Source organism: Isoptericola sp. NPDC056618 (genome assembly GCF_042792715.1).
In the GTDB taxonomy this organism is placed as follows: domain Bacteria; phylum Actinomycetota; class Actinomycetes; order Actinomycetales; family Cellulomonadaceae; genus Isoptericola; species Isoptericola nanjingensis.
Genome location: NZ_JBHTVZ010000019.1, coordinates 1 through 95,966 on the forward strand (window position 1 = coordinate 1; position 95,966 = coordinate 95,966).

Here is a 95,966-nt window from a genome sequence, read left to right on the forward strand (position 1 = left end):
AGCTGCTGCGGCCCGCCCCTTCGTCGTGCGGTCAGACGCCCGAGGTGTTCGGCACCCAGGCCGCGTACTCGGGGAGCGTGCCGTCCATGACGGGCAGGAAGAAGTCCTCGTCCACGCCGGCGCCGGAGAGCGTCGCGTCGAGGTCGCCGCCCGGGTGGGTGGCGACGGCTCCGAGCTGGGCGTCCACGGCCTGGTCGGCCTCCTGGTCGGCGCTCAGGTAGACGGTCTGCCCGGCGGGCACGGTGAGCGAGATCGGCTCGGCGCCCTCGGCGGCGAGCACGAAGTCGACGTCCTCGGCGGAGGTGTTCGCGAGCGCGCCGAGCACGGCGCCGGGCTCGCCCTCGCCCTCGGAGACGACCATGAGGTTGATGCCGCGCACCTGGTCGGTGAGGTTGACCCGGATGCCGTCGGACGGGGCGTACGGCTTGGTGGTGATCGTGGGGGAGCAGGCGGCCAGCAGCAGGGCGCCCGCCATGACGCTGGCGGCGGCGACGAGGCGTGCGGGGCGGGCGGAGCGGGACACGAGCTCTCCTTCGAAGGCGTCGGCTCGCGGGCGCGGGTGGCCGCGCGGGCGCGGGGCATCAGGGTTCCCCCACGTCAGGCGGGGGAGGGCGGGCCTGCAGGGGACCCGTCGACATCCTAGCGACGCCCGGCGCGGGCTTTGCCCATGATTGCGCTTCCAGGCTTCTGACCTGCGTAAACGGGTTCGTCACAGGGGTGCCGGGTGGGCGCGGGCCAGGGGAGTGTCGGCCTCCCCGTGATAAACTTGTCGACTGGGAAAGGGGACATCTGCAGATGACGTTCACAGTAGGCGAGACGGTTGTCTACCCGCATCACGGCGCCGCGCTGATCGAGGAGATCAAGACGCGCAAGATCCGTGGCGAGGAGAAGATGTACCTCAAGCTCAAGGTTGCCCAGGGCGACCTGACGATCGAGGTCCCGGCGGAGAACGTCGACCTCGTGGGGGTGCGCGACGTGGTCGACCAGCAGGGGCTGGACCGCGTCTTCGAGGTGCTGCGCGCGCCCTACACGGAAGAGCCGACGAACTGGTCGCGCCGGTACAAGGCGAACCTCGAGAAGCTCGCGTCCGGCGACGTGATCAAGGTCGGCGAGGTCGTGCGCGACCTGTCGCGCCGCGACGCGGACCGTGGCCTCTCGGCCGGCGAGAAGCGCATGCTCGCCAAGGCTCGCCAGATCCTCGAGTCCGAGGTCGCGCTCGCGGAGGGCGTCGACGAGGAGAAGGCCGGCGCCATCATCGACGAGGTCCTCGCCTCCTGAGGCCTCCCGTCACCAGCGCTGCACGACGGCGACCCACGGCTCCGGCCGCGGGTCGCCGTCGTCGTTCCGGTACCGTGACGCCGTGACGACGCTCGCGATCCTCACCGCCGCGGGGTCCGGCACCCGCCTCGGCCGGGACCTGCCGAAGGCCCTGGTCGACCTGGCGGGCTTCCCCCTCGTGGTGCACGCCGCCCGCCGCCTCGCCGCCTCGGGCGTCGTCGACTCCCTCGTCGTCACCTGCCCCGCGGGCCTCGACTCCGCGGTGCGCGACGTCGTCGCGCAGGACCCGCACGTGGACGTGCCGGTCCGCGTGGTCGAGGGCGGCGGCACCCGGCAGGCGTCCGTCGCCGCAGGCCTCGCGCTCGCCGGCCCGGACGACGACGTGGTCCTCGTGCACGACGCCGCACGCCCGCTCGCCCCGCCGCGCCTGGTGCGCCGCGTCGTCGACGCGGTGCGTGCCGGCCACGGCGCGGTCGTCCCGGGGCTGCCCGTCACCGACACGGTGAAGCGCGTCGCACCGGCGTCGGCCGGGGGCGGGCCGGACGTCGAACGCGTCGTCGAGACCCCGGACCGCGCCGTGCTGCGCGCCGTCCAGACGCCGCAGGGCTTCGACCGCGCGCTGCTGCAGCGGGCGCACGCGCAGGGCGCGGGCCGCGCGACGGCGGAGGGGTCGGCGGCGACGGACGACGCGGGGCTGGTCGAGGCGCTCGGCGAGCCCGCCTACGTCGTCACCGGCGAGGAGGCGGCCATGAAGATCACCACCGAGCGCGACCTGCAGGTGGCCGCGCTGCTGCTGGAGGAGAAGTCGTGACCGCGTTGCCCGCAGGTCTGCCACGCACCGGGCTCGGCGTCGACGTGCACGCGTACGCCCCCGAGGGCTCCGACCGCGAGCTGTGGCTCGGCGGCCTGCGCTGGCCGGGGGAGCGGCCGCTCGCCGGGCACTCGGACGCCGACGTCGCGGCGCACGCCGCCGCGGACGCCCTGTTCTCCGCCGCCGGCATCGGCGACCTCGGCTCGCACTTCGGCACCAGCGAGCCCGAGTGGGCAGGTGCCGCGGGGGCGGTCCTGCTCGCCGAGGCGGCCCGCCGCGTGCGGGCGGCGGGCTTCGAGATCGGGAACGTCGCCGTGCAGGTGGTCGGCAACCGGCCGAAGGTCGGCCCGCGCCGCGCCGAGGCCGAGGCGGCGCTCACGGCCGCGGCCGGCGCGCCCGTCTCCCTGAGCGCCACCACGACCGACGGCCTGGGGCTCACCGGCCGCGGCGAGGGCGTCGCGGCGATCGCCACGGCGCTCGTGGTCGCCGTCGGCTGAACCGGTCGGCGCGGGACCACCGCACCGGACTGCTCACTGCTGCAGCCGCGGGTCCTGCGAGGGGTCGGCGTACGGCTCCGGGCAGCCCTGGTCGACCGCGTCGGGGCGCAGCTCGACGTGCCACGGCTCGTTCGCGTACACCCGGCACAGCCCGTACGCGGCGCCGTGGTCCGCCACCCACTGGCTGCCGCCCGTCTGCTGCAGGTCGACCGCGTCCCCGGTGACGTGCGACGACGTGTCGGCCGACGCCACCCAGCGGGCCGCCTCGGCCGCGGACCCGTACTGGGCGACCGCCTCGCGCAGCAGCCGGTCCTGGTACGCCGCCGAGCGCCAGGCGCTGTTGACGAAGAAGGTGACGCCGTCCTGCTCGGCGTCCGTCGCGGCCGCCTGCAGCGCCGCGAGCAGCGCGGGGTCGAGGTTCGCGAGGGCCGGGAGCGCGTCGTCGAACACGGTGGTGCCGTCGGGGACGTGGCCGGCGGCCTCGCCGTCGCGCGCGCCGCGGTCGGGTCGGTCCGCGGGGGCCTTCGCCGGGGCGACCGACGTCCTCGCGGGCGGGGGCGACGACGACTGGCATGCCGCGAGCCCGGTCAGCGCGGCGGCGGCCATGGCGAGCGTGAGCGCGGTGCGGGCCCGGCGGGCGGTCGGGCGCTCGGGTGCGGGGCCGTATCGGTGGTGGAGCATGCCCCCAGTCGAGCCGGGGCGGCGTTGCCCGGGCGTATGCGGTCCTCGATACGCGGACGATAGGCGCCGCTCCGTAGCATCGAGGGCATGCGTGTGCTGATCGTCGAGGACGAGCCGTACCTGGCCCAGGCCGTCCGCGACGGGCTGCGCCTGGAGGCCATCGCGGCGGACGTCGCCGGCGACGGCGACACCGCCCTCGAGCTGCTGAGCGTGAACTCCTACGACGTCGCCGTGCTCGACCGCGACATCCCCGGCCCGTCGGGCGACGAGATCGCCGCGGGCATCGTCGCCTCCGGGAGCGGCCTGCCGATCCTCATGCTCACGGCCGCGGACCGTCTCGACGACAAGGCCACCGGGTTCGAGCTCGGGGCCGACGACTACCTCACCAAGCCGTTCGCGATGCGGGAGCTCGTGCTGCGGCTGCGCGCCCTCGACCGGCGGCGCGCGCACAGCCGGCCGCCGGTGCGCGAGCTCGCGGGCCTCCGCGTGGACCCGTTCCGCCGCGAGGTCTACCGGGACGGGCGCTACGTCGCGCTCACCCGCAAGCAGTTCGCCGTGCTGGAGGTGCTGGTCGCGGCCGACGGCGGCGTCGTCAGCGCGGAGGAGCTGCTGGAGCGGGCGTGGGACGAGAACGCCGACCCCTTCACCAACGCCGTGCGCATCACGGTGTCGGCGCTGCGCAAGCGGCTCGGCGAGCCGTGGGTGATCGCCACCGTGCCCGGGGTGGGCTATCGCATCGCGGTCCCGCCCGAGGACGAGACCGGGCGCGAGGACGGGCGCGCGGCCCGGAGCGGCGAGGCCCGGCATGGCTAGGAGCCCCGGCCCGAGCGTCCGGCTGAAGCTCACGCTCAGCTACGCCGGGTTCCTCGTGGTGGCCGGCGCGCTGCTCCTCGCCGTCGTGTGGGCCTTCCTGCTGCGGTACGTCCCGGACACGATCATCGTCGACGTCGCGCCGTCCCGTCCCGGGCCCGGGCAGTTCGTCCCGAACCGCTCCGACCTGGAGCGCGCCTTCGCCCCGCGGGTGGCCTGGGCGATGGTCTTCCTCCTGGTGCTCGGCCTGATCGGCGGGTGGTTCCTCGCCGGACGGATGCTCGCCCCGCTGGACCGCATCACCGACGCCACCCGCCGGGCCGCCGAGGGGTCGCTGTCCCACCGGATCCGGCTCCCCGGCCGGCAGGACGAGTTCCGCGAGCTCGCCGACGCGTTCGACGCGATGCTGGCGCGGCTCGAGGCGCAGGTCGCCGAGCAGCAGCGGTTCGCCGCCAACGCCTCCCACGAGCTGCGCACCCCGCTGGCCGTGACGCGGACCCTGCTCGAGGTGGGTGCGCAGGACCCGGACCGGGACACGGACGAGCTCCTGCGGCGGCTCGAGGCCGTCAACGCGCGCGCGATCGACCTCACCGAGGCGCTGCTGCTGCTCAGCCGCGCCGACCGCGGGACGTTCGCGCGCGAGCGCGTCGACCTGTCCCTCCTCGCGGAGGAGGCGGCCGAGACGCTGCAACCCCTCGCGGACGGCCGGGGCGTCGACGTGCGGGTCGCGGGCGACGTCGCACCCGCGGTGGGGTCGCACGCGCTCCTGCTGCAGCTCGCCACGAACCTCGTGCACAACGCGATCGTGCACAACCTCGCGGAGCACGGCACGGTGCGGGTGGCGACGGCCGTCCGCGGCGACGACGTCGTGCTCACCGTCGAGAACACGGGCGCGCCGCTCGACCCGCGCCTCGTGCCGACGCTCGTCGAGCCGTTCCAGCGCGGCGGCGGGCGCACGCACGGGGAGCACGGGGGCGTCGGGCTCGGCCTCGCGATCGTGCGGAGCATCGCGGAGGCGCACCACGGCACCCTCGCGCTCGCCGCGCTGGGCGACGGCGGGCTGCGCGTCACGGTGCGACTGCCGGGGGAGCGGGCCGCCCCGGCCGCGTGGTGGCCCTCCGCGTAGCCCGTGCTCAGGCCGTGGCGTCAGTCCGCCGCGCCGAGGACGGCGTCGGTGTAGCCGTTGCGGAAGACGCCGCCGGGGTCGACGGCGGCGCGCACGCGGGCGACGTCGGCCAGCGGGTAGTGGTCGGCGAGGTGCTCCGCCGTGCGGGTGTGCATCTTGCCCCAGTGCGGCCGCCCGCCCGCGGCGGCGAAGATCTGCTCGGCCGCGCTGAAGTACCGCTGGTGGGGCATCGGCGCGTACTGGTGCACCGCGACGTACGCCGTCTCACGACCGTGCGCCGTCGAGAGCCAGACGTCGTCGGCGGCGGCGAAGCGCACCTCCACCGGGAAGGGGACGGGCTCGCCGGACGCGCGCAGCCAGGCGTCGAGCTCGTCGAGCACCTCCCGCAGCGCGGCGCGCGGCAGGGCGTACTCCATCTCGACGAACCGGACCCGGCGCCGGGTGACGAAGACGTCGGCCGACGGCGCCACGTACGTCTTCGCGCCCAGCGCCCGCGCGCTCACCGCGTTGAGGCGGGGGACGAGGCCGGGGGCGGCGAACGCGAGGCGGTTCACCACCTCGAAGGCGCCGTTGGACAGCACCTCCTCGTCCAGGAGGGCGCGGGCCCGGGAGCCGGCGGCGCGCACGGCGCCGAGGCCCCCGGCGCGGGCCGCCGCCCAGGCCTCGATCTCCTCGGCCGTCGCGCGGTTGTTCCGCTTCGTCAGGGCCCGGCGGGTGCCGGGGAACCAGTAGAACTCCGCGTGGTCGTTGCCGTCGACGTACTCGTCGAGCTGCTCGAGCACGCGGTCCAGCGGCCACGGCTCCTCCTGCGCGCGCAGCCAGAACGCGGGCACCACCTCGAGCGTGACCGCCGACAGCACGCCCGCGACGCCGAGGCCCAGCCGGGCCACCTCGAACAGCTCGCGCTCGGGAGACCCCGGGGCCGCGGCGTCCGACGCCGCCCGGACCGCGCCGTCGGCGCCGACCACGCGGACGCCGCGCACCTGCGTCGCGAGGCCGCCCAGCCGGGCGCCGGTGCCGTGCGTGCCGGTCGAGATCGCGCCCGCGACCGACTGGCGGTCGATGTCGCCGAGGTTGCGCATCGCCAGCCCGAGCGCCGCGAGCAGGCGGTTGAGGTGGTGCAGGCGGGTTCCCGCCCGGACGGTGACGAGCGACGTGCCGTCCGGCTGGGGCGCCACCGCCTCGATCCCGCTGAGGTGGTCGAGGCCGAGGTGCACGCCGTCGGTCACGGCCGCGGCGGTGAAGGAGTGGCCGGCGCCCATCGCGCGCACCCGCGTCCCGTCGGCGGCTGCCCGGGCGACGACGGCGCCCAGCTCGCCCTCGTCGCGCGGCGCCAGGCGGCGCGCAGGCTGCCACGAGTGCGTGCCGCCCCAGGTGCGCAGCGGGGCGTCGGGGGTGGCGGGGGCCGGTGTGCGGGCGACGGTGCTCGGAGTCACGCGGCACACTCTGCCACGGGCGGCGGCCCGCGCGGATCCCCCTCCGGGTGGATCGTCGGCGACCCGTCGGACCGCCCCGTCGGCCCCGTCAGATCACCCGTCGGATCACCCCGCCGGGCCGTCCGACGACGCCCGGCGGCCGGTGTAGCGTGCGGTCATGACCCAGACGGAGCGGCTGGCCCGCGCCACCGCGCACCTGTCGGCTCCCGTGGCCGTGGTCGACCTCGACGCCTTCGACGCCAACGCCGCGGACCTGCGCCGCCGCGCCCGGGGCGTCCCCGTGCGGGTGGCGAGCAAGTCCGTCCGGGTGCGCACGCTCGTCGGCCGGGCGCTCGACGCCGGGTTCCAGGGCGTCATGGCGTTCTCCCTGGCCGAGGCGCTGTGGCTCGTGCAGGAGGGCGTGCGCGACGTGCTCGTCGGCTACCCCACCGTGGACCGGGACGCGCTCGCGCGGCTCGCCGCCGACGCCCGCGCGCGGCGCGAGATCACCCTCATGGCGGACGACGCCGCCCAGCTCGCGCTCCTGGGCGCAGCCCTCTCGTCCGCCGCGGTGCCGGCCGGGACGGGCGGCCTGGCCGACGTCGCCGTCTGCCTGGACGTCGACGCGTCGCTGCGCCTCGACGCCGGCCCGCTGCACGTGCACCTGGGCACGCGGCGCTCGCCGCTGCGCACCCCGGACGACGTCGCCGCGCTCGCCCGCCGCGTCGAGGGGCTGCCCGGCGCCCGGCTGCGCGGGCTGATGTTCTACGAGGCGCAGGTGGCCGGGCTGCCCGACACCAACCCGGCCGTCCGGCTGGTCAAGAAGCTGTCGGTGGCCGAGCTGTACGGCCGCCGGACGGCCGTCGTCGAGGCCGTCGGCGCCGCCGTCGGGCACGGCGTGGAGCTGGTGAACTCCGGCGGCACCGGCTCGCTCGAGACGTCGTCGGCCGGGCCGGCTGTCACCGAGGTGACCGCAGGCTCCGGGCTGTTCGTCCCCGGCCTGTTCGACGGGTACCGCTCCTTCGACCCCCGGCCCTCCGCGTTCTTCGGGCTCGACGTCGCGCGGGTGCCCGCCCCGGGCTGGGCGACGGCGTTCGGCGGCGGGTACGTCGCCTCCGGGCCGGCGGGGCGCTCGCGGCTGCCGCGGGTCGCGACGCCCGGCTGGTCGCTCACCGGCACGGAGGGCGCGGGGGAGGTCATGACGCCGCTGCGCCGGCGGGGCGGAGCGCCGCCCCTCGCCGTCGGGGACCGCGTGTGGCTGCGGCACGCCAAGGCGGGCGAGCTCATGGAGCGGTTCGACGTCGTCCACCTGGTGCGGGGCGACGAGATCGTCGAGTCCGTCCCCACGTACCGCGGCGAGGGTCGCACCTTCGGCTGAGGGACCGGCCGGTACGCTGGACCGGTGAGCCTGCACCTGTACGACACCGCGACGCGCGACGTGCGCGCCTTCGTCCCCCTGAACCCGGGCGAGGTCGGTATCTACCTGTGTGGCGCCACCGTGCAGGCCCCGCCCCACATCGGCCACCTCCGCCCCGTCATCGCGTTCGACGTGCTGCGGCGCTGGCTGGAGCGCTCGGGCCTGCGGGTCACGCTGATCCGCAACGTCACCGACATCGAGGACAAGATCCTCGCCAAGGCGGCCGCGGCCGGCGTCGAGTGGTGGGCGCACGCCGCCACGCACGAGCGGATGTTCACGCGGGCCTACGACGCGCTCGGCGTCATCCCGCCCACCTACGAGCCGCGCGCCACCGGCCACGTTCCCGACATGGCGGAGCTCATGCAGCGGCTCGTCGACCGCGGGCACGCCTACGCGACCGGCCCCGGCGACGTCTGGTTCGACGTGCGCTCCTGGCCCGCGTACGGAGAGCTCACCCGGCAGCGGCTGGAGGACCTCAACCCCGAGCCCACGGGCGACGACGTCGCGGCGTCCGCCAAGCGGGACCCGCACGACTTCGCACTGTGGAAGGCGCCCAAGCCGGGCGAGCCGGAGACGGCGTCCTGGGAGACGGCGTTCGGGCGTGGCCGCCCGGGCTGGCACCTCGAGTGCTCGGCCATGGCGCGCCGCTACCTGGGCGACGCGTTCGACATCCACGGCGGCGGCCTCGACCTGCGGTTCCCGCACCACGAGAACGAGCAGGCGCAGTCGCGCGCGGCCGGGTACGGCTTCGCGCAGCGCTGGATGCACTGCGCGTGGGTCACCCAGCAGGGCGTCAAGATGAGCAAGTCGCTGGGCAACGGGCTGCTGGTGAGCGAGCTGCTCGCCCAGGCCCCGGCGCCCGTGATCCGCTACGCCCTCGCGGCGGTGCAGTACCGCTCGATGCTCGAGTGGTCGCCCGACACCCTGGACGAGGCCCGCACCACCTGGGAGCGGCTGTCCGGCTTCGTGGACCGCGCCACCGAGCGCGTCGGCGGGGTGCCCGCCGACGAGGTCGCGAAGGCCGAGCTGCCGGCCGGGTTCATCGAGGCGATGGACGACGACCTCAACGTGCCCGCCGCGCTCGCCGTCGTGCACGAGCACCTGCGCGCCGGCAACAGCGCGCTGGCGTCGCGCGACGACGCCGCGGCGCGCGAGGAGCTCGTCGCCCTGCGCGGCATGCTCGACGTCCTGGGCCTCGACCCGCACGACCCGCAGTGGGCCTCGGGCGCCGACGACTCCGCCGCGCGCGCGGCCCTGGAGTCGCTGGTCGCCGCCGAGCTCGACGCGCGGGTCGCCGCGCGCGCCGCGAAGGACTGGGCCACGAGCGACGCGATCCGCGACCGCCTCGCGGCCGCCGGCGTCGTCGTCCAGGACTCCGCGGACGGCGCCCGCTGGACGCTGACCGACTGACCCGCTCGACCACCTGAGAAGAGACACCATGGCAGGCAACACCCGACGTCCCGGCGCCGTCCGCAAGGCCGGCAGCAAGAAGGGCGCGCAGGTCGGCACCGGCGGGCACAGCCGCAAGGCGCTCGAGGGCAAGGGCCCGACGCCGAAGGCCGAGGACCGGACCTACCACCCGGCGCACAAGCGCAAGGTGGCGGCGGAGAAGAAGCAGGCCGCGCAGTCGCAGAAGGGCGCGAGCAAGGGGGTCGTGCGCGGCACGCGCCGCCCGACCGGCGGCGCCGAGGTGGTCGCGGGCCGCAACGCCGTGCTCGAGGCGCTGCGCACCGACGTGCCGGTCACCGCCGTGCACCTCGCCGCGCGCATCGACCACGACGACCGCACGCGGGAGATCCTCGAGCTGGCGTCGACCCGCTCGGTGCAGCTGCTCGAGGTGAGCCGCACCGAGCTGGACCACCTCACCGAGGGATCGGTGCACCAGGGCGTCGCCGCGCAGGTGCCGCCGTACGACTACGCGGACGTCGAGGACCTGCTGGACGCCGCCGCCGAGGCCGGCCAGCCGCCCCTGATCGTCGCGCTCGACGGCGTCACCGACCCCCGCAACCTGGGCGCCGTGCTCCGGTCCGCGGGGGCCTTCGGCGCGCACGGCGTCGTCGTGCCGTCGCGCCGCTCGGCCGGCGTCACCGCGTCGGCGTGGAAGGTGTCGGCCGGGGCCGCGGCGCGGGTGCCCGTGGCCAAGGTGACGAACCTGGCGCGGACGCTCGCCGACCTGAAGAAGTCCGGGGCGTTCGTCGTCGGGCTGGACGCGGGCGGGGACACCACCGTGCGCGACCTCGCGTTCGCCACCGACCCGCTCGTGCTCGTCGTGGGGTCCGAGGGGCATGGCCTCTCCCGCCTGGTGCGCGAGACCTGCGACGCCGTCGCGTCCATCCCCATCTCGTCCGACGTCGAGTCGCTGAACGCCGGCGTCGCCGCGGGCATCACGCTCTACGAGGTGGCCCAGGCCCGCCGCTGACCGCGCCCCCGCCGCCGTCCGGGGGGGCGGGGCCGCGTCAGGTCGACAGGTGGAAGTGGTCGTCCTCCGGGGCGGAGTCCGGGCCGGCGCCCATGTCGACGATGTCGACGTCGCCCTCGCGGTCGGGCTCGCCCGGCGGCAGGCCGAGGAGGGCCTTCTCGTCCGGGCGGTGGCGCAGCACGTGCTCCACGTAGGACGCCGTGGCCTCGGGCATCGGGACGTCGCGCCCCGCCTGCTCGGAGATGAACCAGCGGTGGTCGAGGATCTCGTGGAACAGCTGCGCCGGCTCGAGCTTGCGGCGCAGCTCCCGCGGGACGGCGCGGATCGTCGGCTGGAAGACGTTCTGCGACCAGTCGTGCGCCACCATCTGCGGGTCGTCCTCCTGACGGTCCGTGGCCGCCACGTAGGAGTCGAGGTCGTTGAGGAGCCGCCGGGCCTGGTTGTCCTGGACGTCCAGGCCGGTGAGGCGGAACAGGCGGCGTGAGTGGTGCCCGGCGTCGACCACCTGGGGCTGGATCCGCACCGTGGTGCCGTCGATGTCCGTGGTGATCGACAGCTCGCCGACGTCGAAGCCCAGGTCGTTGAGCCGGTCGATGCGCGCCGCGACCCGCCAGCGCTCGTCGGACCCGAACGACTCGACGCCCGTGAGCGCCTCCCACAGCTCCGTGTACCGGGAGACGAGGGCGTCGCCGATCGCGATGGCGTCGACCTCCTCGTCGAGCAGCTCGCCCGCCTCGAGGTCGAACAGCTCGCCGATGATGTTGGTGCGGGCGAGGTCGACGTCGTAGGAGCGCTGACCGGGGGTGAGCTCGCGGTGCAGGTCGCCGGTCTCGGCGTCGACGAGGTAGGCGGCGAACTGGTGCGCGTCGCGCCGGAACAGGGTGTTCGACAGCGACACGTCGCCCCAGTAGAAGCCGACCAGGTGGACCCGCACCAGCAGGACCGCGAGCGCGTCGATGAGGCGCGCCGCGGTGTCGGGGCGCAGCGCCTGGCTGAAGACGGCCCGGTAGGGGAGCGAGAACGCGAGGTGCTCCGTGACGAGCGCGGCCTCCAGCGGCTCGCCGTCGTCGTCCAGGCGGCCCGTCACGACGCCCACGGGGCGCACGGCCGGGATGTCGAGCTTGCGCAGCTGGCGCAGCAGGTCGTACTCGCGGAACGCGACCGCCTCGCTGATCTCCTTGATCGCGAGCACGCGCCCGCCGAGGCGGACGAACCGCACGACGTGCCGCGAGATGCCGCGGGGGAGGGCGGCGAGCACGTCCGCGGGCCACTCGGCCAGGGGGGCGCGCCACGGCAGGTCGAGCAGCGCGGAGTCCGGCGTCGCCGAGGTGATCTGCAGCTGTTCCACGTCGCTCCATACGTTGTGGGTGGGCCCGTGGCCCCCGTGCGAGCCGTGAGCGGGCCACGAGCCCACCCACAACGCTCCGGCTCGTCAGGGTACGCGACGAGGGGCGGGCCCGGCAGCAGCCGGACCCGCCCCTCGGGCGGTGCGCTGACTCAGTTGAGGCGGTTGCCCGTCGCGGCCGAGAAGAGGTGCGACTGGCCCGGCTTGATCGTCACGTGGATCGTGTCGCCCTTCATGGGGACGTTGCGCGGGTCGATGCGCACGATCACCTGGTTGTCGCCGGCGCCCGAGCGGACCTCGGCCTCCTCGGCGGCGGGGCCGACGAGCGTACCGTAGACGAAGGCGTCCGAGCCGAGCTCCTCGACGAGGTTGACGGCCACGGGCATCGCGTTGTCGGTGCCGTCCGAGACCACCTCGAGCGCCTCGGGGCGGAAGCCGATGGTGATCTTGCCGCCGTCGGCGTCGGTGAGCTGCTCCACGGTCGACCGCTCCAGCGGCACCCGTGCGGCGCCCACGTGCGCGATGCCGTTGTCGACCTTGAAGGTGGCGATGTTCATCGCCGGCGAGCCGATGAAGCCCGCGACGAAGACGTTGGCCGGGGTGTCGTACATCTCGCGCGGCGTGCCGACCTGCTGGAGGAGGCCGCCCTTGAGCACCGCGATGCGGTCGCCCATGGTGAGCGCCTCGGTCTGGTCGTGCGTCACGTAGACGGTCGTGACGCCGAGGCGGCGCTGCAGCGACGCGATCTGCGTACGGGTCTGGACGCGGAGCTTGGCGTCGAGGTTCGACAGCGGCTCGTCCATGAGGAACACCTGCGGCTGGCGCACGATCGCGCGGCCCATGGCGACACGCTGGCGCTGACCACCGGAGAGCGCCTTGGGCTTGCGGTCGAGGTACTCGGTGAGGTCGAGGATCTTGGCGGCCTCCTCGACACGCTGGCGGATCTCGGCCTTGGGGGTGCCGGCGATCTTCAGCGCGAAGCCCATGTTGTCCGCCACCGACATGTGCGGGTACAGCGCGTAGTTCTGGAACACCATCGCGATGTCGCGGTCCTTCGGCTGGACGTCCGTGACGTCGCGGTCGCCGATGAGGATGCTGCCGCCGTTCACGTCCTCCAGGCCGGCGAGCATGCGCAGCGAGGTGGACTTGCCGCAGCCCGAGGGGCCGACCAGGACGAGGAACTCGCCGTCCTCGACGTGCAGGTTGAGCTGGTCGACGGCGGGGCGCTCAGTGCCCGGGTAGATGCGCGTCGCGTGGTCGAAGGTGACCGTAGCCATGGTTGCAATCCCTCCACCGGCAGGTACGTGCCGGACGATCCGTTGTGGGTGGGTGCCGTTGCTTTCACGCTGGCGTGTCGGCGGTGACACATTCTGTTGTCGTGCGCCCCGTGCCTCGGCCGGACGGCCTCGGATCGGTGCGCCGGGATGATCGTACATGCCCCGGGCGTGAGTTCTGACACAGCCCAGGTCAGCGCCTCGCGGGCGCTCGGAAAGGGCTGTCCGTCACCCCTCGAGCGCGTCCGCGAGGCGCTCGAGGAGGGCGGCGAGGGCGTCCGCGTCGGCGACGCGCTCGGTCGCGAGCGTCGGCCCGGCGCCCACCTTGACCCCGAGGTCGTCCGGCCCGAGCACCTCGAACGCCGCCTCGTCGGTGGTGTCGTCGCCGGCGTACAGCACGAGCCCGCGGAGCCGGTCGTCGCCCTCCTCCAGCTCCTCGCGCAGCCGCTCGACGGCGACTCCCTTGGAGGTGGGGACGACGGCGATCTCGACCACGTCCTTGCCGTGCATCGCGTGCAGGCCGAGCCGGGCGGCCACCGCGTCGGCGTCGGCCGCGGCCGCGCGGGCGTCGTCCGGCCCGCTGAGCCGGGTGTGCAGGACGGCGGCGCTCGGTTTGTCCTGCACCCACGCGCCGCGCCGCCCGTCCACGGCGTCCTGCAACCCCTCGCGCAGCCGCTCCAGGGTGTCGGCCTGCGCCTCGGTGAGGCGCAGCGGCACGGCGTCGACGCCGTGGGCGGCGACGCGTCCGGTCTCCGCGCCGTGGCTCCCGACCAGGTACGTGCCCGCCGGTGCCGCCGACCGGTCGGCGAGGTCCGTGAGGTTGCGGCCCGAGACGAGGGCGAGGCGCAGCTCGTCGCCCCCGGGCGGCGCCTGCCGCGCCGCGAGCGCGGCGAGCCGGTCCACGGCCGCGCGCGCGGCGGGCGTCATCGTCGAGGCCGAGGGGTCGTCGACGAGGGGCGCGAGCGTCCCGTCGAAGTCGAGCGCGACGAGCCGCGCGACCCGCGGCGTCGCCCGGTCGGGCCGGCCGGCGAACGCGAGCACCGCGGCCACGGCCGCCTCGTCCCCGCCCGGCACGGGCCCGCTCACCCGCCGCCCGGTCTCCTGCTGCCCGGTCTCCTGCTGCCCGGACACCCGGGGCCCGTTCACCCGCGGCTCGACCGGGCCGGCATGGCCGTGAGCACGCCGAGGAACGTCTCGGACCACTTCGCGACGTCGTCGGCCATCACCTTGCGGCGCAGCCGGCGCATCCGCCGCCGCTGCTCGCGCGCGGGCATGTGCGCCGCCGCGACGATGGTGTCCTTCATCCCGTCGATGTCGTGCGGGTTGACCAGCAGCGGGCCGGGGGCCAGCTCGTCGGCGGCGCCCGTGAACTCGCTCAGCACCAGCACCCCCTGCTCGTCCGAGCGCGCCGCGATGTACTCCTTCGCCACGAGGTTCATGCCGTCGCGCAACGACGTGACGAGCATGACGTCGGCTGCGAGGTACAGGGCGGCCATCTCGTCGGGCGGGTAGGAGTGGTGGAGGTAGTGGATCGCGGAGTGCCCGAGCTCGCCGAACTCGCCGTTGATGCGGCCCACGAGCCCCTCGACGTGCTCGCGCAGGTCCTGGTAGGCCCCGACGTTCTCGCGGCTCGGGCTCGCGACCTGTACCAGCGTGCAGTGCTCGACGTCGAGCCGGCCGTCCTGCAGCAGCTCGCCGTACGCCTTGATGCGGTGCCGGATGCCCTTGGTGTAGTCCAGGCGGTCGACGCCCAGCATCATCACCTTCGGGTCGCCCAGGTCGGCGCGGATCTCCTTCGCGCGAGCCTGCACCTCGGGCTCGCGGGCGAGCGCGTCGAAGTGGTGGGAGTCGATCGAGATGGGGAACGCGGCGGCGCGCACGTGCCGGGCGGGGCGTCCGTCCTCCTCCGCGACCGTGATGATCGGCCCGCGCGTGGTGTGCTTCGTGAGCCGCCGCACCGAGCGCACGAAGTTCGAGGCGTCGCCGCCGCGCTGGAAGCCGATGAGGTCCGCGCCCAGCAGGCCCTCGACGATCTGCGTGCGCCACGGCAGCTGCTGGAACAGCTCCACCGCGGGGAACGGGATGTGGTCGAAGAACCCGATGCGCAGGTCGGGGCGCAGCTCGCGGAGCATCTTCGGCACCAGCTGGAGCTGGTAGTCGTGCACCCAGACGACCGCGTTCTCCGCCGCCTGCGCGGCCGCGGCCTCGGCGAACCGGCGGTTGACGCGGCGGTAGGCGTCCCACCACTGCCGGTGGTAGGTCGGGGGCGAGATGACGTCGTGGTACAGCGGCCAGAGGGTGTCGTTGGAGAACCCCTCGTAGTACCGCTCGATCTCCGCCCTGCTGAGCGTGACGGGCACCAGCAGCATGTCGTCGGCCTCGAACGGCTCGTGCTCGAGGTCGGGGGCACCGGACCAGCCGACCCACGCGCCGTCCGCCTCCCGCATGACCGGCTCGAGGGCCGTGACCAGCCCACCGGGCGAGCGGTGCCAGTCCACCTCGCCGTCGGCGTCGACCGTGAAGTCGACCGGGAGCCGGTTGGCGACGACGACGAGGTCGTACCCGTCGCCCTTCCGACGATGGCTGCTTGACGAACCGTTGCCTGTCAAGGGACCTCTCTCCACGCGTTCTGCCAGGAATCCATCAAAGACTCCGGAGGGCTTCGAAAAGGACGACGTCCTCCCCGGACAGGGTACCGACGCGGCCGCGGGCTCGCCCCGGCGCGGCGCGACGTCACCCGAACCGCCCCGGCGGCAGCGGGGCGCACGGGCGCTCCCCGACCTGCCCGCGACCTGCGCACGACCCGGCGGTGACCTGTCGCGGACCCGCGCGGCACGGCGCGCCCCGGGAGGTCCGGCCCGATACGGTGTGCCCCATGGGTGAGGTCGACGCGATGCAGGTCCCGGGGCGCAACCCCGTGCCCGGCCCGCCGTCGGCCACGCGCGACGGCGGCGAAGACGGCAGCGGGCAGCACGGGAGCAACCAGGACGGCGCGGCGCGCGGCGGCACGTCCTCGGACCACCCGCCGCGCGTCTCCCGGACCCGGGACGGCGGCCTCGCCGAGGGTGCGGAGGTCGGCGGGTACACGGTCGTACGTCCGCTCGGGAGCGGCGCGATGGGCGCCGTCTACGAGGCGGTCGACGGCGGCGGCGGCCGCGTGGCGCTCAAGGTGCTGCACGCGCACGTCGACGCCGACCCCGCCGGGCGCGAGCGGCTCCGGCGCGAGGCCGCGGCGCTGCAGCGGCTCCGGCACCCCGCCGTCGCGCAGGTGCTCGACGCCGAGCTGGAGGGCGCGTACGCGTTCGTCGTGACGGAGCTGGTGGACGGCGTCACCCTCGAGGAGGAGGTGGACGAGCGCGGCCCGCTCGACGCCGCCGACGTCTTCTCCCTCGCCGACCAGCTCGCCGCCGCCCTGGAGGCCGTGCACGACGCGGGCGTGGTGCACCGCGACCTCAAGCCCTCGAACGTGATGATCACCGCGCAGGGCCCGGTGCTCATCGACTTCGGCATCGCGCAGGGGCCCGGCGACACCCGGACCACGTCCGCGGGGTTCGTCATGGGCACCCCCGGCTACATCGCGCCCGAGCTGCTCGACGGCGGCGCGCCCGTCGCGGAGACCGACTGGTGGAGCTGGGCCGCCCTGCTGTCGTTCGCCGCCACCGGCCGCTCGCCGTTCGGCGTCCGTCCCACCGAGCTGGTGCTTCGCCGCTCCCGGGAGGGGAGGCCGGACCTGCACGGCGTGCCGCCCCGCACGGCGCGGGCGCTCGCGGGGGCGCTCCAGGCCGACCCGGCGCTCCGCTGGGGGCCCACCGAGGTGGCGCGGGCCCTGCGCCGGGACCTCGACGACGCCCTGGGCGGCGCGCCCGACCCCTGGGCCTCGCCGGACGCCACGCAGCGCATCGCGCAGTCCACCGAGTCGCAGGCGGCCGCGACCCAGCGGGTGGGGCTGCCGACGCAGGTCGTCGCGGCCGCCGCGGCCCCGGCGTCGTACCCCCCGACCGGTGCAGTCCCCCTCGCCCCTGGCAGCGCGCCGGGCGCGCCGCCGCCCCCGCCGCCCGTCGCGCCGGACCGCCCGACCACGTCCGCCCCCGCCACGCCGGCCGACGCCGACGACCCGACGCAGACGATGACCGCCCTGGAGCGCGACCGGCTGCAGGCGCAGGACGGCGCCACGCGTGCCATCCCGGTCGGCGACGTCCGCTACAAGGGCTACGACCAGCTGGTCGAGGAGCTGCCGCCCGAGCCCCCCGGCCCGTACGAGCGTCCGGTGCACCGACGGCGCACCGGGACGGCCGTCGCCGTCGCGCTTCCGCTCGTCGCCCTCGCGGCCACCCGCCCGCTCATCGGGTTCGGCGCGCTCATCGCGCTCGTCCTCGTGTGCCGCGCCGTCGCGACGTCGGGCGACCGGCTGCACACGCGGCGCGAGCACAGGGGCGTCCGCCGCTCCGACGGGTTCGTCGGCACGCTGCTGTTCCCCTGGCACGCGCTCCTCGGCGTGCTCGGGTCGATCCCCGCGGTGCTGGTCGGCGCGTGCGCCGGGCTGCTGACGCTGCTGGCCGGCTGGTGGCTGTTCGGCGCGGGCCACCTCATCGTGCTGCCCCGCGACGACCTGGAGGCGCGCTCCCAGGGCGGGATGAACGAGGGCATCGTGTTCAACGGCGTCCTGGCGGGGGTGATGGTCGTCGCGCTCCTGGCCACGTGGTTCGGGCCGGCGGGCGGCACCGCGCGCGAGGGCGGCCGCATCATCCTCGGGAAGATCGCCCCGGGCCGCGTCGGCGCCGCCGTCCTCGTGGCCGTCTGCCTGGTGCTCACGGTGATCCTCGTCGCACCCGTGCTCTCCGACCCGACGATCGAGTGGTGGCCCATCAGCGGGCCCCCCGATCTCCTCTGACTCCTCGCGCTCGTCGTCGGTCGGCCCGGCAGGACATTCCCGGCGAACGTCCAGGTGCCGCGGGTAGGCTTCGCCCCGTCCGGCGCTGCCGCGCCGCCCCGCCCTCCCGAGATCCTCGAGGACACGATGTCGACGAAGAACCCGAACATGACGAAGGCGCAGCGCCGTGACGCGGCGCGCGCCGAGGCGCTCGCCCTGCGCGAGAAGGAGCAGCAGCGCGACCGGCGCAACCGGATCATCACCCTGTCCGTGCTCGGCGTCGCGCTCGTCGCGCTCGGTGTCGTGGTCTGGATGATCCTGCAGCAGGGCGCGAAGAACAACGTCGAGGACGTCCCCCTGGCGGAGGTCACGATGCCCTCGACGGCGCAGGACGACGGCGGCATCCCGGTCGGCGCGGACGACGCGGCCGGCACGACCAACGACGACGCGCCCGTCATCGACGTCTACCTCGACTACATGTGCCCCGTGTGCGGCCAGTTCGAGCAGACCAACGCCGGCGACATCGACGAGATGGTCGCGGGCGGCGACGCGACCGTCGTCTACCACCCCGTGTCGATCCTCGACCGGCTGTCCGCCGGCACCGACTACTCGACGCGCGCCGCCTCGGCCGCGGCCTACGTCGCCGACAAGGCCCCCGAGGCGTTCCCGGCGTTCCACGCGGCGCTGTTCACCAACCAGCCCGCAGAGAACACCGAGGGGCTGTCGGACGAGCAGCTCGCGTCGTACGCCGAGGAGGCGGGGGCGTCGGCCGACGTCGCGACCGCCATCGAGGACGGCACCGCCCGCCAGACGTTCGGCCAGTACGTCCACTCGGCGACGCAGGAGGCGACCTCCGACGAGGCGCTGCAGAACCCGCAGTCGGGCTCGTTCGGCACGCCGACCGTCCTCGTCGACGGCGAGGTCTTCGGCGACTGGGGCACCCAGGGCGCCCTGGGCCAGGCCGTCACCGCGGCCGCCGGCAGCTGACCGCCGCGCGGCACGGCCTCCCCGTCCCGGTAGGCTGTGCCGCGCTCCCGCCGCCTTAGCTCAGCTGGTAGAGCTCCCGTCTTGTAAACGGAAGGTCGTCGGTTCGAATCCGACAGGCGGCTCCACACCCTCTCGACGCGCGCCGACGCCCCGAGGTCATCCGGTCCGCGCGGCGCGTCGGTCGCGGCGGCGCCGCGCCAGCTCGCGGGACGACTCGACGACGACGATCGGCCCGAGCGCGAGGCAGATCAGCGCCGCGGCGGAGAACAGCGACTCCCACCATCCCCAGCCCGGCACGCCCACCTGGCGTACGCGGCCGGGGTCCCGCGGGTCGTAGACGACGTCGATGGTGCTGCCAGGCCTGGCGTCGTCGTTCCAGTGCTGGAGCTCGCTCGGGCGTCCGTCGTCCACGTCCGCGACGAGGATGCTCAGCTCGTCCGGGCCGCGGCGATGGTGATCGCGCCCGAGGACGAAGGCCGTGCCCTCGACGCCGTGCGTGGCGAGGGCGACCTGGGTGGTCACGGCGTCGACGACGAACCAGCAGCCGAACCCGACGAACATGACGAGGCCGACGACCGCGCCCCAGATGTCGCGCGTCCGCGACCCGCCGACCTGGGCCCGCAGGCGTCCACGTGCCGCGGACCACCGCCCCGCGGTCGTGCCCCCGGCCCTGCTCCGTGCGGTCATCGGGCCTCCTCGCCGTCCTGCGGATGACGGCGGGACGCTACCGCACGGCCGGAGCCCCGACCCCTACTCGTCCGCCGCGGGCGGCCAGGCCGTGGGCGCGCCCCACTTGGGCGCGCGGCCGTCGCCGCTGGACGTGTGCTTGATCCGGCGCTGCACCCAGGGCACGACGTGCGTGCGCGCCCACTGCGCGTTGGCGCGGGCCCGCTCGACGAACGCCTGCGGCGGCAGGGGGTCGAGCGCGACGGCGTAGTCGGGGTCGACCGGCGCCTGGCCGAGGCCGACGAGCGCGGCGTCGGCGACGCGGCGGTGCCCCTCGGGGGTGAGGTGGATGCGGTCGTCGGCCCACATGCGCAGGTCGAACAGGGGGTCGAGGCCCCACAGGTCCAGCACGTGCGCCCCGTGCTTGCGCGCGATGGTCCAGATGTTCGCGTTGTACTGGCCCACGCGGCCGCGGGTCCAGCTCAGCCCGGCGCCCGCCTTGAAGCCCGTGCCGAGGAGGACGTCGGCGCCCGTCGCGCGGATCGCCGCCACGCCCTGCTCCAGGCGGGCCGAGAGCACGTCGATGTCGGCCTGCGGGCGCAGGATGTCGTTGCCGCCGCCGACGAACGACACCAGGTCGGGCTGCATCGCCAGCGCGACGTCGACCTGCTCGTCCAGGATGTGGCGCAGCAGCCGGCCGCGGATGGCGAGGTTCGCGTACGCCAGGGCGGGCTCGCCGGCGGTGGTGCGGCGGGTGGACAGCGCGCCGGCGAGGCGGTCCGCCCAGCCGCGCTGCTTCGCCGCCGACTCCGTTCCTCCCGGGGCGGGGGAGCCGTCGTCGTAGGGGTACGGGTCCCACAGGCCCTCGCTGAACGAGTCGCCGATCGCGACGTAGCGCGTCCACGGGGGGACGGAGGTGGGGGCGGCGCCAGGGGTCGTGCCGTCAGGGGTCGGGGTGGAGTCCTGCGTGGTCACGTCCGCCATTGTGCTCCTCGGGCGGCGGTGGGCGCTCGGGGCGACGACGCCGGACCGGCCCTCGCGGTCGGACCGGCGTCAGGCGAGGCGCCAGTCCACCGGCGTCCCGCCCTGCGCCTCGAGCAGCGCGTTGACGCGGGAGAACGGTCGGGAGCCGAAGAAGCCGCGGTACGCGGACAGCGGGCTGGGGTGCGCGCTCTCGACCGTCGGGACGTGGCCGAGCCACGGCTTGAGCGACGCGGCGTCGCGCCCCCACAGGATCGCGACGAGCGGGCCGCCGCGGGCCACGAGCGCCTTGATCGCGGCCTCCGTGACCTGCTCCCACCCCTTGCCGCGGTGCGACGCCGGGGTACCGGGCCGCACGGTCAGCACGCGGTTGAGCAGCATGACGCCCTGGTCGGCCCAGGGGCGCAGGTCGCCGTTCGACGGCGTCGGCACACCGACGTCCTCGGCGAGCTCGGTGTAGATGTTCACCAGCGACCTGGGCACCGGTCGCACCTGCGGCTGCACGGAGAACGACAGGCCCATGGGGTGCCCGGGCGTGGGGTACGGGTCCTGCCCGACGACGAGCACGCGCACGTCGGCGAGCGGTCGGGAGAACGCCGCGAAGATGTCCGGCCCCTCGGGCAGGTACGTGCGCCCCGCGGCGACCTCGGCGCGCAGGAAGTCGCCCATCGCGTGGATCTGCGGCTCGACGTCGGCCAGTGCGGCGGCCCAGTCGGGCGCCATGACCTGGTCGAGCGGCGGCCGCTCCTGCGTCGTCGTGCCGGGGCCGGTCGTCGTCGGGGTGTCCACGCCGCGACGCTAGCGCACCCGCCCGGCGAGCTGTCAGGGCCACGGGCACGGGAAGATGCGTGTGGCCCTGACAGGTCGCGGGATCGCGGCGCGCGGGGCGACGTCGTCGGGACCGGCGCGCGGACGCGCCATACTGGGACGCCATGAGCGAGATCCTGGTCCAGGAGGTCCAGCCGGACCCGGAGGCGTCGGGCACGACGGCGACCGAGTCGTCCGCGGCATCGACCGCGACGTCGTCGGACGGCGACCTCTCCGACCGCGACCGCGAGATCCTCGCCTTCGAGCGGCAGTGGTGGAAGTACGCCGGGGCGAAGGAGCAGGCGGTGCGCGAGCTGTTCGGGCTGTCGGCGACGCGCTACTACCAGGTGCTGAACGCCCTCATCGACTCGCCGGCAGCGCTCGCCCACGACCCCATGCTCGTCAAGCGGCTGCGCCGGATGCGGTCCACGCGCCAGCGGGCCCGCTCCGCGCGGCGCCTCTCCGACGGCCAGAGCTGACGACGCGCCCGTGACCCGGGCGGACCGGCAGGCCAGGGGCTCGCTGAGAGCGGTCTGGACGGGCGGACGCCCGGAACGGCTACCCTGTCCGCCGTGAGCAAGAGCCATTACCCCTACCCGCCCGACGAGTTCGACGTCCGCGGGCCCGAGGGCACGCCGGTCGGTGTGCATCGTGAGCCGCGCAGCGGGTGGAGCTCGGTGTGGCCGTTCCTGCTGATCGTCGTCGTGTGCGGCGGGCTCGCGGTCGGCATCGTCTCCTTCCTGTCGGACGACGGCGACCCCGCGACGCCTCCCGCCGCCGAGCAGACCGCGGGAGCCGGCGCCGAGCCCGAGGCCTCCGCCTCCGCCGACGCCGAGGGCGAGGAGCCGCCGGCCGACGGCGAGGAGGGTGGCGACACCTCGGAGGAGCCGACGGACGGCGAGTCGGAGGCGGCCACCGAACTGCCCGGCGACCCGGCGGCGGCGAACCTCGAGGCGTCGGTCGTCGTCTACAACGACGGTGCGGGCCAGGGCCAGGCAGCGGCCGGTCAGGGCGTCCTCTCGAGCGACGGCGGGTTCGTCGACGTCGCGGCCACGGACGCGCCGGACACGCTGAAGGGCGTCTACGAGGAGACGACCGTCCTGTACGGCGCGGACCGCGCGGACACGGCCAGCGCCGTCGCCGAGGCGCTCGGCGTCGACCCGGCGAACGTGCAGGAGTCCGACGACGTCACGGCCAGCGAGCAGGCCGTCTGGGTGGTCCTCAAGTCGCCCGTGGGCTGACCGTCGTCGCCCGTCCGGAATCTCGGATGCCGACATTCCGGACATCGGTGCTTCCCTTGCCGCGATCGCCGCTACTAGGCTCCCCCTCACCGTGGGGTGCCTGCCCTGCGGCCGAGTAGCACAAGGAGAGGTACATGGCCCAGGGCACCGTCAAGTGGTTCAACGCGGAGAAGGGGTTCGGGTTCATCACCCCGGCCGCGGGCGGGCAGGACCTGTTCGTCCACTACAGCGCCATCCAGACCGACGGGTACCGCACCCTGGACGAGGGCCAGGGCGTCGAGTTCGAGGTCGGCCAGGGACAGAAGGGTCCGCAGGCCGAGCAGGTCCGCCCGCTCTGACCACGCCGTCGACCCGCCGTCGACCGCGACAGGCCGGCACCGAGGACGCAGGGACGCGCCCGGGGTGCCGGCCTTCGTCGTCCCCGGGTGCGGCACGCCCTCGGCGAACGTCTTGCACTCGCCACCCGAGAGTGCCAATAATGGCTTAGCACTCTCGGCCTGTGAGTGACAGCCGCCTCCCGGGGCGGCGTTCTCCTGGGCCGCGGGTGAAGCATTCGGGTCGTTCGGTGAGACCCTCCGCGTGCGCGTGACCTGAACGCCGCGGGGTGGGTCGTCCGTCGCGGGCGCCGGCCGGCCATCTCAGCCACCAGCGGAGGATCAGTCCCCATGGCCAAGATCATCGCGTTCGACGAGGAAGCTCGTCGGAGCATGGAGCGCGGGCTCAACCAGCTCGCCGACACCGTGAAGGTCACGCTCGGCCCCAAGGGCCGCAACGTCGTCCTGGACAAGAAGTGGGGCGCCCCCACGATCACCAACGACGGTGTCTCCATCGCCAAGGAGATCGAGCTCGACGACCCGTACGAGAAGATCGGCGCGGAGCTCGTCAAGGAGGTCGCCAAGAAGACGGACGACGTCGCGGGTGACGGCACCACCACCGCCACCGTGCTCGCCCAGGCGCTCGTGCGCGAGGGCCTGCGCGTCGTCGCCGCCGGCGCCAACCCGATCGCCGTCAAGCGCGGCATCGAGAAGGCCGTCGAGGCCGTCACCGAGCAGCTGCTCAACGCCGCGGTCGAGATCGAGACCAAGGACCAGATCGCCGCCACGGCCGCCATCTCGGCCGGCGACCCCTCCATCGGCGAGCTCATCGCCGAGGCCCTCGACAAGGTGGGCAAGGAGGGCGTGATCACGGTCGAGGAGTCGAACACGTTCGGCCTCGAGCTCGAGCTCACCGAGGGCATGCGCTTCGACAAGGGCTTCCTCGCCCGCTACTTCGAGACGGACCCGGAGCGCCAGGAGGCCGTCCTCGAGGACCCGTACGTCCTGATCGTCGAGTCGAAGATCTCGAACGTCAAGGACATGCTGCCGGTGCTCGACCAGGTCATGAAGGCCGGTCGCTCGCTGCTCATCATCGCCGAGGACGTCGAGGGCGAGGCCCTGGCCACCCTCGTGCTGAACAAGATCCGCGGCACCTTCAAGTCCGTCGCCGTCAAGGCCCCGGGCTTCGGCGACCGCCGCAAGGCCATGCTGCAGGACATCGCGATCCTCACCGGCGGCCAGGTCATCACCGAGACGGTGGGCCTCAAGCTGGAGAACGCGACCCTGGACCTGCTGGGCCAGGCGCGCAAGGTCGTCGTGACCAAGGACGAGACCACGATCGTCGAGGGTGCGGGCGACGCCGAGCTCATCTCGGGCCGCGTCAACCAGATCCGCTCCGAGATCGAGAAGTCGGACTCGGACTACGACCGCGAGAAGCTCCAGGAGCGTCTCGCCAAGCTGGCCGGCGGCGTGGCCGTCATCAAGGCCGGCGCGGCCACCGAGGTGGAGCTCAAGGAGCGCAAGCACCGCATCGAGGACGCCGTCCGCAACGCCAAGGCCGCGGTCGAGGAGGGCATCGTCGCCGGTGGTGGCGTCGCGCTGATCCAGGCCGGTGCCGCCGCGTTCCCGAAGCTGGAGCTCGAGGGCGACGAGGCGACCGGTGCGCAGATCGTCGCTGCGTCGATCTCGGCCCCGCTCAAGCAGATCGCGGTGAACGCCGGCCTCGAGGGCGGCGTCGTGGCGGAGAAGGTCAAGAACCTCCCCGCCGGCGAGGGCCTCAACGCCGCGACCGGCGTGTACGAGGACCTGCTGGCCGCGGGCGTCAACGACCCGGTCAAGGTCACGCGCTCCGCGCTGCAGAACGCCGCGTCGATCGCCGCGCTGTTCCTCACCACCGAGGCCGTCGTGGCCGACAAGCCGGAGCCGGCCTCGGCCGCGCCCGCCGGCGACGGTGGCATGGGCGGCATGGACTTCTGATCCGGAGTCCGGCCAGAGCCTGACGGTTCGACGACGGGCCCTCACCCTGCGGGGTGGGGGCCCGTCGTGCGTCCGGCGGTTGACACGGCGTCGTGGGTGCCCGGAGGATCCGGGTCGTGCACCGTGAACCTGGGGGCCGCGCATGATCGTCGCCCTGCACTCGGTCCTGCGGCCGGGCGCCGTCGACGACTACCGCGTCGAGCACGCCGCCGTCCCCGCCGACCTCGACGCCGCGTTCGCCCGGGTGGGCATCCACGGGTGGACGATCTGGCGCTCCGGCGAGCGGCTCTTCCACGTCGTCGACTGCGACGACTTCGACGCCGCGATCGCCGCGCTCGACGACGACCCGGCCAACGTGGCCTGGCAGGCGTCGATCGGGCGCTGGGTCGAGGTGTTCCGCGACGCCGACGGCCAGGACGGGTTCGCGCCCCTGGAGCAGGTGTGGTCGCTCGCGGCCCAGCGCGCGGGGACCGCGCCGTGACGCCCGGACGCGGCTGAGGGCGCCCCGCACGACGCGGGACGCCCTCTCCGTCTCAGCGGGCCGCGAAGAGCCGCGTGGCCTGGGCCTCGGCGTCCGCGTAGGTGCGCGACGCCGACGACAGGGCCGCCGTCACGGCGTCGAGCGCCGCCTCGACCTGGGTCTGCGTGGCCTGCCACTGACCCATGACGCCCGCGAACTGGGTCGCCGCGCCGCCGTGCCAGCTGGACTGCAGGTCCTGCAGGTGCCGCATCATCGCCCCCACCTCGGAGCGGATCGCCGCCACGGAACCGTTCACCGCCGCGCTCGCCTGCGCGACCCGCTCGCTGTCGACCTCGTACCGCACGTGTCCTCCTTCGTCGCCGTGCCCCCTGGGGGGTTGCCGACGACGACGTTACGGAGCGTGCGGCGCGCGCGGACGCCGTCGTCCACAGGCTGTGGAGGACCGGGCCGGGGCAGGGTCAGGAGGCCGGCTTCTCCTCGAGCAGGCGCCGCTCCTTGAGCAGCCGGTGCAGCTCGCCGTCGAGGTTCTGCCGGGCCGCCTCCTCCCACGCCGCACCCATCGGGCTGAAGTACAGCGACGGGCGCTGCAGCAGCTTCGTGAGCACGCGGACGCGGGCGTCGAGGTAGTCGGGCAGCGGGATGTGCGAGTACTCCGCCCGCACGTTCGCCATGTACGCCTTGTAGCGCTGCGGCTCGGCCGCCAGCATCGCGAGGTCGGCGTCGTTGAGCACCGCCGAGTCGACGTCGTCAGGCAGCGGCTTGTGGCGGTCGATCGAGTCGACGAGCCGCGCGGTGCGCTCCACCGCGGCGTCCGGCAGGCCGAGCTGGGTGAGCTGCGTGCGCGCGAGGTTCGCGCTCACCGTGGTCTGCTCGCCGCCCTGGTTCGCCTGGGCGACCTTGCGCGTCGCGTCGAACACCGCGCCGTGGTACCACGCCGCGAGGCGCACCAGGTCGGGCTCGTGCGTCTCCTGGGACAGCTCGTCCACGCGGTGCAGGACGTCGGCCAGGTGGCGCAGGTTGTGGAAGTGCCGCTCCGGGGCGGACCACCGGTCGATGAGGTCCTCCCCGACAGAGCGGATCTCCGCGTCGTCGGCGGTCGCTCCCGCACCGTGACAGGTGCGGACGAACGCGGAGAGGAACCACTGGGGCGCGTCGGCGCTCATGACGCCCATCGCAATCAGACCTTCGGTCGTCGGACTCGGACTGTCCTCCTCCTCGTCAGACTACGACCGACGGGCGACATCGCACCGCGATCAGGGTGCCGGCCACGCCTGCTGGTCAGCCTTCCGGTCAGGCGGAGGAGGACGACGCGCCATCGTAGCCGTCCGCCGACGGGAGAAGAACTCGCACCGTCATCCCGCCGCCGGGCGTCTCGCTCACCGACACGTGGCCCTGGTGCGCGCCGACGATCGCCGCGACGATCGCCATCCCCAGGCCGGAGCCGCCGGACTCCCGGTTCCGCGACGAGTCGGCGCGGTAGAAGCGCTCGAACACGCGGCTCGACTGCTCCGGCGTGATGCCCGGGCCGTGGTCGCGCACCTCGACGACGGCGCCGCCGTCCGGCGACCGGCCCACCGCCAGCTCGGCCGGGGAGCCGGCCGGTGTGTGCCTCGCCACGTTCCCCACGAGGTTGGTCAGCACCTGGCGCAGCCGGTCGCCGTCGCCGGTGACGACGACGCCGGACGGCGCGGGCGCGCCCGGGGCGAGCCCGGTCACCGCGACCTCGCGCGTCGGGTCGAGGGCGTGCAGGTCCTGGGCCGCGTCGCGGGCCATCGCTCCGAGGTCCACGGGCTCGTGGCGCATCGGCCGGCCCTCGTCGAGCCGGGCGAGCACCAGGAGGTCGTTGACCAGCGTGCTCATGCGGCGTGCCGAGTCCTCGATGCGCCCCATGGTGTCGTCCACCTTGGCGGGCGTGTCGAGCGCGCCGAGCCGGTACAGCTCGCCGTAGCCCTTGACCGTGGCCAGCGGCGTGCGGAGCTCGTGGCTCGCGTCGGAGACGAACCGGCGCATGCGGCGTTCCGACTCCTCCTGGGCGGAGAACGCGCGCTCGATCTGCGCCAGCATCGTGTTCAGCGACGCAGAGAGCGAGCCCACCTCGGTCGACGTCGGGCGCTCGGGGACGCGCTGCGACAGGTCGCCCGCGGCGATCTCCGCCGCCGTCGCCTCGATCCGGCGCAGCGGCCGCAGCGACCGGTGCACCAGCAGGAAGGAGATCGCCCCGCCGAGGATGACGATGCCGAGCGCCGAGAACAGCAGCGAGCGCGTGAGGTAGGCGACCGTGTGCTGCACGTTCGCCAGGGGGTAGGCGACGTACGCGATCACCTGGTTCGTCGAGTCGGCGAGGGACGCGACCCGCCACTGCGTCGGCGTCGTGCCCCCCGACCCCTCGACGGTGAACGGCTCGCCGTGCCGGTCGTGGACCTCGCTGTACGTCTCGACCGGGATGTCCGGGGTGCCGTACTTCTCGATGTTGGGGGTCCAGCCGATCGGGTCGCTGCTGACCTCGCCGGTCGCGTCCCGGAAGATCACGACGTAGTCGGTGGGCGGGCCGGAGGTGGGGGACTCCGACTGCCGCAGGGTGAGGTTCGCGACCCCCTGGGCGGACTGCCGCAGCTGCTGGTCCACCTGGTCGACCAGGTACGTCGAGACGACGGTGCGCGTCACGACCGCCGCGAGGACGAGGCCGGCGGCCAGCACGAGCACCGTGATCACGACGAGGCGGGTGAGCAGCGGCAGCCGCTCCAGCCACGTCCAGCGTCCGGTCCGGCCGGACGGCGTCGCGGCCGGCGGGTCGGTCGCGGACCGCGGGTCGGCGGGCAGGGCGCGGCCGTCCGCCGTCGTGCCGGTCACCGGCGGGGTGGGCGCGTCCGTCGTCCCCGGTGCGCCCGGCGTGGGCGCGCTCATCGCGGCGCCTGGGGCGCCCGCAGCAGGTAGCCGACGCCGCGCTTGGTGTGGATCAGCGGCGGCAGCGTGAGGTCGTCGCCGTCGGGGCCGGTGACGGTGAGGTTGTCGATCTTGCGGCGCAGGTAGGAGATGTAGGACTCGACGATGTTCGCGTCGCCGCCCCAGTCGTACTGCCACACGTGGTCGAGGATCTGCGCCTTGGAGAGCACGCGGCCGGCGTTGAGCATGAGGTAGCGCAGCAGCTTGAACTCGGTGGGGGACAGGTCGATCTCGACGCCGGCGCGGCGGACCTCGTGCGAGTCCTCGTCGAGCTCCAGGTCGCCGACGCGCAGGACGGCGTCGTCCTCGGGCTCGCCCGCGTGCGTGCGACGGAGCACCGCGCGGATGCGCGCCACGACCTCCTCCAGGCTGAACGGCTTCGTCACGTAGTCGTCCCCGCCGACGGTGAGCCCCTGCACCTTGTCCTGCGTGTCGTCGCGGGCGGTGAGGAACAGCACGGGGGTGTGCCGGCCGGTGGAGCGCATGCGGCGGGTCACGGTGAAGCCGTCCATGTCGGGCAGCATCACGTCGAGCACGACGAGGTCGGGCTCGACGTCGCGGACGAGCTGCAGCGCCCCGTTCCCGTCACCGGCGGCGTGGACCTCGAACCCGGCGAAACGCAGGGACGTGGACAGCAGCTCGCGGATGTTGGGCTCGTCGTCCACGACGACGAGGCGTGCCTCGGGTGCGCTCATGTCCTCAGTGTGCGACCGGGGTCTGAGCGTTGCCTGGGAAGGGGCTCGGACGGTGCTGGTGCCGTCAGGTCCAGCGCCAGACCTTCGCCGGGCGCCCGCGCCCACCGTGCGCCAGGCCGGCCTCCACGAGGCCGGGGAGCCGCGCCAGGTCGCGGTTCAGGTTGCCACGGTGCACGCGGCCCGTGAGCTGCTCCGTGATCGCGACGGCGTCGGTGGCGGTGAGCTCGGGCCCCGTCAGCGCGCGCGTGAGGCCCAGGTCGCGCCAGAGCATTCCGGCGACGAGCTCGCGGCTCGTCGCCAGGATCTGGTCGTGGTCGAACGCGAGGTGCGGGGCGTCGTCGACCGGGAACCACGGCCCCCCGGGCGCGGGCGCGTCGAAGGGGGAGTAGGCCGCCCACATGGCGACGGACAGGGACGGTCCGCGAGGGTCGCGGGTCGGCTCGTCGAACGTCCGCAGCTGGCCGAGCGCCCCCGGCGCCGACGGCACGGCCACCTTGTCGAGGGCCCGGGCCGCGGCGTCCGCAAGGCGCTCCCCGCTGTGCACGACGACCCCCGGGAGGGCGATCTCGCCGCGGTACGGGTCCTGCGGGCGCTCGGGGGCGGCGAACAGGACGCGTCGGGCGGCCCGGTCGTAGGTCAGGGCGACCACGTCGACGGAGACGACGCTGAAGATGTCGGGCGGGGTCATGCGGATCATGCTGCCCTGCTCGCGGGCCCGTCCCCGACACGCGGCGAGCGGTCGGTGCGGCGCGGGCCGTCCGCCGTCAGGACGACGGGGGCCCCGACGGCCTCCTCGACGAGCCGGAGGACGGCGGCGGGGTCGTCGGGCAGCGGGGCGAGGTCGGGGAGGGCGCACGCCGCCGCCGCGGTGAGTCGCTCGGCGTGGGCGAGGTCCGGGTGCGCGGCGAACGCGAGCGGCTGCCGGTCCCCGCCCCACGAGCCGGCGACCCGGAGCGGGGTCCCCGCGGCCGCGGCGGCGGCGATCGCGTCGAGATGGCTGACGGCGACCCCGTCGACGCGCCCCGCGACCCGCGAGGCGTAGCGCAGGGCGGGCAGGTCGAGGTGCCCCGTGCGCCACCCGCCCTGGTAGCGGCCCTCCCGGTTGTCCGGCTCGGGCAGGACCAGGCCGGCGTCCTCGGTCGGCATGGGGCCCGCGCCGTGCCGCGTCGAGTAGGTCCGGGTCAGCCCGAGCACGAACGGGCGGTGTCCGGCGGCCTCGAGCTCGCGCACCAGGTGGCGGGGCGTCACCGTCGACCAGGTGGTGTGCGGGTGGAAGCCGTGGCACTCGTCGAGGAGCAGGCCCTGGCTGCCCTCGAAGATCACCGTGCCCGCGCCGAGCGCGTCCGCGAGCCGGCGGTCGACGCCGTCGGCGATCTCGACGTCGGCGGCGATCGCGCACAGCAGCGACGCCATCTCCGACACGGACGGGTGCGCCACGTCCCCGTCGTCGACCGACTCGAGCAGGGGAGCGGCGTACCGGGCGAGCGCGTCGAGCGCGGCGACCGTGCGACGCCTGTCGCGCAGGGTCGCGAGCGTCGGGGCGGGGCCGGGCGGGGCGGCGGCCGGGGCGATGAAGTTCCCGACGGCGTCGCCGGCCCGCGCGCGGGCGCGCACGGCGAGGTCGTAGGCCACGGTCTCGCCGATGCCGAGGCCCGTCGAGCCGTGCCGGCCAGAGCCGCGCGCGAGCTCCCGCGCCCGGTTCATGGCCGCATGGACCGGCGTCGTGACGAGGCACCGGGCGTCGGCGACGACCAGGCCGAGGGGGTCGTGGACGCCCTGACCCTCGAGCGCGTGCGCCTCGGCCGCGAGCAGCACCGGGTCGACGAGCATCGGCGCGCGCAGCACGGTGCGCAGGTCCAGGAAGGTGCCCGACCCGAACTGCCGGAACGTGTGGTGCCGGGCGCCGTGCCGGACGTTGTGGGCGGCCTGGCCGCCACCGGACCACCGCACCACGGCGACGGCGTCGGGCACGCCGGCCGCGAGGTGGTCGACCGTCGCGCCCTTCGACTCGTCGCCGTACCCGAGTCCCACGACGACGATGGCCTGCCGTGGTGCGGTGGTCAGCATCATGGGGTCCTTCCTAGAGGTCGGCGGGCAGGAGGCCGCCGGTGGCGGCGTCGCGGCCGGTCGTGGCGAGGCCGGCCAGGGCCTTGCCGACCGCGGCGGCGCCGGTCGACCCGATCGTGCCCAGGTCGGCCAGGCCCTCCTCGAGGGTGATGGCGTCCTCCATCATGCCGACCGTCAGCGCGATGAGGTCGCACACCGCGTCGGGGTCGTCGAGCTTGAGGAACCGTTCGCCGAGGAGGTCGCGCCAGTGCTCCTCGAGCCAGGGGGCGTCGTAGTAGGCGGTGAGGTTCGGGACCACGAAGTAGACGTGGAACTTCTCCTCCAGCCGGCGGTACACCTCGCGCACGTCGAGGTCGCGGAACGCCCGGTCGCCGACGAACTTCCTGATCGAGCTCGCGAAGAGCCGGTCCTTGTTGGCCTCGTCCCCGATGAGGAAGCAGTAGCCCTTGCGGCCGCGCCTCTCGAGCGAGTCCAGCCGGGCCCGCGTCGCGAGGAAGTGGGCGGCCAGGGCGTAGCCCTCCTTGCCGTCGCCGCCGCCCCCGCGCTCGAGGTAGATGTCCCGGAGCTGGGCGTCGATGCGGTTGTCCGACTCGAACTGCCCGACCTGGAGGGGCACGGCGTCGAACACGTCGTCCCCGATCGCGCCGACGAGGATCTGCGGGTCCTGTGCGTACCCGCCGCGCGTGAGGAGGCCGAGCAGGTCGGGCAGCCGCCGCTGGAGGGTCATGGGGACCTGCCCCATCGAGCCGGTGACGTCGAACAGGACCGCGATCGGGGTCGAGCGCGGGTGCTCGGCGCTGTCGCGGGCCTCGCGGGCCGTGGCGCCGAACGCCTCGAGGTCGGGGGCCGCCGTGCGCTGGTCGCGCGGCACTCCCCGCATCCTCGAGGTGTAGCCGAAGTCGTCCTGGCCGCGCGCCCGGCGCGCGGCCGCCGCGGCGGTGAAGGTGCTGGTGTCCCACTGTCCTGCGCCCATGACGGGCTCCTTTCGTCGGGGGGCCGGTGGCCCCGTGGTCTGTGCTAGGCCGCGTCCGGGAGGGCGAACGGGCGGTATCGCCGCGCGCCGTACAGGTGGCGCAGCAGGAGGTCGTACTCGGTCCGACGGCGACCCGCGTCGAGCGACGCCGAGGCCCGGGCCCAGGCGCGCTGGCGGGCCGCGTCGGGGTGGCCGTCGAGCAGCGCGTCGAAGAGGTCGGCGAGCCCGGCGTCGGCGGTCGTCGCGCCCCAGCCCGTCAGGACGACGCCGTGCCGAGTCGGGTGCACGAGGACGGTGTCGACGTCCAGGACCGCCGGCTCGCCCGCGAGGTCGAGGGCCAGGAGGACGCGGCGGGCCATCCACGCCCAGTCGCGGCCGTCGAGGCCGCCCGGGAAGGCCGAGCGGACCTCGCGCAGGGTGTGCAGCCCGTCGGGCAGCCGGGCCGCGACCCAGGCCCGGTCGGCCGTGGTGCCGCCGTCGACCGGCGTGGGGGCGAACGCGCCGGCGCCCGCCGTGGCGAGCGCCCTGGTCGCCGCCTGGAACCGGTCGGTGCCCCGGCTCTCGGTGCGGCTGAGCATGACGCGGAGCAGCGGGTCGTCGGTCGCGTACGTGCTGACCAGGTCGGCGCGGTGGAGGCGGTCGCGCAGCCGGTAGGTGTCGTGCCGGCCGACGACGTGCGGTGCCGCCGGGCCGGCCGTGCGCGCCGGGGCGCCGAGCCGCCACTGCTCGTAGAGGTCGTTGAGACGTGCCGTCGCCCGCTGCGCGACGTCGGGCGCGACGCCGTGGCCGACCGCCACGTCGGGGTGGACGAGGGCGACGAGGCGGCGGTAGGTCCGGCGGGCCCGGCGCGCGGCGGCGGCCTCCGTCGGTGCGCCGGCGAACAGGTCCGCCGCCGTCCGCGCTGCGGTGATGTCGGCGACGGCCTGGGCCGGGGTTCCTGCGTCCATGTTTTTACTCTAGACGAGTAATAAGACTCGCGGCAAGGGGTGGCGCCGTTCTCCGCGTCGCGGTGTCGGCGGGGGGACCCATGATGGGCGGGTGCGGATCACGGGGGAGCAGCGCCGGCGGCGCCTGGTCGGGCGACAGCTGGCGCTGGGCGTGGGCCGGCCCGGGTCACCGGCGCTGGCGACGCCGGAGGACGTCACGCGGAGGCTGGTCGCGCTGCACGCGACGGACGCGCCGAGCGTGCACCTCGCGGTCCTCGCCCGGGTGCCCGGGCTCGGTCTCGACGACGTGCGCGACGCCCTGTTCGAGCGGCGCAGCCTCGTCAAGGTGCTGGGCATGCGGCGCACGATGTTCGTCGTGCCGCGCGACCTGGTGCCGGTGGTGCACGCGGCGGCGTCGACCCCGGTCGCGTCGCGGCTGCGGGCGCGGCTGCTCAAGGAGCTCGCGACCCTGCCCACGGACCCGGCCGTCGACGACCCCGAGGCGCTGGTCGCGGACGCCGAGGCGCAGGTGCACGCTGCCCTCGCCGCCGGCCCGCTCGACGGCGCCGAGCTCTCGAGGGCGGCGCCGCTCCTGCGCACCGCGTTCCTGCCCACCACGGACAAGGCGTGGGACGTGCGCCGCACCATGACGTCGCCGCTGCTGTCCCTGCTGTCGGCCGAGGGCTCCGTGGTGCGCGGCGAGCCGCGCGGGGCGTGGTCGTCGCCGCGGCACGTGTGGTCGCCGATGACCGACTGGTTCCCCGACGGGATCCCCGTGATGGACGAGGAGGTGGCCCGGGTGGAGCTCGCCCGGGCGTGGCTCGAGGCGTTCGGGCCCGCCACCGTGGCGGACCTCAGGTGGTGGACCGGCTGGAACCTCGGGCAGGCGCGCCGCGCCGTCGCCGCCCTCGACGTGCGCGAGGTCGAGGTGGAGATCGGTCCGCCGGGAGGGGACGCCGTCGCCGCCGACGGCGTCATGCTGCGCGACACCGACCTGGACGCGGACCTCGACCCCGCGCTGGACGACGTCGTCGGCGGTCACGCCGCGCTGCTGCCCACCCTCGACCCCACCACCATGGGCTGGACCGCCCGCGACTGGTACCTGGGCCCGCACCGCGAGCGGATCTTCGACAGCGCCGGCAACGCGGGCGCCACGGTGTGGTGGCAGGGGCGGATCGTCGGCCTGTGGATCGTGCGACCGGGTGGCGACGTCGTCTGGCGCCTGCTCGAGGACGTGGGTGCCGACGGCGAGGCCGCCGTCGCCGCCGAGGCGGAGCGGCTGCGCGCCGTCCTGGGCGGGAGCACGTTCACGCCCGGCTACACGACCCCGCTGTACCGGGAGCTGCTCGCCGCGGGCTGATCCCCGCTCACAGCGGTCAGAGGTAGCGCAGCGGGTCGAACTCGTCGAGCGGGATGATCCGCACGCGCGGCAGCGGGGCGGTGAACGCGTCGGCGTCGCCCTCGAGGTCGAACATCTGCAGCCCGCGCTCGGAGAGCTGCGCGAACTGCCCGTTGACGAACTCGCGGAACGCCAGCAGCCCCACGCGGCGCTCGTCGTCGAGCAGCGCCTCGATCTGCGGCAGGAAGTCGCCGTCGTGGCTCGCGAGCAGGACGTCGCCGTCCCGGTCCGCCAGCGCCTCCAGGGTGCGCTGGATACCGACGTCGACGACCTTCTCCGTGCCGGACGAGGCCAGCGGGATCGGCTTGTAGCCCATCGCGAGCAGCGCCTGCACGAACGCCATCGGCATCTGCCCGCTGCTGGCGTTGAGGAAGAACAGCGGGACGACGTCCTGGTCCCACAGCTTCTGCGCGAACGTCGAGATGCGGTCCCAGCGGGGGCGCTCCTCGGGGTTCGGCCTCCGGTTCAGCACGTTCATGCCCAGCGTGGCGTCGATGTTCTCGCCGTCCACCAGGAGGTAGGTGCGGCGGCCCGTGGCCTCCGCGGTGGCGGGCGCGCTCGCGGGGACCGGGGCGGTGAAGGCGGGAGACATGTCCCTCAGCGTATCGGCCCGCCCCCCACAACGATTCGTGACGTGGACCCCGCGCCCGGTCGGTGACCGAATGACCGTGCCCACGAGAGCCACGACTCGCGCACGCATCGAGCGTGCTGAAATGCTCCTCAGACCGCCGGGATGAGGACCATTTCAGCACGCTCGATGAATCGCCGCGTGCCGCTGCGCGGTGGTCGGCCGGTCGTCAGTACTGCTCGGTGGACGGGGAGATCTGCGGCGACGGCGCGTTGCCCGCCTTGAGGGCGGCGAGCCGGGCCTCGAGCTCGATGTCGGCGTCGGAGGCCTCCAGCTCCGCGAACTGGGAGTCGAGGGACGCCGCGGCGACCTCCGCCTGGCCCATCGCCATGGCCTCCTCGCGGCGCACGGTCTCCTCGTACCGGGCCAGCTCGCTGGTCGGGTCGAGCACGTTGATGGAGCTGATCGCGCCCTGCACCGTCTGCTGCGCCTGGGCGGCCTTCTGACGGGCGACGAGCTGGTCGCGCTTGGACTTCAGCTCGCCCAGCTTGTCCTTCATCGCGGCGAGGCCCGTCTTGAGCTTCTCGACCGTGACGCGCTGCTGCTCGATCATCGGCTGCGCCGTCTTGACCTCGGACTCGGCGTCGAGCTGCTTGCGCAGCGCCACCTTGGCGAGACTGTCGAACTTGTCGGCGTCGGCGGTGTTGCCGGCGGCGCGGTACTCGTCGGCCTTGCGCGACGCGGCGAGGGCCTTGGTGCCCCACTCGCTGGCGGCCTGGACGTCCTCGTTGTAGTCCTGCTCGGCGAGGCGCAGGTTGCCGATGGTCTGGGCGATGGCCTGCTCGGCCTCGGCGATGTTGTTCGTGTAGTCGCGGACGAGCTGGTCCAGCATCTTCTGCGGGTCCTCGGCGCGGTCGAGAAGCGCGTTGATGTTCGCCTTCGCGAGCTGGCTGATCCGCCCGAGGATGCTCTGCTTCTGCGTCATGGTCGTGCTTCCTTCCGTCGCCCTGCTGAGATGGTGTGCCGTCGTCGTGTGCCTGCCAGAACGTGCGTCGTCGCGGTCGGGTTCCGCCCGCCGGGGCTCAGAAGCGGCCGCCGCGCGACCTCCCGCCGCGCCCGCCGCCGCTGCTGCGCCGGCCGCCGCCGAACCCGCCGCCGCCCCGGCCGCCGCCGAACCCGCCGCCGTAGCCGCCCCGGCGCCGGGCGCCGCCGTAGCCTCCGCCGAACCCGCCGCTGATGCCGCCGCCGGAGCCGCGCAGCACGGAGTCGAGCAGGATGCCGCCCAGCACCATGCCGCCGACGTTCGGCCCGCCCTGCCCGCCCTGGTTCGCGCCCCACGACGAGGTGTCCTGCTCCGCGAGCTGCGTCGCCTGCTGGGCGTACCGTTCGGCCTGCTGGGCGCGCTCGAGGGCCGCCGTCGGGTCCTGCGACTGGAGCGCCTGGGCCTCGGCGACGAGCCGCGCCGCCTCGGCCAGGCGGGTCCGGGCCTCGGGCCCGACGGCACCGCGTCGCGTCGCGACGTAGTCCTGCGTGGCGCGCACCTGCGAGTCGACGCGGCCGAGGGTGTCGCGCAGGAGCGCGCGGGCGCGCGCGTCCGCCTCCGCCTTCTCGCGCGCGGGGGCGAGGGCGGCGTCCAGGGCGGCCTCGGCCGCCGTGAGCCGGTGCAGCGCGGCGAGCGGGTCGCCGCCCGAGCGCGCGTCGCGCGCCTGGGTCATCGCGGCCTCCGCCTCGGCGAGCGCCGCGGCCACGGCCGCCCGGTCGGCCTGGCCGTCGGCGGCGCCGCCGGCGGGCGCGAGGCGGGCGGCGTCGGCCACGTCCTGGCCGATCGACGCGAGGCCCTTGTCCAGGTCGGCGCCGGCGGTGGCGAGCTGCGCGCCCGCCTGGTCGACGGCGTCGAGCAGCGTCGCGGCCTGGCCGAGCGCGTTCTGCGCCGCCCGCAGGTGCGCGACGGCGGCGGAGCGGGTGCGGCCGGTAAGTGCGGCGCGGCCCGACGCGACGGCGTCGCGGGCGTGCGCCACGAGGGCGGTCGCCTGGTCCGGGTTGCCGCGGACCGACGCCAGCGCCGACGTCGGGTACGACGCCGCGAGCCCGTCGAGCGTCTCGCGCGCCACGGGCACGCGCGCCTCGATCTCGCCGGCGCGCTGCTCGGTCTCGTCCAGCAGCTCCGGGGCGCGCTGCTGGAGGGAGCGCAGCTCGTCGAAGGCGTCCGTCTGCGCGTCCAGCGACGCGCCCGCGTGCTCGGTCAGCTCGAGGATGCCCGCGAGCAGCTGGCGGCGGCGCGGCTCGCTGTCCGGCACGTCGTCGTCGAGCTCCTGGCGCAGATGGAAGGCCTGCGCGACGTCGGCCTTCGCGGTCTCCAGGGCCGCGGAGAAGTCCTGCGTGGCCTCGAGCCCGAACTCGGCCTGCGCGAAGCCGAGCTCCTGCTCGGACGTGCGGACCGCGTCGTCGATCTCGACGAGCGCGGTGCCCACCCGGCGCTCGAGCTCCTCCGTCGGCACTGCGGACACGTCGCCCGGCCCGGCCGGGGTGGCGGCGCCCTGGTTCCTGCGGCGCGACCGGACCCAGAGCCATCCTCCGAGCCCGCCGGCCACGACGACGCCGCCCACCGCGGCCGCCACGCCCCAGCCACCGCCGCCGGACGACGCCGTGCCGCCGGTGCGGATCGTGTCCGCGGCGGCGATCGCGGCGCCGGCCCAGTCGTCGTCGCGCAGGTGGTCCTCGGCGACCTGCTCCACCTGGTCGAGCTGCGCGTCCGAGAGGCCGTTGTTGGTGTCCACCGACAGCCCGTACGCGCGGCCCTCGGTGGCGACGGCGAGCAGCAGGTCGTTCACCCCGAGGCCCGCGTCCGTCGCGGTGCGGTTCGCCCAGTCGCGGCCGTCCGTGCCGTCGAACGACTCCACGTAGACGACGAACAGCTGGTACGGCGTCTCGTCCGCGAGCTGGTCGAGCGAGGTCTGCACCCGCGCCTCGTCGCCGTCGTCGAGCACGCCCGACTGGTCGGTGATCTCGCTGTCGAGCTGGGTCAGGGGAGGGACGGCGGAGGCGCTGAGCGCGAGGACGGCGGCGCCGGCGAGGGCCAGCAGCAGGGCCAGCACGCACGCACCGGCGGCCGCTGCGGCGCGGCGCGGCGCAGCGGGGACGACACGGGGATTCACGACCCGATCGTGTCGCGCGCGGGCATCCGACGCAATTGCGGCATCGACGCCGGCCCGCCGTCCGGGCCGGGCATCAGGGCTCGACGCCACCCTCGGCGCCGCCCTCGACGTCGCCCGGGGCGGCGGACCGCAACCGCTCCAGGAGCGGGCCGGCCGCCTCGTCGAGGAACTGGCCCTGGCGCTCGTCCCCGATCTGCACGAGCGCCAGGTCCGTGAACCCCGCCTCCCAGTAGGCGGAGGCGGCCTCGACGACCGCGTCCAGGTCCGGGCCGCACGGGATCGAGTCCGCGACGTCCTCGGGGCGGACGAACGCGGTGGCGCGGTCGAAGGCCTCGGTGGTGGGCAGGTTGGCGTTCACCGGCCAGCCGAGGCCGAACCAGCGGAACTGCTCGTGCGCGCGGGCGATCGCCGCGTCCGGGTCCGGGTCCCACGAGATCGGCATCTGGCCGATCTTCCGCGACGGTGGCAGCGCCGCATCCTCGCGGACGGCGTCCCACCGCTCGACAAGGCCCGCCTTCGGCTCGGTCGCCACGAGATGGTCGGCGAGCGGCGCGAGGTGCTCGACCGACTGCCGGCCCGAGACGGCCACGCCGATGTCGACCGGCACGTCCGGCAGGTCCCACAGTCGTGCCGAGTCCACCTGGAAGTGGTCGCCGCGGTAGCTGACGAGGTCGCCGCTGAAGAGCACGGAGATGATCTCGACGGCCTCCGCCAGCAGCTCGTGCCGCTCGTCGACGGCGGGCCAGCCGGCGCCGACGACGTGCTCGTTGAGGTTCTCGCCGGCGCCGAGGCCGAGGGTGAACCGGCCGTCGGAGAGCAGCCCGACCGTCGCCGCCTTCTGCGCCACGACGGCCGGGTGGTAGCGCAGGGTCGGGCAGGTCACGTACGTCATGAGCCCCACGCGCTCGGTCGCGTGCGCCACGGCCCCGAGCACGCTCCACGCGTACGGGGAGTGGCCCTGCGCGTCCAACCACGGGAAGTAGTGGTCGCTCATGACCTCGAAGTCGAAGCCGGCCCGCTCGCCGCGCACCGCGTACTCGACGAGGCTCTTCGGGCCGGCCTGCTCGGTCATCAGGGTGTAGCCGAAACGGGTCATGCGGCCACCGTGCGACGGCGGGCGGATGCCCGCACGCCGTCGTCGTCCGGACTACCGCGCGGCGTCGGGGGCCTCGAGGTCCTCCGCGTCGACGATGCGGTACGCGTACCCCTGCTCGGCGAGGAACCGCTGCCGGTGGGCGGCGAAGTCCTGGTCCACGGTGTCGCGGGCGACGACGGCGTAGAAGTGCGCCGTCCGGCCGTCGGCCTTGGGCCGCATGACGCGCCCCAGCCGCTGCGCCTCCTCCTGGCGCGACCCGAACGACCCGGACACCTGGATCGCGACCGACGCCTCCGGCAGGTCGATGGAGAAGTTCGCGACCTTCGACACCACGAGCCGGCTGATCTCGCCCTCCCGGAAGGCGGCGAACAGCTTCTGGCGCTCGCGGACCGTCGTCGCGCCCGTGATGAGCGGCGCGTCGAGGTGCGCGCTGAGCTCCTCGAGCTGGTCCAGGTACTGGCCGATGACGAGCACCTGGTCGTCCGGGTGCTGCGCCACGATCCGCTCCACGACGCGGTTCTTGCCCGGCGCGCACGCGGCGAGCCGGTACTTGTCCTCCGGCTCGGCCGTCGCGTACACCATCCGCTCGTGCTCGGGCAGCGTGAGGCGCACCTCGACGCAGTCGGCGGGCGCGATGTATCCCTGCGCCTCGATGTCCTTCCACGGGGCGTCGTAGCGCTTGGGGCCGATGAGGCTGAACACCTCGTCCTCGCGGCCGTCCTCGCGCACCAGCGTGGCGGTGAGGCCGAGGCGGCGGCGCGCCTGCAGGTCCGCCGTCATGCGGAAGATCGGCGCGGGCAGCAGGTGCACCTCGTCGTAGAGGATGAGGCCCCAGTCGCGGGCGTCGAGCAGCTCGAGGTGGCTGTACACGCCCTTCCGCTTGGTCGTGAGCACCTGGTAGGTCGCGATCGTGACGGGCTTGATCTCCTTGCGGGAGCCCGAGTACTCGCCGATCTCGTCCTCGGTGAGGGTGGTGCGGCGCACCAGCTCGTCGCGCCACTGCCGGGCGCTGACGGTGTTGGTCACGAGGATGAGGGTCGTGGTGCCGGACTTCGCCATCGCGCCCGCGCCGACGATCGTCTTGCCGGCGCCGCAGGGGAGCACGACGACGCCGGAGCCGCCGTGCCAGAAGCCGTCCACCGCCTGCGCCTGGTAGGGGCGCATCTCCCAGGCCTTCGGCTCCTCGTGCGGGGTGCGCGGGTGGGTGGGGGAGGCGAGCGCGATCTCGTGCTTCTCGCCGTCGACGTACCCGGCCAGGTCCTCCGCGGGCCAGCCCAGCTTGACCAGGACCTGCTTGAGGTGGCCGCGCTCGGAGGGGTGCACGACGACGGTCTCGTCGTCGATGCGGTCGCCCACCAGGCCGGCGGTGCGCTTCGACTTGAGCACCTCGGCCAGGACGGCGCGGTCGCCGGCCTCGAGGACCAGCCCGTGCGTGGGGTGCGTGGCGAGCGTGAGGCGGCCGTAGCGGCCCATGGTCTCGGCGACGTCGATGAGCAGCGCGTGCGGCACCGGGTAGCGCGAGTACTCGATGAGGGTGTTCACGACCTGCTCCGCGTCGTGCCCCGCGGCGCGCGCGTTCCACAGCCCCAGGCTGGTGAGCCGGTACGTGTGCACGTGCTCCGGCGCGCGCTCCAGCTCCGCGAAGGGCGCGATGGCGCGGCGCGCGTCGTCGGCGCGGGGGTGGTCCACCTCCAGCAGGATGGACTTGTCGCTCTGCACGATGAGCGGGCCGTCGGTCATGCGGCTCCTTCTTCGGGGGGTGGCGATCCAGGGTGTCAACGCCGCGGGCGGGCGCGGTTGTTCCGTGCGGGTGTCCGGCGAGGTCAGCCGTCCACCGGCTCCACACCGGCGATGCGGTGCACGGCGACGGTGAGCTCCGCCTCGCGCGCCGGGTCCAGCGCGCGCAGCCGGCCGCCGTCGAGCCGCAGCGGCTTGAGCGCGCGCCGCTCCAGCGTGCCCGACGCGCCCACCATCTCGATCCACACGACGCGGCCGTCGCGCAGCGCGTCGTGCAGGGTGGCCAGCGCGTCGCCGGGTTCGGTGGTGCGGGACCGGCCGGTCGTCGCGGCGCCCCGGCCGCCGTGCACGGGCTCCGGCGGGGTCGCGACCCCGCGGCCCGGCGGCGCCCCTGCCGCGCGGTGCGAGGCGGCCAGCCGGTCCACCGCCGTCGCGTCGCCGGCGTCCGCGGCGCGCAGCCGGGCCACGAGGTGCGCGCGGGCGTCGTCCGACGTCGTCTCCGGTTCGGCGGCCGGGCCGCGGCGCGGGTCGCGCGGGGTGCGGTCCGGGCGCGGCGGGCGGCGCAGGCGCGCGCTGAGCACGCGGCCGTCGGGGCCCTCGACGGCGGACAGCAGGCCGCGGGCGCGCAGCGCGTCGTGCAGCTCGGCGGCGGGGACCGCCGCGGCCAGCACCGTCGGGGCGAGGCGCACCAGGCCCAGGTGCGCGAGCCGCGGGTCCGCCGCGAGCCCGGCGAGGACCGTCGGGTCGGCCGCGCGCACGTACGACCCGGCCGACCCCACCCGCAGCGACTCGTGCCGCCGCGCCGTGTCCCGCACCAGGTACTCCAGCGGCTGCGGCACGGGCACCCGCGAGCGGTGCGCCAGCGCGTCGAGCAGCTCGTCCGCCGTCGCGCCGTGGTCCAGCGCGCGCGTCACCGACGACGGCGAGAAGCGCACCGTCGTCGCCGCCCCGCGAGACTCCACGTCGGCCGACCGCTCCAGCAGGAGGGCCAGTGCCTGCGACGGCCGGCCCGGCACGATGCCGGTGAGATCGCCCTGCAGCAGCACCTCGTCGACCTCCGGCGGCAGCGCCGCGCGCAGCGCCCCCTCGAGGCCGTCGTCGGACGCGTGGTCCGCCCCGGTGCGCTGTGCGTCCGACAGGAGGGCGAGGAGGGCGGAGCCGGGGCCGGACAGCGCCCCCGCGCCGGTCGCGCCGAGCAGCGCGGCCTCCGTCAGCAGGCCGGCGACCGCCTGCTCCGGCGGCACGGTGCGCGGCGCGTGCCAGCGCAGCACCGACATGACGGCGTCGACGTCGAGCGCGGTGCCGGGCTGCGCGGCCAGGACCTGGAGCACCTGACGGCGCAGCCGCGGCACCCAGCCGCGGTGCAGGTCGGGGGACAGCGGCGCGCGCAGGCTGCCCTTCTCGTCGCGAGAGCCCACCAGCCACGGCGTGCGCCGCGAGCCCGCCCACGCCGCGGCGAGGAGCGCCCAGCGCTCGGCGTCGTCCATCACCTCCCAGCGGTCGGCGACGGTCGTGGGCCGGTACGACGGCGGCGCCTCGCCGTCGTCGGCCACCACCCCCGCGGCGGCGGCCACCTCGACGACGAACGCCGTGTCCGCCTCGTCCGCGCCGAGCGCCTGGGCCGTGCGGCGCAGGTCGCGCACGCCGAGGCCGCCGCTGCGCAGCACCGCCGGGGCCGTGTCGTCCCACGCGGCGACCAGGAGGTCCACCCGGCGCACCAGCTCGAGCGCGGCGCTCGCGGCCTCGGCGTCGACGGCGGGCTCCGGCACGGCGCGCCCGTCCGGCCGGGGCGGCGCGAGCTCCGGGGAACGGTGCGTGCGCCCGCCGCGCAGCGCCAGCCCGACGTCGCGCGGCAGCGTCACGTGCCGGGCGTCCGTGCGCAGCAGCAGCCGCGCGTCGACCAGGGCGTCCACCGCGGCCCGCGCCGGCGTGCCCGGCGCCGGGACCAGGCCGATCGGCGGCCCCCACGTCAGCGCGTCCAGCACCTCGCGCCCGCCGCGGGGCAGGTCGGGGAGGGTGACGTCGCGCGCGTCCCCGCCCGTCGGCTGGCTGCGCTCGTCGGGGCGGGCCGGGCCGAGGCCGGCGGGGTGCGGGCCGAGGACGTCGTCGAGACCGGGCGCGGGGCGCAGGTCCGGGTGCCCGGGCTCGCCCGCGTCCCAGAGGAGCGCCGCGGTCAGCGCGTCGGCGAGCGAACGCTCGACGGCCGACCCTCCCTCGTCGGCACCGACCGCGTGCCGCACGTCGTCGGGGGAGACCGGGCCGTTGCCGGCGAGCGCGACCACCGCCTCCAGCGTCTGCAAGGTGCGCGCGTCCGCGTGCGCCAGCGCCCGCTCGAGGGCCGTGCGGCTGGACGCGCGGGCCGCCAGGGAGCGCAGCGTGGACGGCGACGGCGTGGCCAGGTCCGGCCGGGCGCGCAGCAGCGCGAGCAGCTCGGCGTCGTCGCGTGCGCGGATCGCCTCCGTGAAGGTGCGGGGCGCGTCCGTGCTGCCGGCGCCGTCCGCGACGTCGGCCTCCGCCGTGCCCCGGGGCGACGTGCTGGCCATCTGATCGATGCTACGCGCGGGTGGCGGTCGTCAGCCCTGGGCGGTGCGACGGCAGACCTCGTCCCACGGGGTGGGCTCGAGGCCCCAGCGGTCCCGTGCGGCGGAGTCGTCGAGGACGTACGGGCGCTCCCACTGGTAGACGAGCTGGCGCACCTCGCGCATGAAGGGGGAGACGGCGGCGACGGCGGCGAGCGCCGGCCCGCGCAGCGAGCGGGGGCGGACGGGCGGGTGCCCGGCGGCGGCGAGCACGTCGGTCAGGGCCTGCGCCTGGGTGCGCGGCGCGTTGCTCGGCACGTGCCAGGCGCGGCCGTGCGCGCCCGGGTCCTCGGCCGCCGCGACGAGGGTGCGCGCGACGTCGCCCACGTCGGTGAACGTGTGCGGCAGGTCCGTGCGGCCCATCATCGTGACGCGCTTCCCGGCCAGCGCGGCCGGGAGGACGCGCGAGACGTGCCCGTTGCCGCCGACGCCGGGGCCCATGTAGTCCGACGCCCGGACCTCGACGGCGCCGCGCACCCGGCCCTCCTCGAACGCGCGGCGGGCGTCGGCCCACATCCGGGTGCGCAGGACCCCCTTGTGGTCGGTGGCGGCGTCGGGCAGGTCCTCGGTCATCGGTCCGTCGACCGGGCCGTACGGGTAGAGGTTGCCGGTGATCGCGTAGACGGCGCCCGAGCGCTCGGCGGCGGAGAGGAACGCGGCCGCGAGCGGCGGCCAGGCGCGCTCCCACTGCGTGTAGTCGCCGGGGTTGGCGCAGTTGTACAGGACGTCGGCGCCGTCGGCCGCGCGGGTCAGGGCGTCGGCGTCGGACGCGTCGAGTGCGGCGTGCGCGACGCCGGCGAGCCCGCTGTCGCGGCCGCTGCGGGTGACGACGGTGACGTCGGAGCCGCGCTCCGCGAGCAGGGCGGCGACGTGCCGGCCCACGGGCCCGGCGCCGACGATCAGGTGGCGGTCGGTCATGACTGGTGCTCCAATCCGAGAGCGGTGCTCTCTGCTGGGTCGAGCATGACACTGCCGACGCCCCATGGCAAGAGCGGTGCTCTCGTTTGTGGTCGATGCTCTCGCGTGCCAGGCTGAGGCGCATGGCCGACGCACCCCGCACCGCCCGCGCCCTCGCCCGGGAGACGCTCACCCGCGAGATCCGCACGGCCGCCCGCGCCCGCCTCGCGACCGACGGTCCGGCCGCCCTGTCCCTGCGCGCCGTCGCGCGCGACGTCGGGATGGTCTCCTCCGCCGTCTACCGCTATTTCCCCAGCCGTGACGCGCTGCTCACCGCCCTCATCGTCGAGTGCTACGACGAGCTCGGCGCCGCCGTCGAGGACGCCGACGCGGCCGTGGCCGACCGCGACGACGCCGCCGCGCGCTGGCTCGCCGCCTGCCGCGCGCTGCGGGCGTGGGCCGTGGCGCACCCCGCGGAGCTCGGGCTGCTGTACGGCACGCCGGTGCCCGGGTACGCCGCGCCGCGCGACACCGTCGACCCCGCCACCCGCGTCGTCCGCGTGCTGGTGACGGTCGTGGCGCGCGCCCACGCGTCCGGCGCGACGCCGCGCCCCGCGCCGGACGGCGCCCCCGACGCGACCGCCGTCGTCGACCCGGCGCGGCAGTTCGTCGCCGCGCGCGGCATCGTCGAGAACGCGCCCACGGAGCTGGTCGCCCGCGCGCTCATGGCCTGGACCACGCTGTTCGGCACCGTGTCGTTCGAGATCTTCGGGCACCTCGTCGGCTCCGTCGCCGACCCGGAGGCGTGGTTCGACGCCGTCACCCTCCGCCTGGCCGCCGACCTCGGCATCACTCGTTGACGGTCGCGGACCAGGACCGACGCCGACCAGGCGGTGAGTGCCGGAATGGGCGGCGAAAACACCCGATCACGGTGTCAACCGCCTGTTCGGCGCGAACGGGGAACGGTCGACCCGGACCGATGCGGCACCCTGCCGCGCCGGCCGGTAGCCTGAGCGTCTGGCCGTGTGCCGGGCGCGCGCCCGTGCACCGGCCGGATCCGGCTCCGCGCACCGGCGCGGGGCCGTAGTCGACGACGAGCACGAAGAGGTTCAGGTGCCCACCGGCAAGGTCAAGTGGTACGACGCGGAGCGCGGGTTCGGCTTCATCGCCAGCGAGGACGGTGGGGAGATCTTCCTGCACGCCTCCGCGCTGCCCTCGGACGTCGAGAGCGTCAAGCCCGGCGCCCGCGTCGAGTTCGGTGTGGCCGACGGCCGCCGCGGCCCGTCCGCGCTGTCCGTGAAGCTCCTGGACCCGACGCCGTCCGTGGCCAAGGCCAAGCGCAAGGCGCCGTCCGAGATGGCCGGCATCGTCGAGGACCTCATCAAGGTGCTCGACCGCGTGGGCGACCAGCTGAAGCGAGGCAAGTACCCGGACGCCACGGCGGGCAAGCGCGTCGCCACGCTGCTGCGCGCCGTCGCCGACGACCTCGACTCCTGACGCTCCGGCCGGCGACCACGCCCGAGACGAGGGCCCGAGACGAGGACATGACGAGCACGAAGAGGACGACGACATGGTGACCGCTGCCGCTGACGCCCCCGCACGCACGACGCGGGTCAGCTCCCGCGCGCGCAAGGACGCCGTGCTGCTGGGCGCGGTCGACCTGGCGCGCGAGGCCGCGCAGGAGGGCGCGACGTCGCCGTCGGACGTCGGCGAGCACCTGGGCACGGTCGCCGAGGGCGAGCGCCTGATGTCGCACCGGTTCGCCGCGACGATGCCGGGCTACCGCGGCTGGCACTGGACGGTGACGCTGGCGCGCGTGCCGCGCGGCAAGGTCGCCACCGTGTGCGAGGTCGAGCTGCTGCCCGGCGACGACGCCCTGCTCGCCCCGGCGTGGCTCCCGTGGTCGGAGCGGCTGCGCCCGGGCGACGTCGGCCCGGGCGACACGCTGCCGTTCAAGGCCGACGACCCGCGCCTCGAGCCCGGCTGGAAGGCCACCGGCGACGAGGAGCTCGACTCCGTCGCGATCGACGAGCTCGCCCTGGCGCGCGAGCGCGTGCTGTCCCCGCAGGGCCGCGACGAGGCCGCCGAGCGCTGGTACCGCGGGTCGCGCGGCCCGACGGCGCCGGGCGCGGTCGCCTCGCCGGCGGAGTGCACGACGTGCGGCTTCCTCGTGCCGCTGCAGGGCCCGCTCGGCCAGCTCTTCGGCGTCTGCGCCAACGCGTGGTCGCCCGACGACGGCAAGGTCGTGTCGCTGGACCACGGCTGCGGCGCGCACTCGGAGACCGACGCCCCGCACCCCCCGAGCGACTGGCCGGCCGACGCGCCGCTCATCGACGAGCTCCGGGTGGAGGCCGTGACGGTCGGGCCGCGAGCTCCGCGGACGCCCGCCGACAGGGCCGAGGGCGCGGACGAGACCGCCGGCACGACCGCTGACGCCGCCCGCGACGGCACGACCGACGCCGCGGAGGCGGACCCCGCTCCCGAGCGCCCCGACGCCGAGTGACGGGCGACGTCTTCGGGACCGCCGCGCTGCGGCACGCGGTCACGGAGGCGTGGCTCGGGTCGGGCACGCGCTTCCGGGAGGACGCGAACGCGGAGGAGGACCACGCGCGCGGCTACTACCGCGACCGTGTGGTGACCGAGCTCGCGCAGAACGCCGCTGACGCGGCCGCGCGTGCGGGTTTCCCGGGGCGGCTGCTGCTGCGCCTCACCGAGCTCGCCGGCGACCCGCGGGGGGTCGCCGTCCTCGCCGCCGCCAACACGGGCGCACCGCTGACGGCGGACGGCGTCGCGTCGCTCGCGTCGCTGCGCGCGTCGGCGAAGTCGGCCCCGTCGGTCGAACCCGCCCAGGCCCCGGCAGGGACCCCCGCAGAGGTGGGCCGCTTCGGCGTCGGCTTCGCGGCGGTGCGCGCGGTCTCCGACGAGGTCACGGTGCGCTCCAGCTCCGGCGGGGTGCGGTTCTCCCTGGTGGCGACGCGCGAGCTGCTCGACGACGTCGCCCCGGAGGGCTCCGCGCTGCGCGACGCCGTCGCCGGGCGCGGCGACGACCTGCCGGTGCTGCGCCTGCCGTTCCCGGCGCCGGCCCTGGGCGACGGGGCCGACGGGGCCGACGACGAGCGGGGCGGGTTCGCGACCGTCGTCGAGCTGGTGCTGCGCGACGACGACGCGGTCGCCTCCGTGCGCGCCCAGCTCGACGCCGTCGACGACGCGCTGCTCCTGGCGTTGCCCGCCCTCGCCTCGGTCGCCGTCCACGGCGACGACGGGGGGACGACGTCGCGGGTGCTCGCCGACGTCGACGACCGGTGGGAGGTGCTGCGCCGGTCGGGAGAGGTCGCCGACGACGAGACGGCGGACCTGCCGCTCGAGCAGCGGCGCCCGCGCTGGTCCGTCGCGTGGGCGGTGCGACGGGACGACGCCGGCACGTCCGGCGACGGCGTCGAGGCGGACGGCGGCGTCGTGCTGCACGCGCCCACCCCGACGGACGTGCCGCTCACGTTCCCGGCGCTGCTCGTCGCGTCGTTCCCGGTGGACCCGGGACGCCGTCGCGTGCTCCCGGGGCCGCTGACCGACCGCCTCACCGCCGAGGCCGGGCGCGCGTACGCCGACCTGCTGGCCGGGCTGGCGCCCGAGCGGGGAGCGGACGTGCTCGACCTCGTGCCCGGCGGGATGCCGGCCGGTGACCTCGACGCCGCCGTCCGCGACGCCGCCCTCGATGCGCTGCGCTCGGCGCCCCTGCTCCCGGCGCCCCCCGACACGACGTCGCCCGCTGAGGACGCGGGGCCCGTCGCGGCCCGGGTCGCCCCCGCCGACGCGACGGTGCTCGTCGGTGCGGCGGGCGACGACCCGCGGCTCGTCGGCGTGCTGGCCAGCGTCGTGCCGGGTCTGGTGGCGCTCACGACGTCGCAGCAGGGCGTCGCGCGGCGGCTGGGCGCGACGCCCACGACCCTCGCCGACGTCGTCGCCGACCTGCCCGGCGGCCTGCCCGCCGCGCGCTGGTACGCGCTGTGCGACGCGCTCGAGCCGTACGCCGCCGACCCGGGGGTGCTGGAGGCGCTGGCCGGCGCGCGGGTGCCGCTCGCGGACGGGCGGACGGCGTCCGGGGTGCGCGGCACGGTCGTGCTGCCGGAGGACGACGACGACCCCGCGCTCGCCGCCGTCGCCCGGACGCTCGGCGTGCGCGTCGTGCACCCGGACGCGGCGCACCCGCTGCTGGTCCGGGCGGGCGCGTCGTCCACCAGCCCGCGCGCGCTCCTGGACGACCCGGGCGTGCGGGCGCTCGCGCTGGCGGCGTCGGAGGCGCTGCTCGACGGCGCGGACGAGGTGCCCGCGACCGGCGCGGTCGCGGCCCCCACCCTCGTCGGGCCGGTGGACGAGGGGCCGCGCGAGGTGGTGCAGAACGTGCTCGCGCTCGCGCGTCTGGCGCACGCGGGCGGCGGGCACGACTTCCCGTTCTGGCTCGGCGAGCTGCCGGTGCCGACGGAGGACGGCTGGCGCCCCGCGCGCGAGGCGGTGCTGCCCGGCTCGTGGGCGGCCGCGGCGATGCCGGGGCTCGCGCCCGTCACGCGCGCCGCTGTCGCGTACTACCCCGCGCCGCTGCTCGTCGCGCTGGGGGTGCGGGCCGACGTCGACACCTACCGGGTGGCCGACGTGCTCACGCCCGATCCCGCGGACCCCGAGCCCGAGCACGGCCCCGACGACCCGGCCGGCTGGCTGTCCGGCTGGGAGGACTACCTGCGGTTCCTCGCCGACCGCGTCGGCCCCGGGGTCGACGTCGGGGACGTGGAGGCGGTCGCGGACCTCGACGCCGTGGGCGACCCCGACGACGACCCCGACGACACGGACGAAGGCGACCCGTGGGGGCGGGTGCTCGCCGCGCTCGCCGCGGACCCGGACGCGCGCCGCGCGCTCGTCACCCCCGTGGCCGGGGCGCCGTCGTACACGGCGTGGTGGCTGCGCGACCGGCTCGGCGGGCCGTTCGCGGCGCACGACGGCGTGCCGCTGCTGCCGCCCGCGCCGCCTGCCGTCGCGGCGCTCGACCCCGAGGCCCGGCGCGCGCTGGGCGTGGTCGACGGGCTCGACCGGCTCGACCCGCTGGACTGGCCGGCCGCGCTGGACCGGCTGCCCGACGTCGGCACCTCCGTGCCGCTGCCGGTCGCGCTCGGCGTGTGGCGGGGCCTCGCGGGCCTCGCGGTGCGGCTCGCGCCCTCTGCCCGCGCGGCCGCCCTCGACCCGCTGCCCGACCGGCTGCCCACGCTGGACGCGAGCGACGTCGTCGTGCGCCGGGCCGACGACGTCGAGGTGGCCGGCACGGCGCGCTGGGCCGTGCTGGGCGCGGTGCTGCCCGTGCCCGAGGCGGAGGTCGCGGCGGTCGCCGACCTGCTCGACCTGCCGGTGGTGGGGGAGGACGGGCTGCCCGCCCCCGACGGGCCGGGCCGCGAGCGGGAGCTCGACGAGCGCGTCGCCGCCCTGGACCCGCGGCTGCCCGCGGTGTGGTTCGAGCACGGCCGGTTGTCCGTGGCAGGCAGCCCCGTGCCGTGGTGGGTGGACGCCGAGGGGCGCGCGCACGCCACCGACCGGGCCGGCCTCGCCGCGGCGCTCGCCGACGTCCTCGGCCGGCCCGACCGCTGCGCACTGCTGGCCACCGTGCTGGCCGCGCCCGAGCGCGCCGCCGAGCTGTGGGTCACGACCGCCTGGGGCTGATCCCCGCGTGGCCGACGAACGGCCGGACCTCCCTACGATGTCCGGGTGCTCGAACCGCGGAACCTCACGACCTCGACCGGAGGCGCGCTGCGCCGCCTCACCCTCTTCACCGGCTCGTCGGCGGGCCGCGACCCGCGCTATGCCGCGGCCGTCCGCGACCTCGCCGAGGCGCTGGCCGGGAGGGGTGTCGGCGTCGTCTACGGCGGAGGCCGCGTCGGGCTGATGGGCGAGATCGCCGACGCCGCGCTCGCGCGCGGCGGTGAGGTGCTGGGCGTCATGCCGCAGGCCCTGGTCGACGGCGAGATCGCGCACCCCGGCCTCACGCGGCTGGAGGTCGTGGCCGACATGCACGAGCGCAAGCTGCGGATGGGCGAGCTCGGCGACGGGTTCGTCGCCCTGCCGGGCGGCGCGGGCACCCTGGAGGAGCTGTTCGAGGTGTGGACGTGGCAGCAGCTCGGCATCCACGCCAAGCCGGTGGCGCTGTACGACGTCGGCGGGTTCTGGCGACCGCTGCTCGCGATGGTCGACCACATGGTCGCCGAGGGCTTCCTCGCGTCGACCTACCGTGACGCGCTGGTCGTCGCGGACACGCCTTCGGCGCTCCTCGACGCGCTGGACGCCTGGCAGGCGCCCGCCGCCAAGTGGGGACGCTGAGGCCCGGGACGGTCAGTCCTCGCCGCGGTACTCGCCGCGGTGCTTGCGCTCCCACAGGAGGCCGGCACCGCCGAGGAGGATGCCGGCCACGCAGGTGATCACCGCCTCCTCCGTCGCGTCGCCGAGGGCGTACACGACCACCGTCGCGACGAGAGCGACCGCCCACAGGCCGATGCCGCCGAGCAGCACGCGCCGCAGGTCCACGCGCAGCGGCGGCGGGCCGGGACGGCGCTCCTCGGGATGGGTGAGCAGGCGGACGAGCGAGGGCACCCGCCCATCCTATGTCTCGGCTGCCAGGACCGTGGCCCGCGGCGGCAGTCGTCCGGGGCACCACGGCCATGACGCGACGGTGCGGTTGAAGAGCGGGTGAAACCGCAGGTCAACGGGTGAAAACGGCGTCGGGTGAAAGGCGGGGTGAAAGGCCGCCGGAAGGCTCTCCGAAAGCCCCGCGACGCTCCTACCTTGGTGACGCCACCGCGCACAGGTGCGGTGCTCGACCCGGGAGAGGAGGCCACCGTGATCACCGTCTCGGACATCGGCCAGCCGCTCCGGTCGCGCACCGCCGCGCTGCGGGCCGCGCGCCTCAAGGAGGTGCGGGACTCGTTCCGTGCCGGGTCGTGGCAGACCTCCTACCGCCGCCGCCTGGTGCGCACGGACGTCGTCGTGGTGGTCGCCGCGGCCGTGGCCGCCGCCGTCGTGCGGGGCGTCGTCGTGCACGACCACGTCACGCCGTGGGTGCTCGGAGACCAGCTGCTGTCCGTCGTCGTGCTGGTGACCGCCTGGCTCGGCAGCCTGTGGGCCGCCCGTGCCTACGACGTGCGGGTGTTCGCGTCCGGGCCGGCCGAGTACCAGCGGGTGTTCGACGCGTCGTGGCGGCTCGTGGCCCCGCTCGCGCTGCTCGCGCTGCTGCTCGCCCGCCCAGGCATCTCCTTGTTCCTGCTCGTCGCGGTACCCACCGGCGTCGTCGCGCTCCTGCTCGGGCGGTGGCTGTGCCGCGAGTGGCTGCACCGGCGGCGGCGCGAGGGCGGGTGCGTCACCCTCGTCCTCGCGGTGGGGCTGCGGGACCAGGTCGAGCGGCTCGTGCACGAGCTCAACGACCGCCCGTCCGGCTATCGGATCGTCGGGGTGTGCGTGCCGACGTCCGACGACATCCGGCCGGGCGAGGAGATCCTCGGCGTCCCCGTCCTCGGGGACCTGCGCACCGCGGGCACGATGGCGGCCCAGGTGGGCGCCGACTGCGTCGCGGTCAGCGGGTCCGACGCGATCACCGCGGACGTCGTGCGGCGCCTCGGGTGGGAGCTCGAGCCCGTCGGCGTGGACCTCATGCTCACCGCCGAGCTGGCCGACGTCGCGGGGCCGCGCATCACCGTCACCCCCGAGCAGTCGGTGTCCCTGCTGCACGTCGACGCCCCGCGCTTCACCGGGCCGCGGTACGTGCTCAAGTCGGTCGTGGACTGGACGGGGGCCGCGCTCATCACGCTGCTCCTGCTGCCCCTGATGGCGGTGGTCGCCCTCGCCGTGCGGGTCACGAGCCGCGGGCCCGTGCTGTTCCGCCAGGACCGGGTGGGGCGCGACGGCCACACCTTCGAGATGTTGAAGTTCCGCAGCATGCGCCAGGGCGCGGACCGCGAGCACACCGTGCTGACCGGACCCAGCGACGGCGACGGCGTCCTCTTCAAGCTCCACGACGACCCGCGCATCACCCCGGTCGGGCGCGTGCTGCGCCGGCTGTCCCTCGACGAGCTGCCGCAGCTGTTCAACGTGCTCGCCGGCCAGATGTCGCTCGTCGGGCCGCGGCCGCCGCTGCCCGCCGAGGTGTCGAGGTACGAGGCGCGCGTGCGGCGGCGGCTGCGCGTCAAGCCCGGCCTCACCGGGCTGTGGCAGGTGGGAGGGCGGTCCGACCTGTCGTGGGAGGAGGGCGTGCGGCTCGACGTCTTCTACGCGGAGAACTGGACCGTCTTCGGCGACCTGCTCATCCTCGCCCGGACCGCGAAGGCCGTGGTCACGGGGCGGGGAGCGTACTGACCGGTCGTCGCCCTGCCGCGCGTCACCGGTGTGAATTCCGCGTCACCACACGGTTTCCGTGCAGGAGTCCTTCACAGGATCTGGCACGATTCTGCTCATGGCGAACCAGACCACCGCGCCGCCGCAGGGCGAGCTGAGCGCGATCGACCGCTTCTTCAAGATCACCGAACGAGGCTCCACCATCGGCGCGGAGATCCGCGGCGGTCTGGTGACCTTCTTCGCGATGAGCTACATCATCGTGCTCAACCCGCTGATCATCGGCACGGTGCCCGACGGCACCGGACAGGTGCTGGGCGGCGGCACCGAGGCCACGCCGGAGTCGCTCGGCATGGTCGCCGCGGCCACGGCGCTGATCGCCGGGGTCGCGACCCTCCTCATGGGCGTCTTCGCGAACTACCCGCTCGGCCTCGCCGCCGGCCTGGGGCTCAACGCCGTCGTCGCGTACTCGATCGCCAGCATCGACAAGGTCACCTGGGCCGACGCCATGGGTCTCGTGGTGATCGAGGGCATCATCATCCTGATCCTCGTGCTCACCGGGTTCCGCGAGGCGGTGTTCAACGCCGTGCCCGTGGAGCTCAAGACGGCGATCAGCGTCGGCATCGGCATGTTCATCGCGCTGGTCGGCCTCGTCAACGCCGGCTTCGTCGTGCCCGGCGAGGGCACCATCGTCGCGCTCGGCAACCTCGGCACGTGGCCGATGCTCGTGTTCGTCGTCGGCCTCGTGCTCACCATCGTCCTGTTCGTGCGCAAGGTGCGCGGCGCCATGCTGGTCGCGATCGTCACGGCGACGGCGCTCGCCGTCGTGCTGGAGAACACGCTCCACATCGGCGCCAAGAGCGCGGAGAACCCGGACGGCTTCAACCTCAACGCGCCCACGTTCTCGGGCGTGGTCACGACGCCGGACCTCGGCCTGATCGGTCAGTTCTCCCTGCTGGGCTCGTTCCAGAACATCGCGGCCGTGTCCGTGGTCCTCATCGTCTTCTCGCTGCTCATCGCGGACTTCTTCGACACGATGGGCACCATGGTCGCCGTCGGCGCCGAGGGCAAGCTCCTCGACAAGGACGGCAACCCGCCGCGCACGCGCGCCATCCTCGTGGCCGACTCCCTCGCCGCCGTCCTGGGCGGCGTCGGCAGCACGTCGTCCAACACCGCGTACGTGGAGTCGACGACGGGTGTCGGCGCCGGCGCGCGGACCGGCTTCGCCGCCGTCGTCACCGGCGCCCTGTTCCTGCTCGCGACGTTCCTGTCGCCCGTCGTCGCGCTGGTGCCCTACGAGGCCGCCGCGCCCGCCCTCGTCTTCGTGGGCTACCTGATGATGGCGCAGGTCGCCGGCATCTCGTGGCGCAACGTGGAGATCGCCATCCCCGCGTTCCTCACGATCATCATCATGCCGTTCACGTACTCCATCGCCGACGGCATCGGCGCAGGCTTCATCGCGTTCGTGATCATCAAGCTCGCGCTCGGCAAGGTGCGCCAGATCCACGCGCTCATGTGGGTCGCCGCGGCCATGTTCCTCGTGTACTTCACGCTCGAGCCCATCCAGGCGGCGCTGGGGCTCTGACCTCGCGCGACGGCGTCGCATCCACGGCCCCGGCCGGTCCTCGCGACCGACCGGGGCCGTCGTCGTGCGGGGGTGAAATGTTCCGCGGCCGCCGCCCGGTTGCGGCGGATTTCCGCGGTCGGGCGTGACCGATCCGTGGTCATCCGGTGCGGTGTACGGGGAGGCCCCCGCTACGATTGCCCCGGCCGTCGGACAGGGTCTCGACGGCGCCTGGGAAGCCTTCTCCGACGAAGGACCCCCGCCCCGACCGAGGACTGGACGCATGCCCGCACGAGCCGACCGCCGGTGGTCGTTGGCGACCGCGCGGAAGGCCGCGTGGCACCTGCGGCGCGGCGGACCGGCCCAGCTGAGGGCGTTCCTGCGGCGGCGCCGGGCGACAGGGGAGCAGCGGTCGGGCGCCGGCCGGATGACGAGCGACGGCCTCACCTTCGACGCGTGGCCCCCGCCGCGCCGCGACCCGGCCCGCACGCTGCGCGCCGGCGTCGTCCTGGACGACTTCTCGCGCCTGGCGTTCGGCTACGAGTGGGAGCAGGTGCTCCTCAAGCCGTCGTCGTGGCGCGAGCAGCTCGACGGGCTGGACCTGGTCTTCGTCGAGTCCGCGTGGCGCGGCAACGGCGGGGCGTGGCAGTACCACCTCACCGGCACGTCGGCCCCGCGGCCCGCGCTGGTGGAGATGCTCGACGCCGCCCGCGAGCGGGGCATCCCGACGGTCTTCTGGAACAAGGAGGACCCGGTCCACTTCGAGGACTTCGTGGACACGGCGGCCCTGTTCGACCGCGTGTACACGACCGACGTCGGGCGCCTCGACGCCTACCGCGAGCGGCTGGGCCACGACCGCGTGGGCGTGCTGGCGTTCGGCGCGCAGCCCGTGATCCACAACCCCGTGCGCTCCCACGGCGACGGTCCGGGGCGCGACGTCGCGTTCGCCGGCACGTGGTTCGCGCACAAGTACCCCGAGCGCCGGGAGCAGGCCGAGATGCTGCTGGGAGGCGCGCTGGACGCGTCGCCGCGCATGGAGACCGGGCTGGAGATCTTCTCGCGGTTCCGCGGGCAGGGGGCCCAGTACGAGTTCCCGGAGCCGTTCGCGTCGCGCGTCGTGGGCTCGCTCGACTACGCGCAGATGCTCACCGCGTACCGCGACTACAAGGCGTTCCTCAACGTGAACTCGGTGGTCGACTCGCCGAGCATGTGCGCGCGCCGGATCTTCGAGATCACCGCGTGCGGCACGCCGGTCGTCACGGCGCCCAGCGCCGCGACGGGGGAGTTCTTCCCTGCCGACGAGGTCTTCGCGGTGACGACGCGCGCCGAGGCCGCGGACACGGTGCGCGCGCTCGTGCGGTCGCCCGAGCTGCGCGACCGCGCCGTCCACCGGGGGCAGCGACGCATCTGGCGCGAGCACACCTACGGCTCGCGCGTGCAGCGCGTCCTGCACGACGTCGGCCTCGCGCCGTCGGCGGAGGTGGCGCGGCCGAGCGTCACCGCGCTCGTGTCCACGAACCGCCCGCACCGGCTCGACGACGTCCTGCGCACCATCGGCGCGCAGGCCGGTGTGCAGGTGCAGCTCGCGCTGCTGACGCACGGCTTCGAGGTGGACGAGGCCGACCTGCGCGTGCGGGCCAAGGAGGCCGGCGTCGAGGACGTCGTGCTGCTGCAGGCGGGGAGCGACGTCCCTCTGGGGTCGTGCCTCAACCGGCTCGTCGACGCCGCGGACGGTGACGTGGTCGCCAAGCTGGACGACGACGACCTGTACGGCGAGCAGTACCTCTCCGACCAGCTGTACGCGCTGGACTACAGCGGTGCCGCGGTGGTGGGCAAGCAGGCGCACTACATGTACCTCGAGGGCCACGACGCCACCGTGCTGCGCTTCGCGGAGCGGGAGCACCGGTTCACCGACTTCGTCATGGGCCCGACCATCGTCGCGGCGCGTGCCGTCGCCGCCGAGGCGCGCTTCGGGGAGACCGCGAGGGGCGAGGACACCGAGTTCCTCCGCCGGGTCGTGGACCGTGGGGCGCGGATCTACTCCGCGGACCGCTTCAACTTCGTCCAGATGCGCTCCGGCGAGGGCCGGCACACCTGGACCGTCACCGATGCCGAGCTGCTCGCCAGCGGCTCGGTCGCCTTCTACGGACGTGCCGACCGGCACGTCCTCGTCTGAACAAGGACAAGCGATGGAGATCAACACCGTCGGCGTGATCGGGCTGGGCTACATCGGCCTCCCGACCGCGGCGATCCTCGCGTCGAGGGGCGTCAAGGTGGTCGGCGTGGACGTGAAGCCGTCCACCGTCGAGGCGGTCAACCGCGGTGAGGTCCCGTTCGTCGAGCCGGACCTGGCGAGGGAGGTCGCCGACGCGGTGGAGCAGGGCACCCTGCGCGCCACGGACACCCCCGAGCCGGCGGACGCGTTCATCGTCGCCGTGCCGACCCCGTTCCAGGGCGACCACGAGCCCGACCTCTCGTGCATCGAGGAGGCGGCCAAGGCCCTCGCCCCGCAGCTGCGCGGCGGCGAGCTCCTCGTCCTCGAGTCGACCTCGCCCCCCGGGGCCACCCGCGCGATGGGCGAGTGGGTGCTCGAGGCTCGCCCCGACCTCTCCCTGGACGGCGCCGACGGCCGTCCCCAGATCCACGTGGCGCACTGCCCGGAGCGCGTGCTGCCGGGCCGCGTGATGATCGAGCTGGTCACCAACGACCGCATCGTCGGCGGACTCACGCCCGAGGCGGCGCGGCTGGCGAAGGACCTGTACGCCGTCTTCTGCCAGGGCGAGATCCTGCTCACCGACGCCGTGACCGCCGAGATGGCGAAGCTGGTCGAGAACTCGTACCGCGACGTCAACATCGCCTTCGCGAACGAGCTGTCCCTCATCGCCGACAAGGTCGGCGTGGACGTGTGGGAGCTCATCCGTCTGGCCAACCACCACCCGCGCGTGAACATCCTGCAGCCCGGCCCCGGTGTCGGGGGGCACTGCATCGCCGTGGACCCGTGGTTCCTCGTCGACGCCGCGCCCGAACAGGCGCGCCTCGTCCGCACCGCGCGGGAGGTCAACGACAGCAAGCCGCAGTGGGTCATCGACCAGGCTGTCGCCGCCGTCGAGGGGATCGATTCGCCAACCATCGCGGCTCTGGGCCTCGCGTTCAAGGCCGACATCGACGACCTGCGCGAGTCGCCGGCGCGACGCATCGTCGCCGGGCTCGCGGACCGGCTGCCACAGGCACAGATCCTGGCCGTCGAGCCGCACGTCCGAGAGCTTCCCGAAGACCTCGCAGGCCGAGGCAACGTCGTACTGAAGGACCTCGACCAGATCTGGGGCGCAGACGTGATGATCGTGCTCGTCGACCATTCCGACTTCCGGACGACCTTCGCCGAGGATGCGATTCGTCGGACCTCGGTGATCGACACCCGGGGGGTGCTCGCATGAACGCCGGTACGGATCCGGCGGGAGGCATCACGCGGCACCTCCGGGGGCTTGTCGCCGCGGTCGTCGCGGCCGGTGCGCTCACCTCGCTCGCCCTCGGCCTTGCCGGGGTCGGCAACAGCCTGCTCCAGGTGTCGACGGCCGTGGGGGTCGTCGCGATCCTGGCCCTGGGCGCCCGGGACGAGAGGCGTTCCGCGATGCGCGACGCGCGTGCTCGCGCTCTGATGCGGGACAACACGAGCGCGATCCGCCACCTGACGGAGACGACGCGCGCCGCGGACGCGAGGATCGCCGAGGCGATCGACGACATGCGTCGTGAGCAGGCCGATGCCCACGCGCGACAGGCCGACGCCGCCGCACAGGTGGCTGCGGACGTCGACCGTGTCGTGGGTCTGGTCGGCAGGCTGGACGCGGTCCACGAGCTCGAGCGTCTCCGGGAGGCGCAGGCACGGAACGGAGCGCGGGCCCGTCTGCTCGCGGAGAGCCTTCGTTCCCACGAGAGGACCAGGGGATGACACCAGTCACTGAGCTTGATGTCCTGCAGATCGGCGAGTTCCGGTTCGCCGGCGGGTCCGGGCGACGGCTGGCGGAGGAGGTCGAAGCCCTCAGCGACCTCGGACTGCAGGTCGGCCTGATGGCCCTCAACACCTCGCGCTTCAAGCGCGGGACGCCGTGGCACCGGCGGATCCTTGAGGTGCTGAAGCGCCCGAACGTCTTCGTCGTCGAGCCCACGGCGACCGTCGCCACGGACCTGACGGTGCTCAGGCACCCCGCGCTCCTGGCGGAGGCCCTGCCCGAGACCCGGCGCATCCGCACCGGCAGAGCGCTCGTGGTCGCGAACCAGAGCCGGGTGATCGACGGGATCGACTACGACGCCACGCAGGTGCACGAGGCGTTGACGGCGTGGCTCGGGATTCTCCCGACGTGGATGCCCATCGACGGCCATGTCCGCGACGAGCTGCTGCTGTCGGCCATCGACCGGCAAGCGATCTCGGACACGGACTGGATCCAGCTGCCGTGGCGGGAGGAACCGGAGTCCGTCCTCGCGTACGAGGCGGAGGGGTTGAGCATCTTCTGCCCCGAGGCGCTGGCCGACCAGGTGCGGACCTCGATGGACGCGTACGGTCCCCTCCAGGCCGACGGCGGCGACGTCCGCCTGTTTGTCGGGGACGGGTCCGCGGACCCGAGCTCGACCTGGCGCGTGGCGCTCGGGGCGGCTCACGCGGGATTCCGGGTGATCCTCCCGGCACGGGCCGTCGAGGAGATCGGTTGGTCCGGTCCCACGTACTCGCACCGCGGCATCGCCGACGCCGTGGCGAGCGTGGCTGCCGGCGTCGTCCGGTCGCCCGTCGTCGGGCGCGCCTTGCACGACGTCTACGCGCGGGATCTCGTCCACCACCTCTACGGATACGGATCCCGGCGGGACGCCGGCCGTCCTAGCCCCCGAGCCGCGACCCGCGGACAGCGGGCGAGACCCGTCGTCCTCTTCGTGACGAGCAACGGGGCCGGCATGGGACACCTCACCCGGGAGCTGGGTATCGCGAGGGCGCTCGCGCCGTACGCGGATCCCGTGTTCGTCTCCTTGTCGCAGGGCGTGCCGGTGGTGCGCAAGTTCGGGTTCCCCTACGAGTACGTGCCCTTCACGAGTGCGTTGCACGCACCCGCCGACCAGTGGAACAGGTACTTCCGCGAGCGTCTCAAGCGAGCGATCGAGACCTATGACGCCGCCTGCGTGGTGTTCGACGGGGTCTGGCCCTACGGAGGGCTGATCCAGGCGGTCAAGGCCACCGGCGTCCGCTCCGTCTGGGTCCGGCGGGGTATGTGGAAGCCCCACATCTCGCCCGACCAGCTGCGCACCGCGAGCCGGTTCGACCTCGTCATCGAGCCCGGCGACTTCGCGGCGTCCATGGACCGTGGAGCGACGACGACGGTGTCGGACGCGCTGAAGGTCGAACCCATCACCGTCATCTCCTCCGGGGAGATCCTCGGACGGGACGAGGCGCGGCAGGCGCTCCACCTTCCTCTGGGGAACAAGCTCGCACTGGTGACGCTCGGCGCGGGCAACATCAACAACATCGTGGACATGCAGGGACTGTTCGTACGGGCCGTCCAGGGACTCGGCCCCGAGTGGCGTGCGGTCGTGACCACGCCCCCGATCGCCGACAGCTCGGGGGTCGACGAGGCGATCGAGGTGTCGGCGTTCCCGCTGGCCCGGTATGCGATGGCTTTCGACTTCGCGGTCTCGGCAACCGGCTACAACTCGTACCACGAGTGGCTGATCGCGGGGCTGCCGGCGATCTGGGTGCCCAACCACGACACGATCACCGACGACCAGGACGCGCGCGCAGAGTTCGCCGAGCGGGAGGGGCTGGGCCTGAACGTGCCCGAACCGACCGCCGCCTCGGTGGGCGAGGCTGTCCGGACGATGGGTTCCACGGAGGTCAGACAGAAGATCGGTCAGCGTGCCGAGGACCTGCCGAGAACAAATGGAGCGACGCGCGCGGCCGCGGCGATCGCCGAGCTGCTGGGGGTGCATGCCGGATGACCACGCACGGCGCCACACGACCTGCCCTGGTCGCTGACCTGATCAGGGACATCAGGGCGGACCTACCGCTGCGGTCTCGTCCGAGGCTCGACGTGGGAAGCACCAAGGGTGTGCGGGCGCACGAGACGACGACGCTCCCGCTCTACCTCGTCCCTGTCTTCGACCTCGCGGACAGCGCACTCGATCGACTGTTCCGACAGCTCTACGGTGCGCAGGCGGCATCTGACGGCTTCCGTGTCGTGCTGTTCACCTCGGACGACCTGTTCAAGCGGGCGCGTGCGTACGGCTGGGCCGTCGAGCACGTCATGGACGAGAGCAGCTGGATCGGAAGGGGCCGAACGTCCGCCGAGTGGGAGACCCACGCCGTGGAGTCGTTCCGCTGGGCGGTCGGCGAGTACGGCGCTCAGGGGATCCTGCTCCCCGAGGCGAACGGCGACCTCACCGAAGAGCTCTTGTCCGCACGGTTGCCCGTCTCGGCGGAGCATCCAGACGGAGCCCCCGACCCCCGAGAGCCGTTCGCGTCGTGGCGGGAGTGGAGCAGCGGCGGGGGCACACTGCGCTGGGGGGAGTCGCACGTCCGGACCCACGACCAGACGGTGGAGGTCCAGGCAGTCCGGGGCGACGCCCACTCCCACGTGGTGTTCCTTGGCGCCTGCGACGACGACGGCGTCTCGTCGTTGCTGACCGCGGCTCGCCACAGCGACTGGTCCACCGTGGTCCTCTCCGCCACGGACGACGCGGCCGCGTCGGAGCTCGGAGCCAGGACGTGCCTGGGCCTGACACCTCCGGGGTATGTGCGCGTCGCTGTGGTGGGACCGGGCGTGGCTGACGTCGGTTACCTCGTGGCGCTGAACGACTTCGTCGTGCGGGCCGACGGAGACCGGTACGTCGTCGCTCCGTGCCTGGAGCGCGACGCGGACCACGAGGCCCGGTTGGGTGACTGGCAACCGATCGAGGCCGGGGCGTTCGTGGACGCGGTGGACGACTACGTCAGGTGGTGCCGCAGCAGCCAGAACAGCCGTCTGTCCTTCGCGGCGGTCTGACCTCATGGAGCAGCCGACGCCGCCGGGCACGTTCCTGCACGTGGCGGGAGCGCGTCCGAACTTCCCGAAGCTGGCGCCGGTGTACGACGCGCTTCGGCGCCGTGGTGCCCGTCAGTTCGTGGTGCACACGGGCCAACACTTCGACGACGCGCTTTCCGGAGTGTTCTTCCGGCAGCTGGGTATGCCCACTCCGGATCGGAACCTCGGTGTCTCTGGCGGATCGGACTCCGAGGTCATCGCACGGATCATGCTGGAGTTCGAGGCGGTCGCCAGGTCGATCGACCCCGTGTGCGTGATCGTGTACGGGGACGTGAACTCGACGATCGCGGCGGCAACGGTCGCGGTCAAGCTCGGAATCCCGGTCGCTCATGTCGAGGCAGGGCTGCGGAGCCGAGACCGGTCCATGCCAGAGGAGATCAACCGCATCGTGACCGACCACTTGGCCTCGGTCCATTTCGCGACCAGCGCGGATGCTGTGGAGAACCTCGCCGCCGAAGGCATCACGGGCGAGGGCGTCGAGCTCGTCGGCAACCCGATGATCGACACGTTGCTCCTCTCCATGGAAAGGTTCGACGCGGAGGCCTTGCGCCGTGACCTTCGACTGCCGCACGAGTACGCGACCGTCACGGTGCACCGGCCCGGGAACGTCGACACGGACGAGGACGCCCGCGAGATCGTCGAAGCGGTCCACGGAGTCGCCGACCTGGTCGACGTCGTCCTTCCTGTGCACCCGCGGGGGAGCGCCCGCCTGCGGAGTCAGGGCCTCGAGAAGCACGATCGGGTGCACGTCGTGCCACCACTTGGCTACCTCGAGTTCATGGGGCTGGTACGAGAGTCCCGCCTCGTCGTCACCGACTCCGGCGGCGTCCAGGAGGAGACGACCGTCCTCGGCGTCCCGTGCCTGACGCTCCGGGCGAACACCGAGCGCCCGGTGACCATCACTCACGGGAGCAATCAGCTCGTCGGCCGTGAGAGCGTGGTTCGTGCGGCGACCCAGGTGCTCGCCGAGGAGCGCGGCGTGAGCGTGCGCCCGCCCTTGTGGGACGGAGCAGCCGGGGAGAGGATCGCGGATTCCTTGAACCGGCGTTTTCAGCATCTCTCGATCAACTGTGCTCAGAACCGCTGAGCCGTCATCCAAAGCTACTGACATCAGGGGAGAACGTCGATGAAGGTCTCTGCCGTCCGGGACGAGTCGTGGGCCAGGTTCTCGTGCGAGATCGAGGACGGAGACACGCCTGTCGTGACTCCGGGATCGCTTGCCGCCCATGACGCGCGGGTGCGGCTGTCGTCCGAGGTCCAGGTCCACCCAGATCTCATGGCGCTCGCGGCGATCCTCGTGTTCGCGCCATGGTCGCGACGCTTCGAGTTCGAGTTCGGGGTCAGTGCGCAGTTCGCCGACACCGCTCGAGACGCGGCCGGGCTCGACGTCGGGCCCGTCGATCCCGCCCTGGCGCCGAGGTCCCGCCCCGCGGACTCCGTTCCCGGGCTGTGCTACAGCGGTGGAGCCGACTGCACGGCCGCGCTGACGGTCATGCCCGAGTCCACGGTGTCGTACTTTCTTGATCGGATCTCCCGTCCGGACGAAAAGTGGCGTGGGCTCTACCGCAAGGAAGCCGCGCACCACGCTTGCGCGCAGCTGACGAGGGCGGGGCGCACGGTGAACATGGTCGAGACGGACCTGGAGTTCGTTCGGTCTCCCGTCGGCTTTCCGCATGACTTCTCGAACGCGGTACCGGCGGTTCTGAGCGCGGACCGTGACGCCCTGGGGTCGATCGCTTGGGGGGCAATTCTCGAGTCCACCTACCGCGTGGGTTCCCTTCGCTTCCGGGACTATGTCAAGAGCCCGTGGTTCGTGGGAATCGGCCCCCTGTTCGAGGCGGTCGGCCTTCCGGTCTACAACCCTGTCGCCGGTGTCAGCGAAGTGGGTACCGCGATCATCGCAGGCAGGTCGGAGTACGGTTCGTACGCTCAGTCGTGCATGCGCGGGTTCGTGGGCGAGCCGTGCCGTCGGTGCTGGAAGTGCGCCCGCAAGATCCTTCTCGAGTCGGCCCTCTCAGGGGAATGGCCGGATCCGCAAGAGATCAACGCCATGGCGGTGGGCGCGGACACGCCAAAGCTCTTCCTCAAGGAGCCGCTCAAGCACGAGGGGGTCGTCGCATTCTTCGCGAGGCGCTACCCGACGGATGGTGACAGTGAATTCATGCGCTTGCTGAACGAGCGTGTGTCGGGCTACTCGGTGGAGTGGCTGAACCATTGGTACGTGCCGTCGATGGACAACGTCCCGACGGACCTGCGGGAGTTCTCGACCGCCCGCATCAACGAGTACCTCGAGCCGATGTCGGTCGACGAGATGGAGGACTTCCGGTCCTGGGACATGCGGCCCATGCTGGCTACTGATCGACGCAAGAATGCCACGGCAGCGTTCTCGGACTACCTGAACGGCCTTCTCCTGGAAGCCAAGGGGGCGTCCTTGTCGGCACGGTGACGTGGCGTTGCGGCCGCCCTGGCGTCGTGGCAGGGCGGCCGCGGGTCCCTATTTCGCCTGGTTGCGCTCGACGAGTGCGTCGATGTCACGCCACGCGGTGAGGTCTCGGCCCGTCAGCTCCTGGACGAACCGGATGTCGCGCTCGTACAGATGGGCGAGCGCGATGATCTCCTGCGTGGAGACCGGGCGTGCCCGGCGGATCGCGTCGATGCCGGGATGGTGGTTGTATCGCCGCGCCATCATCGGCGATTCCCAGAACTCGGGGTAGTCGCGGGCGCCGACCGCGTCGAGCGCGGAGCCCAGGTACTTTCGTGGCGACTCCTCCAGGTCGTCGAAGATCAGCGTGCGGAGGGCTTCTTCGCCGAGGGCGTCGCTCCACTGACGATAGTGGCGCTCGTAGAACCCGATGTCGACGATGCCGAGCGCGGGATTAGCCCTGAAGATGCCTTCCTCGACCTTTGCGCGACCGTTCGCGACATAGTGCCAGAAGGCGGAGACCGCGCGCGTCACCGGGTCCCGGAGCGAGAGCAGGATGCGCACGTCGCGTCCGAGTGCCTGCTTGATGACGTGAGGCGTGCTGGGCCTGGGGACGCCAAATCCGCTCTCCGTCGTCTGCCAGAAGTACGTGGGAGTCCGTTCCCCGCGCCACGGTGCCGTCCGGATGTCACGGAAGTGGGCGCTGTAGCCTTCGAGAGCTTCCTTGTCACTGAGAGCGTCCGTGCGACTGAAGAAGTTCGACGCCTTTCCCGGGGCCATTTCGATGTCCTGATGGCGTGCTAGCTGCTTGTAGAGCCACAGGGTGCCCGCGCGGTGCGCACCCGCGATGATGAGGTTGGGCATCGGGGAAGAGTCGTCGTCGCGTGCGGGAGCGGGGAGAGCGGCGCTCGTGCCGCGGCGAGCGGCGGGCGCGTGTTCCGCAGCGGGTGCCCCGAGGGCGATGTGTCGTTCGACGGTCTCGCTGATGTACCCGTAGACGTTGTCGGAGTAGTGGAACGGCGCCGGTCCCCACCGGTGGGCGCTGCCCGCGCGGACCTCATGCTCGCCGAGCGTGATGACATGAGCGTCGAGGGACGCCTGTGCGGCCTTGACGTAATGGGGGTACAGGGCGTTGGCGTCGGCCGCGGAGAGCCCGAAGCTGTCGGGCGCCGGTGTGCCGGTGTCATCGATCGAGGCCCAGGGGATGTCCAGGAGGACGACCGCGGCGTCCGGCATGTGCTGGCGGACGAGGTTCCCGACGGAGGCGATCCCCTGCGACCAGTACTGGAAGTGCAGGTCGCTGCCGAAGGGCAGGTGCTGGGAACCTGCGGGGAGGTTCTTCTCCGCGCCCGTGGAGACGAGCTCGACGGACCGCGTGATCACGGAGCCGTCAGGCAGGACGTACGCACCCAGCCGCTCGTCGACGAGGTCGACGAGGACGAGGTCGGTCTGGCCCGACAGCTGCGGCACGATGGCCTGGAGACTCGACTCGAAGTCCCCGGAGAGCATGCGCTGCTGGAACGCGGACTCGAGCTTCGGCGGGTCGATGAGGGTGACCGGACGGGTGTAGGCGCTGAGCGCCGACTGCCGTGCGACGTACTGCACCAGCTCGAACCTGTCGGCGTCGAAGTGCTCGAACGCGTCTCTCGAGACGCACGAGCCGTAGATGAAGACTCGGTTCTTGGTCATCGGGGGCTCCCTGCCTGCCAGTCATCCGGCCGAGGACCACCGCAGACCAGGTGGAGGACGGCCGAGACGGAGCGGACGGCGCTACGGCCGTCTCCGTAAGGATTGATTGCTTGGGCCATCGCGTCGTACGTGGCCTGGTGGGTGAGGAGCGTCGTCACCTCGTCGACGATGCGATCCTCGTCCGTACCGACGAGCTTCACCGTCCCCGCGTCGACGGCCTCCGGGCGTTCGGTGTCCTGCCTCATGACGAGGACGGGCTTGCCCAGACTGGGCGCTTCTTCCTGGACGCCTCCCGAGTCCGTCAGCACCACGCTCGCGAGCGAGAGCAGGCGGGTGAACTCGCCGTACGCGAGGGGCTCGGTCACGGTGACGTTGCCCAGGCCCTGGAGGTGCGGCAGCAGGGCCTCGCGGACGACGGGGTTGCGGTGCGCGGGCAGGACCACCTGGGCGCCCGGGAAGACCTTCGCCAGGCGCGCCAGCGCCCGCCCGACGCCGTCCATGGCACCCCAGTTCTCGCGACGGTGAGTGGTCACGAGGATGACCTGACGCCCGGAGCACGCGAGGCTCTCCAGACCGGGGTCGGTGAAGGGGGTCTTCTTCTCGGCCGTCATCAGGAGAGCGTCGATCACGGTGTTGCCGGTGACGCTGATGGCCTCGGGGTCGACCCCCTCGCGGAGGAGGTTGTCCCTGCTGCTCATGGTCGGCGCCAGGTGCAGGGAGGCGATCTGCGAGGTGATCTTGCGGTTCGCCTCCTCGGGGAACGGGGACAGGATGTTCCCCGACCGGAGTCCGGCTTCCACGTGCACCACGGGGATCCCGCGGTGGAACGCGGCGAGGGCCGCGGCGGTCGAGGTCGACGTGTCCCCCTGGACGACGACGGCGGCGGGCTGTTCGGCCACCAGGACGGGGTCGAGCCTCGCGAGCACCCGCGCGACGATCATCGACAGGGACGCACCGTGCTCGAAGATGTCGAGGTCGTGGTCGGGGCCGATGTCGAAGGTCCTGTTGACCTGGTCCAGCATCTCCCGGTGCTGGCCGGTGACCACGGTCACGGAGTCGAGCACGTCGCTGGCCTCGAGGGTCTTGATGACGGGGGCCACCTTGATGGCCTCCGGTCGGGTGCCGTACACCGTCATGATGCGTGGGCGCCTGCTTGCCACTATGTCCTGTCTCCTCGGTTGCGAGGCCGCGGCGTCGACCGCGGCCTCACGTGACGGGAAGTGTATCGACGGGACGACTGTGCTTCTTCCACCCGGACGGTGGTCTGCTCTCGCTCCGAGAAGGCGGTCTCGATGATCTGCTTGGCCTCGCCCGGTTTGTCCTTGGCGATGGCCCAGGCCCACTTGCGGTAGCGCAGCGCGACGTCCTCCGCGGGACCGTCGAGCACCAGCCTCCCGTGGTTGAGCCAGAGGGCTCGGGTGCACGTCTCCTCGATGGTCTGCGCCGCGTGCGACACCAGGAACACGGTCCCGGCGCTCTGGCGCAACCCCTGCATGCGGGCCTCGCTGCGCTCCTTGAACGCGGCGTCGCCGGTCGCGAGCGCCTCGTCGATGAGCAGGATGTGCGGGTTGGACGCCGTCGCGATGGCGAACCGCAGGCGGGCGCCCATGCCGGAGGAGTACGTCTTCATCGGCAGGTAGATCGACTTGCCCAGGCCGGCGAGCTCCTTGACCTCGGGGACGGCCGCCTCCGCCTGCGCCGGCGTCAGGCCCATGGCGAGGCAGCCCAGCCGGATGTTCTCCTCGCCCGACAGGTCCGGCACCAGTGCTGCGTTGACGCCGATGAGCACGGGCGTGCTCTCGGCCAGCACGCGCCCCTTGGCGGGGTTCTCCAGCCCGGCGATGATGCGCAGCAGCGTGCTCTTGCCGGAGCCGTTCTGGCCCACGAGGCCGATCTGCTCGCCCGACTTCGCCACGAACGAGATGCCCGACAGAGCGCGCACCAGCACCTTGGGGTCGTTGCCGAGCACGGTGCGGGCGGCGCGGACCACCGGGTTGACGCGCCGCTTGCGCTCGGCGGCGTCGGTCGACGGCACGCGGTACCGGACGCTCACGTCCTGCACGGCCACGGTCGCCTGCGCGAAGGGGTCCGCGACGGCGAGGTCAGACACGGCCATAGGACTCCTCCGCGCGCCAGAAGACGACGAAGCCGACGACGAGCGTCCCGATCGCCCAGCCGCCCAGTCCGAGCCAGGTCGGCAGGCTCGGCACGGCCCCGTAGAGGAGGGTGTCGCGAGCGGCGTCGAGGACCATGTACATCGGGTTGGCCTCCATGATCCCGACGATCCACGGGTAGTCCTTGAACCGGTCGATCGAGAAGAACACCGCCGACCCGTACAGCCAGAATCGCATGAGCACGCTGATGAGCTGGTTGAGGTCGGGCAGCGCGGCAGCAGCCCTCGCGAGCAGCAGGGCCAGCCCGGTGGTGAACAGGACCTGCAGCACCAGCACGGCGGGGAACAGCGCGGCGGCGGCGGTCCAGTTCTCCTGGTCGGGCAGCACCAGGATCAGCACGAACATGGCGCCGAGGGTGGGTGCCAGGTTGAGGATGCCGCGGAGCACCACGGAGATGGGCAGCGAGGCACGGGGGAAGCTGAACGCCCGGATGAGGTTGCGTCCGCTGGCGATCGACTTCGCGCCCCCGGTCACGCACTGGGTCGTGAACTGGAAGAGGAAGACGCCGATGACCAGATAGCCGAGAAAGTTGTCGATGCCACGGCTCGACTTCAGGACGAGCCCGAAGATCAGGTAGTACGCCAGTCCGTTGAGCATGGGGTTGATGACCAGCCACGCCTGCCCGAGCAGCGTCTCGCGCGTGCCGCTGGTGACCTTGGCCCGCGCTTCGGCCCACAGGAAGTGCCGCCGCTTCCACAGCTGCGCGAGGTAGGTGCGGATCGGGGGCCGTGCACCCACCTGCGAGAGCCGGCCGGTGGAGACGACCTCGAGGGTGGAGGCCTGCTTGCCGAACAGGTCGGCGTACAGGTCAGCCGGGCGCGCGTCAGCGCCCTGCCGAACATCACCCTCGTACGTCATCGCCCCGCATCCTAGAGTGAGCGCGGGCATCCCTGGACGCCCTGTCATCCCACGGATGCCTCGATGAAGGACAGCGAACGTGCAGATCTCGGTGATCGGTCTGGGCTATCTCGGCGCGGTGCACGCGGCGAGCCTGGCCCACCTCGGGCACGACGTCGTGGGGGTCGACGTCGACGCCGAACGGGTGGACGCGCTGGCCGCGGGCAAGGCCCCGTTCTTCGAGCCGGGGCTGGACGACCTGTTGTCGCAGGTCATGGGAACGGGCCGACTGACCGTCTCGACCGACATGGCTGCGGCCGCCGGGTCGCAGGTGCACTTCGTGTGCGTCGGGACGCCGCAGCGGAAGGACGGCCCTGCGGCGGACCTCGCCTTCGTCGACGCCGCAGTGGGTGAGCTGGTCGAACACCTGGGGGCAGGCGAGATCGTGGTGGGCAAGTCCACCGTCCCGGTGGGCACCGCGCAACGACTGGCGGGCGTCGTCGCGGCGGCGCAGCCCGGGGCGGTGCTCGCCTGGAACCCGGAGTTCCTGCGCGAGGGCTTCGCCGTCCAGGACACCCTGCGCCCCGACCGCCTCGTCTACGGCGTGCCCGACGGCGCGGCGGGGGAGCGCGCCGTGGCCCTGCTCGACGCCGTCTTCGCCGCACCGCTCGCCGAGGGCGTGCCCCGCATCGTCATGGACTACCCGACGGCCGAGCTGGTGAAGGTGGCCGCCAACTCGTTCCTCGCCACCAAGATCTCCTTCATCAACGCCATGGCGGAGCTGTGCGAGGTAGCGGGGGGCGACGTCGCGCGCCTCGCGGACGCGATCGGCCATGACGCGCGCATCGGACGCCGCTTCCTCAACGCCGGCCTGGGCTTCGGGGGAGGGTGTCTCCCCAAGGACATCCGCGCCTTCCGTGCCCGCGCCGGCGAGCTCGGGGCGGGCGACGCCGTCGCCTTCCTGGGCGAGGTGGACGCCATCAACGCGCGGCGCCGCACCCGCATGGTCGACCTGGCGTCCGAGGTGCTTGGCGGGATGGTCGACGGCGCGGAGGTCACGGTGCTCGGCGCCGCCTTCAAGCCCGACAGCGACGACGTCCGCGACTCGCCCGCCCTCGACGTCGCGGCCCGCCTGTCCGAGCTGGGCGCGGTCGTCACGGTCCACGACCCGCAGGCCATCGACAACGCCCGCGCCAAGCAGCCGCACCTCCACTACGAGCGCGACCTGGAGGCTGCGCTCGCCGGCGCGGACGCCGTCCTGCTGCTCACGGAGTGGAAGCAGTACCGCGACCTCGACCCCGAGAGGGTGGGGACGCTCGTCGCGCAGCGCACCGTCCTCGACGGCCGCAACGCGCTCAGCCGCGCGGCCTGGACCGACGCGGGCTGGCAATATCGTGCTCTCGGCCGGCGCTGAGCCGGTCGTCCCTCCACGGATGGGTTCAGGTGTCATGCGCGTTCTGGTCACCGGCGGCGCCGGGTTCATCGGGGCGAACTTCGTCCAGCAGACGGTGACGGAGCGCCCGGGCGCCGTGGTGACGGTGCTGGACGCGTTGACGTACGCCGGGGACCGGTCGTCGTTGGACCCGGTCGCGGACCGGGTGAGCTTCGTGCAGGGGTCGATCACCGACGCGGAGCTGGTGGACGGCCTGGTCGCGGACGCGGACGTCGTCGTGCACTTCGCCGCGGAGTCGCACAACGACAACTCGCTGACGGACCCGTCGCCGTTCGTGCAGACCAACCTGGTGGGCACGTTCACCCTGCTGGAGGCGGTGCGCCGCCACGGGGTGCGGTACCACCACATCTCGACGGACGAGGTGTACGGCGACCTGCCGCTGGAGGGCGACGAGAGGTTCACCCCGGCGACGCCGTACAACCCCTCGAGCCCGTACTCGTCGACGAAGGCCGGCTCCGACCTGCTGGTGCGCGCGTGGGTACGCTCGTTCGGCATCGAGGCGACGATCTCGAACTGCTCGAACAACTACGGCCCGTACCAGCACGTGGAGAAGTTCATCCCGCGGCAGGTCACCAACCTCATCGACGGGATCCGGCCCCGCTTGTACGGGGCGGGGCTGAACGTGCGCGACTGGATCCACGTCCACGACCACAACGCCGCCGTGTGGGCGATCGTCGACCGCGGCCGCGTCGGGGAGACGTACCTGATCGGCGCCGACGGCGAGACCAACAACCTCGAGGTGGTCCGCACCCTCAACGAGCTGTTCGGGCGCGACGCGGACGACTTCGACCACGTCGCCGACCGGCCCGGGCACGACCTGCGCTACGCGATCGACGCCACGAAGCTGCGCACCGAGCTCGGCTGGACCCCGCAGTTCACCGACTTCCGCTCCGGCCTGGCCGCGACGGTCGACTGGTACCGGGCGAACGAGGACTGGTGGCGCCCGGCCAAGGCGGCCGTGGAGGCGAAGTACGCCCGCAGCGGCCAGTAGGGGCGCGCGGCGTCAGCCGCGGAGCGACGCGAGGTAGTCCTCGACGGCGTCGTGGGTGGGTAGCAGTCCCTGGGCCCTCGCCTCGGCGAGGCCGGGGGCGGCGGTGTCCTTGTCGGACAGCTGAGCCACGAGGGGCGACCCGTCGCGCGCCGTCGTGGGCCACTCGATGCCGACGTCGGGGTCCAGGGGGTGGATGCCGTGCTCGTGGCCGGGGTCGTAGCCGGCGGAGCACAGGTAGAGCACGGTCGAGTCGTCCTCCAGGGACATGAACGCGTGCCCGAGACCCTCGCCCAGGTAGATGGCGCGGCGGTCGACGTCGTCGAGCAGGACGGAGTCCCACCGCCCGAAGGTGGGCGAGCCGACGCGGACGTCGACGACGACGTCGAGGACGGCGCCCTTCGCGCAGGTGACGTACTTCGCCTGGCCGGGCGGGACGTCGGCGAAGTGGATGCCGCGCAGCACGCCGGCGGCCGACACCGAGGCGTTGGCCTGCCGCAGGTCGAGCGGGTGGCCGACGGCGTCCGCGAACGGCCCTGCCTTGAACCACTCGAGGAAGACGCCGCGAGGGTCGCCGTGCTGCTGCGGCGTGATCTCGTAGGCACCGGGGACGGTCAGCTCACGGATCTGCACGGGGCGCTCCTTCGCGAGGTTTCGGCCAGGTGTCGACGACGGTGGGGCCCGTAGGATCCTACGGTGACCGAGACCACGACGGTGCCGCCCACCACCCCCGCGCCCCGACGCTGGCTGGTCGTCGGCGCCGCGGGCATGCTGGGCACCGACCTGCTGGCTCGCCTCCGGGACGGTGGCGAGGACGTCGTCGGGCTGGGCCGGTCGGACCTCGACGTCACGGACGCCGACGCCGTCGGCGCGGCGGTGCGCGGGTCCGACGTCGTGGTCAACGGCGCGGCGTGGACGGCGGTCGACGACGCCGAGGCCCACGAGGACGACGCGTTCCGCGTCAACGCGACCGGTGCGGCGCACCTGGCGCGGGCCTCGCACCGGGAGGGCGCTCGCCTCGTGCAGGTGTCCACCGACTACGTGTTCGACGGTGCCGCGACCGCGCCCTACGCCGAGGACGCGCCGCTCGCGCCGGTGTCGGCGTACGGGCGCACCAAGGCCGCGGGGGAGTGGGCCGTGCGCGCGGAGGCGCCGGACCACCTGATCGTGCGCACGGCCTGGCTGTACGGGGCGCACGGTGGCTGCTTCCCGAGGACGATGGCGCGACTCGGCGCCGAGAAGGACCGCCTCGCGGTCGTGGACGACCAGGTCGGCCAGCCCACCTGGACCCGCGACCTGGCCGACCTGATCGTCCGGCTCGTCGAGGGGGGCGCCCCGGCGGGGACGTACCACGGCACGGCGTCGGGCCGGACGTCGTGGTTCGGGTTCACCCGCCGCATCCTCGCGTCCGCGGGCCTGACGACCCCGCTGGAGCCCACGACGTCCGACGCGTTCGTCCGCCCCGCGCCGCGGCCGGCGTTCTCCGTGCTCGGCCACGGCGCCCTGGCGGCCGCGGGCGTCGCGCCCATCGGCGACTGGGCGGAGCGCTGGGACGCCGCCGCGGCCGAGGTGCTGGCCTGAGCCTGCCCGGTCGTCGGTAGGGCTACTGCTCCAGCAGCCCGAGCAGGTACGTGCCGTAGCCGGACTTGGTCAGCTTCTCGGCCCGCTCGCGGAGCTCGTCGTCCGACAGGAAGCCGCGCCGCCACGCGACCTCCTCGGGCGCACCCACCTTGAGCCCCTGGCGGCGCTCGATCGTGCGGACGAAGTCGGACGCCTCCAGCAGGGAGTCGAACGTGCCGGTGTCGAGCCAGGCGGTGCCGCGCGGCAGCACCTCCACGTGCAGGTCCCCGCGCTCGAGGTAGGCGCGGTTGACGTCGGTGATCTCGTACTCGCCGCGCGCCGACGGCTCCAGGCCCTTGGCGATCTCGACCACGTCGTTGTCGTAGAAGTAGAGGCCGGGCACGGCGTAGCTCGACTTCGGCTGGGCCGGCTTCTCCTCCAGCGACACGGCGCGCCCGTCGGCGTCGAACTCGACCACGCCGTACGCCGTCGGGTCCGCGACCCGGTAGGCGAACACGGCGCCGCCGTCGACGGACGTGTACTTCTGCAGCTGGTCGCCCAGCCCCTGCCCGTAGAAGATGTTGTCGCCGAGCACCAGCGCCGCGGCGTCCGACCCGATGAACTCCTCGCCCAGCACGAACGCCTGCGCCAGCCCGTTCGGCACCTGCTGCACCGTGTAGGAGATCGAGATGCCGAACTGCGACCCGTCGCCCAGCAGCCGACGGAACTGCTCGGCGTCGTGCGGTGTCGTGATCACCAGGACGTCGCGGATGCCCGCGAGCAGCAGCGTCGACAGCGGGTAGTAGATCATCGGCTTGTCGAAGACCGGTACCAGCTGCTTGCTCACCCCGAGGGTGATCGGGTGCAGCCGGGTGCCGCTGCCGCCCGCCAGGACGATTCCTCGCATCGTTGCCAGTCCCTCCGCCGGTTCGTTCTCAGAAGTGTGCCGTGAGGCGCGCGTACACGTCGGCGTACCGACCCACGAGCCGCTCCCACGTCCGCTCGGCGGCGACGTGCCGGCCGGCGTCGACGAGCGCGGCGCGATGGGCGTCGTCGTCGAGCACGCGCGCGACGGCGTCGGCCCAGGCCTCGACGTCGTCGGGGTCCACCAGCACGCCGGCGGGCGCGCCGCCGCTCGGCCGCGAGGGCTCGAGCGGCGAGAGCACCTCGGCGAGCGCGGGCAGGTCGCTGGCGACGACCGGCCGCCCGATGGCCATCGCCTCGACGGGCTTGAGCGGCGTGACGAGGCGCGTGACGCGGTCGGGGCGGCGCGGCACCAGCACGACGTCGAGGGCGGCGAGGTAGGTGCGCGCCACGTCCCGCGGCACCCGGCCGGGCAGGTGGGCGTGCTCGCCCAGCCCGAGCTCGGCGGCGAGCCGCAGCAGCCGCGGCCGGTCGACGCCGTCGCCCACGATCAGCGCGGACACGTCGACGCCGCGCGAGCGCAGCAGGGCGACCGTGCGCAGCACGGTGTCCAGGCCCTCGTAGCCGACGACGCTGCTCACGGTGCCGACGACGAACCGCGCGGTGCGCAGGCCCAGCGCGGCGCGCGCCTCGGCGGTCGACGGCGCGGGGCCCAGCAGCGCGCCGTCGACGGCGTTCGGCACCACCGTGATGCGCTCGCCGGGCACCCCGCGGCCCACGAGCTCGTCCCGCATCGTGCCGCTGAGCGTGACGACGTGGTCCGCGGAGAGTGCGAGATCCGTCTCGCGGGCGCGCAGCAGCGCGAACCGCTCCGACGCCGCGGCGCGCTCGCGGCCCTCCGGCGTCGGGTGCGACGCCGCCCACGTCTCCTCCGGCAGCCCTCGCACCTCGTAGACCCAGGGCACTCCGACCCGCGCGGCGGCGGCGCGGGCGGCGTCGCCCGTGGTCCACGGCGTGGTGGCGTGCACGACGGCGGGGCGCGCGGCGTCGAGGGCGCGGGCCAGGAGGTCGACGCCGTCCGCGGCGCGGCCCCGGTGGTCGGCGGGCAGGGACCGCGGCACCAGGCGCCGGTAGGTCACGCCGTCGACGACGTCCGCGCCGCGGGCGCCGAGCGCCCCGATCATCAGCGGGTAGCCCGCGCGGGTGGTGGCGGTGACCCCGTGCCCAGCGGCTCGCTGGGCCGTGAGGATGGCGTGGGTGCGCAGGGTGTACCCGCTCTGCGTGTGCGGCAGCGAGTTGGTGAGGTGGTGGTGGATCGCGACCGGGACGTCGGAACCGGGCGAGATTTCACCCGGTCCGGTGCGCGCCCGTTTTTCACCCGCTCGCCCCGGGAAACCGTCCGTATCGTGAGACGTTTCCGGGCGTCGCCCGTCCTCCAGCACGGCCACCTGACCCAGCAACGACGCCCGGACCCGGCGCCCGGCGCGCGTCGTGGGGGCGGCCGCGCGCAGCGCCGCGACGTCGCCGTCCTGCCACGCGGCACGCAGCCGACCGGCCTCCCCGGAGGTCCCGTCGCCCAGCGCCCGCTCCACCCACGGCACGACGACGGCGCTCACCCGGGCCGGGGTGCGCCGGGCCGCCTGGAGCACCAGCCACGCCGGGTCGGTGCGGAGCGCGCCGCCCACGAAGGACGCGGCGAAGCGCGCGTTGCGGGCCAGCTCGCGCACGCGCGTCATCGGGGCGTCTCGTCGCGGGGCCGGGTCGCCGGGCCGGTGAGCTCGTGCAGCAGGTCGAGGTACCGCGCGGCGAGCGTGTCGTCGTCCGCGTTCTGCGCCACCCACTCCGCGGCGCGCGGGTCGGCGACGGGCACGTCGCCGGAGGTCGCCCAGCCCGCCCACAGCTCGGTGAGCGCGTCGACGTCGCCGGGCGCCACCACGGACCCGGCGCCGGAGCGCCGCACCAGCGCGGCGGCCTCGCCGGCCACGCACGCGGTGGCGTACGCCCCCGACGCCATCACCTCGTACAGCTTCGACGGCACGGTCCACTCCAGGGGCTTCCAGTCGCGCAGCGACACCACCACGGTGTCCGCCCAGGCGTAGTAGCGGCGGATCTCGTCGTGCGGCACAGCCCCCACGAACGTCACGGGGGCGTCGAGCTCGGCCACCAGACCTTCGAGGAACGGCACACGGGCGCCCGCGCCGACGATGCGGACGTCGAGCCGCAGGCCGCGCCGGGCCACCTGTGCCGCGGCGCGCACCACCGACTGCAGGTCCTGGGCTCGCCCCACCGTCCCCGCGTACACGACGCGCAGCGGACGCGCCGGCGGCGGGTCGAGGTCGCGCAGGCCCTCGGCGTCGTCCGCGGTGAGCGGCTGGAACGACGTGCCGTTGCGCACGACGGCGACGCGTCGCACGCCCCGCTCGAGCAGCACCTGGGCGAACGTCTCGGTCGTCGTGACGACGGCGTCCGCGCGCGACTGGAGCCGCGTGACCGCGCGGTGCACCAGGGCGCGCGCGGCCGCGAGGGCGCGGGAGCCGGCGGAGCGCCGCGCGTCGAGCACGCCGCTGGGTTCGATGAGGTCGGGCCAGGCGTCGCGCATCTCGATCACGAGCCGGGCGCGCAGCAGGCGAGCCAGCAACCAGGCGGCGAACATCGACGGGATGCCGGGCACGGTGCCGACCACGACGTCGGGCCGCTCGTCCCGCTGCCGGAAGTGCCGTAGTCCCAGCACGACGGCGCTCGCGGCGGCCACGGCCTGGTCCACCGTGCGCGACAGCAGGTCGGCGGCGTGCGGGCGGAACCTGGTGCGGACCACGCGCTCGCCGTGCCGGCCCAGGGAGACCGACCCCGGCCGGTGGTCGGCGGCCGCGTCCTGCAGCCGCCCGCTCGGGTAGTGCGGCGGCGGGGTGAGGACCGCGACGCCGACGCCCGCGTCGATGAGGCGCGGCGTCAGCGTGTCCCACCGCCGCTGCGGGGCGCCGTGCTCGGGCGGGTAGTGGTGCGTGACCAGCAGCACGCGGGAACGCTCCGACGACGGCGTCGCCCCGGTGCCGTGCATGGTCGTGCCCTTCACCTCGCTCGTGGAGCCCGCAGCCGTCCGGCGGTGCCCGGGCGAATGGTACGGCGGGAAGCCGCACGGGCGGAACACCGGATCTCCCCGGCCGGGCCGTAGGATCCCGCCCTGTGACCCGAGCCAACACCCCGTACCGCCACGCCCGCACCGAGGCGCGCCGCAGCCGCCGCGCTCTGGCCGTCGTCGGGGTGCTCGTGCTGCTGCTGGCCGCCGGGGGCTTCGGCGCCGCCTGGTGGTTCCAGCGCGCTCTCGACAACAACATCGAGCGGATCGGCGACCCGTTCGCCGAGATCCCGGCGAGCAGCAGCCCCGAGGTCGAGGAGGAGACCGAGGCGGTCAACCTGCTCGTGCTGGGCTCGGACAGCCGGATCTCCGCCGGCGACCCGTCGCAGTGGAAGGCCGGCGCGCAGCGCACCGACGCGATCATGCTGGTGCACCTCCCGGCGAACCGGAAGAGCGCCCAGGTGGTCTCGATCCCGCGCGACTCGTGGGTGCCGATCCCGGGGCACGGCGAGGCCAAGATCAACGCGGCCTTCTCCTACGGCGGCCCGGCGCTGATGATCCAGACGGTCCAGGACCTCACCGGCGTGAAGATCGACCACTTCGTGGTGACCGACTTCGAGTCGTTCACGTCGATGACGGACGCGCTCGACGGCGTGCGCATCCGCGTGCCGGAGGACATCGGAGACGGCAAGCAGGTCTTCTTCTCGAAGGGCGTCCACATGATGTCCGGCGAGGAGGCGCTCACGTACACGCGCCAGCGCCACGGCCTGGCGAACGGCGACTTCGGCCGCGTGCAGCGGCAGCAGAACTGGATGCGCGCCATCCTCGCCAAGGTCAACAACAACCGGAACGACGTCGGCATGATGACCGAGTTCTTCACCACGGTGAGCAAGTCGGTCGCCGCGGACGACGGGTTCACCATCGACCGAATGCGCAACCTCTACATGAGTGCGCGCGGGCTGAGCACCAACGACGTCGACTTCATGACCGCTCCCTACTCGGGCACCGGGCGCAGCGACGACGGGCAGTCGATCGTCGTCCTCGACCGCGAGCGGTTCGACCCGCTGATGAAGGCGATCGCGAAGGACGAGGCGGGAAGCTACGTCAAGGAGCACGCCGACGACCTCGAGGTGCTCCCCGCCACCGTCAGGTAGCCGGTAGTCGTCCCGCCACCACGGGAGGGGGGCGGGCTCAGGCGGCGGTGTCGACGGCGACGCGGCCGTCGGCGAACGTCATGCCCTGCACGACGGTGCCCGGGTAGCGGGCGGCGAGCAGCCGCTGCACGTCGAGCGCGATGCGGGCGTCGGGGCGGATCTGCACGGAACCGGCGGGCAGGCCCTTCGCGGACAGGACCGACTCGATGCGGTTCTTGGCGAGTCCCAGCAGCTTGTGCGCGGGCAGACCGCCGGCGCTGGCGTCGACCGAGAGCACGGCGACCCCGCCGTCGAAGCCCTCGACCCGCAGCCGCGACCGGACGGCGGGCACCAGGCGGGTGGCGAGCTTGAGCGGCCCGGGCAGGTTCTTCACCGCCCGGGCGTCGGCGACGACCTCGAGCTCGTCGCCGGCGCCGCCGACGGACGTGACGAAACGGGGCAGGGTTCGGCCTCCCAGGAGGCCGAGCTCGTTCAGGGTCTCCGCGAGGGACATCTCGGTGCGCACGGCGCATACCGTACTGGACCGGGCGGGAGGCGTGGGACGCGTCACTCCCCGGGCGGGGAATAGAACGATTCGATAACCTGTTGCCACGGTCGACGACACCCCGAGGAGAAGGAGATCCGTGGCCCCCGCGAGCGACGAACAAGCCGGGGAGCTCGACCGATGAGCGCCACCTTCTCCTCCCTCAAGTACACGAACTACCGCATCTGGTTCGCAGCCGCCCTCGTCGCCAACGTCGGCACGTGGATGCAGCGCATCGCCCAGGACTGGATCGTCCTCACCGACCTCAGCGACGACTCCGGCATCGCCGTCGGCCTCACCACGGCCCTCCAGTTCGTGCCGTTCCTCCTGCTGTCCCCGTGGGCGGGCGTGCTCGCCGACCGGCTGCCGCGCCGTCGTCTCCTCATGGCCACGCAGGGCGGGATGGGCGTGCTGGCCCTCGCCCTGGGCGCCCTCGTGCTGTCCGGTCGGGCGGAGCTGTGGCACGTCTACGTCTTCGCGCTCCTGCTCGGCGTCGTGTCCGCGCTGGACAACCCCGCGCGCCAGACCTTCGTCGCCGACATGGTGCCGGCCTCCAAGCTGCCCAACGCCGTCGGCCTGAACAGCGCGTCGTTCAACGCCGCGCGCCTCATCGGGCCGGGCGTCGCCGGGCTGCTCATCGCCGCCGTCGGCGCCGGCTGGGTGTTCGTGATCAACGGCGTCACCTTCGGGGCGACGATCGCGGCCCTGGCCCTCATGCGGGTCCGGGAGCTGCGGCCGCAGGCCGCCGCACCGCGCGCCAAGGGACAGATCCGCGAGGGCGTCCGCTACGTGCGCCAGCGGTCCGACATCGTCGTGATCATGGTCGTGATGTTCGTCGTCTCGACGTTCGGCCTGAACTTCCAGCTCACCTCGGCGCTCATGGCGCGCGTCGAGTTCGGCCGCGGGGCGAGCGAGTACGGGATCCTCGGCTCGGTGCTGGCGATCGGCTCCCTCGCGGGGGCCCTGCTCGCCGCCCGCCGCGACCGCCCGCGGGTGCGCCTGGTGATCGGCTCGGCGTTCGCCTTCGCGGTCACGACGGCGGTGCTCGGGCTCATGCCCACCTACTCGTCGTTCGTGCTGGCGTGCATCCCCGTGGGGCTGGCCTCGCTCACGATGATGACGGCGGCCAACAGCGCGCTGCAGGTCTCGACCGACCCCGTGATGCGCGGCCGCGTGATGGCGCTCTACATCATGATCTTCCAGGGCGCGACGCCGATCGGGTCGCCGATCGTCGGCTGGATCGGCGAGGCGTGGGGCCCCCGCTGGTCGATCCTCGTGGGCTCGATCGCCACGTTCCTCGTCGCCGCCGGCGCGACCGTCTGGGCGGTGCGGCGCTGGCACCTGCGGGTGCGCTACCGGGTGCTGTCCCGGCCCCACCTCGAGGTCGTCTACCTCGACCGCGAGGTGCTCGAGGGCGTCACCACGCGCGACGGCGTGCGGCGCGAGCTGAGCCGCGCCGACGCCGAGCGGGTGCCGACGACGGCCTGACCCGCGCGGACGGCGCCCGGGCAGCGACCGGACGTCGCTCAGTGCCGGTGCGCGGCCGGCTCGCGCCGGGAGGAGCGACGCGCCGGCGGGGTGATCCCGTTCGCGCGCCGCTGCATCCGGGCCTCGAACTCCTGCTGGTCGCGCATCTCCTCCTCGTTCGGCCACATCAGGACGACGAAGATGAGCGCGACCGTGAGCGCCGCGATCCCGAGGATGAGGGGGCCGAGCAGGTCGATGGCGGTGGTGCCGGTCGTCGGCACCCCCGGCGTCCCGGTGATGGTCAGCGCGGCCATGCCGGTGTAGTGCATGCCGCTGACGGCGACGCCCATGATGAGGGCCGCACCGAGGGTCGCGGCGCGTCCGCGCACGTTCACGCTGAGCCAGAGGGCTGCCGTCGCCGCGACGATCGCGATGAGCACGGAGAGACCCACCACGGGCAGCGAGAACTCCATGTGGCCCGTCATGCGCATGGCGGCGATGCCCATGTAGTGCATCGCGGCCACGCCGAGCCCGGCGACGATGCCGCCGGAGACCAGCCACAGGGGCCGGTCGCCCGCGAAGCCGACGAGGAACAGCCCGAGCGCGACGACGACCACGGCCACGAGGGCGCTGAGGACGGTCTGCGGCACGTCGTAGTTGATGGGCATGTCGGTGACCGTGAAGCCGAGCATGGCGACGAAGTGCATGACCCAGACGCCCGTGCCGCCGATCGCGACGGAGGCCACCAGCAGCCACGCCGCGCGCGTCTTCGTGTCCGTCGCGGCGCGGGCGCGCGCCGTCGCGGACAGGCCGGTGGCCGCCCCGAGGCACGACGCGACGTACGCGAGCAGCGGGGTGATCATCCCGTAGGTGAAATGGTGCATCTCCGGCATGCGGGGCCTCCCGGCTACATCGCCCGTCTATGACGAGGCGGCACGTTATCAGCCCGTGACCTAGCGGGTGAAAAATGCTCGTTGACCTGGGACGATGCAGAGGGTTTCCGGGAGGCCCCTTCGGCGGGCGCGTCAGCCGAGGTGCGCCACCACGTGATCGACGCACGCCGTAAGGGCCCGGACGTCGTCGGGCTCGACGGCGGGGAAGACGCCCACGCGCAGCTGGTTGCGGCCGAGCTTGCGGTACGGGAACACGTCCACGACGCCGTTCTCCCGCAGGACGCGCACGACGGCGGTGGCGTCGATCGCGTCGTCCAGGTCGATCGTCGCCACGACCGTGGACCGCTCGGCCGGGTCGACGACGAACGGCGTCGCCCAGTCGCGGGCGCCGGCCCAGTCGTAGAGCGCCCCGGCGGACTCCGCCGTGCGCGCGCTCGACCACGCGAGGCCGCCCTGCTCCAGGAGCCACTCGGCCTGCTCGGCGAGCAGCACCAGCGTCGCGACCGCCGGCGTGTTCAGCGTCTGGTCGAGACGCGAGTTCGCGAGCGCGGTCGTCAGCGACAGGAACTCCGGCACCCACCGCCCGGTGGCCGTCCCGGCGGTCGCCTCCACGCGCTCGGCGCGCTCGACCGCGGCCGGCGAGCAGACGGCGAGCCACAGGCCGCCGTCGGCCGCGAAGACCTTCTGCGGGCCGAAGTAGTAGACGTCGGTGTCGGCGACGTCGACGGGCAGCGCGCCCGCGCCCGACGTCGCGTCCACGAGCAGCAGGGCCCCGTCGGCGCGCGCGCCGGGCACCTGGCGCACCGGCGCCATCGCCCCCGTGGAGGTCTCGTTGTGCGGCGTCGCGTATACGTCGACGCCGTCGACCGGCGTGAGGTGCGCCACGGTGCCGGGCGCGGCCGACACCACGTCCGGGTCGGCGAGGAAGGGCGCGCGCGTCGTCGCCGCGGCGAACTTCCCGCCGAACTCCCCGAACACGGCGTGCTGCGCGCGCCGCTCGACGAGGCACGCGGCGGCGACCTCCCAGAAGGCTGACGACCCGCCGTTCCCGAGCGCCACCTCGTACCCGTCGGGCAGGGCGAAGAGCTCGCCGAGGCCCGCGCGGACGCGCCGCACGAGGTCCTTCACCGCCGGCTGCCGGTGCGACGTCCCCAGCACCGGGGCCGCCGGGTCGCCCGCCGCGGCCAGCGCGGCCACCTGGGCGGGGCGCACCTTGGACGGGCCGGACCCGAACCTGCCGTCGGACGGGAGCAGCGACGCGGGGATGACCACGCTCGGGTGGATCGAACGGCTCGGGTGGCTCGACGCAGCGGGCATGGTGTCTCCGGTTCCGGGCGAGGGGGAGCGGTCGTGGGTGGGGCAGGGCAGGATGTCTCGCCGGGAGCGCGCACGACGGCGCCGCGCGACCCGCCCTGCGCCCACGCGTGCGAATAGACTAGGCCGCGCCGAAAGACGGGAGTGGACGTGACCGACCTGATCGACACCACCGAGATGTACCTCAAGACGATCTACGAGCTCGGTGAGGAGGGCATCCCGCCGCTCCGCGCCCGCATCGCGGAGCGACTGGGGCACTCCGGGCCGACGGTGTCGCAGACGGTGGCACGCATGGAGCGCGACGGTCTCGTCGTCGTGACGGGCGACCGGCACCTGGAGCTCACCGAGGCCGGGCAGGCCAAGGCGACCCGTGTGATGCGCAAGCACCGCCTCGCCGAGCGGCTCCTCACCGACGTCATCAAGCTCGACTGGGAGCACGTCCACACCGAGGCGTGCCGCTGGGAGCACGTGATGAGCGACCTCGTCGAGAAGCGGCTCGTCACCCTGCTCGACCACCCCCACGCCGACCCGTACGGCAACCCGATCCCGGGGCTGTCCGAGCTGGGGGAGCAGTACCAGGACGTGCCGTTCCTCGAGGGCGTGCAGTCCCTGCCGGGCGTGCTCGAGGCGCGCAGGGCGACGGGCCTGACGGACGGCGACGGCGTGGAGCTGGTCCTCCAGCGGATCGCCGAGCCGCTCCAGGTGGACATCGAGCTGCTGGCGCGTCTCGCCGAGTCCGGCCTCGTGCCGGGCGCGCAGATCGTCGCGCGCACCGCCGGCGAGGACGTCGCGGTGGAGGTCGAGGGGTCCGGCATCGTGCTCGACCTGCCCGAGGAGCTGGCGAAGCACCTGTTCGTCGCGAGCCGCTGACCTGCGGGCCGGCTCCTGCGCCGGGCCGGCACGCCACATCGTGACCGCAGCGTGACATCGCCCGGGGTTGTCCGGTACGGTCGGGGCGCTCGCCGGAGTTCATCCTGCGGGCGCTCGACCGGACCGCCGAACCCTGCCACCGGCCGAGCTCCACGGACATCCGCACGGCAGGAGCGGGGGACCCACTTCGGGCGTCGGAGACGACGTCCTCGGGGTGAAGCCGGACGGGCCCGGTCACGGGAACGGACGGCCGGGTGTTTCTCCCACCCGAACCCGACAGCTGACCTCGCAGGCGACAGGAGAGGTAGACACGTGAGCGCACGCACGAACCACGGCCGGCACCGCGCCGCCCGTCGTCCGATCGCCCTCGCCCCGTCCGGCGCCGCAGGCCGCCGTGTGGCCGTGGCCGCCGCCGCCGGTGGCCTCCTGGTCTCGACCTTCGCCAGCGCGGGTGCCGCGCAGGCCGCTCCGGTCGACACCGACGCCGCCAAGAAGCTCAGCACCGTCGACCTCGGCGCCCTGACCGACCAGGCCCGCGAGGCCCTCGAGGCCGCGCCGGTCGTCACCGTCGACGCCAAGGCCAAGGTCGACGTCGAGAAGGTCACCGCCAAGATCGCGGCCGCGGCCGAGATCACCCCGGCGCCCGAGCCCGAGCCGGAGCCCGTCGTCGAGCAGGTCGCCGACACGTCGTCCACCGACGACGCGTCCCGGTCCTCGGAGACGGCGTCGCGCTCCGACGAGCGCGAGGCCGTCGAGGCGCCGGCGTCCGCGAACGGCTCCGCGATCGTCTCCATCGCGATGCGCTACGTGGGCGTGCCGTACGTCTCCGGCGGCAGCAGCCCGTCCGGCTTCGACTGCTCGGGCCTCACGCAGTACGTCTACGCGCAGGTCGGCATCAGCCTGCCGCGCACCTCGTCCGCCCAGCGCTACGCCGGCACGGTCGTCTCCGCCTCCGAGGCGAAGCCGGGCGACCTGGTCTGGACCCCGGGGCACGTCGCGATCTACGCCGGCGACGGCATGCAGATCGACGCCCCGAAGCCGGGCGACGTCGTCAAGTACCGCGCCATCTGGCAGTCGAACCCCACCTTCATCCGCGTCGGCTGAGTCCGTCCGACCCGCTCCCGGAGCCCCGTCGCGCCCTGTGCGCGGCGGGGCTCCGTCGTGCGCGGGCAACCGGTTCGACCTGGGCGGATGTGACCTACGGCACGGCGTCCACAGGCGCTGTGACCGAAACGTGACATCGACTCGCGCGTCCGCTACGGTGTCAACCACTCGGCGGGTGATCCGCCGGGTCTCGACCGGAACGCCGAGCCCTGCAGCCGGTCGGGGACCTTGACCGCACGCAGGGGCGGGGGACCCAATTTCGGGCGCTGTTCCACGGCGTCCTTGGGGTGAAGTCGCACGGACCTGGTCCGTGAGGCCGGGTGTTTCTCCCACCCGAACCCGACAGCTGACCTCGTAGGCGACAGGAGAGGGAACACGTGAACGCACGTACCACGCGCGCCCGGCACCGTGCCGCGCGCCGTCCGCTCGGCGGGCTGGTCCAGAGCGTCGGCTCGTCGGTGACCGGTCGTCGGGCCGTCGTCGCCGCAGCCGCCGGCGGCCTGCTCGTCTCGACCTTCGCCAGCGCCAGTGCCGCGCAGGCGGCCCCGGTCGACACCGACTCGGCGAAGAAGCTCAGCACCGTCGACCTGGGCGCCCTGAGCGACCAGGCCCGCGAGGCGCTCGAGGCGGCTCCGGTCGTCACGGTCGAGGCCAAGGCCAAGGTCGACGTCGAGACCATCAGCAAGAAGGCGATCTCCAAGTCGGAGATCACCCCGGCCCCCGAGCCGGAGCCGGAGCCGGAGCCCGTCGTCGAGGAGGAGAGCACCGAGCGCTTCACCGACACCGCCTCCCGCTCCGCGGAGCGCACCGAGGCGCCGGCGGAGGCCGAGGCGACCTCGTCCAACTCGTCGCTCGGCCAGCAGGCCGTCTCGATCGCGATGCGCTACATCGGGACGCCCTACGTCGTCGGCGGGGCCAGCCCGTCCGGCTTCGACTGCTCCGGCCTCACGTCCTACGTCTACGGTCAGCTCGGCATCGACCTGCCCCGGACCTCCTCGGACCAGCGATACGCTGGCAAGCAGATCCCGTTCTCGGACCTGCAGCCGGGTGACCTCATCTGGAGCCCGGGCCACATCGGCATCTACGCGGGCGACGGGATGGTCGTCGAGGCCTCCCGCCCCATCAACTGGGAGACCGGCTACCACAAGATGTGGCAGTCCGAGTCGGAGGCCATCGCGCTGCGCGTCTTCTGACGCGGCGCGGCCTTCACGCCGCCCGCTGACGTCGTCGACCCCCGTGCTCCCGAGCACGGGGGTCGACGTGTCCCGGGGCTGCTTTGCTGTGCCTTGCGCCATCCTTTCGCTACGCTTGAACCAGGCGCCCTCGACGACGAGGGCGGGCTCCTCGCCAGCGGACAGGAGGCGCGAGATGACACGGCCTGAGGTCGTCCTGGTAGGTGTCGACGGGTCTGCAGCCAGCCTGCACGCCCTCGACTGGGCTGCCGCGTACGCGCGGCGTGTGGGGTGGGGGCTGCACGTCGTCTGTTCCTACTCGTTGCCGTCGTTCACGGCGGCGTCGCTCGACGGCGGCTACGCCGCCCTGGACGACACCGCGATCCAGGAGGGCGCCAAGGCGGTCCTCGCCGAGGCGGAGGAGCGCGTCGCCGCCAGCGGGGTCCCGGTGACCGGCACCGTCGCGACGGGGGACGCCGCCGGCGTGCTCGTCGAGATGTCGCGCGAGCACGCGCTCGCCGTCGTGGGTACCCGGGGCAAGGGCGGGTTCACCGAGCGGCTGCTCGGCACCGTCTCGTCGGCCCTGCCGGCGCACGCGCACTGCCCCACGGTGGTGGTGCCGTACCGCGGCGAAGGCGGCGGCAGCACCGACGCCGCGGAGCGCCGTGACGGGGACGCGGTGCACGAGGTGCGCCGCATCGTCGTGGGTGTCGACGGGTCGCCGTCGGCCGAGGTGGCGCTGAAGCACGCCGTCGCACAGGCGAGGGCGTGGGACGCGGAGCTCGTCGCCGTCGCCGGCGTGCCGCTCGGGGGCGGGGCGGGGATCCTGGCCTGGCTGCCGTCGCAGATCGACCACGAGACCGTCCTCGCCGACGTCAAGGCCGGCCTCGACGTGACCGTGGACCGAGCCCAGGCGGCGAACCCGGGCGTGACGATCAAGCGGCACGTGCTCGACGGCACGGGCGCCGAGCTGCTCACCGAGTTCTCCACCGGCGCCGACCTCGTCGTGGTCGGCTCCCGCGGCCGCGGGGGTTTCCGCGGTCTGCTGCTCGGGTCCACCAGCCAGGCGGTGCTGCACCACTCCGCCTGCCCGGTGCTGGTCGTGACGCGCAAGTGCGACGAGGAGCTCGACCAGGACGACGCCTCGACCACCGCCGCCTGACGTCGTGGGTGTGATCGTGGCCCGGTAGTGAGAAGAAGCCGGGCCACGATCACACCCACAACCGGCGGGTTGCGGACCTGATCGCCTGACGTACGCGGGCGACGAACTCCGTCGGGTCCTTCAGGACCTGGGCCGGGTCACGAGCGGCAGCGTGCGTCGCATCATCGCGTCACCGAGGACGACCACGTCGTCAGGCAGTCTCAGGGAGGTGGCCACGTGGACGAACGTCCGGGCGGGGCTCGTCACGGTCAGCCCGTCGATCTCGATGGTGTGGAGAAAGGACTGTCGGGATCGGTGCGACACCACACCGGGTCGATCGACACGATCCTCCTGGCGCCGCGAGACCACGTGCAGGTCGGTGTCGTGCGCCTCGGTCCACGGCAGCTCCACGCCCAGGAGGCGGAGCGCCGTGGTGTGACTGAAGGCGACGCCGCCGTTCAGCACCGCTGAGAGCGCACGACAGCGGCCACGGTCGATGCCGGTACGGACGTGAAACGGGCGGGGTGGTCCTGGGCGGGTTGACGCATGCTCGCAGGGTCCCGGACCAAGGGAGCCGCGATGCCCGGTTTCCACAGGCGTCCGTTGTGGGTGGGCCATGGCCCGGTCTGACGTCGAAACAGGGCCACGAGCCCACCCACGACGGGTGGGTCAGTGGCGGGTGCGGTACAGGTGCATGGTGATCGGGCCGAAGACGGCGGTGAGGACGACGGAGGCGACGAGCACCCAGACGATCTCGCCGCCGTCGGGGGTGCCGGCCATCAGCCCGCGCACGGCGGTGACGAGGTGCGTGACCGGGTTGATCTCGACGAACCGCTGCAGGGCGGCGGGCATCGTCGACGGGTCCACGAAGATGTTCGACGCGAACGTCAGCGGCATCAGCACCATCATCGACACGCCCATCACGGCGTTCGGGGTGCGCAGCAGCAGGCCGAGGATCGTGAAGATCCAGCTCAGCGAGAAGGCGAAGACGAGCAGCAGCAGCACGCCGAGCACGACGCCGACCACCCCGCCGTCGGGGCGGAACCCGAGGACGAGGCCCAGACCGATCGTCATGACCGACGCGATGGAGTAGCGCACGGTGTCGCCCAGCAGGGCGCCGACGATGGGCGCCGGCCGCCAGATCGGCAGCGAGCGGAACCGGTCGAAGACGCCCTTGGTGATGTCCGTGTTGAGCGTGTAGCCCGTGTACACGGTGACGATGACGATGGTCTGCACCAGGATGCCGGGCAGCAGGAACTGGATGTACGCGGACGTGGACCCGGCGAGCGCGCCGCCGAACAGGTACGTGAACATCAGCGTGAAGATCACGGGGGAGACCAGCACGTCGAACAGCTGCTCGGGCACGTGCTTGATCTTCAGCAGCGCGCGCCACCCGAAGGTCAGGGTCATCGAGAGCGCGGACGGTCGTGCGGGCGGCTCGGTGAGCGCGACGGCCTGGCGCAGCGTGGTGGTCGTGATCTCGGCGGGTTCGGCGGACGCGGTCATCGGGACACCTCCTGGGCGTCGGCGGGCTCCTCGTCGTCGGCCGGCAGCGGCTGGCCCGTCAGGGTGAGGAACACCTCGTCGAGGCTCGGCTGGCCGAGCGTGAACTCCGGCACGGCGATGCCTGCCTCCCCGAGCGCGGGCAGCAGCTGCGCCACCGAGGCGGCGCCGTCGTCGGGGACGCGGGCCGACAGCGCATAGGGATCGGTGGGCAGGGTGGGCTCGGTGCCCAGCACCTTCTCGACGACGCTCGCCGCGGCGGACCGCTGGCCGGCGTCGGCCAGCCGGATCGACACCGCCCCTTGGCCCACCGAGCGCTTGAGCTCGGTGGAGGTGCCCTCCGCGATGACGGTGCCGTGGTCGATGACGGCGATGCGGTCGGCGAGCTGGTCCGCCTCCTCGAGGTACTGGGTGGTGAGGAGCACGGTGGCGCCGTCGGCGACGAGCACCCGCACGATGTCCCACACCTGGTTGCGGCTGCGGGGGTCGAGCCCGGTGGTGGGTTCGTCGAGGAAGAGCACGCGCGGCGCCAGCACGAGCGACGCGGCGAGGTCGATGCGGCGCCGCATGCCGCCGGAGTACGTCTTGACCTGCCGGGGGCCGGCGTCCGACAGGCTGAAGGCGTCGAGCAGCCCCTCGACGCGGCGCCGCGCCGCCGTCCCGGTGAACCCGTACAGGCGGGCCAGCATGAGCAGGTTCTCGGTGCCGGTCAGGTCCTCGTCGACGGACGCGTACTGGCCGGTGAGCCCGACGGCGGAGCGGACGGCGTCGGCGTCGGCCACGACGTCGTGCCCCAGCACGCGGGCGGTGCCGGCGTCGGGGCGCAGCAGCGTGGCGAGCATGCGCACGACCGTGGTCTTGCCGGCGCCGTTCGGGCCGAGCAGCCCGAAGACGCTGCCGGTCGGGATCTGCAGGTCGACGCCGTCCACGGCCTTGGTGACCTGCTTGCGGGTGGTGAAGTGCTTGACGAGCCCGTGGGCGTCGACGGCGAGGTCGTCGCGGGGCGGGCCGGGGTCTGACGCGGACATGGGATCTCCCGGGGATGTCGGTGACGTGCGTCACGTCCCAGGCTAGGACGGGCCGCCGACGCCGAACTCATCGGCGACGGACGAGGAGCGACGCGACGGCCGTGGCAGGGTGTCGCCCATGACCACGGAGCCGATGTCCACGGAGCCCGCGACCCGCGACCTGTTCGACCGCGACCACCTCGCCGCGTGGGTCGGCACGCAGGCGGGCTTCGCGCGCGTGCCGGGCGTGCAGTACGCGGTCCGCGTCGGGGACGACGTCGTGCTCGAGGGCGCCTGGGGCGTCGCCGACGTCGCGACCGGCGAGCCGCTGCGCACGGACCACGTGTTCCGGGTGGCGTCGCACTCCAAGACGTTCACGGCGACGGCCGTGGGCCGGCTCGCGGACCGCGGTGCGCTCCGCCTCGACGACCCGTTCGACGCGCACCTGCCCGAGCTCGCGGGCACCGCCGTCGGGCGGGTCACCCTGCGCGAGGCGCTCGGACACACCGGCGGCGTGCGGCGCGACGGCACCGACGCCGACTTCTGGCAGCTCGGCGCGCCGTTCCCGGACCGGGGCGCCCTGGTGACGGCGGTGCGGAACGACGGGCCGGTCCTCGGCCGCGGTGAGGTCTTCAAGTACTCGAACCTCGCCTACGGGCTGCTCGGGCTGGTGGTCGAGGCGGTCACGGGGACAGCCTTCGCGCGGCACGTGCGCGACGACCTCCTCGCCCCGCTCGGGCTGGGGCGCACCACGCCCGAGCTCGACGACGCCGCGCCCGCCGTCGTCGGGTACTCCGCCCTGGGCGTCGCCGACGACGGGCGCCTGCCGGTCGCGCCGGTGCGCACGGGCGCGCTGGCCGCGGCGACAGGGTTCTGCTCGACGGCGGCCGACCTCACGCGGTGGTTCGCGGCGCACGCCGACGGCTCCGGCCTGCTGCGGCCGGAGACGCGTCGCCTGCTGCAGCGGGACGAGTCGGCGATCGACCGCCCGCACGCCCGGCCGCGGCGCTACGGGCTGGGCTTCGAGGCGCGCGAGATCGAGGGCCGTCGCGTCGTCGGGCACGGCGGCGCGTTCCCGGGCCAGCTCAGCCGCACCTGGGCCGACCCGGCCGGGGGCGTCGTCGTGTCCGTGCTGACGAACGCGGTCGACGGTCCGGCCGACGCGATCGCCACCGGCCTGTTCGCGCTGGTCGCGACCGCCCTCGACGCCGGCGCGCCCACGGCGGACGAGGACGCCGTCCTGCGCCGCGGCACGGGCCGGTTCGCCAACCTGTGGGGCCTGACGGACCTCGTCCGGCTGGGCCGGGACCTGTGGCTGATCGACCCGCGGCGCGAGGACCCGCTCGCCGGCGCCGAGCGCCTGGTCGTCGACGGCGACGCCCTGCGGCTGCCCGTCGAGCCGGGGTTCGGGGCGCCCGGGGAGCCGGTCGAGGTGCTGCCCGGCGACGACGGCCGGCCGGCGGGGATCGTCGTCGCCGGGGTCACCTCGTGGCGTGCCGAGGACTACGAGCGCGAGCGCCGCGCGCAGCTCGCCGCCCGGCGCGGGGCGTGAGCAGCGGTCACGGCTCGGGGAACGTCGGGGTGATCGGGTCGAGGCGCGGCGCCGGGGACGGGCGGGGCTCGTCGAACGTCTCGACCTCGACGGTCTCCGGCTCGAGCAGGCGGGTGACGGCGTCCTCGAGGTTGGTGCGGATGGCGGCGACGAGGCCGTCGGCGTCGCGGGCCTCGAAGCGCTCGACCAGCTCGACGTGCGACTCGGCGGCGTCCTTGCGGACGGCGTAGTCCTCGCTGAGCGTGAAGCTCGCGATGCGGACCTCCACGATGAGCGTGGTCATCCAGCGCAGCAACCACGGGTTGCCGCCGGCCGCGACGAGCGACCAGTGCACGTTGAGGTCGGCGTCGCCCACGCGGCGGGCGTCCTCGCTGCGCTCGGCGTCGACGAGGGCGTCGTGCGCGGCGCGGACGGCCGCGACCTGGGCCGGGGTCGCGCGCTCGACGGCGAGGGGCGCGGCCGAGGTCTCGACCGTCGTGCGCGCCTCGTACAGCGCGCGCACCCGGTCGGCGCCGATGCGGACCACGCTCAGCCCGCGGCCCGGCACCGAGCGCAGCAGGCCCTCCTGCACCAGGCGCTGCGCGGCCTCGCGGAAGGGCCCGCGGCTGACGCCGAGCTGGCTCGACATCTCGACCTCGCGGATCGGTGACCCCACCGCCAGGGCGCCCGAGTAGACGGCGTTGCGCAGCTCGACGGTGATGAGGTCGACCGTCGACGGGCGCGTCACCGGCGTCAGGAACGGCGCGCTGCCGACGGGGGCCGGCGACGACGATGGGGTCATCTGCTCTCCTTCCAGGGCGGTCGGGGACCGTCCGACCGGGACATATCATCCCGCGCCGCGACCTCCGGCCAGATCGTGACCCTCTTGTGACCATGGCATGACCGGCGTTTTCGGGCATGACGGACCCGTTCGCGACGGTCGTTCGTCCCGGCGACACTGCTCTGACCTGCGATGACGTCGGGACGGGCGTGCCGGAGCGACCCGCCCTCGCTGATTGTAGACAATCCGACATGTAGATACATAGATTGTCGTAGCGTCGGCATCGCGGCTACCGTGTCGCACCGTCCAGACCAACGGCTCGGCGCGGACTCCCGCCGGGCGACGAAGGGAGACACCGTGTCGTCCACCAGGACCACGAAGCGCCGCCGGGCGTTCCTCGCTGCCGGTTCCGTGCTCACCATGACCGCGCTGGCCGCCTGCTCGAGCGTCGACGAGGGCGGATCGGGGGACGGCGGGGGCTCGGCGCTCCAGACGATCCAGGACGCCGGTACCGTCAATGTCGCGTACAACGGCGAGAAGCCGTACAGCTACGACGACGGCGGCGAGCTCACCGGCGCGACGATCGCGCTGGACAAGAAGGTCTTCGGAGAGCTCGGTGTCGACGAGGTCGAGGGCACCCAGACCGAGTGGAACTCGCTCATCCCGGGTCTCAACGCCGGGCGCTACGACACCGTGAGCGCGGGCATGTCGATCCTGCCGGAGCGCTGCGAGCAGGCGGCGTTCGCGGAGCCGACCATCATGTACACCACCGCGTTCCTCGTGCCCGAGGGCAACCCGGACAAGCTCACCGACTGGCAGTCGGTGGAGGACTCCGGCCTCACCGTCGCCGTCACCAGCGGCGCGATCGAGGACGGCTACGCCCAGAAGACCGGGGTCAAGACGATCACGGTGGGCGACTCGACCGACGGCCTCAACGCCGTCGTCTCGGGCCGCGCCGACGCCTTCGCGCTGACGGGCATCTCGATCCGGGCGCTCGCCGACAGCACGGACGAGCCGGTCGAGGCGACCGACGCGTTCGTCGCGACCATCGACGACGTGCCGCAGATCGGCGCGGGTGCCGAGGTGTTCCGCAAGGGCGACACCGAGCTGCTCGAGGCGTACAACGAGAAGCTCAAGCCCATCCTGGAGGACAAGGAGCAGTGGCTCGAGATCATGGAGCCGTTCGGCTTCACCGAGGCGGAGTACCCCCCGCCCGGCCTGACCGCGGACATGCTGTGCGAGGGCGACCTCGCGAAGATCTCCGACGAGCTGGGGCTGGATTCCTGACCACATGTCGGATGATCTCCAGGCACTGATCGACAGTCTTCCTGATCTGGGCAGCGCGGTCGTCGTCACGCTCGAGATGACGATCGGCGGTGCCGCTCTCGCCATGCTCGTCGCGCTGGTGCTGGGGTTCGGCTCGCGTACCCGCTCCCTCTGGGTGCGCGGGCCGTCCCGCGTCGTGATCGAGTTCTTCCGGGGCACCTCGCTGGTGGTCCAGATCTTCTGGCTCTTCTACGTGCTCCCGGTCTTCGGGTTCAAGATGGAGGCGCTCGCCGTCGCGATCGTCGCGCTCGGGCTCAACTACGGCGCCTATGCCGCAGAGGTCGTGCGCGGCTCCATCGAGTCCGTCCCGACGGGCCAGTGGGAGGCCGCGACGGCGCTCAACCTCGGCACGTTCCACAAGGTGCGTCGCGTGATCTTCCCGCAGGCGTGGGCCCTGATGATCCCGCAGCTCGCCAACCTGCTGATCCAGCTGCTCAAGGGTTCGGCCCTGGCGTTCTACATCACCCTGCACGACGTGTACTGGTGGATCGACGAGCTGCAGCGCGACACGAGGGACACCTTCTTCAGCTACGGCGTCGGCCTCGTCATCTACTTCGTGATCGCGTACGTACTCACGTGGGGGATGAACTGGGCCGAGGAGCGGGCCAAGCGCCGGCTCGGCCGCGGCACCCGCCCGCGCCTGCGTGACGTCTTCGGCCTCAAGCCGGGCGTCCCGACGGAGATCGCCCGCGTGAAGGGGGGTGTGGCATGAACGACGACGCCATCTGGAACTGGGACACGGCATGGGATGTCCTGCCGGCACTCCTGCGCGGCCTGGTCATCACCATCGAGGCGACGGTCGTGGGCATGGTGATCGCCTCGATCCTGGGGCTGCTCATCGCCCTGGCCATGCGCGCGCCGACGCGGTGGGTGCGCGCGCCGCTGCGGTTCGTCGTCGACTTCATCCGCATGACGCCGCTGCTGGTGCAGCTCGTCTTCGTGTGGCTGCTGCTCGTGGACGTCCCGCCGCTCGTCATCGGCTTCGGTGTGCTCGGCGTGCACTACGCCACGTACATGTCGGAGGTGTACCGGGCCGGCATCGAGGCGGTGCCGCGCGGCCAGTGGGAGGCGGCCACCGCGCTGAACCTGCCCAAGGGGCGCACCTGGCGCGCCGTCATCCTCCCGCAGGCGATCCGGAACACGCTGCCCGGGCTGGGCAACTACGCGATCTCCATGTTCAAGGAGACGCCGTACCTCTTCGCCATCACGGTCGTGGAGATGTACCAGGCAGCCCAGCAGTACGGCGCCCTGAACTTCTCCTACATCGAGCCGCTGACCCTGGTCGGGGTGCTCTTCCTGCTGGTGAGCTACCCGACGTCGCTGCTCGTCCGCCGGATGGAGACGCGCCTTGCCTGACCCGACGACCACGACCTCCACTGGGAGCCAGAACATGAGCAACGCCTCGAACGGCGCCCCCGCCATCGAGTTCCGCGACGTCACCAAGCGCTTCGGCGACAACGTGGTGCTCGACGGACTGAACTTCTCGGTCGCGCAGGGCGACCGCGTGACCCTGATCGGACCGTCCGGCTCCGGCAAGACGACGATCCTGCGCCTGCTGATGACCCTCGAGGAGGCGAACGGCGGGCTCATCCTCATCGACGGCGACCCCTACACGCACGAGTACAAGGGCGACAAGTGGGTCGAGATCTCGGAGAAGCGGCGCCGCGTCGTGCGCAACCGGGTGGGGATGGTCTTCCAGCAGTTCAACCTGTTCCCCAACATGACCGTGCTGGAGAACATCATCGAGGCGCCGGTCCACGTGCTCGGCAAGAGCAAGGCCGAGGCCGTCCAGCGGGCGGAAGAGCTGCTCGAGCAGGTCGGCATGACCGACAAGCGGGACTTCAAGACGAACCAGCTCTCGGGTGGTCAGCAGCAGCGCGTCGCCATCGCGCGGGCCCTCGCCATGGACCCGGAGATCCTGCTGCTCGACGAGGTGACCTCGGCGCTCGACCCGGAGATCGTGGCCGACGTGCTCGGCGTGCTCCGCGAGATCGCCCGCACCACGGACATCACGATGCTGCTCGTGACCCACGAGATGCAGTTCGCCCGCGACGTCTCCAACCGCGTGCTGATGTTCGACCACGGCAAGATCGTCGAGGAGGCCGACCCCGAGACGATGTTCACGAACCCCAGGCACGAGCGCACCCAGGAGTTCCTCAAGGCCGTGCTCGGGAACTGACCCTCCCGGGCCCCGAACAGGCGGTTGCTCCCGTTCTCACGCGTCACGGCGCGTCAGAGCGGGAGCAACCGCCTGTTCGGCGTCTCGGGGCCCCGGTGTCAGGACGCCGGGGTGGGGGTCGGCGTCGCGGCGGGGGCCTGCTCGGCGTCGGGGACGGTGCCCCCGGTCCCCGTCCCCGTCCCGGCGCCGGTGTCCGTGCCGGTGTCGGTGCCGCCGTCGGACGAGTCGGACCCGTCACCGGCGCCCTCCGCCGGCTCGTCGGTGTCGGTGCCGCCCGTGGGCTCGTCGGTCGGGGCGTCGGTCTCGGTGCCGTCCGTCGGCTCGTCGGTCGGCTGGTCCGTGGACCCGTCGGTCGGCTCGTCGGTCGGCCGGTCCGTGGTCCCGTCGGTGGTGCCGGTGGTGGACTCGTCGGACCCCCGGTCGCCGGTGCCCGTGTCGGAGTCGTCCCCGGGCACGTTCGTCGGGTCCTCGGCGGGGCTGGTCGGGGTGGGCACGGTGGTCGAGTCGTCGGAGCCGTTCGAGGTGCGGCTGATGCTGGTGCCGGACCCCTCCTGACCGCGCACCGCGTCGGACAGCGGCTTGCCGATGACGAGCTCGACGACCAGCACCACGCCCATGACGACGACGAACAGGGCCGCCGCCGACAGGGCCAGCACCTTCTTCGTGCCGTGCTTCTCCACGAAGCGCAGCCAGGCGTTGCGCGGCTCCGGCTCCTCGCCGTCGGGCGCGTCGTCGCCGTCGGCCGTCCCGCCGTCGGGCCCCGCGCCGCCGTCGGCCGCGAGACCGGTGCCGACAGCGCCCACCGGCCCGAGGGGGCGGGTCTCCCCGAGCTCCTGCGTCGGGTCGAGCGGCGCGGTGGCGTCGAGCGGCTCCGTCCCGGGGACGGTGCCGTCGGCCAGGGTGTCCGCGGTGTCCGCGGCGTCCGACGTGCTGACCACGGTGCCGCGCGCCGTCGTGGCGGTGCCGCTGACGCGCATCGCGGCGGTGCGCGAGCGCCCGGCGCCGGGGCCGGTGCGCGCCACCACCTTGGTGACGACGGGCTTGAGCTGCTCGTGCGTCTTCTCGATCGAGCGCGTGTAGAGGAAGTTGCCGATGACCGTGATGACGCTCGCGAGGCCGGCGCCGATGATCGTCCCGGCCACGCCGAAGAAGGACATCAGCACCGTGGCGCTGACGGCGGCGAGAGCGCTTGCGACCACCTGGGTGAGCGAGAGCCGGGTCTTGGCGGGGGCGTCCTTCGCGTCGTCGTGCGGGCCGTCGACGGGGTCGCCCGGGGCGGAGGTGCGGGGGGAGGAGGTCACGGAGCGTCGGGTCCAGGTCGGGGTCGTCTGTCCGACGCCCGCCGCACCCGCCGGCACGAGGGCCGCGCGCCGCGGGCTCCGGCGTCTGCCGCGGGCGTCCCCAGCAGCCTAGGCCGGGCGTGTGCAGGTCGCAGCGGGCCGTCGTGACCCGCCCCGAGAGGAAGCGCGAAGATCCTGTGTCTCCGCACGTCGTGGGTGTGACGGTGGCCCCGTTCCGCGTCGGAACGG

At 73.8% G+C, this 95,966-nt stretch carries 86 protein-coding genes, 1 tRNA gene and 2 riboswitches; of the genes, 45 read left to right on the plus strand and 42 right to left on the minus strand.

Annotated elements, in window-relative coordinates:
* Nucleotides 1–31 precede the first annotated feature (31 nt).
* Nucleotides 32–523, minus strand: coding sequence for a hypothetical protein (locus ACFQ8T_RS18105; protein WP_430547875.1), 492 nt, complete (start codon nt 521–523; stop codon nt 32–34).
* A 272-nt stretch (nt 524–795) separates the two neighbouring features.
* Between ACFQ8T_RS18105 and ACFQ8T_RS18110 the strand changes: the two genes are divergently transcribed.
* The 3 genes from ACFQ8T_RS18110 to ispF all read left to right on the plus strand — a co-directional run bounded on the left by ACFQ8T_RS18110 (nt 796) and on the right by ispF (nt 2,586).
* On the plus strand, nt 796–1,278 hold the full coding sequence (locus tag ACFQ8T_RS18110) for a CarD family transcriptional regulator (RefSeq protein ID WP_079570762.1): 483 nt from the start codon (nt 796–798) through the stop codon (nt 1,276–1,278).
* Between the two features lie 82 nt (nt 1,279–1,360).
* Nucleotides 1,361–2,089: a 2-C-methyl-D-erythritol 4-phosphate cytidylyltransferase gene (ispD, locus tag ACFQ8T_RS18115; RefSeq protein WP_430547876.1), complete on the plus strand. Its 729-nt coding sequence runs from the start codon at nt 1,361–1,363 to the stop codon at nt 2,087–2,089.
* A 5-nt stretch (nt 2,090–2,094) separates the two neighbouring features.
* Nucleotides 2,095–2,586 (plus strand): 2-C-methyl-D-erythritol 2,4-cyclodiphosphate synthase, encoded by a 492-nt coding sequence (ispF, locus tag ACFQ8T_RS18120; RefSeq protein ID WP_430547954.1) that lies wholly within the window; start codon nt 2,095–2,097, stop codon nt 2,584–2,586.
* Between the two features lie 33 nt (nt 2,587–2,619).
* Here ispF and ACFQ8T_RS18125 read toward each other — a convergent pair whose 3' ends face one another.
* On the minus strand, nt 2,620–3,267 hold the full coding sequence (locus ACFQ8T_RS18125) for a D-alanyl-D-alanine carboxypeptidase family protein (protein ID WP_430547877.1): 648 nt from the start codon (nt 3,265–3,267) through the stop codon (nt 2,620–2,622).
* A gap of 87 nt (nt 3,268–3,354) precedes the next feature.
* Here ACFQ8T_RS18125 and ACFQ8T_RS18130 point away from each other — a divergent pair, with 87 nt between their 5' ends.
* Both ACFQ8T_RS18130 and ACFQ8T_RS18135 read left to right on the plus strand, forming a co-directional pair.
* Nucleotides 3,355–4,080: a response regulator transcription factor gene (locus tag ACFQ8T_RS18130; protein ID WP_430547878.1), complete on the plus strand. Its 726-nt coding sequence runs from the start codon at nt 3,355–3,357 to the stop codon at nt 4,078–4,080.
* Nucleotides 4,073–5,203: a sensor histidine kinase gene (locus tag ACFQ8T_RS18135; RefSeq protein WP_430547879.1), complete on the plus strand. Its 1,131-nt coding sequence runs from the start codon at nt 4,073–4,075 to the stop codon at nt 5,201–5,203. Before ACFQ8T_RS18130 ends, ACFQ8T_RS18135 begins: the two co-directional genes overlap by 8 nt.
* 20 nt (nt 5,204–5,223) lie before the next feature.
* Here the strand turns inward: ACFQ8T_RS18135 and ACFQ8T_RS18140 are convergent, their stop codons facing one another.
* Nucleotides 5,224–6,639, minus strand: a complete 1,416-nt coding sequence (locus ACFQ8T_RS18140) for a D-arabinono-1,4-lactone oxidase (RefSeq protein ID WP_430547880.1) — start codon at nt 6,637–6,639, stop codon at nt 5,224–5,226.
* Between the two features lie 157 nt (nt 6,640–6,796).
* Here ACFQ8T_RS18140 and ACFQ8T_RS18145 point away from each other — a divergent pair, with 157 nt between their 5' ends.
* Genes ACFQ8T_RS18145 through rlmB form a run of 3 tightly spaced genes read left to right on the plus strand, consistent with a single transcriptional unit; the run spans nt 6,797 to nt 10,454 of the window.
* Nucleotides 6,797–7,996: an alanine racemase gene (locus ACFQ8T_RS18145; RefSeq protein ID WP_430547881.1), complete on the plus strand. Its 1,200-nt coding sequence runs from the start codon at nt 6,797–6,799 to the stop codon at nt 7,994–7,996.
* 24 nt (nt 7,997–8,020) lie between these two features.
* Nucleotides 8,021–9,445: a cysteine--tRNA ligase gene (cysS, locus tag ACFQ8T_RS18150; protein ID WP_430547882.1), complete on the plus strand. Its 1,425-nt coding sequence runs from the start codon at nt 8,021–8,023 to the stop codon at nt 9,443–9,445.
* Nucleotides 9,446–9,473: 28 nt separating this feature from the next.
* On the plus strand, nt 9,474–10,454 hold the full coding sequence (gene rlmB, locus ACFQ8T_RS18155; RefSeq protein WP_430547883.1) for a 23S rRNA (guanosine(2251)-2'-O)-methyltransferase RlmB: 981 nt from the start codon (nt 9,474–9,476) through the stop codon (nt 10,452–10,454).
* Nucleotides 10,455–10,491: 37 nt separating this feature from the next.
* Here the strand turns inward: rlmB and ACFQ8T_RS18160 are convergent, their stop codons facing one another.
* From ACFQ8T_RS18160 to ACFQ8T_RS18175, 4 genes are all read right to left on the minus strand, one after another.
* Entirely contained in the window at nt 10,492–11,802 is a 1,311-nt protein-coding gene (locus ACFQ8T_RS18160) for a DUF4032 domain-containing protein (protein ID WP_430547884.1), read from the minus strand.
* Between the two features lie 149 nt (nt 11,803–11,951).
* Nucleotides 11,952–13,076 carry an ABC transporter ATP-binding protein gene (locus tag ACFQ8T_RS18165; protein ID WP_430547885.1) on the minus strand — a complete coding sequence of 375 codons (1,125 nt, stop codon included), beginning with the start codon at nt 13,074–13,076 and terminating at the stop codon, nt 11,952–11,954.
* A gap of 225 nt (nt 13,077–13,301) precedes the next feature.
* Nucleotides 13,302–14,204, minus strand: coding sequence for a trehalose-phosphatase (gene otsB, locus ACFQ8T_RS18170; RefSeq protein ID WP_430547886.1), 903 nt, complete (start codon nt 14,202–14,204; stop codon nt 13,302–13,304).
* Between the two features lie 11 nt (nt 14,205–14,215).
* Nucleotides 14,216–15,682: a trehalose-6-phosphate synthase gene (locus ACFQ8T_RS18175; RefSeq protein WP_430547887.1), complete on the minus strand. Its 1,467-nt coding sequence runs from the start codon at nt 15,680–15,682 to the stop codon at nt 14,216–14,218.
* A gap of 266 nt (nt 15,683–15,948) precedes the next feature.
* Here ACFQ8T_RS18175 and ACFQ8T_RS18180 point away from each other — a divergent pair, with 266 nt between their 5' ends.
* The 3 genes from ACFQ8T_RS18180 to ACFQ8T_RS18190 all read left to right on the plus strand — a co-directional run bounded on the left by ACFQ8T_RS18180 (nt 15,949) and on the right by ACFQ8T_RS18190 (nt 19,055).
* Nucleotides 15,949–17,964 (plus strand): serine/threonine-protein kinase, encoded by a 2,016-nt coding sequence (locus ACFQ8T_RS18180; protein WP_430547888.1) that lies wholly within the window; start codon nt 15,949–15,951, stop codon nt 17,962–17,964.
* Between the two features lie 147 nt (nt 17,965–18,111).
* Nucleotides 18,112–18,930, plus strand: a complete 819-nt coding sequence (locus tag ACFQ8T_RS18185) for a DsbA family protein (RefSeq protein WP_430547889.1) — start codon at nt 18,112–18,114, stop codon at nt 18,928–18,930.
* Nucleotides 18,931–18,979: 49 nt separating this feature from the next.
* Nucleotides 18,980–19,055 (plus strand) — tRNA-Thr (locus ACFQ8T_RS18190).
* Between the two features lie 31 nt (nt 19,056–19,086).
* Here the strand turns inward: ACFQ8T_RS18190 and ACFQ8T_RS18195 are convergent.
* The 3 genes from ACFQ8T_RS18195 to ACFQ8T_RS18205 form a co-directional block, all read right to left on the minus strand.
* Entirely contained in the window at nt 19,087–19,617 is a 531-nt protein-coding gene (locus tag ACFQ8T_RS18195) for a hypothetical protein (protein WP_430547890.1), read from the minus strand.
* A gap of 63 nt (nt 19,618–19,680) precedes the next feature.
* Entirely contained in the window at nt 19,681–20,580 is a 900-nt protein-coding gene (locus ACFQ8T_RS18200) for an SGNH/GDSL hydrolase family protein (RefSeq protein ID WP_430547891.1), read from the minus strand.
* A gap of 69 nt (nt 20,581–20,649) precedes the next feature.
* Complete coding sequence (locus tag ACFQ8T_RS18205; RefSeq protein ID WP_430547955.1) at nt 20,650–21,300, minus strand: uracil-DNA glycosylase; 651 nt, start codon at nt 21,298–21,300, stop codon at nt 20,650–20,652.
* A 209-nt stretch (nt 21,301–21,509) separates the two neighbouring features.
* Between ACFQ8T_RS18205 and ACFQ8T_RS18210 the strand changes: the two genes are divergently transcribed.
* From ACFQ8T_RS18210 to ACFQ8T_RS18230, 5 genes are all read left to right on the plus strand, one after another.
* Nucleotides 21,510–21,863 (plus strand): DUF3263 domain-containing protein, encoded by a 354-nt coding sequence (locus ACFQ8T_RS18210; RefSeq protein WP_430547892.1) that lies wholly within the window; start codon nt 21,510–21,512, stop codon nt 21,861–21,863.
* Nucleotides 21,864–21,956: 93 nt separating this feature from the next.
* A complete protein-coding gene (locus ACFQ8T_RS18215; protein ID WP_430547893.1) occupies nt 21,957–22,625 on the plus strand; it encodes a LytR C-terminal domain-containing protein in 669 nt (222 codons plus the stop codon).
* Between the two features lie 134 nt (nt 22,626–22,759).
* Nucleotides 22,760–22,963 (plus strand): cold-shock protein, encoded by a 204-nt coding sequence (locus ACFQ8T_RS18220; RefSeq protein WP_429764307.1) that lies wholly within the window; start codon nt 22,760–22,762, stop codon nt 22,961–22,963.
* 327 nt (nt 22,964–23,290) lie between these two features.
* Nucleotides 23,291–24,916 carry a chaperonin GroEL gene (groL, locus tag ACFQ8T_RS18225; RefSeq protein ID WP_430547894.1) on the plus strand — a complete coding sequence of 542 codons (1,626 nt, stop codon included), beginning with the start codon at nt 23,291–23,293 and terminating at the stop codon, nt 24,914–24,916.
* A 142-nt stretch (nt 24,917–25,058) separates the two neighbouring features.
* Nucleotides 25,059–25,397: an L-rhamnose mutarotase gene (locus tag ACFQ8T_RS18230; protein WP_430547895.1), complete on the plus strand. Its 339-nt coding sequence runs from the start codon at nt 25,059–25,061 to the stop codon at nt 25,395–25,397.
* Nucleotides 25,398–25,449: 52 nt separating this feature from the next.
* Here ACFQ8T_RS18230 and ACFQ8T_RS18235 read toward each other — a convergent pair whose 3' ends face one another.
* From ACFQ8T_RS18235 to ACFQ8T_RS18270, 8 genes are all read right to left on the minus strand, one after another.
* Nucleotides 25,450–25,740, minus strand: a complete 291-nt coding sequence (locus ACFQ8T_RS18235) for a WXG100 family type VII secretion target (protein ID WP_429733705.1) — start codon at nt 25,738–25,740, stop codon at nt 25,450–25,452.
* Between the two features lie 115 nt (nt 25,741–25,855).
* Complete coding sequence (locus ACFQ8T_RS18240; protein WP_429764311.1) at nt 25,856–26,560, minus strand: HD domain-containing protein; 705 nt, start codon at nt 26,558–26,560, stop codon at nt 25,856–25,858.
* A gap of 127 nt (nt 26,561–26,687) precedes the next feature.
* Complete coding sequence (locus ACFQ8T_RS18245) at nt 26,688–28,301, minus strand: sensor histidine kinase (RefSeq protein WP_430547896.1); 1,614 nt, start codon at nt 28,299–28,301, stop codon at nt 26,688–26,690.
* The gene (locus tag ACFQ8T_RS18250; RefSeq protein ID WP_429764313.1) at nt 28,298–29,035 is read right to left on the minus strand and encodes a response regulator transcription factor; all 738 of its coding nucleotides are present in this window, start codon (nt 29,033–29,035) and stop codon (nt 28,298–28,300) included. Before ACFQ8T_RS18250 ends, ACFQ8T_RS18245 begins: the two co-directional genes overlap by 4 nt.
* 64 nt (nt 29,036–29,099) lie before the next feature.
* Entirely contained in the window at nt 29,100–29,732 is a 633-nt protein-coding gene (locus ACFQ8T_RS18255; RefSeq protein WP_430547897.1) for an NUDIX hydrolase, read from the minus strand.
* Nucleotides 29,729–31,105, minus strand: coding sequence for an adenylosuccinate synthetase (locus tag ACFQ8T_RS18260; RefSeq protein WP_430547898.1), 1,377 nt, complete (start codon nt 31,103–31,105; stop codon nt 29,729–29,731). The genes ACFQ8T_RS18255 and ACFQ8T_RS18260 overlap by 4 nt, the downstream gene beginning before the upstream one ends.
* A 10-nt stretch (nt 31,106–31,115) precedes the next feature.
* Nucleotides 31,116–32,075 (minus strand): hypothetical protein, encoded by a 960-nt coding sequence (locus tag ACFQ8T_RS18265; protein ID WP_430547899.1) that lies wholly within the window; start codon nt 32,073–32,075, stop codon nt 31,116–31,118.
* A gap of 44 nt (nt 32,076–32,119) precedes the next feature.
* Nucleotides 32,120–33,022, minus strand: a complete 903-nt coding sequence (locus ACFQ8T_RS18270; RefSeq protein WP_430547900.1) for a hypothetical protein — start codon at nt 33,020–33,022, stop codon at nt 32,120–32,122.
* A gap of 91 nt (nt 33,023–33,113) precedes the next feature.
* Between ACFQ8T_RS18270 and ACFQ8T_RS18275 the strand changes: the two genes are divergently transcribed.
* Entirely contained in the window at nt 33,114–34,361 is a 1,248-nt protein-coding gene (locus tag ACFQ8T_RS18275; protein WP_430547901.1) for a winged helix DNA-binding domain-containing protein, read from the plus strand.
* 16 nt (nt 34,362–34,377) lie between these two features.
* Here ACFQ8T_RS18275 and ACFQ8T_RS18280 read toward each other — a convergent pair whose 3' ends face one another.
* From ACFQ8T_RS18280 to ACFQ8T_RS18310, 7 genes are all read right to left on the minus strand, one after another.
* Entirely contained in the window at nt 34,378–34,992 is a 615-nt protein-coding gene (locus tag ACFQ8T_RS18280; RefSeq protein WP_430547902.1) for an NYN domain-containing protein, read from the minus strand.
* Between the two features lie 205 nt (nt 34,993–35,197).
* On the minus strand, nt 35,198–35,953 hold the full coding sequence (locus ACFQ8T_RS18285; RefSeq protein ID WP_430547903.1) for a PspA/IM30 family protein: 756 nt from the start codon (nt 35,951–35,953) through the stop codon (nt 35,198–35,200).
* A gap of 97 nt (nt 35,954–36,050) precedes the next feature.
* Nucleotides 36,051–38,123 (minus strand): TPM domain-containing protein, encoded by a 2,073-nt coding sequence (locus ACFQ8T_RS18290; RefSeq protein ID WP_430547904.1) that lies wholly within the window; start codon nt 38,121–38,123, stop codon nt 36,051–36,053.
* 73 nt (nt 38,124–38,196) lie between these two features.
* Nucleotides 38,197–39,219, minus strand: coding sequence for a TIGR03557 family F420-dependent LLM class oxidoreductase (locus ACFQ8T_RS18295; protein WP_430547905.1), 1,023 nt, complete (start codon nt 39,217–39,219; stop codon nt 38,197–38,199).
* Nucleotides 39,220–39,270: 51 nt separating this feature from the next.
* Nucleotides 39,271–40,959, minus strand: a complete 1,689-nt coding sequence (locus ACFQ8T_RS18300; protein ID WP_430547906.1) for a DNA repair helicase XPB — start codon at nt 40,957–40,959, stop codon at nt 39,271–39,273.
* Nucleotides 40,960–41,042: 83 nt separating this feature from the next.
* Nucleotides 41,043–43,499 (minus strand): helicase-associated domain-containing protein, encoded by a 2,457-nt coding sequence (locus tag ACFQ8T_RS18305; RefSeq protein ID WP_430547907.1) that lies wholly within the window; start codon nt 43,497–43,499, stop codon nt 41,043–41,045.
* Nucleotides 43,500–43,529: 30 nt separating this feature from the next.
* The gene (locus ACFQ8T_RS18310) at nt 43,530–44,453 is read right to left on the minus strand and encodes an NAD-dependent epimerase/dehydratase family protein (RefSeq protein WP_430547908.1); all 924 of its coding nucleotides are present in this window, start codon (nt 44,451–44,453) and stop codon (nt 43,530–43,532) included.
* 122 nt (nt 44,454–44,575) lie between these two features.
* On the opposite strand from ACFQ8T_RS18310, the gene ACFQ8T_RS18315 reads away from it, so the two are divergent.
* The 5 genes from ACFQ8T_RS18315 (at nt 44,576) to ACFQ8T_RS18335 (ending at nt 50,786) form a co-directional block, all read left to right on the plus strand.
* Complete coding sequence (locus ACFQ8T_RS18315) at nt 44,576–45,292, plus strand: TetR/AcrR family transcriptional regulator (RefSeq protein WP_430547909.1); 717 nt, start codon at nt 44,576–44,578, stop codon at nt 45,290–45,292.
* A gap of 253 nt (nt 45,293–45,545) precedes the next feature.
* On the plus strand, nt 45,546–45,929 hold the full coding sequence (locus ACFQ8T_RS18320) for a cold-shock protein (RefSeq protein ID WP_430547910.1): 384 nt from the start codon (nt 45,546–45,548) through the stop codon (nt 45,927–45,929).
* 73 nt (nt 45,930–46,002) lie between these two features.
* Entirely contained in the window at nt 46,003–46,935 is a 933-nt protein-coding gene (locus ACFQ8T_RS18325) for a DUF3027 domain-containing protein (protein ID WP_430547911.1), read from the plus strand.
* The gene (locus ACFQ8T_RS18330; protein WP_430547912.1) at nt 46,932–50,132 is read left to right on the plus strand and encodes a sacsin N-terminal ATP-binding-like domain-containing protein; all 3,201 of its coding nucleotides are present in this window, start codon (nt 46,932–46,934) and stop codon (nt 50,130–50,132) included. The genes ACFQ8T_RS18325 and ACFQ8T_RS18330 overlap by 4 nt, the downstream gene beginning before the upstream one ends.
* A 45-nt stretch (nt 50,133–50,177) precedes the next feature.
* Nucleotides 50,178–50,786: a TIGR00730 family Rossman fold protein gene (locus ACFQ8T_RS18335; protein ID WP_430547913.1), complete on the plus strand. Its 609-nt coding sequence runs from the start codon at nt 50,178–50,180 to the stop codon at nt 50,784–50,786.
* 12 nt (nt 50,787–50,798) lie between these two features.
* On the opposite strand, the gene ACFQ8T_RS18340 is transcribed toward ACFQ8T_RS18335, so the two are convergent.
* Complete coding sequence (locus ACFQ8T_RS18340) at nt 50,799–51,056, minus strand: DUF2530 domain-containing protein (RefSeq protein WP_430547914.1); 258 nt, start codon at nt 51,054–51,056, stop codon at nt 50,799–50,801.
* 246 nt (nt 51,057–51,302) lie between these two features.
* Here ACFQ8T_RS18340 and ACFQ8T_RS18345 point away from each other — a divergent pair, with 246 nt between their 5' ends.
* The 9 genes from ACFQ8T_RS18345 to ACFQ8T_RS18385 all read left to right on the plus strand — a co-directional run bounded on the left by ACFQ8T_RS18345 (nt 51,303) and on the right by ACFQ8T_RS18385 (nt 63,855).
* Nucleotides 51,303–52,811, plus strand: a complete 1,509-nt coding sequence (locus ACFQ8T_RS18345; RefSeq protein ID WP_430547915.1) for a sugar transferase — start codon at nt 51,303–51,305, stop codon at nt 52,809–52,811.
* Between the two features lie 97 nt (nt 52,812–52,908).
* Complete coding sequence (locus ACFQ8T_RS18350) at nt 52,909–54,372, plus strand: NCS2 family permease (RefSeq protein WP_430547916.1); 1,464 nt, start codon at nt 52,909–52,911, stop codon at nt 54,370–54,372.
* A gap of 262 nt (nt 54,373–54,634) precedes the next feature.
* A complete protein-coding gene (locus ACFQ8T_RS18355) occupies nt 54,635–56,527 on the plus strand; it encodes a glycosyltransferase (RefSeq protein WP_430547917.1) in 1,893 nt (630 codons plus the stop codon).
* A 13-nt stretch (nt 56,528–56,540) separates the two neighbouring features.
* Nucleotides 56,541–57,785 (plus strand): UDP-N-acetyl-D-mannosamine dehydrogenase, encoded by a 1,245-nt coding sequence (wecC, locus tag ACFQ8T_RS18360; protein ID WP_430547918.1) that lies wholly within the window; start codon nt 56,541–56,543, stop codon nt 57,783–57,785.
* Nucleotides 57,782–58,297, plus strand: a complete 516-nt coding sequence (locus ACFQ8T_RS18365) for a hypothetical protein (RefSeq protein WP_430547919.1) — start codon at nt 57,782–57,784, stop codon at nt 58,295–58,297. Before wecC ends, ACFQ8T_RS18365 begins: the two co-directional genes overlap by 4 nt.
* Entirely contained in the window at nt 58,294–60,327 is a 2,034-nt protein-coding gene (locus ACFQ8T_RS18370) for a hypothetical protein (protein ID WP_430547920.1), read from the plus strand. The genes ACFQ8T_RS18365 and ACFQ8T_RS18370 overlap by 4 nt, the downstream gene beginning before the upstream one ends.
* The gene (locus tag ACFQ8T_RS18375; RefSeq protein WP_430547921.1) at nt 60,324–61,370 is read left to right on the plus strand and encodes a hypothetical protein; all 1,047 of its coding nucleotides are present in this window, start codon (nt 60,324–60,326) and stop codon (nt 61,368–61,370) included. The genes ACFQ8T_RS18370 and ACFQ8T_RS18375 overlap by 4 nt, the downstream gene beginning before the upstream one ends.
* 4 nt (nt 61,371–61,374) lie before the next feature.
* The gene (gene wecB, locus ACFQ8T_RS18380) at nt 61,375–62,496 is read left to right on the plus strand and encodes a non-hydrolyzing UDP-N-acetylglucosamine 2-epimerase (protein ID WP_430547922.1); all 1,122 of its coding nucleotides are present in this window, start codon (nt 61,375–61,377) and stop codon (nt 62,494–62,496) included.
* A 39-nt stretch (nt 62,497–62,535) separates the two neighbouring features.
* Nucleotides 62,536–63,855, plus strand: coding sequence for a DUF6395 domain-containing protein (locus tag ACFQ8T_RS18385; RefSeq protein WP_430547923.1), 1,320 nt, complete (start codon nt 62,536–62,538; stop codon nt 63,853–63,855).
* A 48-nt stretch (nt 63,856–63,903) separates the two neighbouring features.
* On the opposite strand, the gene ACFQ8T_RS18390 is transcribed toward ACFQ8T_RS18385, so the two are convergent.
* Genes ACFQ8T_RS18390 through ACFQ8T_RS18405 form a run of 4 tightly spaced genes read right to left on the minus strand, consistent with a single transcriptional unit; the run spans nt 63,904 to nt 68,552 of the window.
* Nucleotides 63,904–65,520, minus strand: a complete 1,617-nt coding sequence (locus ACFQ8T_RS18390; RefSeq protein ID WP_430547924.1) for a DUF6270 domain-containing protein — start codon at nt 65,518–65,520, stop codon at nt 63,904–63,906.
* A complete protein-coding gene (wecB, locus tag ACFQ8T_RS18395) occupies nt 65,517–66,656 on the minus strand; it encodes a non-hydrolyzing UDP-N-acetylglucosamine 2-epimerase (RefSeq protein ID WP_430547925.1) in 1,140 nt (379 codons plus the stop codon). The genes ACFQ8T_RS18390 and wecB (ACFQ8T_RS18395) overlap by 4 nt, the downstream gene beginning before the upstream one ends.
* Before the next feature lie 23 nt (nt 66,657–66,679).
* The gene (locus ACFQ8T_RS18400; protein WP_430547926.1) at nt 66,680–67,636 is read right to left on the minus strand and encodes an ABC transporter ATP-binding protein; all 957 of its coding nucleotides are present in this window, start codon (nt 67,634–67,636) and stop codon (nt 66,680–66,682) included.
* Nucleotides 67,623–68,552 (minus strand): ABC transporter permease, encoded by a 930-nt coding sequence (locus ACFQ8T_RS18405; protein ID WP_430547927.1) that lies wholly within the window; start codon nt 68,550–68,552, stop codon nt 67,623–67,625. Before ACFQ8T_RS18405 ends, ACFQ8T_RS18400 begins: the two co-directional genes overlap by 14 nt.
* A gap of 79 nt (nt 68,553–68,631) precedes the next feature.
* On the opposite strand from ACFQ8T_RS18405, the gene ACFQ8T_RS18410 reads away from it, so the two are divergent.
* Together ACFQ8T_RS18410 and rfbB are read left to right on the plus strand one after the other, a co-directional pair.
* Nucleotides 68,632–69,945, plus strand: coding sequence for a UDP-glucose dehydrogenase family protein (locus ACFQ8T_RS18410; protein ID WP_430547928.1), 1,314 nt, complete (start codon nt 68,632–68,634; stop codon nt 69,943–69,945).
* Between the two features lie 34 nt (nt 69,946–69,979).
* On the plus strand, nt 69,980–70,975 hold the full coding sequence (rfbB, locus tag ACFQ8T_RS18415; protein WP_430547929.1) for a dTDP-glucose 4,6-dehydratase: 996 nt from the start codon (nt 69,980–69,982) through the stop codon (nt 70,973–70,975).
* 12 nt (nt 70,976–70,987) lie between these two features.
* Here the strand turns inward: rfbB and ACFQ8T_RS18420 are convergent, their stop codons facing one another.
* Nucleotides 70,988–71,605, minus strand: coding sequence for a dTDP-4-dehydrorhamnose 3,5-epimerase family protein (locus tag ACFQ8T_RS18420; protein WP_430547930.1), 618 nt, complete (start codon nt 71,603–71,605; stop codon nt 70,988–70,990).
* Between the two features lie 63 nt (nt 71,606–71,668).
* On the opposite strand from ACFQ8T_RS18420, the gene rfbD reads away from it, so the two are divergent.
* A complete protein-coding gene (gene rfbD, locus ACFQ8T_RS18425) occupies nt 71,669–72,553 on the plus strand; it encodes a dTDP-4-dehydrorhamnose reductase (protein WP_430547931.1) in 885 nt (294 codons plus the stop codon).
* Nucleotides 72,554–72,575: 22 nt separating this feature from the next.
* Here rfbD and rfbA read toward each other — a convergent pair whose 3' ends face one another.
* From rfbA to ACFQ8T_RS18440, 3 genes are read right to left on the minus strand one after another with little or no spacing between them, the layout of a single operon-like run.
* Nucleotides 72,576–73,439, minus strand: coding sequence for a glucose-1-phosphate thymidylyltransferase RfbA (rfbA, locus tag ACFQ8T_RS18430; protein ID WP_430547932.1), 864 nt, complete (start codon nt 73,437–73,439; stop codon nt 72,576–72,578).
* Between the two features lie 28 nt (nt 73,440–73,467).
* Entirely contained in the window at nt 73,468–75,132 is a 1,665-nt protein-coding gene (locus tag ACFQ8T_RS18435; protein ID WP_430547933.1) for a glycosyltransferase family 4 protein, read from the minus strand.
* Nucleotides 75,129–76,469: a glycosyltransferase family 4 protein gene (locus ACFQ8T_RS18440; protein WP_430547934.1), complete on the minus strand. Its 1,341-nt coding sequence runs from the start codon at nt 76,467–76,469 to the stop codon at nt 75,129–75,131. Before ACFQ8T_RS18440 ends, ACFQ8T_RS18435 begins: the two co-directional genes overlap by 4 nt.
* Before the next feature lie 110 nt (nt 76,470–76,579).
* On the opposite strand from ACFQ8T_RS18440, the gene ACFQ8T_RS18445 reads away from it, so the two are divergent.
* Nucleotides 76,580–77,626 (plus strand): LCP family protein, encoded by a 1,047-nt coding sequence (locus ACFQ8T_RS18445; RefSeq protein ID WP_430547935.1) that lies wholly within the window; start codon nt 76,580–76,582, stop codon nt 77,624–77,626.
* 37 nt (nt 77,627–77,663) lie between these two features.
* On the opposite strand, the gene ACFQ8T_RS18450 is transcribed toward ACFQ8T_RS18445, so the two are convergent.
* A complete protein-coding gene (locus tag ACFQ8T_RS18450) occupies nt 77,664–78,131 on the minus strand; it encodes a hypothetical protein (RefSeq protein ID WP_430547936.1) in 468 nt (155 codons plus the stop codon).
* Nucleotides 78,132–78,290: 159 nt separating this feature from the next.
* Between ACFQ8T_RS18450 and ACFQ8T_RS18455 the strand changes: the two genes are divergently transcribed.
* Entirely contained in the window at nt 78,291–79,637 is a 1,347-nt protein-coding gene (locus ACFQ8T_RS18455) for an MFS transporter (protein WP_430547937.1), read from the plus strand.
* Between the two features lie 38 nt (nt 79,638–79,675).
* Here the strand turns inward: ACFQ8T_RS18455 and ACFQ8T_RS18460 are convergent, their stop codons facing one another.
* Together ACFQ8T_RS18460 and serC are read right to left on the minus strand one after the other, a co-directional pair.
* A complete protein-coding gene (locus ACFQ8T_RS18460) occupies nt 79,676–80,509 on the minus strand; it encodes an MHYT domain-containing protein (RefSeq protein ID WP_430547938.1) in 834 nt (277 codons plus the stop codon).
* A 132-nt stretch (nt 80,510–80,641) separates the two neighbouring features.
* Nucleotides 80,642–81,826 (minus strand): phosphoserine transaminase, encoded by a 1,185-nt coding sequence (gene serC / locus ACFQ8T_RS18465; RefSeq protein WP_430547939.1) that lies wholly within the window; start codon nt 81,824–81,826, stop codon nt 80,642–80,644.
* A gap of 147 nt (nt 81,827–81,973) precedes the next feature.
* On the opposite strand from serC, the gene ACFQ8T_RS18470 reads away from it, so the two are divergent.
* The 4 genes from ACFQ8T_RS18470 (at nt 81,974) to ACFQ8T_RS18485 (ending at nt 86,131) form a co-directional block, all read left to right on the plus strand.
* Nucleotides 81,974–82,693: a metal-dependent transcriptional regulator gene (locus ACFQ8T_RS18470; RefSeq protein ID WP_430547940.1), complete on the plus strand. Its 720-nt coding sequence runs from the start codon at nt 81,974–81,976 to the stop codon at nt 82,691–82,693.
* A gap of 131 nt (nt 82,694–82,824) precedes the next feature.
* A riboswitch (cyclic di-AMP (ydaO/yuaA leader) is annotated at nt 82,825–83,002 on the plus strand.
* A 3-nt stretch (nt 83,003–83,005) separates the two neighbouring features.
* Nucleotides 83,006–83,797 carry a C40 family peptidase gene (locus ACFQ8T_RS18475; RefSeq protein ID WP_430547941.1) on the plus strand — a complete coding sequence of 264 codons (792 nt, stop codon included), beginning with the start codon at nt 83,006–83,008 and terminating at the stop codon, nt 83,795–83,797.
* A 190-nt stretch (nt 83,798–83,987) separates the two neighbouring features.
* Nucleotides 83,988–84,174: riboswitch (cyclic di-AMP (ydaO/yuaA leader) on the plus strand.
* Complete coding sequence (locus ACFQ8T_RS18480; RefSeq protein WP_430547942.1) at nt 84,175–84,990, plus strand: C40 family peptidase; 816 nt, start codon at nt 84,175–84,177, stop codon at nt 84,988–84,990.
* 175 nt (nt 84,991–85,165) lie between these two features.
* Nucleotides 85,166–86,131: a universal stress protein gene (locus tag ACFQ8T_RS18485; RefSeq protein ID WP_430547943.1), complete on the plus strand. Its 966-nt coding sequence runs from the start codon at nt 85,166–85,168 to the stop codon at nt 86,129–86,131.
* A gap of 120 nt (nt 86,132–86,251) precedes the next feature.
* Here the strand turns inward: ACFQ8T_RS18485 and ACFQ8T_RS18490 are convergent, their stop codons facing one another.
* From ACFQ8T_RS18490 to ACFQ8T_RS18500, 3 genes are all read right to left on the minus strand, one after another.
* Nucleotides 86,252–86,575: a hypothetical protein gene (locus tag ACFQ8T_RS18490; RefSeq protein WP_430547944.1), complete on the minus strand. Its 324-nt coding sequence runs from the start codon at nt 86,573–86,575 to the stop codon at nt 86,252–86,254.
* A gap of 204 nt (nt 86,576–86,779) precedes the next feature.
* The gene (locus ACFQ8T_RS18495) at nt 86,780–87,616 is read right to left on the minus strand and encodes an ABC transporter permease (protein WP_430547945.1); all 837 of its coding nucleotides are present in this window, start codon (nt 87,614–87,616) and stop codon (nt 86,780–86,782) included.
* Nucleotides 87,613–88,641: an ATP-binding cassette domain-containing protein gene (locus ACFQ8T_RS18500; RefSeq protein WP_430547946.1), complete on the minus strand. Its 1,029-nt coding sequence runs from the start codon at nt 88,639–88,641 to the stop codon at nt 87,613–87,615. Before ACFQ8T_RS18500 ends, ACFQ8T_RS18495 begins: the two co-directional genes overlap by 4 nt.
* Before the next feature lie 118 nt (nt 88,642–88,759).
* Here ACFQ8T_RS18500 and ACFQ8T_RS18505 point away from each other — a divergent pair, with 118 nt between their 5' ends.
* Nucleotides 88,760–90,172 (plus strand): serine hydrolase domain-containing protein, encoded by a 1,413-nt coding sequence (locus ACFQ8T_RS18505; protein WP_430547947.1) that lies wholly within the window; start codon nt 88,760–88,762, stop codon nt 90,170–90,172.
* A 7-nt stretch (nt 90,173–90,179) separates the two neighbouring features.
* Here the strand turns inward: ACFQ8T_RS18505 and ACFQ8T_RS18510 are convergent, their stop codons facing one another.
* The gene (locus tag ACFQ8T_RS18510; protein ID WP_430547948.1) at nt 90,180–90,953 is read right to left on the minus strand and encodes a GntR family transcriptional regulator; all 774 of its coding nucleotides are present in this window, start codon (nt 90,951–90,953) and stop codon (nt 90,180–90,182) included.
* A 336-nt stretch (nt 90,954–91,289) separates the two neighbouring features.
* Between ACFQ8T_RS18510 and ACFQ8T_RS18515 the strand changes: the two genes are divergently transcribed.
* Genes ACFQ8T_RS18515 through ehuA form a run of 4 tightly spaced genes read left to right on the plus strand, consistent with a single transcriptional unit; the run spans nt 91,290 to nt 94,437 of the window.
* The gene (locus tag ACFQ8T_RS18515; RefSeq protein ID WP_430547949.1) at nt 91,290–92,219 is read left to right on the plus strand and encodes a transporter substrate-binding domain-containing protein; all 930 of its coding nucleotides are present in this window, start codon (nt 91,290–91,292) and stop codon (nt 92,217–92,219) included.
* Nucleotides 92,220–92,223: 4 nt separating this feature from the next.
* Nucleotides 92,224–92,970 (plus strand): amino acid ABC transporter permease, encoded by a 747-nt coding sequence (locus ACFQ8T_RS18520; protein WP_430547950.1) that lies wholly within the window; start codon nt 92,224–92,226, stop codon nt 92,968–92,970.
* A complete protein-coding gene (gene ehuD, locus ACFQ8T_RS18525; RefSeq protein ID WP_430547951.1) occupies nt 92,967–93,614 on the plus strand; it encodes an ectoine/hydroxyectoine ABC transporter permease subunit EhuD in 648 nt (215 codons plus the stop codon). The genes ACFQ8T_RS18520 and ehuD overlap by 4 nt, the downstream gene beginning before the upstream one ends.
* A gap of 34 nt (nt 93,615–93,648) precedes the next feature.
* Nucleotides 93,649–94,437, plus strand: a complete 789-nt coding sequence (gene ehuA, locus ACFQ8T_RS18530; protein WP_430547952.1) for an ectoine/hydroxyectoine ABC transporter ATP-binding protein EhuA — start codon at nt 93,649–93,651, stop codon at nt 94,435–94,437.
* Nucleotides 94,438–94,535: 98 nt separating this feature from the next.
* Here the strand turns inward: ehuA and ACFQ8T_RS18535 are convergent, their stop codons facing one another.
* Complete coding sequence (locus ACFQ8T_RS18535; RefSeq protein WP_430547953.1) at nt 94,536–95,738, minus strand: hypothetical protein; 1,203 nt, start codon at nt 95,736–95,738, stop codon at nt 94,536–94,538.
* Nucleotides 95,739–95,966 lie beyond the last annotated feature (228 nt).

Coding starts and splice junctions, on each gene's coding strand:
- ACFQ8T_RS18110 (WP_079570762.1), top strand. CDS start 796: ATGACGTTCACAGTAGGCGAGACGGTTGTCTACCCGCATCACGGCGCC.
- ACFQ8T_RS18125 (WP_430547877.1), bottom strand. CDS start 3,267: ATGCTCCACCACCGATACGGCCCCGCACCCGAGCGCCCGACCGCCCGC.
- ACFQ8T_RS18130 (WP_430547878.1), top strand. CDS start 3,355: ATGCGTGTGCTGATCGTCGAGGACGAGCCGTACCTGGCCCAGGCCGTC.
- ACFQ8T_RS18135 (WP_430547879.1), top strand. CDS start 4,073: ATGGCTAGGAGCCCCGGCCCGAGCGTCCGGCTGAAGCTCACGCTCAGC.
- ACFQ8T_RS18145 (WP_430547881.1), top strand. CDS start 6,797: ATGACCCAGACGGAGCGGCTGGCCCGCGCCACCGCGCACCTGTCGGCT.
- rlmB (WP_430547883.1), top strand. CDS start 9,474: ATGGCAGGCAACACCCGACGTCCCGGCGCCGTCCGCAAGGCCGGCAGC.
- ACFQ8T_RS18165 (WP_430547885.1), bottom strand. CDS start 13,076: ATGGCTACGGTCACCTTCGACCACGCGACGCGCATCTACCCGGGCACT.
- ACFQ8T_RS18180 (WP_430547888.1), top strand. CDS start 15,949: ATGGGTGAGGTCGACGCGATGCAGGTCCCGGGGCGCAACCCCGTGCCC.
- ACFQ8T_RS18185 (WP_430547889.1), top strand. CDS start 18,112: ATGACGAAGGCGCAGCGCCGTGACGCGGCGCGCGCCGAGGCGCTCGCC.
- ACFQ8T_RS18195 (WP_430547890.1), bottom strand. CDS start 19,617: ATGACCGCACGGAGCAGGGCCGGGGGCACGACCGCGGGGCGGTGGTCC.
- ACFQ8T_RS18200 (WP_430547891.1), bottom strand. CDS start 20,580: ATGGCGGACGTGACCACGCAGGACTCCACCCCGACCCCTGACGGCACG.
- ACFQ8T_RS18205 (WP_430547955.1), bottom strand. CDS start 21,300: ATGGCGCCCGACTGGGCCGCCGCACTGGCCGACGTCGAGCCGCAGATC.
- ACFQ8T_RS18210 (WP_430547892.1), top strand. CDS start 21,510: ATGAGCGAGATCCTGGTCCAGGAGGTCCAGCCGGACCCGGAGGCGTCG.
- ACFQ8T_RS18220 (WP_429764307.1), top strand. CDS start 22,760: ATGGCCCAGGGCACCGTCAAGTGGTTCAACGCGGAGAAGGGGTTCGGG.
- groL (WP_430547894.1), top strand. CDS start 23,291: ATGGCCAAGATCATCGCGTTCGACGAGGAAGCTCGTCGGAGCATGGAG.
- ACFQ8T_RS18230 (WP_430547895.1), top strand. CDS start 25,059: ATGATCGTCGCCCTGCACTCGGTCCTGCGGCCGGGCGCCGTCGACGAC.
- ACFQ8T_RS18240 (WP_429764311.1), bottom strand. CDS start 26,560: ATGAGCGCCGACGCGCCCCAGTGGTTCCTCTCCGCGTTCGTCCGCACC.
- ACFQ8T_RS18245 (WP_430547896.1), bottom strand. CDS start 28,301: ATGAGCGCGCCCACGCCGGGCGCACCGGGGACGACGGACGCGCCCACC.
- ACFQ8T_RS18250 (WP_429764313.1), bottom strand. CDS start 29,035: ATGAGCGCACCCGAGGCACGCCTCGTCGTCGTGGACGACGAGCCCAAC.
- ACFQ8T_RS18255 (WP_430547897.1), bottom strand. CDS start 29,732: ATGATCCGCATGACCCCGCCCGACATCTTCAGCGTCGTCTCCGTCGAC.
- ACFQ8T_RS18260 (WP_430547898.1), bottom strand. CDS start 31,105: ATGATGCTGACCACCGCACCACGGCAGGCCATCGTCGTCGTGGGACTC.
- ACFQ8T_RS18265 (WP_430547899.1), bottom strand. CDS start 32,075: ATGGGCGCAGGACAGTGGGACACCAGCACCTTCACCGCCGCGGCGGCC.
- ACFQ8T_RS18270 (WP_430547900.1), bottom strand. CDS start 33,022: ATGGACGCAGGAACCCCGGCCCAGGCCGTCGCCGACATCACCGCAGCG.
- ACFQ8T_RS18280 (WP_430547902.1), bottom strand. CDS start 34,992: ATGTCTCCCGCCTTCACCGCCCCGGTCCCCGCGAGCGCGCCCGCCACC.
- ACFQ8T_RS18285 (WP_430547903.1), bottom strand. CDS start 35,953: ATGACGCAGAAGCAGAGCATCCTCGGGCGGATCAGCCAGCTCGCGAAG.
- ACFQ8T_RS18295 (WP_430547905.1), bottom strand. CDS start 39,219: ATGACCCGTTTCGGCTACACCCTGATGACCGAGCAGGCCGGCCCGAAG.
- ACFQ8T_RS18300 (WP_430547906.1), bottom strand. CDS start 40,959: ATGACCGACGGCCCGCTCATCGTGCAGAGCGACAAGTCCATCCTGCTG.
- ACFQ8T_RS18305 (WP_430547907.1), bottom strand. CDS start 43,499: ATGGCCAGCACGTCGCCCCGGGGCACGGCGGAGGCCGACGTCGCGGAC.
- ACFQ8T_RS18310 (WP_430547908.1), bottom strand. CDS start 44,453: ATGACCGACCGCCACCTGATCGTCGGCGCCGGGCCCGTGGGCCGGCAC.
- ACFQ8T_RS18315 (WP_430547909.1), top strand. CDS start 44,576: ATGGCCGACGCACCCCGCACCGCCCGCGCCCTCGCCCGGGAGACGCTC.
- ACFQ8T_RS18325 (WP_430547911.1), top strand. CDS start 46,003: ATGGTGACCGCTGCCGCTGACGCCCCCGCACGCACGACGCGGGTCAGC.
- ACFQ8T_RS18350 (WP_430547916.1), top strand. CDS start 52,909: ATGGCGAACCAGACCACCGCGCCGCCGCAGGGCGAGCTGAGCGCGATC.
- ACFQ8T_RS18355 (WP_430547917.1), top strand. CDS start 54,635: ATGCCCGCACGAGCCGACCGCCGGTGGTCGTTGGCGACCGCGCGGAAG.
- wecC (WP_430547918.1), top strand. CDS start 56,541: ATGGAGATCAACACCGTCGGCGTGATCGGGCTGGGCTACATCGGCCTC.
- ACFQ8T_RS18365 (WP_430547919.1), top strand. CDS start 57,782: ATGAACGCCGGTACGGATCCGGCGGGAGGCATCACGCGGCACCTCCGG.
- ACFQ8T_RS18370 (WP_430547920.1), top strand. CDS start 58,294: ATGACACCAGTCACTGAGCTTGATGTCCTGCAGATCGGCGAGTTCCGG.
- ACFQ8T_RS18375 (WP_430547921.1), top strand. CDS start 60,324: ATGACCACGCACGGCGCCACACGACCTGCCCTGGTCGCTGACCTGATC.
- wecB (WP_430547922.1), top strand. CDS start 61,375: ATGGAGCAGCCGACGCCGCCGGGCACGTTCCTGCACGTGGCGGGAGCG.
- ACFQ8T_RS18385 (WP_430547923.1), top strand. CDS start 62,536: ATGAAGGTCTCTGCCGTCCGGGACGAGTCGTGGGCCAGGTTCTCGTGC.
- ACFQ8T_RS18390 (WP_430547924.1), bottom strand. CDS start 65,520: ATGACCAAGAACCGAGTCTTCATCTACGGCTCGTGCGTCTCGAGAGAC.
- wecB (WP_430547925.1), bottom strand. CDS start 66,656: ATGACGGTGTACGGCACCCGACCGGAGGCCATCAAGGTGGCCCCCGTC.
- ACFQ8T_RS18400 (WP_430547926.1), bottom strand. CDS start 67,636: ATGGCCGTGTCTGACCTCGCCGTCGCGGACCCCTTCGCGCAGGCGACC.
- ACFQ8T_RS18405 (WP_430547927.1), bottom strand. CDS start 68,552: ATGACGTACGAGGGTGATGTTCGGCAGGGCGCTGACGCGCGCCCGGCT.
- rfbB (WP_430547929.1), top strand. CDS start 69,980: ATGCGCGTTCTGGTCACCGGCGGCGCCGGGTTCATCGGGGCGAACTTC.
- rfbA (WP_430547932.1), bottom strand. CDS start 73,439: ATGCGAGGAATCGTCCTGGCGGGCGGCAGCGGCACCCGGCTGCACCCG.
- ACFQ8T_RS18435 (WP_430547933.1), bottom strand. CDS start 75,132: ATGACGCGCGTGCGCGAGCTGGCCCGCAACGCGCGCTTCGCCGCGTCC.
- ACFQ8T_RS18455 (WP_430547937.1), top strand. CDS start 78,291: ATGAGCGCCACCTTCTCCTCCCTCAAGTACACGAACTACCGCATCTGG.
- ACFQ8T_RS18460 (WP_430547938.1), bottom strand. CDS start 80,509: ATGCCGGAGATGCACCATTTCACCTACGGGATGATCACCCCGCTGCTC.
- serC (WP_430547939.1), bottom strand. CDS start 81,826: ATGCCCGCTGCGTCGAGCCACCCGAGCCGTTCGATCCACCCGAGCGTG.
- ACFQ8T_RS18485 (WP_430547943.1), top strand. CDS start 85,166: ATGACACGGCCTGAGGTCGTCCTGGTAGGTGTCGACGGGTCTGCAGCC.
- ACFQ8T_RS18495 (WP_430547945.1), bottom strand. CDS start 87,616: ATGACCGCGTCCGCCGAACCCGCCGAGATCACGACCACCACGCTGCGC.
- ACFQ8T_RS18500 (WP_430547946.1), bottom strand. CDS start 88,641: ATGTCCGCGTCAGACCCCGGCCCGCCCCGCGACGACCTCGCCGTCGAC.
- ACFQ8T_RS18505 (WP_430547947.1), top strand. CDS start 88,760: ATGACCACGGAGCCGATGTCCACGGAGCCCGCGACCCGCGACCTGTTC.
- ACFQ8T_RS18510 (WP_430547948.1), bottom strand. CDS start 90,953: ATGACCCCATCGTCGTCGCCGGCCCCCGTCGGCAGCGCGCCGTTCCTG.
- ACFQ8T_RS18520 (WP_430547950.1), top strand. CDS start 92,224: ATGTCGGATGATCTCCAGGCACTGATCGACAGTCTTCCTGATCTGGGC.
- ehuD (WP_430547951.1), top strand. CDS start 92,967: ATGAACGACGACGCCATCTGGAACTGGGACACGGCATGGGATGTCCTG.
- ehuA (WP_430547952.1), top strand. CDS start 93,649: ATGAGCAACGCCTCGAACGGCGCCCCCGCCATCGAGTTCCGCGACGTC.